This is a genomic window from Cyclobacterium sp. L-R (assembly GCF_056859355.1).
In genome coordinates this window covers 1-115,343 of record NZ_JBSXOH010000065.1, presented here as the reverse complement: position 1 = coordinate 115,343, position 115,343 = coordinate 1, and the positions used below count along the sequence as shown (strand labels likewise).

Sequence of the window (115,343 nt, the reverse complement as noted above, 5' to 3'; positions counted from 1 at the left end):
CTCCGCAATAGTCAGAGTAAAATAACAATTGCCGAAGGCTTTCCTCCATTTTATTTCCATTTTAGGGAATAAAATTGCAGTTTTGCAAAAATAAAAACAGCTCATGACCGTACGCTTCCAGTCACTGAAAATCATCACAGAAAAAGAAATTCTTCCTGCCGCTGATTATGTATTTGATGGGAAAACCATAACAGCAGCAACAACACAAAGTCCTGGTAAGGATGAAAAACTGGTAGACTGCAAAGGCTTATTGGGTTCTAAAGGTTGGACAGATCTCAGGTGTTTTTCTGGCGAACCAGGTCAGGAATACCGCGAAACCCTTGAAAGCCTTGCCAATGCACTTATGCAGGGAGGCATGACAGCTGCTGTATTGCTCCCCAATAGTACACCTCCCATCCAATCCAAAAGTGAGGTCGCCTATTTGAAAAACCATAGTGATTTATTGTTCCCTACTTTTCATATTCAGGCAGCAGTCACTAAAGATTTTGAAGGCAAAGAACTTACAGAAATGTTGGATTTAAACCAATATGGAGTAAATCTCTTTGGGGAAGGTATGGTATCCCTGTCTCATTCTGACCGCATGATGAAGGCTTTACAATACCTTCAGAAGTTTAATGGTGTATTATTTGATCAGAGTCAGGACCCCATGTTAGCGCTTTTTGGGCAGATGCATGAAGGTGTTTCTTCTACGATGTTAGGTCTGAAAGGTATTCCTGATCTTGCCGAAGAAGTAGCCGTTCAAAAAAATCTTGAAATACTACGTTATACTGGAGGAAGGCTGCATTTTCAAACGGTCAGTACAAGTGGTGCCTTGGACCATATTCGAAAAGCAAAGCAGGAAGGTTTGGCTGTAACTGCTGATGTTTCTATCTATCAATTGCTTTTCACAGATGATGATTTATTGGATTTTGACACTAGGCTTAAAGTTGTACCACCTTTCCGTGGGAAGACGCAACAAGAAGCATTGATCGATGCATTGAAGGATGGGACTATAGACGCCTTGGTCTCCAACCATATCCCACATGAACTAGATGCAAAAAATATGGAATTTGACCACGCACCTTTTGGGATGGCTGGGTTACCGACTTTTATTCCTGCATTAGTGAAGCTATCAGATAAATTAACTTATCCTTTGTTGATTGATAAGTTAACCAATGGTCCTCAGGCCATTTTAGGTAATCAAGCCAATGAATGGGATAGCCTTACTGTTTTTGATCCAAATGAAGAGTGGATGTTTGATGAGAAAAGCAATGCTTCACTAGCGGCTAACAACCCCTATTTCAATCAATCACAGAAAGGAAAAGTAAAATACCTGATAAATCAGGGTAAAATTGAAGGGTTAAATGAATAGGTACTTAAAAGCTGCATTACCGTTTGGGCTATATGGCGGGGGATTATGTTTTTTGGGCTACTTGACCATTTATTTTTTAGGAATAGAACCCATCAGCATGAACCTGATTATTGGGTACCTTGTAACTCCGGTTTTTGTGTTTTTTGGAGTGAAAAATTTTCGAGACAATTTTAACGGGGGTAATTTATATTTTGGCCAGGGAATGACGGTTGGTTTTTTTACCTATACCATCATAGCCACGCTTTCAGCTTTGTATATTTTAGGTAGTATACAGATTGATCAAGAATTATTTACCACATTTAGACAAATCAATTTGGAGTTGATGAGCGAAAATAAAGCGATACTTCAAGAGAAATTAAATGTGGAAGCCTATGAAGAAACCTATGCGAATATTTCTAAAATGAGCATTTTTGATGTTGCTTTAAATGATTTTTTAAGAAAAATATTCCCAGGATTGTTCTTTACCATCATAATTTCCATAATTTTAAAGAGAAACGTTGAATTTTAATCGTCTTTATTATGGAACAACAATCCACATCTCCCGCAATGGCAGCATTGAAATCCGGAGTAATCATCGGCTTGGTTATGCTTGTCATCTCGTTTTTAATTTATTTTATTGATTATAGTTTATTAGTTGCCGCTTGGTACGGTTTCGCCGTATTCGTTTTATTCTTCGGACTAGTTATTTATTTCGGTATTCAGTACCGCAAAGAAATAGGTGGTTTTATGCCATATGGACCTGCATTCCAGTTTGCCTTCGTTACTTTAGTTGTATCAGGTTTAATAAGCACCTTAGGGAATATAATATTGTACCAGTTGATTGATCCTGGACTATCCGAATTGTTGGTGAAAGTTCAGCTTGAAAACATGTTGGCCATGCTGGATAATTTTGGCGCTGGAGACAATATATCAAGTGACCAAATCAACGAAATGCGTACAGAGATGGAAGATGCTTTTACCTTTGCGGGACAAATCAAAGGTTTCGGGGTTTCATTGTTTATATATGCCATTTTTTCCTTAATCTTAGGTGCGATTATTAAAAAAAGAGACAAATCAACAGATTTTTAATTGAATTATGCCCCAAATTTCTATTGTTATACCTGTATACGACGAAGAAGAATCGCTACCTGAACTTCAAGATTGGATTAAAAGGGTAATGGAAACCAAAGGGCTCAGTTATGAAATCATATATGTAGATGACGGCTCCAAAGACAACTCCTGGCAAGTGATTAAAGACTTGTCAGTCCTTGACGTAAATGTCAAAGCCATAAGGTTTGTTCGCAATTACGGTAAATCTGCAGCTTTAAATGTAGGTTTTTCCAAGGCCATAGGTGAGGTTGTGATCACGATGGACGCTGATTTGCAGGACAGCCCTGAAGAGGTGCCTGAGCTTTACCGTATGATCACAGAAGATGGTTTTGACCTTGTCAGTGGCTGGAAGCGTAAACGCCATGACCCAATATCTAAAACCATTCCTTCCCGCTTGTTTAATGGAGTGACCAGATTTATTTCGGGAATTAAGCTACATGATTTTAATTGTGGATTAAAGGCCTATTCAAAGAAAGTTGTCAAAAGCATAGACATTTACGGGGAAATGCACCGTTATATTCCCCTTATTGCTAAATGGAATGGTTTTGGGAAGATAGGAGAGAAGGAAGTGGCGCATAGGGCCAGAAAATATGGTACCACCAAATTTGGAATAGAACGTTTTGTCAATGGGTTCCTGGATTTGATTTCCGTTTCTTTCGTTAACAGATACAAGAAGAATCCCATGCATTTTTTTGGCAGTATGGGCACGCTTTCATTTATGACAGGTTTTTTGATTACGGTTTGGTTGATTTATGAAAAAATCGCTGGTCTTAGGAATGGTGTGCCCGTTAGAGAAATCACAGATCAGCCCTTGTTTTTTTTAGCCCTTGTCGCGTTGATTGTAGGGGTGCAGTTATTTCTCACAGGCTTTATGGCTGAAATGATGACTTCCAATAACACCCATAAAAGTGATTATAATATTGCCGACGAAATTAATAGAAAATAGCAATGTATTTTTCGGTGATCATTCCTGTGTACAATCGTCCTGAGGAACTCCGAAATTTACTCCGGAGTCTAAGCAGTCAGACTTTTACTGATTTTGAAGTTGTGATAGTGGAGGATGGATCTGACTTTACTGCTGATACTATTTTAGGAGAATTCCAAGAGAAGCTGAATATCTGTTATCACCTTCAGGAGAATACCGGGCAGGGATTTGCTCGCAACAAGGGCATGGAACTGGCCAAAGGAGACTATTTCGTTTTTTTTGACTCAGATTGTGTGATTCCTTCAGGTTATTTTAAAATACTAAATAGCGTTATCACAAAAAGAGGCCTTGATGCCCATGGAGGACCGGATGATGCTGGGGATGGATTCTCTTCCTGGCAGAAGGCCATGAATTTTAGCATGACCGCTTTCTTAACCACAGGGGGTATACGTGGGAAAATGAAGGATCCTGCCAAGTACCAGGCTCGTGGCTACAATATGGGCTTTTCCAGAGAAGTTTACGAAAAGCTTGGAGGTTTTATTCATCCCAATATGGCTGAAGACATTGAACTCAGCATTCGCATCAAGAAAGCAGGGTTTAAGTTGGAGTTGGTGGCGGATGCATTTGTTTACCATCACCGTAAAAATGATTTTGCCTCCTTTATCCGTCAGAGCCACCAATTTGGCAGGAATCGTGTCTTTATCACAAGGTTTCATAAAGATGCCCTCAAACTGGTTCATTTGCTTCCAGTGGCATTTTTTATAGGATTGCTATTGCTTCCCCTTTCCTTATTTATTTACCCTATAATTGGCTATATGATAGCAGCCTGCTATTTACTTTGGACGGTGGCTCTATTTTTTAGTGCATGTACTAATTTGCAAGTTGGTTTTTTGGCGGTCCTCACCTCCTACGGGCAATTGATAGGTTATGGCACCGGAGTGCTTAGGGAGTACTTCTATTCCTTTAATAAATAGGATTCCTTGTTAGGAAAGATGGTGAAGGACACAACCTTCCGGCCACTGAGCTTCTCGAGATACACAGCGGCGGCCTTTTCCCTGAAGTCTCAGGGCAGGTTCGTTACTTTTTAGGGCCACTGAATTGCTACGCTTCAGGGCAGGCCTGTAGCAAATAAGTAACAATCGAAATGATGAAAGACTTGGTATAGATATACTATCCATCTCCTTCCAAGGTACAAGGCCCCCACAAAGTAGTCTTGGAATGAAGTAAAACAATAGCCGTCGGTTACCATTTTTCGGCCACTGAGCTTGTCGAAGTGTGCCGGGATGTACTTCTTAGGTCATTGGGAGCCCTTTTTTGGGGAGGTGGAGTGTGTGGCAGTCTCGCCACTGTTGAGATTCCTTCGCCTTCTATCGCGCAGAAGGACCTTGCAAAGTCTCGAAATGACGAATATATTAACCCGGATTATGTAATAGAATGTCTATTGCATATTTCGGGTTCAATTCAAACCTATTCATTTCCCCTTTTTTTATAAAAGCAACAACACAATAGGAATGAACTATTGCTTTTGTACATCAAACCCAATTACAATTCATTTTACAACCTTTATCTAGTCAAGTGAGGCAAACCCTTTGCGGTAAGCCATTTAAACTAAGAATTTTACTTAATAAGACCGGATATTAGGAAGTGTTATCAGTTACCGGCTAACTGTGTAACAAATTTACACCGGCTAAAATCATTCAAACTTTGCCGAAAAAAGCAGTTCGTATATGGATTAATGTATTTAAATCTATCAATAATGTTGTTTGAATTTTATGAAGAAAAAAAGGTATTAAACAGTTTTTTTACTGCCTTACTTTTAAATATCTTTGTCAAGAATTTTAAAATTCATTTTATTTAATAAAAATGAAGCAACTCGACAGATTATTTTTTACCCTTTTGATTTTACTTGCTGCCAGTTCTTGCGTATCCAACAAAAAGATTATTTATATGCAGGACAGGTCCGAAGGAGACAATCCCTTATTTACAGAATCTAAGCTTGTAGCCAACAGCAATGCAGATTATTTCCTGCAATACAATGATGTGGTGGACATCAATGTAAGCACCACTTCTCCTGAGCTCAATGAGATTTTCGGTATAGCTGCAGGAGATCAATCTTTGAGGATGACACCCCAAGGAGCGCAAGATGGTGGGGATATATTCTTTATCAATGGCTATACCCTGGATGAAAATGGCATGGTGGAATTACCACTTCTAGGTGAAATCAAATTATTGGGTTTAACCACCAAACAAGCTCAGGCTCAGATAGAATCAGAACTGAAAGCCTATGTCAACAAAGAAGATTTTTTTGTTCGGGTTCGTTTAGGAGGGGTGAGATTTTCTGCCCTGGGTGAATTCAATAAGAATGGCAATTATACCATTCTTCAAAACAGGATCAGTATTTTTCAGGCCATTGCCCATGCAGGCGATTTAACCACCACCGCAAAAAGGGATCAATTGGTGCTGATGCGCCAATACCCTGAAGGCACCAAAACATTTCGCATTGATCTTACAGATGAAAGACTGATAGCATCGGAATTTTATTTTATTCGTCCCAATGACATGCTCTATGCTGAGCCTATGAAAATCCGTGAATTGGGTACAGGAGTAAATTTTGTTCAAACTTTCCAATTGGCTGTGACTACCCTTTCTGCCGTATTACTCGTATTGAACGCCATCAAATAATTGCAAATGAATCAATCTGAACCGAATAGAATGCCGGTTATAGGGCAGGAGGAAGAAGTAATCGATATTAAGGATATTGTATTAAGGATTTTACGCATCTGGCCTTACATAGTGCTGTCGGTTATAATGGCCATGGGTATCGCTTATATGATTCTTCGGTATTCAGTGCCGGAATACCAGGTTTCCAGTAAATTTTTTATAAAAGAAAAAGAAAACCCCTTCAACTTATTTGAATCTGCGGGATTAAATATGGGAGGTTCCGGTGAAATGGAATTGGGGAATCAAATGATTATACTCAAATCCAGACCCATAGCCAATGCTACTTTGGACCGATTGCACTTTGATGTGGAATACATCAAAGAGGGAAGGTTTATTAAGTCTGAAATATACCAGAACACGCCTATTGCTGTAGAAGTAGATTGGTCCCACCCGCAACTAACGAATGGGGATCTGCTGATAAAATGGGAAAATCACAAAAGTTTTACCGTAACTTATTTGGGAGAATCTTACCTGCAAATATTTCCCGACAATGAGAGTAGAAATAAGTTGGAAAATCCCAACTCACCCCAGGCCACTTTTTCGTTTAACCAATGGGTAGAATTGCCCATGAACCGTTTTAAGGTTGGACTTACCTCAGTGGAAGAAAGTGGGGAAATAATTATCCGCTTAAGGGATCGTTCAGGTTTGATTAACCACTATACAGGGGAAAACCTTCAGGTGGCTGCTATAGACAAACAATCCACCATCCTTAAATTAACCATTACCACGCAAACCCCTCAAAAAGGTAGGGATTATTTAAATACCTTGCAAGAGGTTTATTTGGAAAACGAACTGCAGGAAAAGAATACCATGGCCACCAATACCATAGATTTTATTGACGCCCAATTGGTAGTTTTGTCAGATTCTTTGATGTTTATTGAAAACAGGTTGGAAAGTTTTCGTTCCAACAATTCTATTTATGATTTAAGTTCTGAAGGCACAGCAATTTTTGAGCAATTGAAAGCTCTGGAAACCGATTTGGCCAAAGAAAAATTTAAAAGAGAGTATTACCGGCAATTGACCCAATACCTAGAAAGAGAAGATTACAATCAAATTGTCGTTCCCTCAGGTTTAGGTATAGAGGATCCCATTTTAAATACCTTGATTCAAAATTTGCTTGAATTGCAGGCGGAAAAATCCATGCATGCTTCTAAGCTTACTGAAATATCTCCACCCTTAAGGGAAGTGAATAGGCAAATCAAAGACATGAACCTTTCCATTTTGGAATTGTTAAAGAATGTAGATAACAATGCCCAATTATTGATTCAGGACCTACAGCAGCGGATTAATAAAATTACAAGCACTTTTAGTGGCCTTCCGCAAACAGAGCAAAATTTATTGCGCATTCAGCGGGAATTTACTTTAAATGAAGGGCTGTACACCTATTTGATGGAGCGAAGAGCAGAGTCGGCCATTACCAAGGCTTCCAATACGCCCAGCAATAAAATAATTGAAACGGCATTAATCAATCCAAACCCCATTAGCCCAAAAACTGCCTTAACTTATCTAATTGCTTTAATACTGGGATTGGGCTTGCCTATAGGTTTTAATTTAGTACGCACTTTTTTCAGCAATAAGATAAAAGATGGCAAGGAGTTGGAAAGAAAAGCTGACCTTAATTTGATTTCCACCATCGGACAGAATGAAGATGCTGACAATTTGGTGGTCTTAAAGAAGCATCGTTCTGGAATTACCGAGGCTTTTCGTTCTTTAAGGGCCAATATGAATTTTATTCTTCCCAAAGAGAAAAGTTCTGTGATTTTGATTACTTCCAGTATTTCCGGGGAAGGAAAAACCTTTTGCAGTATTAATTTGGCCTCGGTCTATGCCTTGAGCAATAAAAAAACGCTTTTAATAGGTTGCGACATGCGCAAACCAAAAATATTTGAAGATTTCGGTATTAGCAATAATGAAGGTTTATCTACCTACCTAAGTCACAATCAAGAGGATGTGAACCAGGTCATTCAAAAAACAGCTTATGAAAACCTGGATGTAATTGTTTCAGGCCCAATACCTCCTAATCCTTCTGAATTGTTGATTACTGAGCGCTTTGCTGAACTGTTGGAGCAAATGAAAGGACGCTATGATATAGTTATTCTGGATACGCCTCCGGTGGGCTTGGTTTCTGAGACCTTAGACCTAATTAGATTGGCAGACATTTCCCTTTTTGTGCTGCGCTACAATTACAGTGAAAAACAATTTATAGACCATATCAATAACTTAAAGAAGCAGGCTATCCTTAAAGAAGCCTATATCCTCTTCAATGGAGTGGATAAGGATGCACAGCATTATGGCTATGGTACCGGTTATGGTTATGGCTATGGTTATGGCTATGGTTATTACGCAGAAGATCAGGTTGAAAAGAGCTTCTTTAAAAAATGGTTCAGTAGGAAGTAGTTTATAATCAAACCCGGATTATAAATTAAGTTTTCCGTTTATTAAAGGTTTTACTCCTTAGTTTATTAAATTGTTTTTCTTGGTTTTAATTGCTCTTCTCACATTGAAATGGGACTGAGGAGGCGAAGCTGTGTAAAGTTGGATACAGAAAAGCAAAGGACTACAAATCAAATCCGAAACCGTCTCAATTAGAAAAAACAAACTCCCCCTTAAAAAGGGGGTAAGGGGGATTTCAACGAGAACGTCTCATAAACGATCCCAAAAATGATTTACAGTTTATTCTCGATGTACTTCATTAAATAAAAATAGTTTACGAAAGAATCCCCTCCCGATTAAGGTCGGGACAGGCTCAGCCCCCCTAAGAAGGGGGAGTCGGCTGAAAAAGAATTTTATCGCAGGACTTAAGAAATTGAAATTGGCAAAGGCACTACTAATCAAATCCGAAACCGTCCCTTTTAGAAGAAACAAAATCCCCCTTAAAAAGGGGGTAAGGGGGATTTCAACGAGAACATCTCATAAACGATCCCAAAAATGATTTACAGTTTATTCTCGATGTACTTCATTAAATAAAAATAGTTTACGAAAGAATCCCCCCTGATCCCTTAGAAGGGGGAGTCGGCTGAAAAAGAATTTTATCGAAGGACTTAAGAAATTGAAGTTGGCAAAAGCACTACTAATCAAATCCGAAACCGTCCCTTTTAGAAGAAACAAACTCCCCCTTAAAAAGGGGGCAAGGGGGATTTCAACGAGAACATCTGATAAACGATCCCAAAAATGATTTACAGTTTATTCTCGATGTACTTCATTAAATAAAAATAGTTTACGAAAGAATCCCCCCTGCCCCCCTTAGAAGGGGGAGTTGTTGCAAATTGGATTCTAGACAAATTTGGGATAGTTAACATTTTTGGATTTATATACCTTTTAGCCGAGATTATCTTGATATTCCCATGAGGAACAAAGAAGCCTGAAGGGCTGAAACTATAATAACCAGGGGTGAATCCCCTTGTCCAAAGATGAAAAAAAAATAGTTTACGAAAGAATCCCCCTAACCCCCTTTAGAGAAAGGGGGAGTTGTTTCAAACTGGATTCTAGGCAAATTTGGGATAGTTAACATTTTTGGATTTATATACCTTTTAGCCGGGATTATCTTGATATACCCAAAAGGAACGAAGAAGCCTGAAGGGCTGAAACTATAATAGCCACGGGTGAAGCCCGTGTTCCAGTGATTTAAATGATCTTGATTTTGGCGGCATTGTTGCCTTTTTTTCGCAACAATGATGACAAAATCCCTTTTGCATTTGAAGTACGCTAAAGAACTACCAAATCAAATTCATAACCGTCCCTACTGGAATAAATAAAATTTCCCTTTAAATAGGAGTCGGATTGGTAGCATTTATTAAATTATTAAAATAATATTCCGTTTTTACTGAAGTTGGAATAAAAAATACAAGTTAAAATAACTTATATTTGCATTCATTTATTTAAATCATTACAACTAATATTTTTAACCTCATGAGTACTCCTTTAAAAGATGTAAAAATTGCCGTAATTGGGCTTGGCTATGTTGGACTTCCCTTGGCTGTTGAATTTGCCAAAAAATTCCCAGTTATTGGCTTTGATATAGCCTCAAAAAGGGTTAAAGAATTGAACAATGGGCATGACTTCACGCTAGAGGTTGAGGACCATGACTTGCAAGCCGTATTGGCCAAATCCAGCCCTAAAGAGAAAGGACTTTACAATTCTGAGAACCCTGCTGACCTTTCCGATTGTCAGGTATATATCGTAACCGTACCTACTCCTACAGATCGGCATAACAGGCCGGTTTTAACACCTATGTTGAAAGCATCGGAGACCATTGCCAAATACCTTAAAAAAGGGGATGTGGTCATTTATGAATCAACGGTGTATCCGGGTGTTACCGAGGAAGAATGTGTGCCATTATTGGAAAAAAATAGTGGTTTGGTTTACAATAAAGACTTTTTTGCAGGTTACTCCCCTGAAAGAATCAATCCCGGAGACAAAGAGCATACGGTTTCAAAGATTTTAAAAGTTACTTCCGGTTCTACCCCTGAGATTGCTGAATATGTGGACAGTCTTTACAGAGAGGTAATTGTCGCAGGAACGCACAAAGCGAGTTGCATTAAAGTAGCGGAAGCAGCTAAGGTAATCGAAAATTCCCAGCGTGACATTAATATTGCTTTTGTCAATGAATTGTCTAAAATTTTCAACCTTTTAAATATTGATACTCAAGAAGTATTGGAAGCTGCCGGAACCAAATGGAACTTTTTACCCTTTAAGCCGGGATTGGTAGGTGGACACTGCATCAGTGTAGATCCTTTTTACCTGGCCCAAAAAGCCCAGGAAGTGGGCTATCATCCGGAAATTATCCTAGCAGGAAGAAGGCTGAATGATTCCATGGGAAAGCATGTCGCCACAGAGGTGATCAAACACATGATGCGCAAAGACTTAAAAGTAATAGATAGCAAGGTATTGATTCTAGGTTTCACCTTTAAGGAAGATTGTCCTGATGTTCGGAATACCCGAGTAATTGATATTTATGCTGAATTAAGGAATTTTGACATAGCCGTTGATGTATATGATCCTTGGGCAAATCCTGAAGAAGTAAAACACGAATACGGAGTGGACATTATAGGTGGTAAAAACTGCCCTTCTCTTGAGGAATACTCTGCAGTGGTCTTGGCAGTAGCGCATAAAGAATTCAAAGCCTTGCCAATTCAAAAAAGCAAAAACCTTGTGGTATATGATGTTAAAGCCGTTTTGGATAAGGACAAAGTGGATGCTAGACTTTAATTTGTCATTAAAATTGTTTTTGCCTAGATGAATTCGATTTGAAAATTTCTTTTGGTTAGACAAAAAACAATTGATAAAAATTAAATTTTATTACTAATAGTGCCTTATAAAATGGCATTGAATCAAAAATATTACCTTTCAATAGCAAATTAGGCTATTGAAAGGTTTTTAATTCATAAATGTCATTAAAAAAACAGACGCTTTCCGGTATATTCTGGACCTTTACCGATACTTTTGTTTTAAGAGGTTTGTCCTTTATTGCATCAGTGATCCTTGCCAGACTCCTTGGTCCGACAGAGTTCGGTTTAGTGGGCATGATCAGTGTTTTTATTGCCTTGGGCAATTCTTTTGTAGACAGTGGGCTGTCTGCCTCTCTTATCCGAACCAAAAATGCCGATGAGGAAGATTATGCCACGGTTTTTTACCTAAACCTAGCCTTGAGCGTGTTTGTGTATGGCATTTTTTATTTTATAGCGCCATTAATAGCTGCTTTTTTTGAGCAGGAGATATTGGAACTTATCGTGAGGGTGTACTGCCTTACCTTTATCATTTCGGCTTTTTCTGCAGTGCAGTTGGCCATGCTAAACAAAAGAATGAAGTTTAAGCAAATCATGAAATGTAAGGTTCCCGGAACCATTTTAGGTGTCTTGGTGGGCATTTGGATGGGTTATGCAGGCTTTGGTGTTTGGAGCATTGTTTGCATGTTTATGTGCACCCAACTTGGAACCTCCCTAATGCTTTGGTTAACTTCTACTTGGACGCCAAGCTTGGTGTTTTCCAAAAAGAAACTGAAATACCATTATAATTTTGGGTACAAACTTATGCTTTCAGGGCTTATCGATACCTTTTATAAAAATGTATATAAGTTAATTATCGGTAAGTTTTTTTCGGTACAGGAGTTGGGGTATTATGAAAGGGCGCATTCTTTTAATAACCAGTCGGTAATGATGTTTACCTCGATAATCAGTAAAGTTACTTACCCCTTACTTTCTAAAATACAAGATCAAAAAGAAAGGATAGCTGTTGTGTATAGACAACTTATACAATTCTCTTTTTTTATCATTGCTCCAATGATGCTTGGTGCTGCCGCAATGGCCAAACCTTTATTTTTGTTAATATTAGGAGAACAATGGTTACCTGCTGTTCCCTTTTTTCAAATACTCTGTTTTTCTGGTATATTTTACCCTATTCATTCTTTTAATATTAATGTATTGAAGGTGTATGGTAGAAGTGATTTGTTTTTAAAGCTTGAATTGATTAAAAAAGCATTAATAACTATCAGTATCCTTATAGGATTTCAATTTGGTATTTATGGTTTAGTTTGGAGTAGTGTTTTTACTTCTTTTGTAGGTTTATTGATCAATACGCATTACAGTAGTCGAATGATTCATTACACGACTTGGGAACAAGTGAAAGATTTATTTATCACACTGGTAAAAGCAGGCTTTATGGCAGGGTTTATGTTGTTATTCGTGCTTGAGATGGCTGAGTATTCTCTTTATCTTCAGTTATTAATTTCTGGGATATTTGGATTGGTTTTCTATGTTTTACTGAATTGGATGCTTAAAAGCCCTCAATTGACTTTTGTTTTTGAACTTATAAAAAATCAAAAAAATTGATTCCTGTAACCAAACCATTTCTTCCTCCTCAGGCCGAATATGAAAAATATCTTTCTGGTATTTGGAAAAGGCAATGGCTTACCAATTCAGGACCATTGGGAAGTGAGCTTGAGATGAAATTAAAAGCCCATTTGGAGGTAAAACATCTACTCTACGTTACCAATGGAACCATAGCACTGCAGATGGCCATTAAAGCTTTGGAACTAAAAGGGGAGATAATTACTACCCCTTTCTCATTTGTAGCGACTACCAGCAGCATAGTATGGGAGGGCTGCACCCCAGTTTTTGTTGATATTGACCCTAATTCTTTAAATATAGATTCAAGCAGGATAGAGGCGGCCATTACAGAAAATACTTCTGCCATTTTAGCTACCCATGTTTACGGAAACCCTTGTGATGTAGAAGCGATCGAAAGAATTGCGCAAAAGCATGACCTTAAAGTGATTTATGATGGGGCGCATGCCTTTGGGGTTAGGATAAATGGCAAGTCTATTTTTGATTATGGAGATATATCCACTTGCAGCCTACATGCCACTAAGCTGTATCATTCTATTGAAGGCGGATTAATCATGACCAAGAATTCTGGATTGCTAAAAAAATTAGCTTATATCAGAAATTTTGGCTTTAATGGCCCAGAAGCCTTTGCTGAGTTGGGCATAAATGGTAAAAATTCAGAGTTTCATGCAGCCATGGGCTTGGCCAATTTTGGTTATATCGATGCTATTCATGAGCATAGGAAAGCATTGACGGAAAGGTATGATACAATGCTTAGGAATTTAAGGGCTAGTAAACCTGAATGGCATGGAAATGCCAGTCTAAATTATGCCTATTACCCTATTATTTTTGAAAGTTCTGAGCAAATGCTGAATAGCTTATCAAAACTTCAAGGGAATGGAATATTTGCCAGGCGTTATTTTTATCCGTCTTTGGCCACTACCTTGCCTTATGTAGAAGCCAAAGCGATGAAAATAACGGACGATATTGCCTCTCGCATTTTATGTTTGCCTTTGTACTTTGACTTAACCGTAGAAGAAGTGGACTTAATAGCTCGTTTATTACTAAGGGTTCAAAACAATTGAGTTAAAAATGAAGGAGTAAGATTTTTCATAAAAGGTTTTTTTTGAATGGCTTTTCAGTTATTTATCTAAAACCGATTCCAATTTTTTAACCAGCCTTTTAATTAAAAGCTTATCTCTAACTGATTATTTGAAAAGCTTTATAAATGCTTTATTTTTTGGTTTCCTTAATGCGCAAATTAACCTTTTAGCACCCATAATAATTTATTTAAATGGTGAAGAAGTGGATATCAATGATTATACCATTGAATCAGTTATATCGGGAATCAGAGTGTTAAGCGTAGTAGGGTTAAATTTAAAAAGGTTTCGGATTTTCAACTTATGGGATTTAATGTATTTTAGACCTAGGTTGTTTGTTTAAGATTTTTTATAGTAAGCATTGATTAATATTTGTATTAAATGAAGATAGCTCATTTTTTTAATAACAATAAATTTGTAGACAAGCACATCAAAAAATACATTGAATGTGATTTTGAAAATGATTTCTTTTATCTAAATAATGAAAATAACTATTCCGGAAGTCATAAAGACAAAGTAGTTTATCTACCTCCAGAGTCTGAAGCCTACAATTCCATAATTAATAGAATTGAGACTTATGATATTGTAATTCTTTATTACCTGAATACTGATAAATTTCGATTGATTGAGGCAATCAAGCACAGTAAAGTGAAAATTATTTGGTCTTTTTATGGTGCAGAGCTTTATTCCCTACCCAGTATTCGATTGAAAATGCTTAGTGAGAATACCCAATTGGTATTAAAGGATGAATTATCTAAATCTAATTCGGAATCAATTAAGAATGTTTTTAGATGGCTATTGTCTCCCTTTAGAAATAAAAGGACTAACCATCAATGGATAAAGAAATCTTGCAAAAGAATAGATTATTTTCTTTGGTACAACGAGTTTGAGTATGAACTCTTAAATAAACACATGGGGCAAATTCTTCCTACCTTTATGGAGGCTCCATTAAATAATGCTTTGGATAAGGTAGAACCGGACCCAAACAAAGAAAATAGCCTTTTGATTGGGAACTCAGCCTCTTATTATAACAACCATTTGGATGCTTTGGATATACTGGCCACAAATGGATACAAAGGCAAGGTTTCTTTGCCTTTTAGCTATTTAAAAAACGACAACTATGTCGCTTTAATTGAAAAGTATGCCCTTCGTTCAGGCTTGGCTTTCAAAATTATTGATGAATTCATGACCTATGCCGAATATATAGAATTTATTAATCGGCATAAGGCGGCTGTGTATCCTTCCTATAGGCAAATGGGATTGGGTAATATTTTTATTGGCATTAGATGTGGACTTAAGATTTATTTAAGCGATAAGAATCCAACTTTAAAATGGCTAAGGGAGAAGGGAATGAAAATCTACAGTATGGAACAGGATCTTTCAAATGACCTGATTAAGCATAATTTGACTTTGGAACCTGCGCATGTTGCTTTGAATAATAACCTCTATACTTCTATGGTTTCCGCTGAGCAGGATAAGCTTTTGTTTAACAAATTTAAAAGTATCATCGAATAGCTTTTGTAATATGGAGTTTCACTTGTGTAAAGATGGAAACTACTAAAAACCCTATTTATTTTGGTTGAGAACCTAAGATTTTAAAAAAAAATAATAATATTTGATTTTTATGAATTACGAAGTGAAACACAAAAAAGTTCTGGTTACCGGAGGAGCGGGTTTTATTGGCTCCAATCTAATAGATGTGCTATTAGAAAACGATAATACCGTAGTTTGTTTAGATAACTTTGCTACCGGTAAGATTGAAAATTTGAAGAATGCACAAAAAAATCCCAATTTTACTTTGATTGAAGGGGATATTCGGGATAGGGATACATGTATAAAAGCGGTGGAAGGTTGTGATTATGTGTTTCATCAAGCTGCTTTGGGTTCTGTGCCTCGGTCTATTGCCGACCCTATTACGAGTACAGAAGTGAATATTGTGGGATTTGTCAATATGTTGTTTGCAGCCAAGGAAGCAGGAGTAAAACGTTTTGTTTATGCTGCCAGTTCTTCTACCTATGGGGACCATAAAGCCCTGCCCAAGGTGGAGCATGTGATAGGGAATTCCTTATCCCCTTATGCCATTACCAAATATGTGGATGAATTGTTTGCCAAAAACTTTTCAGACATCTACGGCATAGAGACAGTAGGCTTGCGCTACTTTAATGTTTTTGGAAGAAGACAAGATCCCAATGGGGCCTATGCTGCAGTGATTCCTAAGTTTGTTTCCAGCCTAATTAAGCACGAGAGTCCAAAAATTAATGGGGATGGCAGTTATTCAAGGGATTTTACTTATATCGACAATGTGATTCAGGCCAATCAATTGGCCGCGTCAGTACCCACATCCGTTTTTAAGGAGAGAATTAAAGAATACCAAAAATCCGTTCAGGGAGTTCCGGAAGTTAGCGAAGTAGCTACTATTTCTCAAGTCTTCAACGTGGCCTATGGAGAAAGGGCCTCGCTTAATGATTTGGCAGAAGCATTGAAATTGGGGCTTTCTAAATACGATAGCGACATTGCAAATATTGAATTTCAATATGGTCCCAATAGGGCGGGCGATGTACCCCATTCTCATGCAGCTATTGAAAAAGGAAATACTATTCTGGGTTATTCCCCTAAATATTCTTTAGAAGCCGGATTGGAAGAGGCTTGCGCTTGGTATTGGGAGAATTTAAAGTGATGAAAACTAATATTTAGAAGTCAAGAAAGTAAAAATTGATCCCAAGATAGGTGAAAAGGTAGTTTAACTCGATTTGAGGGTGAAGGCAAATGATTTAGTAAATGACTTTTCTACGGCGAATGATGCTATTGGAACAACAGTTTTCCAATTCTCCGATACAAAACCTAAAGGAAGTAATTATTCAAATTACATTGATATTGTTATTTAGTAACATTAAAAACCTGGAAGTCGCTCAAAGCAACCCAAAGTTTACCCTTATAGAAGGTGATATTAGAGACAGAGAAACATGTATGATAGCGGTGGAAGACTGTGACAATGTCTTGCATTAGGCTGCTTTGGGATCTGTTCTCAGATCTATCAATGACCCAATTACTACCAATGAAATAAACGTGAGCGGTTTTCTGAATATGCTTGTGGCAGCAAGAGATTTGGAAGTGAAGCGTTTATCTATGCAGAAAGTAGCTCCACCTGGGGGGATTCAGAGGCTCTGCCTAAGATGGAAAGGTGATAGGAAAACCCTTATTCCCTTAGCGATTACTAAGTATGTCAATGAGCTTTATGCAGAAAACTTTTGTAGGGCATATAGTCTTAATACCATTGGATTAAGATGTTTCAATGTATTTGCAAGAAGGCAAGACCCAAATGGAGCTTATGCAGAATTAATCCCGCTATTTGTATGGAAATTTATGAACCATGAGAGCCCCCTAATTAATGGAGACTGTACTTTTTCGCGTCACTTTACCTACGAAGATGATGTATTTAAGAAGAACCTGCTTTGCATTACTACAGAAAATGAATCTGCCCTTAATCAGGTTTATAATAAAGATATAAGAGATAGAATGAGATAAATTAAGTTGTCTGAACTAATCAAAAAGCATCTCGCAGTTTAAGACCCATCGATTGCTAAGATATCAATTGTTCATGGTCTAAATCATAATAGAGATATTCCCCACTCCTTACCTTTAGTCGAGAAAACAGAGGAATTGCTTGGCTACAATGCAACCCATACAATTGATGAAGGAATAAAAAAGGCAGGTAGCTCGTACTGGGATAGCTTATAAAATATAAATTGAGCAATATTAATACTTTATATTGATTATTTTCCTTATATATAAAAAAGATAAATTTTCTAATATTAATAATTTTTAGATGAATTATTTAATTATATATTAGATAGTTAATAATCAAATTTAGTAAATAGAAAACAATTAATAATATATTTTTAAAAACGAATTATATTGCAAAATAGAATGAAAATTACAGTAAAATATAATATTGAAAAGCCTTATATTTTTGATTAGTATCTAATGAGTCTAAGGAAAAAAACGATAAAAGGCGTCCTATGGAATAGCTTTGAAATGTTTGGAGGTAAAATAATTCAAATTATTATTACCATAATACTAGCTAGAATGCTTACTCCTGAAGATTTCGGAATTATTGGCTTATTAGTAATCTTCACAGAACTTTCAAAAGTAATATTAGACAGTGGGTTTTCTCAAGCTTTAATTAGAAAACAGGATGCTGATCAAGCCGATTTTACGTCGATATTTTATTTTAATATTCTTGTTGGAATAGTAGTTTATATGCTTCTATATTTTTTATCGCCATTAATTAGCGACTTCTATAATTATCCCGAATTAACAAATATCTCAAGAGTTGTTTTTTTAACTATTTTCATTAACTCTTTTGGTATAGTCCAAAATGCTAAAATTATAAAAGAAGTCAATTTCAAGATACTTGCAAATAGAACCATACTGGCAAATTTGTTGGCAGGAATACTAGCAGTATATTTAGCATTTAAAGGATTTGGTGTTTGGGCTTTAATTCTGCAAATGGTTGTAGCGTCTTTTTTAAGAGTTGTATTGCTGTGGACATTTTCTAATTGGTTGCCTTCAATAAGTTTTAGTATAAATCCTATACGAAGGCTGTTCGCTTTCAGTGGGAATTTAATGGTTTCCGGTATTTTTGACGTTATCGCATCAAATATTCAAACGTTATTAATTGGGAAGTTTTATACAAAAGCTGATTTGGGCTTTTACACTCAAGGTAAGCAACTTACAGTTATTCCTTCACAAAATCTCACGACAATAGTCCGAAATGTAACTTATCCAACTTTATCTGTAATTCATGATAAAACTGTTCAGCTTAAAAATGCTTATAGAAAAGTTATAAGAATTGCGGTTTTTGTTGTATTCCCATTGATGTTAAGTTTGATGGCAATTGGTGATAAATTAATACCTTTTTTATTAGGAGATGTTTGGAAGCCAGCTATTCCATATTTTATGCTATTGTGCATTACAGGGGCAATATTTCCATTATATTCCGTTAATCAAAATATTTTTTTAATTAGAGGTAATAGTAAATTACATCTAAAGATTTCTCTTTTACTAAGAATTCTTACTTTTGGATCAATATTAATAACTATTTGGCATAGTGTTCTAATTTTAGTAATTGGTCAGGTAGTAGCAACAGTTATAGGGACTGTAATTGTAATGTATTATTCTGGACGTGAAATTGGTTATAAATTAACAGAACAATTTGAGGATATTTCTGGAACTATTTTAATTTCTGCTACTTTATTTAGTTTATTGTATTATTTATGTTATAAATTTTTGACAATTAGTGACTTATGGGTATTGATTATACAGTTTATAGGTGGTTTAATTTTGTTTTTAATGATTGCATTGACTCTAAAATTAAGAGTCATAGATGATTTAAAAGAAATATTGTTTGCTTTAAAAAATAAAGATGTCAATAATTCTAATGAAAGTATCTAAAATAGCTTTGTATTTATTTTTTTATAACAATCTTTTTATTTCATGAATAAGAGTTGGTACATAGGCAATCTGAATATATATTCGTTACCGGGGACGCTATTTATATTGTCTTTTTTAGTCTCATTTTATAGCTTATATCTATCATTTATTAATGCTTATGAAAGTAACTTAGAATTTCTTTTTATTATTCCTTCTGCGTTTACTTTTTGTTTATGGTTCTTTTCTTCTCATAAAATATATTATGGCCCGGGTTTAATAGTTATGCATTGCATAATGTTTTTGAGGTATGTGTTTTTTTTTCCATTTTATATACTCAGTGATTACGAATCTGATATAATTCCAAGAACTTTAATTAGCGAATATGTATATCATTCCTACTATATCATTTTAGTAGAAATGTTCGTGATCTTTATAACTATTAAGTATCTCGCAAAAGGAAATAATGGTTTAATAATTTTTAAAAAAAAATCAAATCCTTTATTTATTTTTTTATTAGTATCGTTTTCATTAGGGGTTATAACTCTTTTTCCTGAACTTTTAATTAACTTCAATTTTGTATTTGACTCTTCAAGATATGCAGATCCTTCATATTCATTTGGAGATGAAGAAGTGGTTTATGGTCCTACCTTTGGCCTTGAATTAATTAAATTTTCTATTATTTTTTTAAATTTATATTTATTTGAAAAGTTTTGCTGGAAATTTCATTCAAGCAAAAAAAACTTATTTATTTTTCTTTCAATACTTTCAATACTCTTTTTCACTTTATTTTATATAGGAGTAAGTAGGGCCAGTATTTTGTTACCTTTTTTATCATATTTTTTTATAGTATCTAAATTTTATAAAGAATTTAGTAAGAAAATTTTGATTTTCATTTCAATATATTTTTTTATCCTTATGTTAACTCTTACAATTTATAAGCAGTTTCGTACTAGTTCTATATCTGAAGGTGTAGGGGATTTAATTGGACCTGCTTACTTTTCAAATTTTGTTAATGACTATACAAGTAGCTTTCCAAGTATTTATCAAGGATTATATGGATTTAGTCAGTATGGTGAAAAGAATTATGGTGAGCTTATAGCAAATGACTATTTAAGTTCTATTCCTTTAGTTCATAGATTTGCAAATATGGATAATAGGACTAGTACTATTTTTAATGAAAAGATAGCAATCTTTCTTGATAGGGCAAGTTTCAGGATATTGCCTATGAGTATTCAAGGATATATGCATTTAGGTTTATTATTCTTTTTTATTTATCCTTTTCTTACAGTCCTTTTAATTATTCATTTTGATTCATTTTTCCGGCGTTCAAAAGATGTTTATACATCTTATGCATTTGCATTAGTTTCTGTTGGGATTGGATTTAGTATTGGTTACATATTCACCTATCATGTCATAGGTCGAATTTTCAAACTTTTTTTACCTATGATATTATTAGTGTTTGTCAATAATAAAAAAATTAAATTTTGATTTGATTTGATTTTTTTTATTTATATTTAAAAATTAATAAATTGTTGAATTGGTTGTATTTTAAGTTAAATCTTGATGAAAATTCTTGTTGTTGGTAATGGTTCTATTGGTGTTTACGAAGATATTTCTTTTTTTATAAATAATCATACTGGATATTTTTTGCAAGATATAAGTGAAGTTCATTCTGTTAGTTTTACACAAAGTGCTACGGTTTATGACCAAAATAATAATTTATTGAATTTTGATCTAGTTACTCATTCTTTAAACTTTGTACTTCTTCCTAATATAAAATCACTTTCCTTCTTTATTAAAATATTTCAATTGATAAAAAGTAATGATTTTATATACATTTTCTACCCAGGCATTGTCGGTAAAATTATGGCTTATGTCGCTAATTTATTGGGAAAGCCAATTGGGCTTTATATAAGGGGGCAGTATTATAATCAAAGTTTCATTGATCGGATTATTTTGAATAGGGCAAAATTCATTCTCGCTGTTTCTCCATCATTATCAGAGGATCTTTTAAGATTTTGTGATAATGTTGATGTCATAAAACCTATGATTAGTATTCAACTGGCTGATTTTAATCTTAACAGAAATTACAATACTCCTAAATCATGGAATCTTCTTTTTGTGGGTAGAGTTGAAGAAAGAAAAGGCATATATGAGTTAATTGAAATTGCTAAGCATCTTCAATTAAAAAATTTCCAATTTGTATTAAATATAGTTGGGGGGGGGGATTTATTTGATGAAGTAAAAGCTCTTATTAATCAATTAAATCTTCAAGAATATATAATGTTGCATGGTTTGATTTCAGATAAAGATTCATTGATGTTAATGTATGATAATGCCGATGCTTTTATTTTTACATCTCATGATGAGGGTTTTCCTAGGGTGCTTTACGAGGCAATGGCAAGTGGGTTGCCTATTTTTACCACATTTGTTGGTGGGATTTCTGGAAGAATGAAGCATCTTTTTAATTGTATTGAAATTCCTGTTAAAGATTCTACAAAAGCTGGAGTTATAGTTAATCAATATTTGGATCAGGTAGGAGTTCTAGAAGAAGTTGGAAGAAAAGGACAAGAAACTTTAAAAGAAATTATAAATGGATCCTTATTATCGCATGCTGATTTACTTTTAAAAAAAATTGATCAATGAAAAGTAAGTTTATTAAATATTGGAATTTAGAACCTCTTGGGTTAATCAAATTTTTGAGTGTTTTCATCAGGGTACTTTATGTTTCTGTTTTTGAAAAAATGTCCAGTTTTTTTTGGAAGTTTAATTTAGGAAAAGTGGGAAATAACTTAATTGTACAAAAGGGAGTTTCTATTCGATATCCTAGTAATCTTATTTTGGGTGATAATGTTTCTTTAGGTAGGGAAGTTAGTATATTTTCTGAATTTCCTGAAAGTGAGTTGATTATTGGAAATAATTCTCAAGTTAATAAATGGGTTCAACTTGATTTTAGTGGTAATCTTACAATAGGTGATCGTGTAGTTATTTCTGAGCATGTTAATATTATGAGTCATGATCATGGTCTTAATCCATTTTCAAAACCTAATAAGTTATCTAAAGTGATAAGTAATGGAGTTTGGATAGGTGCAAATGCAATAATTCTACCTCATGTACAATTTATTGGTGAAAATTCCATTATTGCAGCAGGCTCAATAGTTACAAAAAATGTTGATTCTAATACCATAGTAGGTGGTAATCCAGCTAAGGTTCTCCGTAATATTATATGAAAATTTTCCATCCACTTTTATGTTATTATCCATCGCAAGCGGGAGGACCTGCTAATACCTTGTATTGGTTAAATTCTGCAATTAATAAAAAGGAATTTGATGTTTCTGTTTTATCTACAAACTTTGGGTTAGATCCTCTAAAATCCCTTCATGATGTGTCAAATACTATAAATTCTCCAGGTCATCAAGTTTTGTTTTTGGATAGCAGTAGTATAAAGTTTTTAAAATATGGATTTGATTTAATAAATGAAAGTGATGTTGTTCAATTTTCCAGTATCTTTTTCCTTCCGACCTTACCTCTATTGATTAAAGCTACATTTAATAGGAAAAAAGTTATTTTATCACCTAGAGGTGAACTCTATCCAGCAGCTTTAAAAATTAAAAGTTTTCAGAAAAGAATATTTCTTTTTTTTATAAAAATCTTTCAAACTAAATTAATTTTTCACGCTACAAATAATTTTGAATCTAATATTATTAATAAATATTTCCCTAGAGCCAAAGAGATAATTACTATTCCTAATTACGTTAAAATGCCACTTAAACAAAACGTAGAAATTATAAATGGGCAGCTTTTATTTATTGGTAGAATAAATCCAATCAAAAATATTGATGTTTTGATAAAATCAGTTGTTTTATCTCAGAAGCTTTCGAAGGTTAAATTGAATCTTTTAATTGTTGGTTCAGCTCGTTTGCCATACGAAATAGCTTATGAAAAACGGTTAAAACAACTTGTCAAAACCCTAGATATTCAAGATTCTGTTACTTTTATGGGACACGTTCAGGGTAGTTATAAAGATAAACTTATAGCCTCTTCGCAGGCATTGGTTTTGCCATCACAATCTGAAAATTTCGGTAATGTAGTTTTAGAAGCATTGGCGCAAGGTACACCAGTTATCGCTTCAAAAAATACCCCTTGGCAATCTTTAACAAAATTTAATGCAGGCTATTGGACTGAGGGTTCCATAGATGGAATTTCTAAATCTATAGTTCAATTAATTGACCTACCTAAAATTGATTATTTGAAAATGAGGGATAGAGCCTATTCCTTATGTCTTAATAATTTTGATATTAAATCTAATATATTTCATTGGGAAAAGTTATATAAACAATTATTACATGTTCAAAAATAAAACACTTTTAATTACTGGAGGGACTGGGTCCTTTGGGAACGCGGTTTTAAACCGTTTTTTAAACACCGATCATTTTAGTGAAATTCGCATTTTTTCTCGTGATGAAAAAAAGCAACACGATATGCGGGTTGCTTTAAATCATCCCAAACTAAAATTCTATATTGGAGATGTTCGGAATTATGACAGTATAGAAAGAGCCATGAGAGGGGTGGATTATGTATTCCATGCCGCTGCGCTTAAACAAGTACCATCTTGTGAATTCTTTCCTATAGAGGCAACTAAAACCAATGTATTTGGTACACAGAACGCCATAGATGCTGCTATTAAAAATAATGTTGAGAAAATTATATGTCTAAGTACTGACAAAGCGGCTTACCCAATTAATGCAATGGGGATTTCCAAAGCACTAATGGAAAAGGTAGCTATTGCAGCTTCAAGAAATATACCAAAAAATGCCACCACGGTATGTTTGACCAGGTATGGTAATGTCATGGCCTCTAGAGGTTCGGTTATTCCTTTGTTTCAACAACAAATAAAAAACGGTGAAGTACTTACCATTACAGATCCAAGCATGACACGTTTCTTGATGTCCTTAGAAGATGCTGTTGATTTGGTGCTTTTTGCCTTTGAGCATGGGAATCAAGGAGATCTTTTTGTGAATAAGGCTCCTGCAGGTACAATTGGAGACTTAGCCCAAGCACTATTGGAATTGAATAATGCGGAAAATGAAATCAAGGTCATTGGTACACGACATGGAGAAAAGTTGTATGAAACTTTGTGTACGCGTGAAGAAATGTTAAAAGCAAAGGATATGGGAGATTTTTATAGAATTCCAGCTGATAACCGAGACCTTAATTACAATCAATACTTTTTTGAAGGTGAAAAAGACATCTCTAAAGTTGAAGATTATCATTCACATAATACTGAGCAATTAGACGTAAATGGAATGAAAGAATTGTTGAGCAAGTTGCCTTTAATTAAGAGAGAAGTTTTTGGTGAAAAGGATGTGGACCAATATGAAGGATAAAATTTTATGAAAGATCCTAAAATTATTAGTGGAGGTATTCATTCAGATGAACGAGGTAGTATTTCCTTTATAAATGAATTTGATTTCTCGGAAGTTAAAAGATTTTATAATATTTATCATTCATCAACTGAAGTCGTTAGGGCCTGGCAAGGTCATAAAGAGGAATCCAAATGGTTTTATGTCAGTTCAGGTTCTTTTAAAATTGTTTTGGTTAAAATTGATAATTGGGATTTAGGACGCACGGCCAATTTACCCTTAGAATTCCACCTTGAATTTTCAAAACCCCAGATATTATTTATTCCAGGGGGGTATGTTAATGGTTTTCAAGCAACTACCTCAGATTCTAAGCTTATGGTTTTTTCTGATTTTACTATCGAGGAATCTAAGAATGATGATTTCAGGTTTGATAAAAATTTATGGTATAAGTGGTAAATAAAACAGCAATACAAACAGTTTAAAAGAAATGAGTAAATTAAAAGTAGTAACGGTTTTAGGGACTCGACCTGAAATTATTAGGTTAGCAGAATGTATTAAAAAATGTGATCTATTTTTTGATCACGTTTTGGTGCATACAGGTCAAAATTACGACTATACCTTAAATGAAATATTTTTTGAAGATTTAGATTTGAGAAAACCTGATCATTTTTTAAATGTTGCAGGTAACCATTTGGGAGAAACAATTGGTAATGTTATTGCCAAATCCTACGAAATACTTACTTTGGAAAAACCCGATGCCCTATTGGTTCTTGGAGATACCAACAGTGTGCTTTGCACGATTGCTGCAAAAAGGTTGAAGATTCCCATCTTTCATATGGAGGCAGGAAATAGGTGTTTCGATCAAAATGTCCCGGAAGAAATAAATCGTAAAATTTCTGATCATATTAGTGATATTAATTTAACCTATACCGAACATAGTCGGAGATACTTGTTAAGTGAAGGGTTCAGAAAGGACCACGTATTTGTTACAGGATCCCCATTAAGAGAAGTTTTAAATAAATATCAAGATAAAATTAAAGGCAGTGATGTCGTTGAAAGGTTAAAACTTGAAACCGGTAAATATTTGGTTGTAAGTGCTCATAGAGAAGAGAATATTGATTTAAAAAACCACTTTGAACTATTAGTAAAAGGATTAAACGCTGTTGCTGATAAATACAAATTTCCTATAATTTTCTCTACTCATCCAAGGACCAGAAAAAGGATTGAAAATAATAATATTACCTTTCACCCTTTAATTAGCAACATTCCACCATTGGGATTTTTTGATTATGTGAAATTGCAACAAAATGCTTTTATCGTCTTATCAGACAGTGGAACTATAAGTGAAGAGTCTGCTATGATGGGGTTTCCGGCAGTAAGTATCCGTACAAGTACAGAAAGACCAGAGGCTATTGATGCAGGTACAATAGTATTGGGTGGAATTACGGAGGAACAAATATTAAACAGTATTGAAATTTCCTCTAAGCTACCTGTTAGTGATGTTGCTAATTTACCAGTGGAGTACAATGTGCCTAATACCTCTGAAAGGGTTGTAAAAGTTATTCAAAGTTATACATCCATAGTTGATAGAGTAATCTGGAATAAATAGAAATAAAACATGAAGAAGATTTTAGTTATAGGTTCAAAAGGAATGGCTGGCCATATTATCAAGTCATATTTAAATGAGTTGGGAATTTATGAAATTTGGGGGATGGCACGTGGTGCTGATGAGGTGGGGAATTTTATACATTTAGATGTTGGGAAAACTGAAAAGTTAGAACAAATTCTAAATGAAAATAAGTTTGATTTTGTGATCAACTGCATAGGTTTATTAAATAAAACGGCAGAAGACAATCCAGATCAAGCTATTTTTTTTAATAGTTATTTCCCTCACTTTTTATCGGCTTTAGGTAAAAAAATTGGTTTTAAATTAATTCATATCAGCACTGATTGTGTTTTCTCAGGAAAAGAAGGGGGCTATGTAGAAGATAGCTTTAAAAATGGTATTGGATTTTATGCACAATCAAAAGCACTTGGAGAAGTAATCAACGATCGTGATTTGACTTTTAGAACTTCTATCATTGGACCTGAATTAAAATCAGATGGAATAGGTCTATTCCATTGGTTTATAAATCAAACCAATCCAATTTCCGGTTACAAAGAAGCTTATTGGACGGGCGTCACAACTATTGAATTAGCTAAGGCAATTCATGAAGCAATAAAACAAGAATTAAAAGGTTTATATCATCTTGTAAATGGTGATAAAATTGCAAAATATGATTTACTAAAGTTGTTTAATCAAACTTTTAAGGAAAATAAAATTAAAATTGAAGGAAAATCTGATTATAAGGTTGATAAAAGCCTTGTAAACACAAGGTCTGATTTTAATTATGAAATTCCTTCTTATGAAACCATGATCGAACAAATGAAAGATTGGATGGTTAACCACCCATCTTTTTATTTACATTATAAATTTTGATTAATTGAAAATTCTTATTATTACCCAATATTTTTGGCCAGAAACTTTTCGCATAAATGATTTAGCGTTAGGCCTAAAGGAAAGGGGGAATGAAGTTCAAGTGCTTACCGGTAAACCAAATTACCCAAGTGGGAATTTTTATCCAGGCTACAATTTTTTCAAAAAGTCGGAAGAAGATTGGCAAGGAATAAGGATACACAGGAGTCCTTTAATCACGAGAGGAAGTGGATCTGGTATTAAGCTAATGATTAATTATTTATCATTTGCATTTTTAGCTTCTTTTCGAGGTATATTTCTTAAGGAAAAATATGATTTAATTTTTGTTTATGAGCCTTCCCCTATTACTGTTGGCATTCCAGCAGTTTTTATTGGGAAAAGGCTTAATATACCTATTTATTTTTGGGTTCAGGACCTGTGGCCTGAAAGTGTTTCTGCAGCTGGTCAATTAAATAATCGGTTTATTTTAAGACAGCTTGATAAGGTGACAAAATGGATTTACCATAATTCTAAAAAGGTTCTCATCCAATCAGAAGGGTTTCGGGAATACATTCTCAATCAAGGTGTACCGAATGATAAAATAATTTATTATCCTAATTCTACCGAATCATTTTATAATATAGTACCTCCAAATAATGAAATCGAAAAATTAATCCCTAAGGTTCCATTTTGTGTAATGTTTGCAGGGAATATTGGTGAGGCCCAAGATTTTGAAAATATAATTGAAGCAGCAAAGATTATAAAAGAGAGAAACTCGGATATTCATTTTGTTATTCTAGGAAATGGAAGGAAAAAGGAATTTGTAATACAAAAAATCAAAGAGTATGATTTGATTAGTAATTTTCATTTACTCGGAGCCTATCCAGTTAATAATATGCCTGATTTTTTTGCAAGTAGTGATGCACTCTTGGTTAGTTTAAAGAAAAGTAAAATATTTTCTTTAACCATTCCTTCGAAAGTTCAATCCTATTTAGCATGTGGTAAACCTATTATTGGAGCTCTTGACGGTGAGGGTGCAAATGTAATTTTGAAGGCAAAGGCTGGACTTGTAGCTACCGCAGGTGATTCTAAGAGCTTAGCTGACATTATATTGCAACTATATTCTCTTTCGCCTCAAGAACGAAGTGAAATGGGGTTTAACGCTAGAGAATATTTTAATGAAAATTTTGAAAGAGAATTGTTACTAGATAAATTAATACAGATTTTTGAGGAAAAATAGAACCATGAAATTAGTAATAACCGGCATTTCAGGTTTCGTAGGCCAAAACCTATATAAATTCCTGAATAATAATGGCAAAGGAGATATTCTATCGCTAAGTAGAAACGCTGGGGATGGAAAAGAGGTTTTAACCTATGAAGGTTTCTTTGCTGACTCCACCGTTTCAGCATCTCATTATATTCACCTAGCTGGAAAAGCACATGATTTAAAAAAGACAAGCGACGATCAGGCTTATTTTGATGTTAATTTTGGCTTGACAAAAAAGCTTTATGATAGGTTTCTAGCAGATCCTGAGGCAAAGAACTTTGTGTTTATTAGTTCTGTCAAGGCATGTGCGGATACAGTAGAGGGTTGGCTTACAGAAGAAACGAAATGTGATCCTGTTACCCCTTACGGGAAATCCAAACTTCAAGCGGAGGAATACATACTTAAGAACCTGCCTGCTGACAAACAGGTATATATCCTTAGACCATGCATGATTCACGGTCCAGGAAATAAAGGTAATCTTAATTTACTATTTGCCTTTGCTAAAAAAGGGTTGCCATTTCCATTGGCTGCCTTTGATAATCAACGTTCTTTCTTGTCAGTGGACAATCTTTGTTGGGTTATTCTCCAATTATTAAATAAAGACATTCCATCAGGGGTTTATCAGGTAGCAGATGAAGGTACCTTCTCTACCAATCAATTGATCCGATTAATGGCGGGCTCCCTAAACAAGAAAGCAAGACTTTGGAAGATACCTACCTCATTGATTATTGCGGGTGCAAAGGTAGGGGATAAGCTTCATTTGCCTCTTACTTCCGAGCGCTTGAAAAAATTAACTGAAAGTTATAAGGTGAGCAATAAAAAATTACTAAAGCAGTTGGGCAGTACATTGCCGCTAAGTGCTGAAAAAGGCTTAAAGAAAACCTTTGATTCTTTTAAAGCTAACAAATGATATAAATTGCCAATTACCCAAAACAATTGATAAGCTACCGGTTTTCCGTTTTGGATTGCTTGTAGCTTTTTATTTTTAAATTCACCTATCCTGAATTTTGGCTAAAGCCGAATGATTTGGTTTATAGTAAAGAATGGGCTAAAGCCCAATCCTATTGAATTTTTTGTTTATTGGTTAAAATTACCAAAAGGATAAAGAACCTCTATTCATAAATTGCTCATTTCTTCAGTTGGATACAGTATACAGCCACCTTATTAATGAAATGCCTCCTGCTTCAGCTGAAGAAATAATAAGAATTCTTTTTCATGAATTGCCTCCTGCTTCAGCTGGAGGTAAAAAGGGTTCTATAAATATCCTTGGCTTTAGCCAAATCGCTTCATATTCTTCCTGAAATGTATTTCGTTTATGATGCTCTTCTTGATTTCTAATATAATCCCTGACCTTGTTAAGCTTTGATTCAGAAACAGAAACTGCAAAATATTCATCCTGCCATTCAAATTTCTCTTGGGTAAGCTTATTTTTATTGATCCAAAAAGAAGATTCTCCTTTAATCAATTGCATTATTTTTTGAATGGTTTGGTCTATTCCTAAAGATATTAGGCAGTGACAATGGTCTGAGTGTCCGTTGATGTGATCTATAAAAATCCCTTTTTTTACCGAATTTTCTTTAATATGCTTCCAAACCTTAATTCTTAATTCTCTTGAATCAAGGAATGGCAACCTACCTTTGGTGCTCCAAACAAAATGGATATAAACTTTTACAATTGGCATTCGTAAAATGGAAAATTGTTTGATTAAATTTAATAAATCCTCCGAAATATACTCCTATATCTAGCTAAAATGTAGGGCAATCAATTTACATTCTATTACCATCTATAGTTAAATCACGCCGTACTCCATCTAACTTTACCTGTCCTAAATTCTGGCTAAAGCCGAATTAATTGGTTTATATTAAAGAATGGGCTAAAGCCCAATCCAATTGAATTTTTGGTTTATTGGTTAAAATTACCAAAAGGATAAAGAACCTCTATTCATAAATTGCTTATTTCTTCAGTTGGATACACTATACAGCCACCTTTTTAATGAATTGCCTCCTGCTTCAGCTGGAGGTAATATAGTTTCTATAAATATCCTTGGCTTTAGCCAAATCTTTTGTTCTTGAATTTCCCTTTCCCTTTGAGATTTTGACGATCTAGCCTGTTCTCTAACCCGAACTCAAATCAATAATAAACCACTGACACTAGAGTTTTTTAAAGTTTCCTTATATTTGCGCTTCCAAAACCAAATTTTTATGTACTATTTTATTCTTTTTCTATTGCTTTTAGCTGCCCAGCTAGTCTATTTTCAAATTGCGAAGAAATTTGCCATTATAGATAAACCCAATGAACGTTCCTCTCATACCAAACCTACGATCAGAGGAGGGGGAGTTGTATTTGTATTGGCTGTTTTTCTAGCTTGGGTAATGGGGGCAGCAACATGGCCATTGGCTTTGGGAATATTGCTGGTAGGTGTAGTGAGTATGGTAGATGATATTCAGCCTTTGCATCAACTGCCTAGAATTACCGTGCATTTATTAGCGACAGGTCTATTAATCTTTGACATCAGTCAGGGTACCTCCTTAGGGTACTGGATTCCGGTCCTCTTCTTTTTATTGATAGGGTGGACCAATTTATTTAATTTTATGGATGGCATCAATGGAATTACGGTATTATATGCCCTGGTTTCACTGCTTACATTCTATCAACTTCCTTTCTTGGCTTCAGATCAGGAATTGATCGTTTTGGTAGGCATGTCATGTGTTATTTTCGCTTGGTTTAATGTTCGTAAAAAGGCCAAAACCTTCGCTGGTGATGTAGGTAGTATTAGTATGGCAATGGTACTAGGCTACCTGATGATTAAAGTTGTTTTTATTACGGGAAATCCATTTTATTTGTTTTTCTTTAGTTTGTATGGAGTAGATGCTTGTATGACCATTTTTGTCCGCTTGTCCAAACGGGAAAATATATTCCAACCACATCGTACTCATTTGTATCAGTACCTTGCCAATGAAAAAGGATTCAATCATTTGGTCATTTCATTTGCCTATGCATTTTTGCAATTGTTTATTAATTTTCTCTGGTTATATGCCATTGGTTTGGAAGAAATTCAATGGGTACCCGGATTGATTTTTGTTGTCATTTTACTTCTTTTTTATTATTTTTTACGTAAATATGCCAAGCCTGCAGAAAAAAATATTGAACTCAGCTAAATTTTACTTTTTATCAAAAATTTAAAAATTAAATTTTAAATTAGGAAAAGTGTATGTTCAATAATTAAAACTGTAATTGGATTTTGTTGATTTTAAAATTAGAGTTTAAGCGTTATTAGTTTAAAAAAAACCTTTTGGTATTGTTTCTGAATCGCTTAGATTTGCCTTCTATCCTTTTACTATGGCGGGTAGCAAATGTTTAAAAATGACTAAAGAAAAAGGAAAAATTTATTTGTCTTCTCCTCAATTTACAGGTGAGGAAATTGAATTTGTACAGCGTGCTTTAGATCAAGAAAACATAGCTACAAATGGAATTTTTATCAGGCAATTTGAGCAAGCGATTGAAAACCGGTTTAAATCCCAACACACTGTAGCCTTAAACTCAGGAACTTCTTCCATTCATCTTTCACTACATTTGTTAGGAGTGGGAGTGGGAGATGAAGTGATCTGCCAAACCTTTACCTATATAGCCTCTACAAATCCGATTTTGTATTTGGGTGGCACACCGATTTTTGTGGACAGTGAGGAAAGCACATGGAACATGTGTCCTGAGAAATTAGAACAAACCATAAAAGAACGTATTGCTAAAGGTAAAAAACCAAAAGCTATTATTGTTGTTAACCTTTTTGGTATGCCTGCAAATTGGCCCAGGTTATTAGAAGTAGCCAAGACTTATGACATTCCTTTAGTAGAAGATGCAGCAGAGTCCGTGGGCTCAAAAATTGGAGACCAGTTTACCGGGACTTTTGGAGATTTAGGCATCTATTCCTTCAATGGGAACAAAATCATTACCACAGGAGGTGGCGGTGCCTTATTGACCAATAACAGATTTTGGGAAAAAAAGTCTCGATACCTTTCTACACAGGCAAAATTAGATTTCCCTCATTTTGAACATATTGAAATGGGGTTCAATTATAAAATGACCAATATTTCTGCTGGTATTGGCTTGGCACAATTGGCAGTGTTGGAAAACAGAATCCAAAAAAGAAGAAGCATTTACGATTATTATAAATTGAATTTAGCTTCTTTACCGGGAGTAATGTTCTTGAAAGAGCCTGAAGGTTATTTTTCTAATAGGTGGTTGACTACCATCGTTATTAATCCGGAAATTACCGGTTTTGAAGTTACTGACTTGCGAGAATTTCTATTAAAGGATGGGATTGAATCCAGATTTTTATGGAAACCAATGCACCTCCAACCCATGTATAAGGGAGCAAGCTATTCTGGAGGTGACATAGCAGAAAATTTGTTTTCAAATGGTATTTGTTTACCAAGCGGATCAGGATTGGTTGAGATGGACCTTGATAGAATTATCAATGTTGTTTATAGATTACATAAAGAGGTAATCTGGAACTCTGAGAAATCGGTTTAATGAGGGGATTATGACTAAGCGGTTATTTGATTTAATAGTTTCTTTTGTCTTGCTTGTCTTTTTTATACCAATTATGCTGTTTATTTCTGTAGTGCTTTTTTGGGAATACAAGGGCAAAGTTTTTTTTATACAGAAGAGAACTGGTAAAAATGGAAACATTTTTTATTTGCTTAAATTCAAGACCATGTCGGATACTTGCAGTGCTGATGGTCATCTTTTGGCAGATGCATACAGATTGACTCCAATTGGTGCGGGTTTAAGAAAAACTTCTTTGGATGAATTGCCACAATTAATTAATGTGATAAAAGGCGAAATGAGCCTTGTAGGTCCGAGACCTCTACTTCCGGAATACTTGCCTTTGTATTCATCGGAGCAAAATAAAAGACATGAGGTTTTGCCTGGAATTACTGGTCTAGCACAAGTGAAAGGGCGTAATACCATTGATTGGAACACAAAATTCAAATATGATGTTTGGTACGTTCGCAATAAAAATTTTTTATTGGATCTAAAAATTTTGCTTTGGACGGTCAAGCCCATTCTTATGCGGGAAAATATAAATTTTAACAATACCGTGAGTGCAGAAAGATTTACGGGCTAAAAATTCTAACCTCAAACCTCAATTTTACATGTATATATTCGGAGCCTCAGGCCAAGCGAGAGCAATAATAGACATTTTGGATCCTGATATAAAAATCTCAGGTGTATTTGATGATGACCCTAAAATTAAAGATGTACTTGGCTTTAAAGTGAATGGGCCTGTTCCTGAGGATTTCGAATTTGATGCACCACTGTTTATTGCGATTGGAGATAACAAGCGCAGAAAGCTTTTGCAAGAGAAGTTTCAGAAAAGAACCAGTTTCGGTATCATAGTGCATAAGTCAGCAATTGTTAGCAGACGTACTACAATTGGTGAAGGAACAGTAATAATGGAAGGAGCCATAGTAAAAGTAAACACATTTATTGGCAAACAAGTGATAGTAAATACCAGCTCATCGGTAGATCATGATTGTGTAGTAGGAGATTATGTACATATAGCTCCACAAGCTACTTTATGCGGGGGCGCTGAAATTGGTGAAGGTACACTTGTAGGTGCAAACAGTACGGTATTGCCAGGTGTGAAGGTAGGGAAATGGTGCACAATAGCTGCAGGCGCAGTAGTAAGTAAGAACCTTCCGGATGGGGCTATTAAGAGGAGACAAGATTAAATCATTTTCACTATTTTTTAATGGCCTATTTCTGGCCTCTAAAAGTATTTTAATTATAGAATTGGACTAATAAGCTACCAAGAATTTCTAGTCCTTTCAATTTTGTACATTTTTAAATACCCTTATTATTTATAATACCTAAAGAGAAAGACTCTTCAGGTAAATACAGTATATTTGCGGTTGATTATAGGATAAAAATAGTTTTAAGTACTATTTATCTTGTTTCTTTGTCAATTAATTTCAATAAACGATCAGGAATAGTTTTTATACTTTCAAATTCTATTTTACGATAAACCCCGTAAAATAGGAGTTTTCATAGCTAAAAAATCGTAGTAATATAGATCAAAACTTATTTGGGGATTTATTTATAACAGGTACATGAAGGTCATATTCTTTTAAAATAATGTTTTAGATGGTTTGATTGAAAATGGCTTGTTTGAACCCTTTCCCCGCTTGAACTATATAAGGTTTCGGAAAATATAAAATCCTGCCTTATTAAGGTGATCTAAGAATAAGTACCTATTAACAATAGGGTATGTTACTGATTTGATTGTATAAATTAACGCCTAAACTGGGGTTGATTGTAGCTTGGCTATTGCTTTAAGTGAAATTATTAGGTTAGTTAATAAATTAACTACTTCGTAATTTTTCGCTGAATACTATAGTTTTATGGGTTTTATATTATATTTACTTAGTTCATAATTTCGGTATATATATTGCTTAATTATTAGTTTAAATTTCAACAGATTTGGAAAAAGTGCTAACATCAAAATTAAACCCACTCAGGAATTTTTTAAAGAACGACAAACATATTCACCCTTTGCTCATTTTATCGGTGGATATTTTTATAGTATTTGCTTCCTTTTCTTTTGCCTATTTAATCATTGGTGGATTTGGTTTTGACCAAATGGAGTTTGTACCTTATATATTGGTGACCGGTTGCTTTTGTGCCATAGCCTTGCCGGTGATTTATTTTTCAAAACTGCATACTGGACTGCTTAGGTATTCAAATTCCACAGACCTCTTCCATATCTTTGTAGCCGCATTGGTCTTTACCTTATTGTTTATTGTTTTCTATTATGGTATAGGGCAACGCTGGATCTCATTGAATACTAGGTTTTTGATGTTGGTCTTGCTCGTTAATTTCTTTATTGTCTCCACTTTATTGATAGCCTTTAGATTATTGGCCAAAGCGACTTTTCTAATTCTGATGAGTAAAATGACCAATAGAGCAATTCATAGGGTGTTGATTTTTGGCTCTGATCAAAATGCGGTATTGGTTAAACAGGCATTGACCAATGATCCCGACATCCACTATATAGTGGAAGGATTTATAAGTACAGATAGAAGTATGCTCAATAATTACCTTGAGCAAAAGAAAGTCTATCATATTAAAGAGCTTGGCAGGCTTGAAAAGCAAAAAAATATTCAGGAACTGTTAATCACCAACGAAAACCTGAATGAAAGGGAAAAACGGGTAGTGATTGAAAGATGCATTCGTTTGGGAATTAAAGTGCTCACCATACCACCGGCTAAAAACTGGCTTTCTGCCGAACTGCCAAGTAAGCAGATCAAAAAGCTCCGAATTGAGGACTTGTTACAACGTAAACCAATTGTAATAGATCAACAAAAGGTGCAAAGTGACCTTGAAGGTAAAAGGGTTTTGGTGACTGGTGCTGCTGGATCTATTGGTTCTGAAATTGTCCGACAAGTGCTCTCTTACAAACCTGCCTTGCTGATATTGTGCGACCATGCAGAATCACCCTTGCATGAGATACAACTGGCCATGGAAGATGAATTTCCAAACGCTAAAATGGAAGTAGTCCTGGCAGATGTGAGCAACTATGAAAGGATGCACAAGCTTTTCAATGTGTGTAGGCCTCAGATCGTCTATCATGCTGCTGCCTACAAGCATGTGCCAATGATTGAAAACAATCCATTTGAGGCCATATCGGTGAATGTAGGAGGGACAAGAAACATTGCCGATCTGTCTGCGTTTTTTGAAGTGGATAAATTTGTAATGGTTTCTACTGATAAAGCAGTTAACCCTACCAATGTTATGGGTGCTTCTAAACGATTGGCAGAAATCTATACCCAATCTCTTAATGGATTGGAAACCTGCAAAACAAGGTTTATTACCACGCGGTTTGGAAATGTTTTGGGTTCCAATGGCTCAGTAATACCACGTTTTCGTACGCAGATTAAGAATGGTGGACCAATAACAGTTACCCATCCTGATATTACAAGGTATTTTATGACCATACCGGAAGCCGTTCAGTTGGTATTGGAAGCCGGCACCATGGGTAAAGGTGGTGAGATCTTTGTTTTTGATATGGGTAAGCCTATGAAAATTGTTGATTTAGCCAAAAAAATGATCCAACTGGCGGGTTTAGAAGAAGGTAAGGACATTGATATTGTGTACTCCGGTTTACGGCCTGGAGAGAAGTTGTATGAGGAACTACTTTCTTCTGCTGAATTAACGCTTCCCACACATCATCACAAGATTAGCATAGCCAAAGTACTTGAATACCCTTATAGGGAAGCTAATGCAGCGATTAGTGAATTGCTCGTTATTAATAAGCATCATGACAATACTTCTGTTGTCCTCAAAATGAAACAAATTATCCCGGAGTTCCTCAGTAAGAATTCCATTTATGAGGATTTGGATAAAAAGGTTTAATACATTCATGCCTTAAGGTAAATTTAGATGGGAGATATGGCTTGTTTTGCCTTGACTTAGTATATTATCCTAATCGTTAAAAATTAAATCTTCTGACTATTAAGGCCTCATCATTATTTTTTGATAAGCGGTTGGTTATACAGACCATTTACCGTAGCCTAGTGACTTTGTTTTTTTAATAGAATAATCAGGTGAATTAGCACCACTTTTATGCAATGGTCAACATTATGTTGGAACCATTATAGCATTAATTTTTTCTTTTATACCCCATCCACGCAGAGGTTTACAACAGGCTTAGCACTATAGGTTGAAACCAATCAATATCAAGTGTTTCTATGCTACCTTCAATTAACATTCCTGTTCAACAGGACTAAACTTCAGTTCTATAGTCCAAATTCTGGTTGCTTTTTTCTCTTCTCGTTACCCTTACTTCCCTATTTTATCGATACATATACCACTTAGCCTATTACAAAATTTGGCTATGGAAGTGAAAATAAAACTTTATTTCACTCTATTTGTAAGGATTTTTCTCTCAGAGAAATAATTTATTTCTATAAAATTTTAATTTTTATCTCAAGAAATTTTTAAAGAGAAATGCAATAAATACTGTGTGAAAAGTATAAATCAGTATTCAAACGAAAATTTTGTTTAAATCACATAAAAAAAATAAAGAATTGTTTGAGTTCCATTTTTATTGCTAATAGTACATTTTAAGTTATTTTAGTATATTTGGGGAGTTTTAAAAAGGCTTAGAATTTAATTGGTTTTTCATTAAAATCGCTTTGAAAATTAAACTAGAATTAATCATTTTATTCACATACCACTTTTCTGAAAATTATGCGAATGGTTCATTTTTACGGTAACGGTAGGATTTCAAAAAATAAGCAAATAGTTTATAATTATTAGGATTTTTCAGTAACTTCAATCAATTTTATTTGAGCTAATTGGTTTAAAACTAGCGTATTAAAAGGGTTTGTTGAGGTTGCTAGTTTTTATAGATTCAAAGATGAATAATTTAATTTGAGCAATTTTTAACAAGACTTAATTCCCAGATTAATAGAAACGCCCCATTTTATGGGACTTTTATAACCAACCTTTTTTATGATCAACTTTAACAAAAAAATCAACATTTTACCCAGATGGATTATCGCTTTTCTGGATGGATTTATTATGTTTCAATGTGCGATTTTTGCATTTTGGCTTAGGGCCAATTTTGATTGGGTCGCATTGGCTGATTATCAGGTAGGCAGGGCAGCGGTTGCCTATTTATTGATCGGATCTCTGGTCATGTTTTTCACAAAGAGTTATGTGGGCATTGTTAGGCATACATCCCTAAGTGATGGCTTATTGCTTTTACGTACCACAGTGATAACCGGAGTTTTGGCTTATTTGTTGGATATTGGCTACAGTATGTATGTAGTACCCGGCATGCATTTTCTTCCTTTATCCGTACTGGTCATAACTTCAGTGCTTTCCTTGTCCCTCTTGATGGTGTACCGACTTTTTGTTAAGGAGGTTTTTAGGCTTATCAAGAACAAAGTAGAACCAGATTTACCGGAAAAGGATGTTTTAATCTTTGGTGCCGGAGAAGCAGGTATTTTGATTCACCAAGCCATATCAAAAAGTAGCCAATATAAATTTAACGTTCATGGATTTTTGGATGATGACCCGTCCAAACAAAAGAAAAAAATTGAAGGCGTAAGGGTACACGGTGGACTGGAATTATTGGATACCTTGGTGAAAGAAAAGGGAGTGAAAGAGTTGATTATCTCTGTGCTTGAGCTTTCTCCTGCTAGAAAAAGAGAAATAATCGATAGATGTATCACACTTAATATACATGCGCTTACCATTACGCCTGTAAATGAATGGGTTGATGGCGGTGCTAAAACAGGTAGCCTTAGAGAGGTAAATATTGAAGATCTCCTTAGCAGGGATGCCATTATGTTGAAAAATAAAAATGTAGCCAGTTATCTCCAAGGCAAGACCATATTGGTGACAGGTGCTGCAGGTTCTATAGGTAGTGAGATATGTAAGCAGGTTGCACGTGCCAATCCTGGTTTTCTAATTATGCTGGATAAAGCTGAATCTCCGCTTCACGAACAAGAAATTCGCTTGGAAAGTGAGTTTCAGGATTTAGGACTTCAAACCGTTTTGGCTGATGTTACGGATGAAGCTACGCTGGATCACTTAATGAAAACGTATAGGCCGGAAGTGATATTTCATGCTGCTGCTTACAAGCATGTGCCAATGATGGAAAGGTATCCTGTGCAGGCGGTTAGGTGCAATATATTGGGTACTAAAACAGTGGCAGATTTGGCCGTGAAATATGGTGTGGAGAAATTTGTCTTGGTGAGTACGGACAAGGCAGTGAATCCTACGAACGTGATGGGAGCCAGTAAGCGAATTGCAGAGATGTATATTCAAAGCCTTGATAAAAAATTAAGGGAATCCTCCAATGGTGGAACCCGATTTATAACAACGAGATTTGGGAATGTTTTGGGTTCAAATGGCTCAGTAATTCCATTGTTTAAAGAACAAATTAAAAAGGGAGGACCTTTAACGGTTACTGACGCGAATGTTACCCGTTATTTTATGACCATTCCTGAAGCTTGTGACCTTGTATTGGAAGCGGGTGTGATGGGAAATGGTGGTGAAATTTTTGTTTTCGACATGGGGGAGCCGGTTAAAATTATAGATTTGGCTCGAAAAATGATTCACCTTAGTGGCAAAAAACCTGATGAGGATATCATGATCCGAATCACAGGCTTAAGACCTGGTGAAAAACTTTATGAAGAGGTGCTAAATGATCAGGAGAAATCTCTAGAAACGCATCATCCTAAAATCAAGATAGCCCAGGTAAGACCTGGCAATTTCAATGAAGTAAATCTAGAAATCGCATTATTGATGGATATGGAAGGCAATGAAGGTGAAATGACCTTGGTAGGGCAAATGAAGAAAATGGTACCTGAATTCTTAAGTCATAAATCTAGATTTGAGGCCATTGATCAAAAAGCGATAGCCCAAGAATTAAAACCTTAAAAGGAATTGTAAGCCAAACCAAATTTGGAGGGATATAATGGCTTAACTTTCCTTTAGGTAATTTGAATTGAAAATTAAATTAAAATACCTTTTTAAAATGATCCCCCTTTTCTATATTTGTTGATCGTTATGAAAAAACAAAATCAAAATTGGTGGTGGCTTTCTTACTTCTTCTAAAGGGGAAACAGCTAACTATTGCCAAATTTTGATCAATCAGATATACTTAGGCTTGCTGGACTCCCGGCAAGCCTTTTTTTTATTTTAAATACCCAAAAAATGAATAAAATAAGAATCAAAACCCGGTATAAAAAACTATTGGCGGATACCATCACCCCGGTGGGTATCTACCTTCAGATTCGTGATAGGTACAACAATACGATATTGTTGGAAAGTTCTGATTATCATGGAAATGAAAACAGTTATTCGTACATATGTTGCGAACCAATGGCTACTTTTTCTTTAATCAATGATGAAGTTCACCAATCTTTACCCGGGGAGCCTACCTCAGTAAAGAAACTTGATAAAAAGGACAATATCATGGATGAGCTTAGGCAGTTTGGGAATTCTTTTGAGGAAGAAAAGATAGACTTTAAGTTTATTACAAATGGCTTGTTTGGGTACATTCAATATGATGGAGTAAGCTTTTTTGAAGACATACAAATCAATAATCCGAAGCCAAGCTCAACCCCTTTGATTCACTATGCGGTTTATAAAAACATGATCGTTGTGGATCATTTCAAAAATGAACTGTATATTTTCGAACACTATCTGGAAGGAGACGGAGAGCAGTCAGGTATCCCAAAGATTGAAATGATACTCAACAATAAGAATATACCAAGTTATTCTTTTAGTCTTGATGGAAAAGAAAGTTCCAATTATACTGACAATGAGTTTCTTGACATATTAGCTAAAGGAAGGGAACACTGCTTTAGGGGAGATGTATTTCAAATAGTGTTGTCACGTTCATTTTCCACAGGGTTCAAAGGAGATGAGTTTAATGTTTATCGGGCATTGCGTTCCATAAATCCTTCTCCTTATCTGTTTTACTTTGATTATGGTTCCTACAAGATATTTGGTAGTAGCCCGGAAGCACAAATTGTGGTAAAGGGAAATAAGGCTACAATTTATCCTATTGCTGGCACCTTCAAACGTACAGGAAATGACAAAGAAGATGCAGAACTGGCAGTTAAGCTATTCGATGATCCTAAAGAAAATTCTGAACATGTAATGCTGGTTGATTTGGCCAGAAACGATCTCAGTAGGTCTTCTGAGAAAGTAAATGTTGAGGTTTTTAAAGAGATACAATACTATTCTCATGTCATTCACTTGGTATCCAAAGTTACAGGAGAATTGCCCAATGGAGCTAATCCATTACAACTAGTTGCAGATACCTTCCCGGCCGGCACCCTTTCTGGTGCTCCTAAATACAGGGCCATGGAACTTATTGATGAGCTTGAAAATAGTGCTAGAAAATTCTATGGTGGGGCCATTGGATTCTTAGGCTTTAATGGAGACTTTAACCATGCCATTTTAATTCGATCATTTGTATCGGAAAACAATCAATTGAGATTTCAGGCAGGAGCAGGGGTAGTGGCCAAGTCCTCTATTGAAAGTGAGCTTCAGGAAGTAAGCAATAAACTGGAGGCACTTAGGGTTGCCTTGAAGTCCGCTGAGACAATTTAAATTTTACTAGAAAAGGATTTACAAATGAAAATACTGGTACTGGACAATTACGATTCTTTCACCTATAATTTGGTGTATATTATCCGAGAGTTGGGATACGGAGAGTCGATGGATATCATTAGAAATGATAAAATAAGCCTTGAGGAAGTGGATGCCTACGATAAAATCTTGCTTTCCCCTGGTCCTGGCGTTCCTTCAGAAGCGGGTATAATGCCTGAATTGATCAAGAAATATGCACCAACAAAAGATATATTGGGAATATGCCTCGGAAATCAAGCCATCGGAGAGGCTTTCGGAGGAGGATTGATTAACCTTACGGAAGTAGTGCATGGGGTTGCTAGCAAGATTAAAATTAAAGCTGACCCATTATTTGAAGGTTTGCCTGAATATTTCACAGTTGGAAGGTACCACAGTTGGGTAATAGATGCGACTATCCTTCCAGAGGAACTAGAAGTGATCTCTAATACTCCGGATGGGCAAATTATGGCCGTCAAACACAAGAAATTTGATGTTAGAGGTTTGCAATTTCATCCTGAAAGTATTCTTACAGAACACGGTGTACAAATAATCAGAAACTGGCTTGAGGGCAAAAAAAATAACTAATCAATGAAAGAAATACTTAACCACCTAATAGAACATAAAACCCTTAACAAAGAGCAGGCTAAGGGGGTATTGAAAGAGATGACTTCTGGTGAGGTTAATACCAGTCAAATGGCAGCCTTTCTGACCATATTTATGATGCGTAGTGTGAGGGTTGAAGAGTTGATGGGATTTAGGGAGGCCATGTTAGAAAGATGCATAGCCGTAGATATCCCTGAGTATGATGCTATTGATTTGTGCGGTACGGGAGGTGATGGCAAGGATACATTTAATGTCTCCACTTTGGCATCATTTATTGTAGCAGGTGCAGGTCAGCCTGTGGCAAAACATGGCAATGTAGGGGTGTCCTCTATTTGTGGTTCATCCAACTTACTTGAATATTTTGGTTATGAGTTTACAAATGATATTGACAAACTGAAAAGCAGTTTGGATAGGGCAGGGATTTGTTTTCTACATGCTCCTCTATTTCATCCGGCCATGAAGCACATTGGTCCTGTTAGAAAGGAATTAGGTGTTAAAACCTTTTTCAATATGTTGGGCCCAATGGTCAACCCTAGTTTCCCTAAAAAACAATTGGTAGGCGTCTTCAGCCTTGAATTAGCAAGGTTGTATGGGTATTTGTACCAAAACAATGATGTCAGGTTTAGTGTACTTCACGCCCTTGATGGCTATGATGAAGTCTCTTTAACAGGAGATTTGAAATGGATATCCAACAGTGGCGAGCAAGTAATCAGCCCTGAAGAATTGGGTTTTAAAACGATAATGCCTGAAACGATTAAAGGAGGAAAAACCATCAAGGAATCCGCTACCATTTTTATGGATATATTGGAAGGTAAGGGGAGTGCTGAACAAGAAGCAGTGGTAATTGCAAATGCGGCAATTGCCCTGACTACCTCCAAACCAAGTTGGAGCCTTGAAACAGCTAGAGACAAGGCTACTGAAACATTAAAGAATGGGACAGCTCTTAAGGTTTTCAAAGAATTGATTAGCCCAAAAACCTCTATAAATATCAGTTGAAAATGAATATACTGGAAAAAATAATTGCCCGAAAAAAAGAGGAAATAGCCGAAAGGAAAGCCTTGTATCCACAAAAATTATTGGAGAAAAGTCTATTCTTCGAAGGGAAGGTGGTTTCGATGAAGAAGTATGTCACTGATCCTGAAAAGACGGGTATAATCTCCGAATTTAAAAGAAAATCCCCATCAAAAGGATTGATCAATGGAACAGCAACGGTGGAGCAAACTACCATTGGCTATATGCAGGCTGGAGCTTCAGCATTGTCCATTTTAACAGATAAAGATTTCTTTGGTGGAAGTGAAGCGGATCTTGGCTTGGCCAGAAAGTTTAATTTCTGCCCAATTCTCCGCAAAGACTTTATGGTGGATGAGTACCAAATAATAGAATCCAGGTCAATAGGAGCTGATTGTATTTTATTAATAGCTGCGGCACTACCTCAAAAAAGACTTTTTGAATTGGCGGCCTTTGCCAAAAGTCTTGGATTAGAAGTGTTATTGGAAGTTCATGATAAGGAAGAATTAGAACAAAGCCTCAATGAAAATGTTGATTTAGTGGGTGTGAATAACCGCAACCTGAAAACATTTGAGGTAAACACCCAAACCTCTTTGGATTTGGTGGGAGCAATTCCTGATACATTTACCAAGATATCTGAAAGTGGACTTTCTGATCCTGCCAAATTGGTCCAATTGAAAAATGCTGGTTATGATGGCTTTTTGATTGGGGAAAATTTCATGAAAACCATTAGGCCTCATCAAGCAGCATATAATTTCATGCAGCAGTACAGGCGATTATTGAAGGCATCAAAAGAGCAAGTAAAGGCATGATTCTCAAAGTTTGTGGTATGGCCGATCCAGAGAATATTTCAGGATTGACACATATTAATGAGGTAGATTGGATGGGGATGATCTTTTATCCGCCATCAGGGCGCTATGTGCCGAATTTCGGTCAAGAACCTACCTTTTATAAGCAATTGAGCATTCATAAAGTGGGGGTTTTTGTCAATGAGAATACCGATGAGATCCTAAAGAAAGTAACTGATTATGGCTTGTCCATGGTGCAGTTGCATGGAGATGAATCTCCGGAGCAACTTAAAGCGATCAGAGAAAAATCAAATGTGAAGCTTATCAAAGTCTTTCGTGTGGGGGCAGATTGGAATTGGCAGACGCTAGAACCCTACGAAGCACTGGTTGATTATTTTCTATTTGACACTGATGGGCCCTCTTATGGAGGCACCGGACACCAGTTTAATTGGGAGCTATTGAATAATTATCCTTTTAAAACCTCTTTTTTGTTGAGTGGAGGAATAGCCCCTGAGGATACCGAAAGTCTTAAAAATTGTTTCCGAAAATTCCCTGCCATGGTAGGCATAGATATCAATTCAAAATTTGAGATTTCAAAAGGCATTAAAGACCTGGAAAAGATAAAGCTATTTACAGCAGCAATTAAAGATGATGTTGTATCAAAGAAAAATTAAATACCAATGATAAAAATTGATGAAAACGGATTTTACGGTGATTTTGGGGGAGCATATATCCCTGAAATGCTGTACCCTAATATAGAAGAGCTCAGAGAAAATTATGAGCAGATTATGGCTTCCGAAGCTTTTAAAACAGAATTTGATAGTCTCCTAAAAGATTATGTAGGGAGACCAACACCTCTGTTTCATGCCAAAAGGTTGTCAGAGAAATACGGAGCTAAGATTTACCTTAAAAGAGAAGACCTCTGTCATACAGGTGCTCATAAGATCAACAATACCATCGGTCAGATTATCCTAGCTAAAAAGCTAAATAAAAAACGTATTATAGCTGAGACTGGAGCAGGTCAGCATGGAGTGGCAACAGCCACGGTTTGTGCGCTAATGGGCATGGAATGTACGGTCTATATGGGGGCAATAGACATGGAGAGGCAAAAACCAAATGTGGAGCGAATGCGAATTCTTGGTGCCACGGTAGTGCCCGCCAACTCCGGGAGTAAAACCCTAAAGGATGCTACCAATGAAGCCATGCGTCAATGGATAAACAATCCTGTGGATACGCATTATATCATCGGATCAGTGGTAGGTCCTCACCCTTACCCTGAAATGGTAGCCAGGTTTCAGTCCGTTATTTCCGCTGAGATCAAAACTCAATTATTGGAGAAAGAAGGAAGGGATAATCCTGATATTGTCATAGCATGTGTAGGGGGTGGAAGCAATGCCGCTGGAGCATTTTTCCATTACTATAATGATGAGAGGGTTCGTTTAATCGCAGTAGAAGCAGCAGGATTAGGGGTGAATTCCGGAAAATCAGCTGCCACTACCCAATTGGGGAAACCAGGGATTTTACACGGAAGTAAAACTTTGTTGATGCAAACTGAAGATGGGCAAGTAGTAGAGCCGCACAGTATATCCGCAGGCTTGGATTACCCTGGAATAGGTCCTGTTCATGCGCATTTATTTGCCTCAGGAAGAGGTGAGTTTTTGGCTGTTGAGGATGAAGATGCCATGAAAGCAGGTATAGAATTAAGCAGGTTGGAAGGTATTATTCCAGCCATCGAGTCTGCACATGCTCTTTCTGCATTGAACCAGCTGAAATACAAAGCATCTGATACAATTGTCATCAATTTGTCCGGAAGAGGTGACAAGGATTTGGAAACGTATATTAAATGGGGGAATTACTAATGGCTATGAATAGAATAGAAGAATTATTTAAAAATAAGGAAGGAAATATTCTTTCAATATATTTTACTGCAGGCTATCCTAACCTGAATGATACCATGAGTATTATGGAGGCCATAGAGGACGCGGGAGCCGATATAATTGAGATTGGAATCCCATATTCTGACCCCGTAGCCGATGGACCAACCATACAGGACAGCAATACCATTGCATTAAACAATGGAATGACCCTTAAAATCTTGTTTAACCAATTGGCAGAGTTACGAGGGAAATTAAAAATACCAGTAATTCTGATGGGCTACTTAAACCCTATAGTTCAATATGGTATGGAGGATTTTTGTAAAAAATGCCAAGAGGTTGGGGTAGATGGCTTAATTGTTCCTGATCTTCCAATGAAGCAATACATCGATTCTTATAAAGGATTGTTTGAAGCGTATAATCTAAGAAACACCTTCCTTATATCTCCTCAAACCTCCCCGGAAAGGATCCGTGAGATTGATAGAGAGACAGATGGTTTCATATACATGGTTTCTTCTGCCAGCATAACTGGAGCGAAAAAAGACGTTAGCCCCGAACAAATAGCTTATTTTGAAAGGGTAGCAGAAATGGGACTTAAAAACCCAAGGCTTATAGGTTTTGGAATTTCTGACAAGGCTTCCTTTTCAACGGCTTCCTCACATGCCCAAGGCGCAATTATTGGTAGTGCTTTCATTAATGTTTTGCGTGAAGCAAAAAACCTAAAAGAAGAAATCAATACATTTATTAAAGGCATTCTATCATGATCATACAGCTAATTTCTGATATTAGTACACAGGCCAAAGAAAATCTAATTCAAAAAGTCAATAGTATAGGTTATAAGGTTACCGAAGTTAAAACCCAGGCGGGGAATTACCTGATAGGTATAGGGAAAGCAACTTATGACATTAGGAAAATTGGCGCAATGGAGGGGATTTTGGATATCCATGTCGTTTCTGATGAATACAAGCTGGTTTCTAAAAAATGGAAAGCCAAGCCTACTAGTGTTGACCTTGGTGATGGAATTGCAATCAAAGACGGTGACATGGCCATTATATCCGGTCCTTGTTCCATAGAGTCAGAGGAGCAAATAGAGCGTGTAATTGCCCACCTAAAAGAGAATCAGGTCACCATGATGCGAGGTGGGGTTTTCAAACCAAGAAGCAGCCCTTATGCCTTTAGGGGTTTGGGTATGGAAGGTTTGAAACTTTGGCACCAACATGCAAAGGCAGCTGGGATAAAAATTGTAACAGAAGTCATGCAGGTATCTCAAATTGAAGAAATGCATGATTATGTAGATGTTTTTCAAGTAGGCGCCCGCAACACACAAAACTTTAATTTGCTGGATGAATTAGGGAAAATTGATAAAGCAGTCCTTATTAAAAGAGGGATTTCAGGTACTATAGAAGAATTGCTTCAATCTGCGGAATATGTATTTTCAGGGGGCAACGAGAAACTAATTCTTTGTGAAAGAGGAATCCGTACTTACGAAAGAGCAAGTAGGAATACTTTGGACTTGAATGCCGTTCCAATTCTTAAATCAAAATCACATTTACCTGTTGTAGTAGACCCTTCACATGGTATAGGAATCAGGGATTTTGTACCTCAAATGGCTTTGGCAGGAGTGATGGCAGGAGCAGACGGTATAATCTATGAATCGCATGAATATCCGGATAAAGCCTTTTCTGATGGGCAGCAAACCTTGAATTTTACTCAAAGTAGTGAGTTGATAGGTTATATCAGGAAAATTTTTGAAGTGAGAAAGACTTTTGATTTACATTAAGAGGACTGGACCAAACGCAAAATCAGCTACGCACCTGCAATTCCTATAAGCACAAAATCCCCCTTTAGGGCAAGAAAGGGGGATTTCAACGCAAACATTCTAAAATATAAAGCTAGTAATAGTAGGAAATTCCCGTAGTAATTCCCCTTACCCACTTGAAGGGGTATCTTCTGAAATGGGGAAGAAAAGCTTAATTGGTTTCCTTGTACCGGTCTGATGAAATTCAAAATCAGCTACGCACCTGTAATTCCTAAAAGTACAAAATTCCCCTTTAGGGCAAGAAATGGGGATTTTAAACGTGAAATGGAAAACAGAAATGCATCTGCCAATCATTGGCTCGCCCAAAAAAAAATAAAATCCCCCTTCAAAAATTTTAAACCCAGATTATGTAATAGAATGTCTATTGCATATTTCGGGTTAAATCGAACTATGGCAATTGGATTTAAATTCTGATCGATGAAAAATACACCCAACCTATAAATAAGATTTGCAGGGGAATTCGAAACCATAAATATTCTAATCCATTTCCTTCAAAGGTGGCGTTTTGATAATCAATTTGTTCCATAGAAGCTTTTATGTTAGCTGGTATAATCAACACGAAAAACAGGATCAATAGCCAGGCAGTTACCAACCTAAATTGTGGCACATGTAAGCCAATGGCAGCCATGATTTCAATTAAGCCTGTAAAGTAAACAAGCTCTTTTTTAAAGGGGAGGAAGTCTGGAATCATCATTGCCATGCCCTCTGTAAACAAAAAATGGCCCAGTGCAGTAAAAAGTAGCATGGCCGAAAAGCCAATTCTAGCAGATAGAGAGAAATTATAAACACCATATACTAGCTTCATATAGCCTATGGCAAGGATTGTAACAGCGATTAACAGTATAAATGGTTTCATCTTTTTTTTATACAAAGGTGGGTAAAGTTCCTAGTCGCTACAATGAACCCAAGTTAAGAAATTCGTCTCCTAATTCTACTTAGCGCTTGAGGAGTAACCCCTATGTATGAGGCAATGTATTTAAGAGGAATATCTAGGATTAGTTTAGGGCGTTTGTTGAATAGGGACCTATACCTTTGCTCAGCTGTTTCATTCAAAAAGGAAAGTTCTCTTTCTGATTTTAACAAAAAAAGATTTTCAGCAGCTTTTCTACCTATGGTATTTCCTATACTTGTATTGGCATAAATGAATTCTAAGTCTTTCTGTGAAATTCTCCAAAGCGTAGTTTTGGTCATGGTTTCTATTTGGTATCCGCAGGGTTTTTGGGTCAAAAAAGAATCATATGCACTTACAAATTGACCTTCGAAACAAAATCCAAAGGTCAAATCCTTATCTTCACCAGGGAAATAGAATCGGGCCGAGCCTTTTTCTATAAAGGAAAGGTACTTCTCAGTTTGCCCCACTTTTAACAGTGGTGTTTTTTTAGCAAATTCCCCCTTTTTTAGTTTAGAAGAAAATAGGGCCCAATCACTATCATTTATTCCAATTAATTGGTTAAAATATTCCCTGATTTGATTCATTTTTCACTTAATTTTTCGACCTTTCAGCAAGTCCAATATACTAGATGTAATTCTAATATTTAAGGTTAGAAATTATCGTATTGCTAACCTAGCCTTATTTGATGGAAGTAAGAAAATATAACAGATTGGTACCTAATGAGTTCAATTTTTAGTTTTAACCTAATCTTGAAAAAATAGTCAGTCAATTGCTGTATTATTTCATAATTTAAGTTAAAACCAAACCATTTTTATAATCCCTAGTTGACATTTTTCGTTTAACATTTAAGTAAAGATATTAAACCAACTAGTGAATATTTACCCATGGCAAATCAATTTGATCATTATAAAAGGAGGAATATTTTTTCCAAAGGGATTTTTTCCGACCCCAGTTTGGCTTTGTTGCAGCAGGATTTTAGGACTTATAAGCCAGAAGATTATAAAGTTTGGGAAACGCTCTTTGAAAAGCAGGCAAAGAATTTACCTGATTCAGCAGCTATGGAAGTGATAAAAGGCATGGAGGCCATAGGTTTTTCATCAAAAAGTATTGCCAATCTAAAGGATGCCTCTTACCGATTGAATGAATCCACAGGTTGGACAATACAGGTGGTTCCAGGGCTTGTAAGTGATGAATTGTTTTTTAGATTACTACAAAACAAGCGATTTCCAGTCACCTCCTGGCTTAGGAAAATAGATGAACTGGATTACCTGCTTGAACCGGATTTATTTCATGATGCTTTTGGCCATTTGCCTATGCTGATGGATCCTACATTTTCTGGGTTTTTGCAGCAATTGGCCAACACAGCATTGCGGTTTATAGATAATCCCTTGGCTATAGAATTAATTTCAAGGGTCTATTGGTATACAGCTGATTTCGGTTTGATTAGGGAGGGCAATAAGCTTAAAGCTTATGGTGCAGGTATCCTTAGTTCTTCTGGTGAACTTCAATATAGCCTTTCCAAAGAACCCAAGCACCTTGATTTCAATGTGGAGGCAGTTTTAAATACCCCTTATTGGAAGAATAAATTTCAAGACAGGTATTTTATAATTGACAATTTCTTAGAGCTGTACATGTCAATTCCCTTGATTGAAGAAAAACTAGAAGAACTTTTGCAAAAAGCAGAGTAAAAACGGGCAATTGTAAGGGAAATTTTTTAATCTTAGGGCCTTAATTCCCATTTATAATTTAATCACTGCTATGTCTGCTCTTTTTAAGAAATTTGTATTTTTAGTATTTCTATTGCCATTTGCTATAAATCTCCAGGCCCAAGAAGCCAAAGACTTGGATATTTACCTAGCCATAGGGCAATCCAACATGGCTGGAAGAGCAGAAATTCTCCCCGATTTAAAAGCACCTTTAGAAGGTGTTTATCTTTTCACGGGGAAGGAATGGATACCCGCTGTCAATCCGCTCAACTTGTATTCAAGTGTAAGAAAAGTAGTAAGTATGCAGCGCCTCGGCCCTGTATATGGTTTTGCCCGAAAAATGCAAAGTGAAAGTCCAGAGAGAAAAATTGGACTTGTGGTCAATGCAAAGGGAGGAAGTGTTATCGCTGAGTGGATGCCCGGCACATTGTTTTTCAATGAGATCCTCTCTCGTGCAAGGCTAGCAGCCGAAAGTGGTGAGATAAAAGGAATTATCTGGCACCAAGGGGAAGGTGATGTGAAGGAAGCAGACCAATACCTAGGGAAAATTGGTCACTTGATTACCGCTTTTAGGGACAGTTTAAATTTACCTGAATTGCCATTTGTTGTAGGGCAATTGTCTGAAGATAAACCTGTAAGGAAGCCGTTGAATGATTTTTTAGTTAACCTTCCTCAAGAAATGCCTAACACAGGCGTGGCTCTGTCCTATGGTACAACCGCTTTTGATAGTACCCATTTTGATAGCCCAAGTCAAATTTTAATTGGAGAGAGATATGCTGATCAAATGATAAAATTATTAGACGCCAAAAAACAAACGGATAGTTTTTCCTTCGGAGTGCTATCAGACATTCAGTATGCTGATGTAGAAACAGTCGGCAAACGCAATTATCGAGGTACCTTGGAAACATTAAAACGCACCATACCTATCCTTAATGCTTATGATTTGGAATTCTCTGTGCATCTAGGAGATTTGATTGACCGTGATTTTGAGAGTTTTGATGCTCCTTTGTCGATTTTGGAGGATAGTGAAGCGCCATTCCACTTTATCTGGGGAAATCATGATTTTTCTGTTTTGGATAGCCTCAAACAAAGGGTTGGAGAAAAAATAAATAACCAAAAAGGTTACCATTCTTTTGAAATGGGCAACATGGTATTTATGGTTGTCAATGGAATGGACATCAGTGTGGGAGGTCACACTGAAGGGAGTAAAAATCACACACAAGCCCTAGAGATGATGGAAAAATTGGAAAAGGGAGGAGCCAATAATGTAAAACCCTGGAATGGAGGGGTTGGCCAAGAACAGTTGGCTTGGATGGAGTCAATAGTACAAAATGCTGAAAAGGATGGAAAACACGTTGTTGCATTTTGTCATTATCCGCTGTTGCCTGAAAATGGATTGCATTTACTTAACCATAAGGAAGTTATGGACCGGATAGGAGGGTCTCCAGCCATGGTGGCATGGTTGTCGGGACATCACCATGCAGGGAATTATTTCAAGGATGATAACGGTATGCACCATCTCACCTTTTTAGGTATGGTAGAAGCCGAAACGCCTGCTCTTGGCGCAATCGTCACAGTAAAAAAAGATAAATTAATAATTCACGGAATCGGCAATGAGGAAGACCGGATCCTGAATTTCAGGTAAATACCAACGGCTTAAATTTTCTTTTCTTAAAGGCGTTTAGACTTTCCGCTTTTGGTACTGGATTAATTTTTATATTTGCTGCCTAAATAAAAAATTATGTACACCCGCTTTGCTAAATTCTTTTACTTCCTATCAATTGGAATGTTCTTATTTGTTTTCTTGTATGCATACGCATCCATGCCTGACTTTGCTACTTATGAGCAAAACAGCAAAGGTTTGCCTATGAAACAATTAAGCAAGGAAAACTTCTTTTACATTACTGTAATAATATTTTTCATTTACAATGTATTGCTGATCATTCCAGGTAAAATGATAGAAATGAAAAGTAATGCCTCTCTGCTGCGACTTTTTCCAGTAGGTGATAAATATAGAGATCGTATCTTGGCGTGGATTTATTCCTTTATCGGAGTTTTAAATGTATGTACATGCATTATGGTTTTTTTCATCCATAGTCTTACCAATCAGAATGAAATAAAGAGTACCGAATACAATGTCTTCTTTTACCTTGTCCCTTTATTATTAATTATTTGGGTGATGGGACTCTTTTTCATACTTGTAGGTAAAATGAAACAGGTTAAAACGGGTACAGTTTAAGGTAGAAAACAGTTAAGATATGGCAGGAAACGTACAATATACCGAAGACAGTATAAAATCACTTGATTGGAAAGAACATATCCGACTTAGGCCGGGTATGTACATTGGCAAGTTGGGAGATGGTAGTGCACAGGATGATGGAATTTATGTTTTGGTAAAGGAGATCCTTGACAATAGTATTGATGAACACATGATGGGAAATGGTCGCACCATTGAGGTGAAGATCAGTGAACATAAGGTGGAAATTAGGGATTATGGTCGAGGAATTCCTTTAGGGAAGGTGGTAGATTGTGTGTCTAAGATCAATACAGGAGGAAAATACGATTCAGGAGCATTCCAAAAATCTGTTGGACTAAATGGAGTGGGTACCAAGGCGGTAAATGCCCTCTCTGAATATTTTATGGTCCAATCCTATAGGGAAGGCCAAACAAAGGTAGCTGAATTCAACAAAGGGGAGTTGGTTGAAGATCGGGAGATAACTAAAACCTCAGAGAGAAATGGAACAAAGATCATTTTCTCTCCTGATTCTTCAGTATTTAAGAACTACCATTTTATTCCAGAATACCTGGAAAATCAAATATGGAATTATGCTTTCTTGAACAGTGGGCTAACCATAAATTTTAATGGGGTAAAATATTACTCTCAAAATGGACTGCTGGATTTATTGGACAGAAAGGTAGATGATGACAGTAGGAGATACCCGACCATACACCTTAAGGGCAGTGATATAGAAATGGCCCTAACCCATACCAATCAGTATGGAGAGGAGTATTATTCTTTCGTAAACGGTCAGTTTACTACGCAGGGAGGAACTCACCTGGCAGCCTTTAGGGAGTCCATTGTTAAATCCATAAGAGAGTTCTTTAAAAAGGACTATGATGCTGCAGATATTCGACAAGGTGTGGTGGCTGCCATTGCTGTAAGGGTGATGGAACCAGTCTTTGAGTCACAAACCAAAACCAAGTTGGGTTCTCAGAGTGTAGGACCTGATGGCCCTACCTTACGTACCTTTGTAAATGATTTTGTAAAGGTAGAACTGGACAATTACCTACACAAACATCCGGATACGGCCAATGCCATCCTTAAAAGGATTCTTCAGTCTGAAAGAGAAAGGAAAGAAATATCCGGTATAAAAAAACTGGCCAATGAAAGGGCCAAAAAAGCCAACCTCCACAATAAGAAATTGCGTGATTGTCGGGTGCATTATGACGACAATAAGGCCAAAGATGAACAGAAAAATGAAACCATGCTGTTTATTACGGAAGGGGATTCAGCATCTGGGTCTATTACTAAATCACGTAATGTTCAGACACAAGCTGTGTTTTCTTTGAGAGGTAAGCCGCTAAACTGTTTTGGGATGACCAAAAAGGTTGTTTATGAAAATGAAGAGTTCAACCTTTTACAGCATGCATTAAACATAGAGGATGGAATTGAAGGGTTGCGGTATAGGAAAATTGTGATTGCTACTGATGCCGATGTGGATGGTATGCACATCCGCCTACTGATAATGACTTATTTTCTTCAGTTTTTTCCTGATTTGGTCAAAAATGGGCATTTATTTATTCTTGATACCCCACTTTTTAGGGTGAGAAATAAGAAAGAAACCATTTACTGCTATACCGATGAAGAACGTCAACATGCGATTCATAAATTGGGAAAAACAGCAGAAATTACCCGTTTCAAAGGACTTGGTGAAATCTCTCCGAATGAATTTGGAGGGTTTATAGGTGAGGACATACGACTGGAACCAATTATCTTGAACAAAGAAACAAAAATAGCTGACCTGCTTGGCTTTTATATGGGTAAAAATACACCTACTCGTCAAGAGTTTATTATAAGCAGATTGAAGGTGGAAAAAGACCTTGATCTTGGCGCTTCAGAGCAGGACAATGAAGAGGAGGAAGATGAAAAGGAAGTCGCTTAGACTTGCCACTTGTCATAGAAGGTCTAGCTCATTTCTTGGGTTAATTTTAAGTTAACCCTATTTCTTATTTAATTTTCAATTTGAAATTAATCGATAAGGTTTTAAATCACCATAGCGATCAGGGATGGGCCTTTTAAGTTCAGTTTCAAAAAATATCAACTTAATATTTTCGGTTCGGAAATAAGATTTAAGTGTTTCGGGATTTATCTGACTACTTAAATAAAAATGAATTTAATTCATGAGTGAAGAAAAAGATTTACCAATGAAAGGAAACGAAGGGTTACACAATGCGGTCCCTGTTTCTGGAATGTATCAGGATTGGTTTTTGGATTATGCTTCTTATGTTATTTTGGAGCGTGCAGTACCTGCAATAGAGGATGGGCTTAAACCTGTTCAGCGTAGGATAATGCATGCGATGAAAGAAATGGATGATGGCCGTTTCAATAAAGTTGCCAATATCATTGGTCAATCCATGCAATACCACCCCCATGGCGATGCTTCTATTGGTGATGCTATTGTGAATTTGGGGCAAAAAGAACTGCTTATTGAAACCCAGGGTAACTGGGGTGATGTCAGAACAGGGGATGGGGCTGCGGCTGCCAGGTACATTGAGGCACGCTTGTCTAAGTTTGCCTTAGAGGTTGTCTTTAACCCTCAAACCACTGAATGGCAACTCTCCTACGATGGCAGGAAAAAGGAACCTGTAACACTCCCTGTTAAGTTCCCTTTGCTATTGGCGCAAGGAGTGGAGGGGATAGCTGTGGGCTTGAGCACCAAAATTTTACCTCACAATTTTTGCGAATTGATTGAAGGGTCCATTCAGATACTCAAAGGAAAAAAGACCAATATCCTTCCTGATTTTAATACCGGAGGCTATGCAGACTTTTCTGAGTACAATGAAGGCCTCAGAGGTGGGAAAGTAAAAGTTAGGGCTAAGATTGAAGAGGAGGACAACAGGACCCTCTTGATTAAGGAGATCCCATTTGGGACTACCACCAATTCCCTTATAGATTCCATCATCAAGGCAAATGATAAGGGCAAAATAAAGATTAAAAAGGTCGTTGACAACACAGCGAAGGATGTTGAAATTATGATTCAGCTCGCTCCAGGGCAATCACCCAACATGACCATCGATGCACTTTATGCTTTTACAGACTGTGAAGTCAGCATCTCTCCCAATGCATGTGTGATCATAAACGACAAACCTGTCTTTCTGAAGGTCAACCAAATTCTGGAAACCAATACTTTACAGACCAAGGACTTATTGAACAGGGAACTGGAGATCAAGAAGGGTGAGCTTTTAGAAAAACTACTTTTCTCTTCTCTGGAAAAGATATTTATTGAAAACAGAATCTACCGAGACATTGAGGAGTGCGAAACCTGGGAGGCAGTTATTGAAACAATAGACCAGGGATTAGAACCTTTCAAACCGGATTTTTACAGAGAGATTACAAGAGATGACATCGTCCGCTTGACGGAAATAAAGATCAAACGTATTTCAAAGTTTGATACCTTTAAGGCGGATGAGTTGATGCGAAAGCTTAATGAGGAATTAGAGGAAGTCAACCATCACCTGGAAAACTTGACTGATTATGCCATTCAGTATTATAAAAATTTATTGAGTAAATATGGAAAAGGTCGGGAAAGAAAAACAGAAGCCAGAACTTTTGATACCATTGCTGCAAATGTAGTAGCAGCCAACAATGCCAAATTATATGTCAATAGGGTTGATGGATTTGTTGGGTATGGATTGAAGAAAGATGAGTTTGTGTGCGATTGCTCTGACTTGGATGACATTATTATTTTCAGACGGGATGGAGTATGTATGGTCACCAAAATTCAGGACAAGGGTTTTGTAGGTAAGGACATTATACATGTCGCTGTCTTCCGAAAGGGAGATGAACGCATGGTTTACAACTTGATCTATTTGGATGGAGCCTCAGGGAGAACCATGATCAAACGCTTTCAGGTTTTGAGTGTCACCCGAGACAGAGAATATGTGCTCACCAAAGGGACCAAGGGGTCTAAAGTACTGTACTTTACAGCCAATGCAAATGGAGAAGCAGAGATCATTACTGTCTTTTTGACGGCTGGAGCTAAAGCAAGGGTCAAGGTTTTTGATTTTGACTTTAAGGACCTAGAAATCAAAGGCCGGGGGGCACAAGGAAATATTCTTACCAAATACCCAGTACGAAAAATTCAGCTCAAAATGGAAGGGGTCTCTACTCTAGGAGGGCTGGATATTTATTTTGATCCTTCGGTAGGAAGGTTAAACACTGACGAAAGAGGAGATTTTGTAGGCAACTTCTTAGGTGAAGACAAGGTGTTGGTGTTTTTCAAGGATGGAAGTTATGAATTGACAAACTTTGAATTGACCAATAGGTTTGATGCCGAGAACCTCTTGCTAATAGAAAAATACGATCCGGAGAGTGTGGTTTCTTCTATTTACTACGATGGAATTCATAAAATGCATTATGTGAAGCGGTTCGTTATCGAAACTTCTACCTTAAATAAGAAATTCAATTTTATTTCTGACCATAAGCAATCGAAGCTAATTGTAGTGTCTACGGAAAAACAACCTCAGGTTAAGGTCAAATTTAAGCTTGAAGATGGTGTAGAGGAAAAGGTGTATGACATGGACATGCTTATTGATGTGAAAGGGTGGAAATCTGTAGGGAATCGCCTTAGCAATCATAAAGTAACAGGTGTGGAATTAGTAGAATCAGTAAAACAACCGGAAAAGAAAAAAGATGCCACAGATCAGGAGAAGAAGGAGTCTGGAGATTCGGGTGAAGAGGATGACAAAGAACAATTAGGATTGTTTTAATTCTCATTCATTATGGAGCAATTGGACGATGACGAACTGGCTTTTTTGGACTACTTGTCTGAATATGTGACCCCACATAAAAAAGCTTTGATAGATAAAGTATTGGGGAATAGAACCAGGTACATTACCATGGTTTTGGAAAATATCTACAAGCCTCACAATGCCTCAGCCGTTTTAAGAACGGCTGATTGCTTTGGGATTCAGGATGTCCACCTTATAGATGGCAATGAAAGCTATGCGGTAAACCCTTACGTGACCAGAGGCGCTGCGCAATGGGTAGACTTACATAAATACGACAATGCCTCAGGAAACGCCACATCTGAGTGCTTTCGTCAACTTAGACAAAAGGGCTACAAAATATTAGCTACAAGCCCTAGAGAAGGAAGCTTACCTCTTAGTGAATTGCCCATTGATCAACCATTGGCATTGGTCTTTGGCAATGAACATGAGGGCGTGAGCAATGCCGCCATTGAGGCCGCAGACGGCTTGGTTCATATTCCTATGAAAGGATTCACTGAAAGTTTTAATATTTCCGTGAGTGCTGCTATTTGCCTTTATGCACTCCAAGAAAAGTTAGAAGGTAAGTCAGTCGAAAACTATTTTCTAAATGAAATGGAGAAAACCGAGTTGAAATACCGCTGGTACCAAGAGATTGTCAAACACTCCGCCGCACATAAGCGGGCATTTTTCAAGAAATAATAATGCCTTTTTCGATTACAATTTCAGCCTCGTTTTGATCGCATTGCTTTGACTTTCCCGATAGACTTGTTGGCCAAGTACTTGGCATATTCTAAAGTTTCCATACCATACATCGCTATTTTGCTCTCTTCATTACAGTGAATTCCAAAGCCATATCGCTTAGTCAATGGAGAAGCCCGAAAACAAGGTTGACCTTTGGAGAAAAATTCAGATTTCGCTTGGGCAAATTCTTCATGGGTTAAATCATTTCTATTGGCAAAAACCTGAAACAAAACCTCATCAGAGGTGTATTGATAAGGTGCTTTATTCAATATTTCAAACTGCATGTTGGCTACAGTTTTCTTATCGCCTTTTAGGGGAGGAATTACCCCCATGTCCACCGGGCAATCTTCTGCAACCTCAATGAAAACGTTTTTGTAATTGGTCGTATGAATTTTCATTTCATCGTTGGTTTTATAGTACTTGTCCAAGGTTGAGGAACTTCAACATTCTGAAAAAACAGTTTTCTGCGTAGCCATATGTTATATGGAATACTTAAACCCGAAATTTGCAATAGACATTCTAATACGTGCTGAAATCGCTTTAAAATACCCAATCGTTACATAATCCGGTTTAAAAATAATTTTTTTTTCTTATCCATAGATTTATTTTTTTCCTTTTGATTATAACTATACACATTTATTTCCATGGATAGCCTTTGGGATTACCGGATGCATCATTTACTTCCAAGGAGAAAATAATAAGATGTTTTTTTTAGTTTGGTGTGGCTTTTGAGTAACTAAATATACTTGTTAATAAGCTTTAAAATAGGTAAAGCGGTCGTTTGAGAAATATTTTCACCATGACGTAGGTTCAAAACAAAAGATAAGCAAGGCCTACTCTTTTATTTACCCTGTCGAATTTGCATATTTGCAGTCCGTAAATCAGGAAAACGCCTTACTTTTGGTGGTCTGTGAATAAATCACAAGATGCCAGATAATTCCTATCGAGGGAAAAGGGGGGTAATGGGTTTGAATACAGCATCGGTATAGCACCTTTTTTATTGTAGTTTATTGCAATGAAAACTTTGATTTTTGGAAAAGTAAGCGTTTAAAAACACCTGTTTGTAAAGGTGATTTATCATAAATAAAATGAATACATGTCAAGTATTGATAATGAGATTAAAGTAACATTTCCTGATAAATCTGTCAGGAAATTTGAAAAAGGAGTAAACAGTATAGTGATTGCGATGAGCATCAGTGATGGGTTGGCGAGGAATGTTTTGGCTGCCAAAATCAATGGTGAAATATGGGATGCCACGCGTCCTATCAATCAAGATGTAAGTATTGAATTGTTAACATGGAATGATGTAGGAGGAAAGTCCACCTTTTGGCATTCTTCAGCCCATTTACTTGCAGAAGCTTTAGAGGATTTATATCCTGGTATAAAATTTGGAATAGGACCACCTATAGAAAACGGTTTTTACTATGATGTTGATTTTGGGGACAAGACCCTAGAAGGAGCCGAGCTGGAAAAAATTGAGGCCAAAATGATTGAATTGGCCCGACAGAAAAACGAATTTGTCAGAAAAGACATTTCAAAGGAAGAAGCAATTGCCTATTTCAAAGAAAAAGGAGATGAGTACAAGTTAGACCTTTTGGAAAGACTTGACGATGGAACCATAACCTTTTACGAACAAGGTGGATTTACCGACCTTTGTAAAGGGCCACACATTCCGCATACAGGATTCGTAAAGGCGGTTAAATTGCTAAATATAGCAGGGGCATATTGGAGAGGTGACGAAAAGAACAAAATGCTGACCCGTATATACGGCATTACTTTTCCTAAGGCGAAGGAATTGAAAGAATACCTTTACCTACTTGAAGAAGCTAAGAAAAGAGATCATAGAAAATTAGGTAGGGAGCTAGAGCTATTTACGTTTTCAGAAAAAGTAGGCATGGGATTGCCTTTGTGGTTGCCGAAGGGAACCCTTTTGAGAGAGCGATTGGTGGCTTTCCTTAAAAAAGAACAAGATCATTCCGGCTATGAGCAGGTAATTACACCACATATAGGACATAAGGCATTGTATGAAACCTCGGGTCATTATGAGAAATATGGCAAAGATTCATTTCAGCCAATAACCACACCACATGAGGGAGAGGAGTTTTTATTAAAACCCATGAATTGTCCTCACCATTGTGAAATTTATAAATACAAACCAAGGTCATACAAAGACCTTCCGGTCAGGTATGCTGAGTTTGGAACGGTTTATAGGTATGAGCAAAGTGGGGAACTACATGGCTTGACTCGTGTACGTGGATTTACTCAAGATGATGCACACATATTTTGTAGGCAAGATCAGGTAAAGGAAGAGTTTATAAAAGTTATAGACTTGGTTTTATATGTTTTCAAAGCCCTAGGTTTTGACAACTATACTGCACAAATTTCGCTTAGGGACCCTGAGAATATGGGTAAATACATAGGTGAAGAGGCTGCATGGAACAAAGCCGAGCAAGCGATTATCGAAGCAGCAGAAGAAAAAGGTCTAGACACTGTTACGGAGAAAGGCGAAGCTGCATTTTATGGACCGAAGCTAGACTTTATGGTCAAGGATGCCCTTGGCAGAAGTTGGCAGTTGGGAACTATTCAGGTAGATTATCAATTACCTCAGAGATTCGAATTGGAATATACCGGCTCTGACAATCAGAAACACAGGCCTGTGATGATCCACAGGGCGCCATTTGGTTCTTTGGAGCGATTTGTAGCTGTTCTAATTGAGCACTGTGGAGGTAATTTCCCTCTTTGGCTGGCACCTGAGCAGTTGATTATATTGCCAATATCAGAGAAGTATGCTGATTATGCAGCTAAGGTGAAGTCTGTTTTGGATGAAAACGGCATTACCGGTGATATTGACAATAGGGATGAGAAAATCGGTAGAAAGATCAGAGATGCTGAGGTTAAGAAAATTCCTTTTATGGTGATAGTGGGCGAGAAAGAGCAAGAGGAGAATAAATTATCCCTCCGTAAACATGGAGAAGGGGATATAGGTACTTTCGAATTGAACGCTTTTGTTGACTTCTTTCAAGGAATCATAAAGGAATCATTGAATAAATAACAAGAATATAATTTGTTGATTTTTAATATTTAAAAAATTATTAGATATTTGCAAATTGAAACTTTAAAAAACAACCATAACTATTTTGAGAGGAAAAAGAACGTATACTCCGAGACAAGAGGAACCATATAAAGTAAATTCAAAAATTAGGGCCAGAGAGGTCAGGGTTGTAGGAGATTTTGTAGAGGGAGGTAACGCAGTAATGGCTACTGATAAAGCGGTAGCTCTGGCTGAAGATAATGGACTTGATCTCGTTGAAATTTCTCCTTCCGCCTCACCACCAGTTTGTAAGGTGATCGATTATGCTAAGTTCAAATACGAACAAAAGAAAAAGCAAAAAGAGATCAAATCCAATGCAGCTAAAACTGTAGTGAAAGAAATTAGATTTGGACCTAATACTGATGACCATGATTTTGATTTTAAATTGAAACATGCCATCAACTTCCTTAAAGATGGGGCTAAAGTTAAAGCTTATGTCCATTTCGTAGGACGTACCATTGTTTTTAAAGAAAGAGGAGAGATGCTACTGCTGAAATTTGCTCAGGCTCTTGAAGATTATGGTCAGGTAGAACAATTACCTAAAATGGAAGGGAAGAGAATGAATATTTTCGTTTCTCCAAAAGCAGGCAAAAAATAATTCAACTAATATATATACGGTAATGCCAAAAGTTAAAACTAAATCAAGTGCTAAGAAAAGGTTCAAGCTTTCTGCGTCTGGAAAGATAAGAAGGAAGCATGCTTTCAAAAGCCACATTTTGACTAAAAAGTCTACCAAAAGGAAGAGAAATCTTACCCAAATGGGAGAAGTACATGAGTCAGATGAGGGAAGAGTAAAAGCAATGCTTAGAATCTAATCTTAAAATTCAACAGGTTATTTAATTCACCAGGCCTTTGGTTTACAAGTCTTATCAGAAAATCTGAAAGCACCAAAAGTCAAAAACTAAAAAAAACATGCCAAGATCGGTCAATTCAGTAGCTTCAAGAGCTAGGAGAAAAAAAGTATTAAAAGCCACCAAAGGTTACTTCGGAAGAGGGAAAAATGTTTGGACTGTAGCAAAAAACAAGTATGAAAAAGGACTTCAGTATGCTTACAGGGATAGAAAAGTAAAGAAGAGAGAATTCAGAGCACTTTGGATTCAAAGGATCAATGCGGGAGCCAGACAATATGGCGTTAGCTATTCTCAGTTTATGGGAATGTTGAAAAAAGCAGAGATAGATCTTAATAGAAAAGTGCTTGCAGATCTTGCAATGAATCATCCAGTTGCTTTTAAAGCTATTGTTGAAAAAGTAAAATAAAAATAGTGCAAACTATTATAAAAAAACCCTCCTTAGAGGGTTTTTTTATGCCCTCATTTTTTTTAAAGGGTTTATTTTTTGAAATTTTCCTTATATTACTTATGGTTTACCTATCTTTTGGGAGACTAATACCTGAACCCAATCATTGGCAATTAATGAAATGGGAACAGGTGTTTAATCATTAACCTTTAATTATAAAGGTAAGGTCTTTGTTTTCAGTGATTAAAGAGATGAATGACATAAAAAAAGGTCTCTTAAAAATAAGAGACCTTTTTGTTGGTAGCGAGGAGGGGAGTTGAACCCCTGACCTCAGGGTTATGAATCCTGCGCTCTAACCATCTGAGCTACCTCGCCAATTGGGAATGCAAATATGTGAGTATAATCCTTGAATTGCAAATCAAGGGCCTAAAAAAAATATTACTTTTTACAACTAGAAATACAAAGGTCATGGAGAAAATTAAGTTTGTTTCAGATTATCAGATAAATAGCTCCAAAAAAATTATTTATCCTTATTTAAGCACAGCCAGTGGTTTGTCCCAATGGTTTGCCGATGATGTGTTAATAAATGAGGATAAGGTCTATAATTTCATTTATGACGGAGAGAGTCATTATGCCCGCGCTGTGATAATGCGGTTAAATCACCATGTGAAATTTGAATTCTTTGATCCTGATGAAGAGGAGGATGAAGAAACCGACCATCCTTTTATTGAATTTAAATTGGACGAAAACGAATTAACCCAAACCTTTTACCTGCGGGTAGTCGAATATGGTGATGCTTACGACGAACAGGAACAGCAATCTATTTGGGAAGGGTTAATTGGCTCCCTAAAAGAGATAATTGGAGGATAAAATGCTTTATAATTATCATTTTTAACATAATATGTTCAATTTTGCTTCGTCTTTGAAACACGGATTATGTAATAGGATTTATCACCCCTTATGATAGCCAGGGGTGATGTCTATCCTGTGTTTATGGGAGCTGTTGCAATCGCAAGAAAATCAGGTTGTTTTGAGATTTTATTATAGCACCGCTATGGTAAAATTGAAAACAGCAAGGAAGTGGCTGGTTTTGAATCGATTTCAGCACCTATTAGATTGTCTATTGCATATTTCGGTTAAACTGTGTGTATACAGGAAGGATTGTTGGATGAATTTGTATTTGCAGGTGCTTCAAGGGCAGCGATGGCTTATTTACGGCACTGAAAGGCAAGTTCAGGGAAACCAACTACAAACTGATTTTGGGATAATTTCTACACACATAAGAATGGCGATGACCTATGTCGTGATAATAAATGAAAAGTAAAGGCAATTAATGAAAAAATTAGATAAGCTAGTACTGGGGTCATTCCTCAGTCCTTTCCTGCTTACTTTTATCGTGGTAGATTTTATTTTGCTTACGGTAAATATGCTTAAATACTTTGACGAGATATTCGGTAAGGACCTGCCTTTTATGGTCTATATGGAACTGATAGGTTATTTCGTTGTAAGTATTTCACCCATGGCCCTTCCTTTGGCTGTATTGCTTTCCTCCCTGATGACTTTTGGTAACCTAGGAGAGCATTTTGAATTGACAGCAATAAAAAGTAGCGGGATATCATTGAACAGGACCATGCTGCCCATTGGTGTGTTTGTGGCAGTTGTTACAGTGATGGCCTTTTTGTCCAATAATTTTATCGTTCCCCGAGTAAACCTTAAGACTTTTAGTTTATTGTATGATATCCGGATGAAGTCCCCAGCTTTTGATATCAAGGAAGGGGTCTTTTACAATGGCATTCCAGGTTATAGCATCAAGGTAAATTCAAAGTTGGATGAGGTTCGTCTTAAAGACGTTTTGATCTATGATCATACCTCAGGTCAAGGGAACCTTCATGTAATCACTGCCGACTCGGGAAGGATGGAACCCTTCTTCAATGACAGGTACATCATGTTGACCTTGTTTCATGGCAATAGCTATCAGGAAGGAACTGGAAGAAGAGGGGGGCGAGATATTCCGCAGTCTTTCAGTAGAAACAGTTTTGAAACCAATAAAATGGTTTTTGATCTGGACGCTTTTGATCTCAAAAGAACCCCGGAAAACCTTTGGTCGAATAGTAAGTCCATTAAGAATATTGGGGAAATTCGAGTAGATCTTGATTCCATGGACAGAGAACTTAATCATTGGTATTTTTTCAATTATGCCAATACAGAAGCCTCGTATAATTATTTTGGCAGGACCAGAAAGCTACTTCCGCCACAAGAAATAATAGATAAAAAGCAAGAAACGGATTCCTTGAAAAACCTCAAGTACCAGCAGGAATTGGAAAATGAGGAAAATGGGAAGCTGAATGGTTCGGATAGTCAGAATAAGGCCATGGCTTCAAATGATTCAACCGGGGCAGTTAGTCCTGCCAATATTGTAGGAGATACGCTCAAAACCAAAACAGATAGTTCTTTAGCTTCTGTTACCCAAAAGAATGAAGCTTCCAAACCTGTCAAAACTAAGGATTCCGCCATCAATGGCAAGGACAGTCTTGGAAACGTAGCGTCTAATTCAGGCAGTAAAGCGGTTGATATGCGGGCGATCAATAAGAGCAGTAGCTTAAAATTAGAACAACCTGATTTAGTAGAACTCAATGCTGATCAGGAGAAACGATTGGATTCATTGCTTTTGACATCAAGATATAGGACATCCATGGCTTCAGTGGGATTGACTACAGCCAGGAATATTAAAAACAACTTCACAACCAATAAAGCCAGAGTCAATGAAGTGATGCGGCAATATCGAAGTTTCAAAGTGGCCTGGTACCAGAAATACACCCAATCATTGGCTTGCTTTGTTATGTTTATGATTGGAGCTCCTTTAGGGGCCATTATAAAGAAAGGAGGTCTTGGAATGCCCGTATTGTTATCCATTATTTTTTTTATAATGTATTACATGCTGACCATTACTGGTGAAAAGTGGGCAAAAGAGGGATTGTCAGATCCAGTGTTCGGTACCTTTTTCTCTAACCTTGCCTTGATTCCTTTCGGATTGTTTTTTTTAAGGCAGGCAAGGAAAGATGCAAGATTATTTGAACCAGATTTTTATCAGGGTTTTTGGGAAAAGGTAGTGAAATTTTATCAGCAGAAGGTCCAAAGAAAAAAGTTAAAAGAAGATGTTTTATAAATTGAAATAAAACAGCTACCTTTGGCTCTGTTTTAAAAATTTTAACATCATATTTGACTAAGCATGTATTTAGCGAAAGAAGAAAAAGTAGAACTATTCCAAAATCATGGTCGGTTGAAGTCAGAAACTGATACAGGGTCTCCTGAATCACAAATTGCCCTGTTTACCTACAGGATCAAGCACCTGACTGAACACTTGAAGACCAACAAAAAAGACCATTCAAGTAGAAAAGGTTTGTTGAAATTAGTAGGTAAAAGAAGGCGTTTGCTTAATTACCTGATAAAAATTGATATTGAGAGATACAGAAATGTAATTGCTGATCTTGGTATCCGTAAATAATTACATGTAGGGTTCCTTGTTATAAGGAACCTTACTTTTTTACCTCCTTCTGTTATTAAGCCTTATTTTTAAAACTATACACACTACATACTCAAAAGTATATGTTACCAAATACAATTTCAAAAACTATCACTCTTGAAGATGGTAGGGAAATAATCATAGAGACGGGTGCATTGGCCAAGCAGGCTGATGGTGCTGTCGTAATTAAGATGGGCAAAGCTATCTTATTAGCTACTGTAGTAACTAAAAAAGAAGCAGGAGATGGGGTAGACTTTCTACCTATGTCTGTTGATTACCAGGAGAAATTCGCTTCCTCAGGAAAAATACCTGGAGGATTTTTGAAGCGAGAAGGTAGATTATCTGATTATGAAATATTGATCAGTAGAATGGTTGATAGGGCTATCAGACCTATTTTTCCAGATGATTATCATGCTGACACCAATATTAGCATCACCTTGATGTCATCCGATGAAGATGTTTTGCCAGATTGCCTTGCGGGATTGGCAGCTTCAGCAGCTTTGGCTGTTTCAGACATTCCGTTTAATGGACCTATTTCAGAAGTTAGGGTTGCTAAAATTGACGGAGAACTTTTTATAAACCCTAAACCATCCGATTTAGAGAAGGCTTCATTGGAGCTGATCGTTGCAGGTTCAGAGGAGTTTATCCTTATGGTAGAAGGTGAAGGAGACGAAGTTTCAGAAGATGAAATGGTCGAAGCCCTTCAGTTTGGCCATGAAGAAATCAAAAGGCATTGTAAAGTTCAAAAAGAACTGACTAAGCTTGTTGGTAAAGAAGAAAAAAGAGCTTATAGTCATGAAGACAATGACGAAGCATTATTTGAAAAAATTAAAACAGAATTGTATGACAGCCTTTATGAGGTGGTCAGCAGACAAATTTCTGTTAAGCAGGAGCGTTCAGACTTAACGAAAGCCATTAAAGATGGTTTTGTAGAAAGCCTTGGTGAAGATCATGGATATGATGAGCGACTTATAGGAAGATATTTCAGTAAGGTTCATAAAGAAGCTGCTAGAAACTTCACATTAAACGAGAAAAAGCGTTTGGATGGAAGGCAGCCAGACGAGATCAGACCGATTTGGTCCGTAGTTGATTATTTGCCTTCTGCACATGGATCTGCCGTTTTTACCAGAGGTGAAACTCAATCTATCACTACTTGTACCTTAGGTACCAAGCTCGATGAGCAAATGGTAGATGGAGCAGTATTGTCAGGTTACAATAAATTCTTTTTACATTATAACTTCCCAGGTTTCAGTACAGGTGAGGTAAAACCAAACCGTGGACCAGGTAGAAGAGAAGTAGGTCATGGTAATCTTGCCATGAGAGCGCTCAAAAAAGTATTGCCAGCCCCAGCAGACAACCCTTATACCATCCGTATCGTTTCTGATATTTTGGAGTCTAATGGTTCCTCTTCAATGGCCACTGTATGTGCAGGTTCATTGGCACTGATGGATGCAGGTATTGCTATCAAAAGTCCAGTAACAGGTATTGCCATGGGTATGATCTCAGATTCAAAAACCGGCAATTATACCATTTTGTCCGATATCTTGGGTGATGAAGATCATTTGGGTGATATGGACTTCAAAGTGACTGGTACAGCCAAAGGAATTACAGCATGCCAAATGGACCTTAAAGTAGAAGGCCTTGACTATGAAGTACTCAAAGAGGCGCTTTATCAAGCTAGAAAAGGAAGGTTACATATATTGGATGAAATTAATAAAACCCTTTCATCTTCAAGACCTGAATTCAAGCCGCATACACCTAGGTCTTATAATATGCAGATTCCTAAAGAACTAATAGGAGCTGTAATCGGACCAGGAGGTAAAGTGATTCAGGAAATACAAAAAGATACAGGAGCTACCATCATCATAGAGGAAGTGGACAATATGGGAAGAATCAATATCTTCTCTAATAACCAGGAATCTATGGATGCAGCCATTGCCAGACTTAAGGCAATTGTAGCTCAGCCTGAGATAGGAGAGACTTACACTGGGAAAGTGAAAAACATTATGCCTTTTGGTGCATTTGTTGAATTCATGCCTGGCAAGGATGGGTTGTTGCATATTTCCGAGATTAAATGGGAAAGACTTGAATCTATGGATGGAGTTTTAGAATCTGGCGAGGAAATTGCTGTTAAGCTTATAGATGTAGATAAAAAGACAGGGAAATACAAATTGTCCAGAAAAGCATTGTTGCCTAAACCAGAAAGAAAGGACAAGTAAGCTGGAAGGTCTCTGAATTTATAAGTCATATTGTAAAAAATGAACTATTCTTCAGGGAATATCTGTTATCAATGCGTTAAAAAAAATAATCAATAAAATTGAATGAGGCAGCTTAAAATCAGTAAACAGATTACCAACAGAGAAAGTCAATCTCTGGATAAATACCTTCAAGAGATAGGTAAGGTAGATTTATTGACAGCAGATGAAGAAGTGGTGTTGGCTAAAAGGATCCGAGAAGGTGATCAGCTCGCCTTGGAAAAATTAACCAAAGCCAATCTTAGGTTTGTTGTCTCCGTTGCCAAGCAGTATCAAAATCAAGGTTTGTCATTGGGTGATTTGATCAACGAGGGTAACCTTGGTTTGATTAAAGCTGCCCAAAGGTTTGATGAAACCAGGGGTTTTAAATTTATTTCTTATGCCGTTTGGTGGATTCGTCAGTCCATTCTTCAGGCATTGGCCGAGCAATCCAGGATTGTAAGACTTCCGCTAAACAGGGTAGGATCCCTAAACAAGATCAGTAAAACATTTTCTGAACTTGAACAAAAGTTTGAGCGTGAGCCCTCTCCTGAGGAGCTAGCTGAGGTACTCGAAGTTACCGCAGGGGAAGTTGTCGATACCATGAAAATTTCCGGAAGACATGTTTCTATGGATGCTCCTTTTGTACAAGGAGAAGAAAATAGTTTGCTTGACGTTTTGGAAAATGATGGGGAAATTAAGCCGGATGATGGCTTGATGAATGACTCCCTAAGAAAAGAAGTACAAAGGGCACTTTCTACGCTTACCCAAAGGGAAGCCGATGTAATTACTTTATATTTCGGATTGAATGGAGAACATGCGATGACGCTTGAAGAGATCGGTGAGAAATTTAATCTTACCCGTGAAAGAGTTAGACAGATTAAAGAGAAAGCCATCAGAAGACTTAGACATACCAGTAGAAGTAAAACTTTAAAACCTTATCTGGGATAAGTTATTTAGACAAAGTAGAAAATTTAAAAAGGGCGCTTTGCCCTTTTTTTATATCTGTCAAAAAAAATATTCAAGTCAGTAAACTTTTTTGTTTTTCTAATATGTTAATATTCGAAAGAATTTCGTTTTCGAATAAAAGTGAATAATTAATAAAAAAATGAATCAGGAAACAGAAAATATAAAGGTTCTTATTATTGGATCAGGACCAGCAGGATATACTGCAGCTATTTATGCTTCAAGGGCTGGGCTTTCACCTGTAATGTATACTGGTATTCAACCTGGAGGTCAGCTTACCATTACCAATGATGTAGAAAATTACCCAGGATATCCTGACGGTGTTATGGGGCCTCAAATGATGGAGGACTTTAAGAAACAAGCAGAACGTTTTGGAACGGATGTGAGGTATGGTATAGTAACCGAAATGGATGCAAGTGAGCGCCCATTTAAAGTTACTGTAGATGGTAATCAGACTTTGCTTGCAGAAACTGTTATTATTTCTACTGGAGCCTCTGCCAAGTGGTTAGGAATTGAAAGTGAAACCAGACTAAACGGTAAAGGGGTTTCAGCTTGTGCTGTTTGTGATGGGTTTTTCTTCAGAGGAAAAGACGTTGCTATTGTTGGGGGTGGAGATACGGCTTGTGAAGAAGCCAGTTATTTGTCCAACATCTGTAAAAAAGTATACATGATTGTAAGAAGAGATGAATTAAGAGCTTCTCAAATCATGCAAAATAGGGTTATGAAAAACCCAAAAATAGAGATTCTGTGGAATCATGAAACAGTAGAAATCCTTGGTGAAGAGGAAGTTGTTGGAGCCAAGGTAAGAAATAGAATATCAGGTGAAGAGCGGGATTTGGATCTGGAAGGCTTTTTCGTAGCCATTGGTCATCAACCTAATACTTCTGTTTTTGTTAATCAGATTGATACAGACGAAAACGGATACATTCTAACCAAACCTGGAAGTACAAAAACCAATGTCCTTGGCGTTTTCGCTTGTGGAGATGCCCAAGATCACGAATACAGACAAGCCGTCACAGCAGCAGGTACAGGATGTATGGCTGCCTTGGATGCAGAAAGGTTTTTGGCTTCCCAAGAATAGTTCTGAATCCATATGATTCTAAAAGAACGGTGGTTCCTCGTGTTTCTACTTTGTTCGTCTATCATTTTTGATATCACAGCACAGCATAGAAAAGTAGACAAGCAGAATAACAATGGTTTTGTCGAACAATCGCTTAAGGCTCCCTTAGGTGCAGATCTTTTTGATGCCGACCAATATAGAAATGACTTGGAAAAAGCTACGGACGCCTTGATCTTTAAGGATGATCTCAATCTTAAAAAACGTTTGTCATTAGTTAGTGAAAACACTGATACCTTTATTTGGGCACCAACTCATGTGATGGTAGAAGTGGCAGAGAAAGTATTGATAGATAGTATTTGGATTACGGCGTATGAATATTATGGGCTCTGGGACAGTCATAAAATCAATAGTTATGATTTTGATCCCAGAGATTTTAAAGACACCATACCTGTGAATTTGTACAATTCCTACTATGGTTCTGGATGGAGTGCTCCTTTGGACAAAACCAAAATTAATTCTGATTTTGGGATGAGACGTTACCGCTGGCACCATGGCACTGATTTGAAATTGAATGTAGGTGACCCGGTTAGATCAGTATTCGATGGGATAGTTCGCATCACATCCTATGATAGGTATGGGTATGGACATTATGTAGTGGTAAGACATAGAAATGGTCTCGAAACTCTGTATGGTCATCTTTCTAAGAAAGAAGTGAAAGTGGGTCAGGAAGTTAGCGCTGGAGATATTGTTGGATTGGGAGGAAGTACAGGTAGGAGTACTGGTCCTCACCTTCATTTTGAAATTCGTTACCAGGGACTTTCAATAAACCCGATCGAAATTTTCGATTTTGATATTGGAAGAATTAAAGCTCCTACTTACAACATCACCGCGCAAAGTTTTGATCATGAAATCAAGATGAGGGAAGCCGTTTACCATAGGATAAGGAGTGGTGATAATCTTTCTGTAATTGCTCGAAGATATGGGGTCAGGGTAAGCCAGATAACCAGATTAAATGGAATCAGTACCAGCACAATTTTGAAAATTGGGCGACGATTACAGATACAATAATAACTTTACAGTCATTTCAATATAAGAAAAATGAAATTGGATATTTTGGCTATTGCCGCACATCCGGATGATGTAGAGCTTGCCTGTAGCGGTACCTTGGCTTCACATAGAGCCCAAGGTTATAAGGTAGGTATACTTGACCTTACGCAGGGTGAAATGGGGACTCGCGGCACACCTGAGATACGCTTACAAGAATCTGATGATTCAGCAAAAATACTAGGGCTAAATGCTAGAGAGAATTTAGGTTTTAAGGACATCTATTTCAAAGATGATTTAGCCCATCAGGAAGCTATTGCAAAGGTTATACGAAAATACCAGCCGGAAATAGTACTTGCCAATGCGATTAGAGATAGACACCCTGATCATGGTAAAGGAGGCAGTCTGGCTTCTCATGCATGCTTTATTAGTGGCCTAAGAAAATTGGAAACCGAAATAGATGGGGTAGCACAAGAACCTTGGAGACCAAAATTTGTCTATCATTATATTCAAAATGAATACATTGAGCCAGACTTGGTGGTTGATGTTTCTGATTATTGGGAAATAAAAAAGAACAGTATTTTGGCATTTAAATCCCAATTCCATAATCCTGACTCTAAAGAACCTGAAAGTTTTATTTCCAGTCCAGAGTTTCTTGATTTTATAGAAGCTAGATCCCGTGAACTAGGGCATAAGATTAATGTGAAATATGGAGAGGGTTTTACTGTAGAAAGAGTAGCAGGAGTTAAAAATCTATTTGACCTTATTTAGTACAGTGGTCTAGCCCCATTACTTCCTGAGGTTTCTTGATTTTTGATCTCTTGATCAGGATGAAATAACTTGAAAAGTTGGGTTTTATCTAAACCATTATTTTGGCGGCATTGCTGCGGGAAATCACAACAATGTCGCCAAAAATACAATTATTTTTTTATCGTTATTGAGAGGGAGTCTGCCTTTCCTATGCTTACCACGCTGATTGGTTAAGTTTTTGTGCAAGTTATCCTCAAGCCAAAAGTGCTAGGAGGAATAGATTTTTAAATAATATCTCAGTATCAGCTTATTTATTTTGTTTTAAACAAGTCCTGAAGGAAGCCTTATCAAGGCGCTAGTCGCTCCATTGACCATTCTGAAGTCGCTTTATTGAGACGGTACAATACCCTGTCGTGTAGTCGAGCTGGCCTACCTTGCCAAAACTCTATCGAAGTAGGAGTAAGTAGAAAACCACCCCAGTTTTCTGGTCGAATAATTGGTTCCGTTTTAAATTTTATCTCAAATTGACGCTGACGTTCTTCCAAATAGGCGCGATTCGGAATAACTTCACTTTGAGGACTGGTCCAAGCGCCTATTTGACTTTGTTCCGGTCGGCTTTTAAAGTATTCGTCAGACTCCTCCGCAGAAGTTTTAGCAACGGTGCCTTCTATTCTCACTTGTCTTTCTAATTCTGGCCAGAAAAAGGTCAGGGAGGCTACTGGATTTTTTATAAGTTGCTGTCCTTTATTGCTGGAATAGTTGGTGTAAAAGACGAAACCATTGTCTACACCTTTTAATAAGACAATTCTTCCAGATGGACTTCCATTTTCATTAATTGTGCTAAGGTGCATTGCAGTAGGTTCATTGACCTGTGCTGTAATTGCTTCCGATAACCATACCTTGAATTGTTCCAAAGGGTCTGAATTTATCTCATTTAAATTCAATTTCTTAGAAGAATATTCTATTCTTATGTCTGCTATTTTCATTTTATTAGGATTTGGTACGGAAATTTAAGTTTGGAATGCAAATATATTGGTTTTAAATATTTTTGCTTTATATTAATGCCTCATATAAATAGTTTTTGATGGATGATATGTCCAAATTAGCTCCACAATCAGGGAGTTTGTTGATTTCTGAACCGTTCCTGCAGGATGAAAATTTTGTCAGGTCAGTAGTTCTATTGTGTGAAAATAATGAAATGGGTTCCTTTGGTTTGGTATTGAATAAGTTGTCTATATTTAAATTAGAGGAGCTTTTAGAGGGACATGAGTTTTTAGATAAGGAAGTTTATGTAGGAGGTCCAGTAGAGCAAAATACCCTTCATTTTATTTATCATGGAGAACAACAATTGGAAGATAGTGTAGCCTTAGGAGAGAAGCTTTGGTGGGGAGGAGATTTTAAGGAATTGATTGGTAAACACAAATTAGGTTTGGTAGATATTTCCGATTTCCGATTTTTCTTAGGTTATTCAGGTTGGGAAAAAGGACAATTAAAAGACGAATTATTAGAAAATACATGGATTGTTTGTGATAATAGCCATGCTAAAAATATATTTACAGTAGCTCCAGATGATTTATGGAGGATTATTTTAAAGAATATGGGAGGTGATTTCCAAGTATTGGCAAATTATCCGATTGACCCAAGACTTAATTAGCTCAAAATTGCTACTTTTGTTTAGTATGGTTTGAATTACGCAGGAATACAATAAATATTATGGATAAGGATAAAGAAATGTCTGAAAATGCAGACAAGGTTACTGAAGAATTGGCCAAAAGCCAAAAATCAGGAGAAGAAGCATCTACCGAAATACAGGGAGAAACTACTAACGATGCTACGGACGAAAACTCAACAACTGACAAGGAAAGTGTGGATGTGGTAAACACAGATGCGGCCCCGTCAAATGAAGTTCCGGAGGATAAAGAAGAGGGCAAAGCTTCTCAAGACGAAGGAGAGTCTGTGGAAGTGGCATCTTCTGCTGAAACCACGGAATCTGAGTCCGATGCAGAAGTGGCTGTAGGCAATAAAGATAGTTCAGATGAAAACGAGGAGGAGGAAGAGGAATTCGATTTCCATAATTTTACCAAAGCACAACTTATAAAAACCCTAAAGGACTTTGTGAACGAACAACATTTCGTTCGTAGAGATGGGTTGGTACAAGAAATAAAAAACCAATACGACGAATTTTTCTCCAAGGAACAAGAACAAGCCCTTGAACAATTTTTGAGTGAAGGAGGAGAGAAGGATGGATTTGTCTATAGAGGGACAGATGAAGACAAGGAGTTTTTTGCTTCTTACCAATTGTTTAAGGAGAAAAAACACCAGCAGTTTAAAGACCTAGAGCGTTCGAAAGAAAAGAATGCCAATGATAAAAACCTGATTTTGGATCAATTGAGAGCTATAGTAGATGGAGAAGAAACTACCAATAGCATCGAGACTATTAAAAAAATCCAGGATGAGTGGAAGAAAATTGGTCCTGTTCCACACAGTCAGAATAAAAACCTTTGGGCGTCTTATAATGCCCTTATGGACCGTTTTTATGATAATCGAAGTATTTACTTCGAATTAAAAGAACTAGATAGGAAAAAGAACCTTGACAGTAAACTGGATCTTTGCCAAAAGGCTGAAGCATTGTCAGAGGTTGAAGATGTGAAAGAAGCAATTAAAAACCTCAATGATCTTCATGAGGAATTTAAACATATAGGGCCTGTGCCAAGAGATGAGCAAGAAGCGCTGTGGCAAAGGTTTAAAAGTGCTTCTGATGCGGTTTACAATAAGCGGAAAGCTTATTATGACAGTCAAAGAGAAGTATTTAAAGCCAATCAGGTTTTAAAAGAAAAGCTTATTGAAAAGCTAGATACTTTTAAATCCTTCAAAGCCGAAAAAATCAGAGACTGGAACACGAAGACAAAAGAGATTCTTGCTTTGCAAAAAGAGTGGGAACTTATAGGTCCGGTTCCAAGAGAGGCTGGTAAGGACATCAATAAAACATTTTGGGGGCTCTTTAAGCAGTTTTTCCACCACAAGAACCTCTTCTTTAAGGAGCTTGATGAAATAAGGCAGCAAAATAAAGAAAAGGCGGAGAAGCTTATAGAAAAAGCTGAGACTTATTTGGAGAGCACCGACTGGAAAAACACTTCCAATGAGTTAATTCAACTGCAAAAAGAGTGGAAAGAACTCGGTCCAATGCCTGAGAAGTTTAGAGATGATCTTTACAACCGTTTTAAAAAGGCATGCGACACTTTCTTTGAAAGTAGGAGGACTGCCAATAAGGAAACCAATAAAGCATTTGAAGACAATCTCGTAGAGAAAGAGAAAGTTTGTCAAGAGATTTCGGATGCTGCTAAGGACGAAAGCCAGACAAGTGCTGAGAACCTTGAAAAACTAATTCAACAATTCAACGAAATTGGATTTGTGCCTAGAAAGAGCATGAAAGACATTTCATCCAAATTCAACAATGCGGTAAATGAATATGTATCTAAATTAGAGTTGGAAGGTGAAAGCAAGGACGACTTTTTGTTCAGGTTGAACCTCAACAAGCTTCAAGCGGATCCAAATAGCAATAAAGTCCTTAACAAAAAGGAACACGGAATTCGTAGACAAATCACAGACTTGGAAAACAACATTACCTTATGGAGAAATAACCTTGAGTTTTTTGCTGCCTCTAAAACTGCTGATAAGTTAAAAGATCAATTTGAGGAGAAGATCGACAAGGCAGAGCAAGAAGTGGATAAATTAAAGAAGAAGCTTTCAATTATTCGCGAATTTTAATTCCTTCACTATGAGTAAAATAGGGATTTTGTTAGAAAAATCTTCTCAAAAGTTTTGATTTCATAGGAGTATAAAACTATATTTGCACTCGCAATCAGGGAAAAAGTCTTCCTGATACCACTTTTAAAAGAGTGTTTTTATATAGAAGCCTCCTTAGCTCAGCTGGTAGAGCAACTGACTTGTAATCAGTAGGTCGTTGGTTCGATCCCGACAGGAGGCTCTTAGTTATCAGGCACTTACGTTAATTCGTAAGTGCTTTTTTATTTTCAATACATACAGAATACATACACTCCGACGCAAATTGAATTTTGCTGATATGCTGATTTTCAACATAAATCAAAAAAAACCGCCTCATTTCTGAAGCGGCTTTTCAAGGAAAACACCAATCGCTTTACGCAACTGTTACAGAGCCTAAATAAACGCTGTTAGCGACTTTAGTTCCGTCTTCTGACACAAACCCTAAGAAGACTTCTACATCTTCTCCTGAGTACTCAGAAGGCACAGGAATGGCTGCAGCTGCGGCACTCCTTGCTGGTCCAGCAGTTGTAAAAACTGCTTCTCCACGAGTAGTGTTCAAAAGGGCAATCAGCGCCTTGTCTGTTGCCTGAGCACTTCCGCTTCCTGAATTGTCTGTCCAGGTTGCTTCTACGTTTCCAGCACTTGGAGAAGTCGCTGCACCGTTGGCCGCACCTGTCAAGTTACCACGAGTAACCAATGCACTTGCATAGTCAATCATGAAGTTTGGATAAGCTCCGGTAACTGCATTGTTCAGGTTGTAAGACATGGCCGCATTGAATTGGGTCATACGGTTTGCATACAACTTGAAACCGACTCTCAGGAAGTCTGTCATTGGTTGCAAGAACCTTAGGACAGTTGAGAATTTAGAACGCTGGTCAACCTGACCTTCAGTTCTTGGGTTCGCTACACTGGAAGGTTTGATGCGCAGGTAATCGATGCCCTTCCAAGTTCCACCGATTACATTCCCAACCTGTCCTGAGACACCACCGAGAATACCTTGATTAATTTTTCCCATCTCTTTACGATTTTTAAGGAGTTAAACATTTGCTTGGACTTGACACGGACTTACCATGGATTTGCCCTTCGCCAACTAAATTACTTCAAGAATTAAGCGGTAGTTCTCTTTTGGGTGCTGTTGCGGTAGTGTGCTTTATTTTGCTTTTGTTGCGCTGTTTTTTTGGCAGGGCAGGAATCTATCCTGTACCTGTTTCTTTCATCAAGTCAAAAAATATGGCTTGTCTGGCAGTATCAATCATCTTTAGTGTGACCTTGATTTTTTGCTCGTTGGTATCGAGTAGTTGAAGGGCTTGAATTGCCTTCTGAAATGCCTGGTCTTTGCAGCTTGCTTTGGTGGAGCTTTCCCGAATCAGCTTTCGGATTTCATCAATAGTCACAAATGGAATCACGGAGCCTTTCAGGAGATAGTGAAATGATTTTGACCTCCACAATCCAAAGCATAGCCAAAAGAGAAATTCCCTGTCCTCTTGGTTGTCGGTGAGGCAAACAAAGCAATTCGGGCAAGCTTGGTTGAGCGGTTTTCCGCTGTTCAATCCTTTATTCAGGATAAAGAAGTGCGGCTGTTGGTAGCTGCTTTCCAGTCGGTGTGTTTTGATACGAAACGATTTCATACAGTGAGCCATTAAAGTTTAGCTCGCTGCGCTTCGCATATATTTTTTCAAAAGAGAAAAGAAAAAAGGGAAAAAAAGAAAAGAGAAAGCTGTCTTTCAGGCGGGTGCGGCTCGGCTGTCAAGGTTTTTGGAAAAAATACTACCCATAGGGTGGAGATTTTTTTCAAAACCCGTAGGGTTTGACCTTGACTGTCCGAAAGTGCGATGGGCATGTGCGAGCCCGCCTATCTTTGCTTTTCTCTTTTTAAAATTTTCCCTTAACGAGTAAAAAAAAGAGCCCCCTAAAAAGGAAGCTCTGAAATGCACAACTCGAACCAAAAAACACGAAGCGTATAATCTGTGATACCACAACGCTGAATGCCTGCATGGAACGGAAGGCCTGAGGTGCGAACGCCCGCCAACAACCACCGGCTGCCGAAACGGACTCTGAATAATAACTTAAACATAATGCCCTCACACTACAGAACGGTGCGATTGCAGCAAGGGCTGTGGGAAAAAAATACTACCCGAAGGGTGGAGATTTTTTTTCCTAACAGGCGAAGCGAGCCCTTGCAGCTCTCGCATCCGCACGCCTGTAACTTTGCTTTATGTTTGAGTGATTATTGACTATTTATGGCTATTAAATGCCAATTCTATGAACCAGTACTATTTGAATAGCAAGGCAATGCATGAATGGGAATCGAAAACATAGAATTGAAGGAATTTGATTTAGCTTGCACAACAACTTAATTTCGATACGTCTTTTCCGAAAGTTATGGCTGCTAATTTTATTCCTTCTCCCAAAGTCAAATAAGGGTAGAAACTGTCTGCTAAGTCTTTCACCGTTATTCCGTATTTGATTGCCATACTTAATTGTTGGATAAGTTCTCCGCCTTCGGGTGCGACTACTCTTGCACCAATGAGTTTATCGGTTTCGGTGTTACGAATGAGTTTGATAAAACCCCTTGTGTCGTTTGCTGCTATGGCTCTCGGCACGTCTTTGAGTTCCAATTTTGAAACTTCAAACGGAATGCCTTTTGCTTCTGCCTGTGCTTCATCTAAACCTGCGCCTGCAATTTGTGGGTCAGTAAAAACCACCCAAGGTAAAGAGGAATAATCGGCTTTGTTTTCTGTTCCTGAGAAAGCATTTTCAACGGCAATTTTACCTTCAAAAGCGGCTGTGTAAACAAATGCAGGGGTGTTGGTTACGTCACCTGCTGCGTAAATGTTGGATAGATTGGTTTCCATCTTTTCATTTACTGCAATGTGTCCGCTTTGGGTGAGTTCCAAACCAATGTTGTCCAATCCTAATTGATTTGTATTGGCTTTTGTTCCTGTGGCAATTACCACCCTTCCTTTTTCTACTATTTGAGTAAATGAACCATCAGGACATTTGCAATGGATGATAGTTTCATTTCCTTGCTTTTTAAATTTTACGGCTCTGAAATTGGGTAAAATTTCTATGCCTTCCTTTCGTATTTGGGTTTCCAATGCTTCGCTGATGTCTGGGGTTTGTGTACGTAATACTCGGTCGGTAAATTCAATGATGCGGACTTTTACGCCTAAACGATTGTAAGCCATTGCGATTTCCAATCCGATATAACCTGCTCCCATAATGGTCAGGCTTTCGGGTTTTTCTTCCAAGTCGAATAGGGAAACATTGGTCAAATAGTCAATTTTGTCCAATCCTTCAATAGTCGGAATGTTGGTAGTAGCTCCAGTGGCTATTAAAAATTTGATGGCTTTGTATTCTTTGCCGTCTACTTCAATGGTTTTGTTGTTCTTGAACTTTGCCCAACCTTTTAGCATAGTCAGGTTTTCAAAATCGCTTACCACATCCATATACTTTTTCTCCTGAAGTGTCGCTACTAATTTTTTCTTGGCTTTAATGATTTGTGCGAAATCAATGTCAACACCTTTTGGTTTGATGCCTTCAAAGTTGGAATGCGTAGCGTGATAAACCGTTTCACCTGCACGAATTAGGTTTTTAGATGGCACACAACCCACATTTACACAAGTACCGCCAAAGTCCAAACCACCGTTTACCATTAAGGTCGATAATCCTAAACTTTCGGCTTTAATGGTTGCCGAAAATGCAGCCGAACCACCACCGATAATGATTAAATCAAATTGATTATTCCTACTATTTCCATTTTCAGAAATTTCACTTTTTACACGATAGTTTTTTGTACCGTTGATGGTGTTGATGATTTCTTCTTTGCTGGTTTTGGCAGGGTCAAAAGAACATTCACAAGTAGCTTTCGGGTAGCTCACATTGGCTTCTTTAACACCCTCATTTTGTGAAAGCATTTTTTTTATTCCTGTGGCACAATGGTCGCAGGTCATACCTGCAATTTCCAATTTTATTTTTTCTTCTTTCATCTTATTTTTTTAATTTATTTAGGACTATACTTAACAACATTTCATTCCTATGTTTTTAGGCTCAAAGAAATCCTCAAGCGTCAATATTTTTCCATCAGGATTATTTTTTAACCATTGTTTTGCTGTTCTTTCGCTTGCAAAAAATGAAACGTGATTACATAGCGACCCTTTAATATTGCAGGTGTCAACAGATTCTACCCAAGAAATAAATAAAGGATAAGGAGTTGTCCATAATAGCTGACTTCCGTTTATTTGTAATTCGATGGGAGAGTTATCAATCGGGTCAGTTGAATGAACATTGGCTTCTACACCTAACCATTCCGAAAACAGAATGGCATCTACTACACACCATGTGTATAACATCTTACCATTTACAATAAAGCGATGTTTGGTAGGAACTGTAGATAGACCAGAAAATGCAATAATATTTCCTTGTACATCGGTTTCGCCCAGTTTATTCAAAATAGCGTCCGCTTTATCTTTGGACACTTTTATTAGTTTATAAAATCTGTTTTTAGATATAGAACTGCCTAGCATCAATTCTTGAAATATTCGTAAAATAAAATCGCTATTCTTTATCTTAAATTCAGAAAAAAGAATGTCGTTTAATTGACCGTCAATATATTTTCGTTGATTTTTCATAAGTTTTCTATTTGGGGTTTTACTGCAAACATGCTTTACTTCCTATAATATCGCCATCTGATGCACTCCAGATATAAGAAAGACCATCTCCTGTTGCTGTAGCTGTTACTTTTGTGGTTGCCCCAATTGCAATGGTGCTTTGTTCCGCACTCAAATCTGTGTAAGAAATGGTCGAAGTACCTGTTGGGGTGGAAGAATTAGTACCGGGAGTTGAAGAATTTGTTGGTTTTACTTCCGGTTCCTGTACTTCTTTATTACAACTAGCTACTATCATCCCGATAGTAACAATGCCTAAAATTAATTTTACAGTTTTCATATTATTTAGAATTTTCTTTAATGATTTCGGCTTTATAACCTGTTTTTTCAATTACTTTTATGATAGCTTCAGGATTTGTTTTGCTTGGGTCGTACTGGATAGTTGCCAAATCGCCTGGATATTCCACTTTGTGTTCAATAATGCCGTCCACTTCTTTGAGGGCATTTGAAATATGGTTGGAACAACCTGCACAAGTCATTCCCGTGATTTTCAGTTGCAGGGTCTTACCTTCTTGCTGTGTTGTATTTGCTGTTTGTGCTTTATTGTCAGTCGGTTTGCAACATTGAGCATTAAGCTGAGCAATTCCAATTAGGAACAAAGCACTCAATAGAATTAAATTCTTTTTCATAGTATAATTATTTAATTAAGTTCTTAAATACGAGGGGCAAAAAAATACTATTTCTTGCCAACCACTTTGTAACCTGTACCGTTGATGGCTTCTTCAATTTGAGCAAGACTCACTTTGGATTGGTCAAACTCTACTTTTGCAATCGCTTCTTCGTAGCTCGCATCCACTTTAACAATGCCCGGTAATTTGTTCACGTCATTTTCTACGTGTGAAGCACAGCCATTGCAAGTCATCCCTTTTACCTCAAAAGTTACCGTTTGAATATCCGAAGCATTTACGATTATAACTTCTTTGTTGTCCTTTGAAGGATAGAAAATGTGTGCATAGTTTGGAAAAGCAAGCATCAAGGCAGCAAAAACGGTTACTATTCCTAAAAATGTTTTGGTCTGCATAAAAGGTTTCTTTTCGTCTTCTTCGCAAGCACATTCGATTTCTTCAGCTGTTCGTGGTTTGAGTTTCTGATACCAGGCAAATCCCAAAACCAAAACGGTGATGCCGATAAGATAAGGTCTTGCAGGTTCCATCCACGAAAATGTAGATGCCACTCCTGATGCTCCTGAAATAAGAGCTAATACTGGGGTAATGCAGCAAAGCGATGCTGCTACTGCCGAAAGCACTCCCGCTCCGACTAGTCTGTTAGATTTTTTGTTCATACCGTTTCCTTTTTTGAGTTGTTTATGATGTGTTTAAAGAATGGCCTAAGTAGAGTCAGTTGCTCTTGTTTCAAAGAGTAGAAAATGGTTTGTCCTTCTCTTCTTCCTTCAATGACGTTACCGTCTTTGAGTTTCCGTAGGTGTTGTGAAACAGCGGGAATGCTCATTCCTAAAATGTCCGAAAGGTCACAGGGACAGAGTTCGTTTTCCTCTTCCAAAAGAAATAAAATTTTCAACCTTACTTCGTTTCCTGCTAATGCCAAAAGTCCACTCAGTTGTGTGAATGCCTTTTCGTTTGTTTGTAGGATTTCTCTACAATTGTCGATTTGAACCTTGTCGGCAAACACTCTTATACACGATTGATTGTTTTCCATAATCTCTCTCTTTTGGATTTAATAACGCAGTAAAGATACAAATAGTTTTCTTATTTAAGCAAATTCTTAAATATAGTTTTAGGTTTGAATGTAAAATGGTATCATAGTGTGAACGCAGGTAAAAACAGCCCTGAGCAAATCGGCTGGACAATGGCTGCAAATAGTGAGGTACGAACGGTTTGCGGACATTGGACAAGCAACGCGAGCCGCCTGCGAGTGGAGCAAGGGTGGTACAAATGGCAACCCTTTTTAGGGTGGTTTGTAGCTATGTGTGAAGTGGAACGTAGCCTTTTTGTAATTTTTCTTTACACAAAAAGGCGGAGTGCAACGGAACTTACACATGGCTTACCGATTTAATAGCCATAGCGATAGCGGAGGCAAATCAATCAGCATTAAGCCGCAGCCCGTAGCGACCCGCAGGCGAGCAAAATTATGGGTAGTGGTTGGATTTTTTGTGACTGACTGGAGGAACGGAAGGAAGTGGCAAAAAAGACAAGGGAACTACCGTGACAACTGTCAGAGGAACGCAATAAAAGTGACAAACTGCGTAGCTTTAGCGAAGCACCCATAGGGCATTACAGCTCTTTTTTTGACCTTTAAAAATTGAAGTATTCCAAAAAATGTGCTGTAATGGTTTGGCGATTTTATTTGCTGACGACCGAAGGCGGAACACCGCTTTACCTGCGTTTGGATGTGCGTAGGGAAAAGCAAGTGCAGGACGGAATGGATTGTAGTGCAACGGAAAGTAATGAAGGTCTTCTCTTGCTGAGCGTTGCAGGAAGTGGGTAATTGTAGTAAGTGAGGTACGAGCGAACGAAAAGTACCTACTGTAAGCAAATGGGGAGTTATGACAATGAATTAATTATTTCTTTTGCTGTAATTTTTGCAGTTTTACCAACGCCATAAATGGTTGCTGAAGCAAAACCTGTCCAATTACCATAACCCACTAGCCATAAATTTGACTCTTTAACTGCTCGCGTATTTTTTGTTATTACTTTATCATTTTCAATAATATTTAATTTTTTTAAATGGTTCAAATAAGGTCTAAAACCAGTACACCATATAATGGCATCAAAAGCTTCTTTTTTTCCATCTTGCCAAATTACACCGTTTTTATAAAATGAGGAAAATGGACGATGATCTTTAAATACGTTACGTGCTAATCCATCTTTCACACTTTCAACTTGTACAATATCACTCAAAGAAACTTGTAAAGTATTTGAAGTATTCTTTTTCTTAAGATACTTTTCATTAGCTTGATTAAACAAGTAACGACCGTCAATTTCTTCTGGTAGAAACGTAGGTTTATCTAGTGTTACCCACTTTGTATAAGCTACTTTAGAAACTTCTGCTAAAATTTGAGCACCAGAATTACCCCCACCAACAACAACTACTCTTTTGTTTCTGAAAGGTGAACTATTTTTATAAGCACTAGAGTGTATTTGCATACCTAAAAATTCATCAATTTTAGGATATATAGGAATAAAAGGTGAACGAGCTGTACCTGTAGCACTTACAACAGTTTTACTAATAAATACTCCTTGATTGGTTTTTAATTTAAATAATTCTCCTTCTTTAACAACTTCTTCAACAAATGTACTTCGTTGTATTGGGAAATTATATCGTTTTTCGTAATTGGACAAATAACTCAAATATTCTTCCTTTGTAGGATATTCTTGTTTAGTTGTAGGCATTTGCCAACCAGAAAGTGAGCTATATTGAGAAGGTGAAAATAATTTTAAACTATCCCAAGTATGTAACCAAGAACCACCGGAATTACCTTCTGCATCTAGAATTAAATAATTTAGTTTACTTCTTTTTAAAAAATAAGCAACGGACAAGCCTGCCTGCCCGCCACCTATTATTATACAATCAAATATTTTATTAGGTATTGCCATAATAAGCCCTTACTTAATTTCTTTAATTACTTTATAAGGGGTTTTGTTAATGGCTTCTTTTACTTCTTTATCGGTAGATTTTGTACTATCGTACCAAACGGTTATTTGACCTTTTTTAGTGTTAGAAACAGCTTTAATAAAACCTTTAACGTTTTTCTTTAATGAATATTCTACAATTCCTGTACAACAAGATTGGGTGAATTTTTCTAATTGATACGTTTTTTAACAGTATCAGAGATAACAATGTTTCCTTCAATTTTCTGATGAATATTTGTATCGTTATTATGGGTAAAAGCTAAAATATTTGTAGCAAATACTAGTGTTAATATAAGAGATGTTATTGATTTCATAATTATTAAATTTTTAAATATATGGTAGAATTAATATGATTAATGTTATAATGGCAACGCACCATAAAAACGTTTTTGATTGTAGAAATGATAATGATTTCTTTTGTTTAGTATCTAGTTTACTTATTGTCTCTTGACTTTCTATGGTGCAGCAAGCTTGTTCTTTTTTAGGAAAATATGCTCTATATAAATTGTAAGAAACTGCTATTAAACTGAATGCTATAAGATACGGTTTTATTGTTGCTAGCCATACCAATTGAGAAACAATTGCTCCTAACATTCCTGCAAAAGCCATTAATGGACCAACACAACAAGTGCAAGCGACTAATGCTACAAATACAGCACTTATGGATGATAAAATTGATTTCAAAAATCAAAATAATAAATTAAAAACATAACCAGAAATAATCATTCCTAACCCGATAACCGAAAAGAAAGCAATGATTAATTTTTTCTGCATTACTTTTTTTAAGAGTAAAGCTTCGGGAAGTGATAAACCAATAGACCCCATCATAAAGGCAATAGCCGTACCTAATGGTACACCTTTATCCACCAAAGCCTCTACCACTGGTAAGACACCTACAGCATCTATATAAAGTGGTATTCCCATAATGACAGCAATAGGAACTGCAAAAGGGTTGGATTTAGAAATGTATGTCTCAAAAAAGGATTGAGGCACATAACCGTGAATAAAAGAACCTATTCCAATACCAATAAAGATGTATGGCACTAATTTTTTTAATGTACTTAAGGCTTCTTTATGTATTTCTGGAAACTTCTGTTTTAAAGACCTTTTATCTTCAATAGTTTTTTCAGTTTTAGAATGCAATTGTTTTAACCATTCTGCAATATGAGCTGACATTCCCATTTTATCAAGAATAATCCCACCTATAACACCTAAAACAATACCAGATAAAATATAGATTAAAGTAACCTTCCAACCATAAGACACCCAAAATAATACAATAGCTATTTCGTTTACTAAAGGTGAGGTTATTAAGAAAGATAATGCAATACCCAATGGAATTCTAGCTTGCATCATTCCTACAAATAATGGAATTGATGAGCACGAACAAAAAGGGGTAATAGCTCCCAACAAAGAGGCTAATATGTTTCCTAAACCTGATTTTTTATTGCGTTCTAAATAGTCACGTATTTTATCCATTGGTAAATAACTGGTGATGATACCCATAACGTAGGTTACTATCACAACCAAAAAAGCTATTAAAATAAACGTGGCAATAAAGTATTGAAGGGCTGTTGCAAACAGCCCTGATTGGTCTAAACCTAATAATTCAAACACTATATAGTCTGAAAAACTAGATAATAATTCTGTCAACTTCTCCATATTATGCTGCTTTTAGTGCTGCAAGAAGTTCTGCATCAGAATTAAATGATTTATAAGCGTGAACCTTACCGTTAATTACTAATGAAGGAAAAGACATTGTACCATAGACCATAGTGTCTTGCATTTCTGACAGTTCCTCAATAGTAATTGACAGATTGTTTTCTTGTGCTAATTTTTCTAATTGTTCCTTAATAGGGGAACCTTTTGCACAACAAGAAGAGTGTAAAATTTTAACTTCAGTGTTCATAATAAATGTTTTTAATGATTAAACTTTATTACGAAGTCTGAAATCTTTTAAAAAAGACACATTTTTAGGAACAAAAAAAAGTATTTTTTGAGAGGTTACTCATAACCAACTATTTATCAATGGTTAATTAGTTATTTTTTTTTCTATTTCTTGTAATGGTGTACAGTGAGGTTTTATTGTGCACGACGAAAAATTACCTGATTTGTCATATTGAATATCACAACATTCTATAAATAGGGATTTTAATTTTTCTCTACCTCGCTGGATTCTCATTTTAGTTGCGGATAAACCAAGGTTAAGTTGTATAGCAATCTCTTTTTGAGGAATGTTTTCAATATCGCTTAGATGTAATGGCTTCGCATATTTTTCTGGCAGCAAACCAATCATAGGGATGATAAAATCAGACTCTGAAATGGAAGAAACTGTATCACTAGAAATACTATTTTCTTTCCATTCTTCATCAAAATTAAATTCAATCTTGTTTTTATTGTAATAATCTGCAATGGTATTACGAGTTACTTGAAACAACCAAGCTTTGATATTATTAACTTCTATGTTTTTTTTATGAGACTCTACCAATTTGAGCATCACCTCTTGAACAATATCTTCAGCAAGGTTTATATCGTTTGTTTTCTTTATGATATAAGCTTTCAAGAATTCATAAAATTCTTGTACTACCTCATTGATATTACAACATTCCTTATTTTTTCTTTGATTGTTATTCATTTTATTTATAATTAATACTACAAAAACCAAAGGTTATCTTTTCCAAATTCGGGTATTTCGTTACCGTCAAAATGTGGTAGCATTTCTGCAACCATTTCAGGGTATTTAATGGTAACTGGTAAATTCTGTTGGCGTACCGATTTCCAATACATTCTACTGAATTGATATACTTGATCTATGAGTTCTCTTATTGTTTTAAAATCATCAACCAATTCTTTTTGAGTACAGTAGATTTTTAGTTTTATCGGGAATGGGAAACCATCATTGAAATTGAACTCCGATGCTGAATACCTGGTATTGTTGAACAGTAAAAATCTATTGTAACCCAATTTGATGAATGTGCCACTTACAGGCATCAAATCTTTCCAGTCCAAATCAAAGGCAACAATATCGGACGATTCCGTTTTGTTGATGGTGACGATAAATACCGGAATGTTCAAGTCCAATTCTTTCAGGCCGTTCTCAATCGGTTCTACTTCCTCTCTACTCATGTCTTTGTAGAAGTGAATTACAAGCCTTCGGATTCCTGTATTTACATTCACATAGTCTTTAACAGCTCTTAGGATAGAACCTGCCAACTCTTTTGTTTGGTCTTTCTGAAAGCATTCAAAGCGGTTAAATTTTCCTGTATTGGAGAAACTGAAAGCACTGCCGATATATTGGATGTCAACTTCTGTGTGCTTGAATGCTCCGACTCCAACAATCAATTCATTCTTCAGCTTTGTGTCCAACCTCCACGGAGTGCCATTGAGCTTTGCGAGAATCGCAATAGCAATATTCGGAAGGCTGTAATGATACTTGTCGTTGGTAATTACCTTTTCGGGGTCAATAACCTGAGAGGACACGCCTTTTTTTAGAAGAAGTTCTTTCAACTTATAATAAACTAACCGTTGTGATTTGACAGGTACATTCTTACTTATTGGGCTTATGTATATTGCTAAATGCTGAATGTCCGGGTCAAAGTCTTTCTCGTTGATTTGGTCGTAGAGTTCTGGCCAAGGATTTTCCCTTTCATTAAAATAAATTGCTAGCTTTTTATCAGGATGATATGGAGTGCTGATGAATTTTGATAGACCCCTAAAGCCGTTGAGTTTGCCATTAAAGTAGTTGTGAATCTTGGCTGCTACTTCTCTATCATCTTCATGGAGAATGAAAAAGAAATTAATCTTTGATGATGGGCTTAACTCGAAAGGACCATTTTCAGTAATGCCATAGTACGGAACATGGTGTAGCTTTTGATTTCCAAATACAAGTTTGTTGCTGGACTTTTCAATTGAGCCAATTCGGATTTCATCTACAGGAATAAACCCTTTGGAGGATAGCGGAATGATAGCTTTGAACTCGGCTGTATTAAGCTGCTCTCTGAAAAATTCATCAATGGCCGTTTTGAATTTCTTGTATTTGTTCGTCTTGTCCGGGGCTTCTGTTTCCTGATGCAAAGCATCCCTGATTTCAAAATTCCAAACAGGATAAACCTTGTCGTAATTTCTTTTTCCATCATCCGGCAATTCATCAAAGCGGTGTAGCCCTTTTTCATAGACCACCCAATTGAATGCCTTTACTGGTACTTCTTCAAATAATTCTGATACAGGTGTTTTGAAAATTTTTGACTTGCCTTCAAATGTGACCAATAATTCAAGGCTGTTGGAAACCGTTCTGAACTGCACTTTTAAAGAAAAACGGTCAAAGGTTTTGTATATCCCTTCTTTGGCTTGTGTATCGCTTGGCAACCAAACTTCTGTATCGCTTACAAAGTTGGGTTTTACCAAACAGCCCTTGGACTTGAAGTGATTGTGAATTAGCCCGTTGTAATACCGCTTGAGAATAGATGAGGAAAAAGCTGAATTGGAAACCGGAACGGTTTTCTCAATTCCTTCTTCGGTAGTGATTTTCTCAAAGGTTGGTGTAGTTGGCTTAGTGACCGGAATGAATCCTTCTTTTTCTTGGCAAAACGAAGTGTAGTAATGCTCCTGCTCCCCATACTTATTAATGACCTCATCAGGAACCAATTCATGAAATATGCGTGTGGTTCCTTCTTCCTCTTTATCCGAAAAATAGAAAGTGAGCGAATCGCTCGGGTGATTGAATGTCAGTATGTTGAAACAGTGCTTGGGCATTTTACATCATTTTTTGTTTTTTCCCTTTTTAGTAATTCGCTTTACTTCCTTATCAAAGTCGGATTCAAAATTCTTGTCCTGAACTACTCTGAATTTGTTATATTCCTTTTCAGCTAATTGCTTGGCAATGGTGGCTGAAATTTTACCTGCGTCTTTTAATACATTATACTCATTGAATTGAAGGAATGCATCTAAACGAGCTACCCAATCTTTCATTTTCATTGGAACTTGCCGTTCGGCTTGTAGCTCGGCAAAGTCCAGATACATGGTCACTATTCGGTTGAGGTCACGGATCTCTTTTTCATTCAGGTAGTTTTTAGCTACCGAAACATCTGTTTTTAGGATTTTACCTTGGGGGGCATTTTTCCATGTAGTTAAACCCATAAAAGGTTTAGCTGCATTGGCTCTTTCTTTGATAATTTCGGCTGCTGTATGGCCAGTAATAGCCCAATGGAGTTTGTTTTGTACAGTTTTGTAAAAAGTCTGTGTTATCTCAGCTTTGGGATCATAGTCTATGCTGCATTGCGCATAGATGTCGGTTATTTTCTGGTAGAAGCGTCTTTCACTGGCTCGTATCTCTCTGATACGTTCCAGTAATTCATCAAAGTAATCTTTGCCAAAGAGTGCAGAACCTTGCTTTAGGCGTTGGTCATCCATAGCAAAGCCTTTGATAATGTATTCCCGCAATACTTTAGTAGCCCAGATACGGAACTGTGTACCCCGTTGCGATTTGACCCGATAGCCAACTGAAATAATAACGTCCAGATTGTAATACTTAACCGTATTTTCCTGAGTTTTACCTTCAATGGCACCATGAGGACTGGTAGTTCGGAAATCCCGAACAACCACTTCTTCGTTTAATTCCCCTTCTTCAAATACATTTTTGATATGCTCTGATATGGTGGACTTTGCTTTTTCAAACAACTCTTGCATACCCTTTTGGGTGAGCCATACTGTTTCATCATGCAGCAATACATCTACCTTAATATCTCCACTTTGGGAGACATAGAGTAGAAATTCGCTTTGATTTGGTGTAAGACTGTTTTCCATTATTCAGTTTCATTTTTAATGTACGCCATTGCTGCTGCTTCATTTTGCTCAATCGCCATTTCTACGGCTGTTTTGGCTACTTCCAAAAGACGTTCGGATTGCTTTTTTAGTTTAAAGCTTTCTTCTACCATGTTTATGATTTCTAACTGCTTTTCATTTGAGCAAAACGGTATTATAAATTTGTCAATATCTTTAGGGTATAGTTCTGCTTGTGCACTTCCTGCGCTAAATTTTTCTGTTTGCATTCTTCCGATTAGTGAGTTCATTACAAACCCGACATAAAAAGGATTGTATCCTTCCTTTAACCTGAGAATGTTAACGTGATTACTAGCTAGAGCTTTGTCTTCGATTAAATAGACTTGGGTCCTTCCGATATTAGCTCCTGTTGTATAAGTCAAAATGTCACCTTTATAGACTCTTGCTCTTTTTTGAGATTCCCAAAAAGCATTACTTGTCTTTTCAAAGTTTCCGTAATCGAGGGTGTTTTCTAGTATGTGTTTACTATTGATGATATCTAAGTCGCCATTTTCAACATATTCAGGTTGTAATCCGCGGAAATTATCGGTTTTAATACTCCCGACTAGAACACAATTTGAATTTTTACGAATAGCTTCTTCCAAATCATCATATTTTACCTGATAATACTCTGCATCCAAACGACCTGAACTGCCAAAAGATTCTGAAAACTTCTTGACATTTACAGGTTCGTGGCTCGGTTGGAAGTCTGCTAAGCCAAGGGTTTCTAGTAGTAAATTTTCGGCTTGGCTATATGTTAATTTTGATTTTTCATTGATTAACACTGAGCTTTCATAGAGTCGCTCTGCAATTTCTTCAAATTTTAAATCAAATTTGGGTAGGTTAATCTCATTAATTGAAGGCAATGTTAAGTGAGGTTGACCTGTTTGGCTTGCAGTCCGCCATAGAAGAGCTTGCCCATACTCTGAATGGAGAAACAGCCACAAGAAAAACCGGTTGTACTCTTTTAGCCTATTAGTTCTAACTAAAATAATATCACGACTTAAAGCATACTTTGTGCAGTGGTCTGTAATCAATCCAACTTTTGCAAGGGTGTTTCCACCTTTTGCAATTATCAAGTCGCCTGGATAGGCGATCGCAATTGTAGACGGATTATTGTCTAATACGCTCTGTGGAAGAAAAGCTGTTGATTCAGTGAGTTTAACTAAACCATCTTTTATTTCATTCACGCGTAAGAAAGGAACTCCATTACCTTCAAAGTCATAATATTCTGTTATTGACGGATAGAAGGCACTACAATCTAGCTTAGCTTCAATATTGATAAGGTTTGTTTCCCCAATCGACTTTATTTTCTCATCAATTTCTAAAAAGTGCTTTCGATAATATTCAGCATCTAAACGGAACTTAATATGGTCTACTTTAGAATATAGAATTTCACTTATTTCAAGCCCTTCCAACAAAGCCTTGTACTTGGCTTCATTAAAAGGGCTATTTACTTTCCCACGAAAGACAACTTTTCTTTTTTAGCAAATTCTAAAAAGGCTTCTGCAATGCCGTCTCTGGTTAAGCCGTCATGGTTGAATAAATCGTGCTTAACAATTAGGTGTCCGTGACTGTCCAAAAGGAATTCATCTAAATTCTGTGGCGTGCTTTCGTAGTGTGTTGTTGGGTCTTGAACATCTCCACTTTCAGCCACAGTTTTAGCTTTGGCTTCGGGAAAGTCTTTTCGTTTCAAATAGATTTTCTCTCCGCTGTTATCTTTGCTAGGCTCTTGCATGGTTGCAAAGAAAATGGGGTAGTCTTCTACTTTTGGGCAAAGTTTGGCATCCCATTTTTGCACAAAAAGCACACTTGTTTTAGTTCCTGTATGGGGTTTAAACACATTACCATGCAATCCAACTACCGCTAAAATCCTTCCATGTTCAGCAATGAAATCACGGATTTGTTTATCGCTACTGTTATTGAATCGCCCTTGTGGCAAAACAATAGCCATTCTTCCGCCTGGCTTCAAAAAGTCCAAATTACGTTCTATGAAAAGAATATCTCGTCCAACTTTGGTTTGATACTTTCCATTGGCTTTTTTACCCAATTCATATTTTGCTAAAATTCGGCTCTCCTTAATATCTCCCGCAAATGGCGGATTTGCCATGAGAATATCAAAACTAAAATCTCGGTTGCTATTTTTGTCGGCACGTAGTTTTTTGAGTTTTTTCCAACCCTCAAAATACACATCCTGCCAATCTTCATCTTCTGTTTTTTCATCCCAACGCTCCCAATCCAACGTATTGAGGTGTAGTACATTGGTTTGTCCATCTCCCGCAATCAGGTTGAGTGTTCTACCCACGCGAACGGCTTTTTCATCAAAGTCAATGGCAAATACTTTGTCCACCACATAGTCGGTACATTCGGCTGGTTTTTCTTCCAACGTGAACAAATGGCTTTTGTCCAATCCTTTGGCTTCCAAAATCTTTTCCCACACGTGAAAAATGGTGTGGACAGGAAAACCACAACTTCCTGCGGCTGTATCTATAATCGTTTCTTTTGTATCGGGATTAAGCATTTTTACGCACATGTCAATGACATAACGTGGCGTAAAATATTGGCCTTTTTCTCCTTTACTGCTTTTATTGATTAGATATTCGAAGGCTTCATCAACCACATCTAAATTAGAGTTGAATAGCTTAACATCTTGCAAGGAAGAAACACAAACCGAAAGGTGAGAAGGAGTAAGCATGATCCGTGAATCTTCCGAAAAAACGCCTTCCCATTTCTTTTTTGATTGGTCAAAAAGTCGTTGGATTTTGGTTTTAAGCTCGCTCTCTGTATCTCCGTAATTTCTAAACTCTAAATGCCTTGAGCGATTTCGTCCGCTTTCCATTTCGTCAAATAGCTTGGTGAAAATCAGTTTGAATAGTTCTTCAAAAACGTCAACACCTGCATTCGCCAAAACTTCATCTTCCATTTCGAGAATCAGGTCTTTCAGCGATTTTCTTTCTGTTACAAGCTTGTCCTTTTCAATCAGGTCTTCAATCGTCCAACGTTCAGAAAGTATTTCAGAAAGCTTTTGGTCTTCCCTTGGTATGCCCGGAATATCTTCAAAATAGTTAGGGTCTTTTCGGTGGTAGAAAGAAATGGAATCTCCGTTACTCCAAATTCCGATAGGTGCGCCTGTGGCGTTACAATACGATTTGAGTTGTTCTTTACCGTCTTTGAGCTTAGGTTTCTTCAACTCCACCATTATGTACGGGGAGGTGGTTTGATTCTTGTCAAAAATGACAATGTCCGCTCGTTTTTTTTCTCTTCCGAAAGAGACGGCATATTCCAATTCCATTCGGTCAATAGGATAACCAAAGTCCTGTGTTAACACCATTACATAAAGCTGCCTTACGGCTTCTTCTGGTGTCAATTTGATTTCCTTTTTTCTAACTAAACACTTTATGTAAGGTGTATCTTTTCCCCTTGTCTCACGAACTGTAATATTCTGCTCTAAGAACTCTACTTTCTCGTCACTGAACTGAGTGAGCTTATAGTTCGAGTCTTTTAAAATATCAGCTAATGTTATTGTTGCAGTATCCATATCTGAACTTTATTATTTCTTCTTAACCGTATTGAGTACCATTTTTAGAGCTTCCTTAGCATCTTCTTCATCCTTGACAAGCTCATAAACTTGATCTGCTAACCACAGGGTCAGGAGGTCATTCACATTGGTGTCTAATAGCTCAGCCAATAGGAGCACTTGTTCTCGTTTAGCACGTCTCTCCCCACGCTCAATCTTGCTAAACATGGGAGTGTCTATTTCAAGATTGGCCGCTAATTGTCGCTGTAAAAGCCCCTGGCTTTCTCGCAGCTCTCTAATCCTTTCACCAAAGTGCATGACCTGTTAATTTATGACTTGTCAAATTTAGGACAATATAGGAAAAGAAAAGAAAGAAAAAAGAGGTTGGACTGTTTTTTTAAGATTCAGGATTTTAAGGAAATGGAGGATGCCAAGGATTATAAGTCCTCAGCATCCTTAGAATCCTGAACATCCTCAAGTGAGGTATTGATGTAATTGTCCTGAGATTCACGGTGAACCAATCCCGATTTGGCAAAAGCGGTGATATAACCTTCAGCTGTCTTTGCCGGAATGCTCAAAGTGTTGGCTACTTCAAGGTATTTCTGGCGGTTGAAGTTGTACGGTAAGGCATAGAGGAACTTTTCCTTCTTGTTCATCCTGCTCGGTTTGGATTCCTCTTGTGGTAATTCTCCAAATACCTTGCTTGAATGCTTCACCAATACTTTAACCATTGAAAGCGAAGCTTGAAAATCCCTTTCCTCACAAATCAGCTTCTTGGAAGTGTCGCCTGTTTGACAGCTATTGGATAATATTTCTCCAGTGGTGCTGTCGAATGCGCCAATATTTTTATCATATTTAATGTGGCGCATTTCCATGATCCGCAAAGCGGAAAATATCATGGAGATTCGGTAAGCAATCAAACCTAACCTTCTGATAGTGGCCATGTAGTCTAATCCTTGAAGGTTCATGTATTTCTCCTGTATCTGGCCGAAGAACTGGTTGAATTGTTCCTGTTGGTCTGCTGTTAGGTGAAACTGTCGGGGTTCATCCTGCATGATGACTTTGTAGAGTTCATAGAACTCATTGCCCAGGGCTTCAAAGTAATCGTCCAATCCGTTATCCGTTTGACTGGCAAAGACATTTTTCCATACCGGGCGCACGTTCATGAAATAGAAGATAAAACGGCTGAATAAGCCGTTTTCAGCGTTGGGTATCAATGCCGAAACTTGTTTTGGCGTTCCTGAAAGGACAGTAGAAAGGCAAGGGCTTTCTATGTCCACAAACTCACGGTCGGTTCTGCGATAATAGGAAATGGTTTCATGGTGAAAGGCTTTTCTAAAGCCATCACTGTAGTTTCCGTAATCGCTCTTGAAGGCATGGGCTAAGGTATCACCTTCGGTCTCGAATATTAGTCCTCTGCCATCACTATCACCCAAAAGCTGATAAGCACCCGTTGAACTATTGTTGGCCGGAATGAACAGCATTTTTTCAGGTGGTTTGGCTGGCTTCTCGATACCGTCTTCCTTTCCCTTCTTGGAGTTGTATTCTGCCATTTCCAATTCATAGTGTTGTTTGTGGAGTTTGGCTTGTTCCCTCAATTCTTTATGAATCGGGTTGACCAACTGACGACAATGCACCAAGCGGCCTTTTCCTGCGGATGCTTGGGCTGTAATGAATAGGAATAGATTGGGGAATACTCGTTTGCCATCATAGATGCCCGATACTTTGGGCAAACATGCGCTGATAGCTCCGAGGGAACCGAGGAGGAGAATATCTCTTTCCTCGTTGGAAGTGGCAACCGCCACAACCTTTTGCAGAAATTCAGGAAGTTCAGGAAACAAGGAATCTGGAAAGGTTGGCATTTCTTCCGGTTCCTGATTTTCGGGCTGGTGGTATTCAGATTGACTACCATTCAGCTTTTCACTTTTGAAAGTTCGCTGATCCTTTTTTTCTGTCCGTGGAGGTGCTATGTCAATTCCTGCATCTTTGGCGAGGTAGAAAAAGGTCTTTAGTGAAACGCCATGACCTTTTGATTTCAAGCAATTGTCAAATTGCTTGTCGCACTCTGGGGCGGAATAGCCTGGATAAAACTGGCTCACCCTATGAAATAGGATACGGCCATTTTCTCCAAACTCATCAGAGAAGGCGAAGCCGATATTTACCCAGTCGCTGTAAGTGGAGGTAATATCTGTTCGGTTGGCCTCAATGCTTTGGATGATACGTTCTACTTCGTCTGGTTGAGAATCTGAATTGAAAGTTTGTTGCTCTGTAACTTTCGGTTGCGGGGTTGGCTGATTAAGCCAATCCTGCGGATTGAATGTTTTTCTTTCCATGTCCTACAAGTATTTAGGATTGATGAATATTTCTGAATCATGTGGAAGGAAACAGGCTCTTGAAATGTCCTTCCCTGATTGGTCTATTTCGAGTTGGTAGGTGTGGGAAACGTAGTTTGCCACTGCCTTGAAATAGTCCTGGTGTTTTGCCTGCGTCAAGTCGATTGGAATTACCCATTTGAGGCCATCACCTGAAGGAGATACAAACAGTAGCTCCGTTTCAAAGTAGTGGTCGTTGAGTAGTGCTGCCTTGAGTGAAGGAATGTCCTGAATGTGGTCAAAATCGATTGTGAGCAAACCTGAATGTCTTTGAAGGTTTGCATCATTTCTCTTTGAGAAAGTGCCTGAGAAGGTCACATAATCGAAATATTGAGCCTTGTACTTTCTGGCTTCCTTCGGGTCGGGAATGTTGCGGAGTGTACTTGTACACAATGCAAATTCATTGCCTTTGATAAGGCGGTACACCTCAACCAAGGAGGCTTGCCGACTTGGGATTACGTTGGTGACAGGCTTATTGAAATAGCTGAAAACTGGTGCAGCCGGTTTGACTATTTCAGGTAGAGCAACCGTAGGTTGCGAATCTGCCTGAGCGTAAAAACCCTGTTGCTTACCGATACGCAAATGCAGTTCTTCATTCAGCTTGTCGAGAAGGGCTTGCCCTTCGAGGCTGAAATGCAGTGCTGCAAAATCAAAGACATTGCCTTGTGCAATGGCTTCTTCTGAATCGGTGTGCGTAGCACAACCGTCAACAACCTTTACCAACAATGTAGGCTTGTCCGCATTGAATGGGTTCTTCGCAGGTTTGCAGTCCCTTCCCGAAAGGGAAAGGACTGTTTGAGCACCATTTGATTTATCTTTATTCGGTGTGCTCGAATCTCCAGAGTCGATTTCACCGGGATAGTACTGTCGCAGCACATAGGCGTAGATATTTAAGCCGTAGTGCGTTTTGTCGAGAATGGCTTTTTTACTTACCTCCATAGTGCTTTGATTTTGAAGGTGAGTAATTGGATTCCAGCAAGGCTTCTATATCAGAAACCTTGTAGTAGAATTTGCCATTGATTCGGCTGTAGGGAAGAACCCCACTATCCCGAAGGGATTGGAGGGTTCTTTTGCTGATGTGAAGCGTTTGCATCACTACCTGTCCATCAATCCATTCTTCGCTGAATTGCTCCAAGCGTGATTTATGGAAGTTGAGGAGGTAGGCTTTGACTGTTTTTATGTCTTGAGTTAGCGTCAAGATCATATCCATTATCTCGTTCATAGCTTCACCCTCCCTTTCTTGATTAGGTAATCCGCTGCCCTTTGGTCTATTTCTTCCTGAGTGGAATTGCGGTTGCGTAGCAACCAGCTTTCCAACTCGCTTCTTTTGAAATAGAGCTTCTTTCCATTGGGCTTGTAGTGCGGAATGCTCCCTGCACTTGTCAACTTGTACAAGTGAGATTGGGAAAGCTCCAGATACTGGCAGGCTTCATTGAAGTTTAAAACTTCCTTTGTGTAAATCCCCTGGCTCTCAATTAGGCGTTGGAGATTTTCAAGACGTTCAATTATTTCGTCCATGACTTAATCAATTATGAATTAGGAAATGGACATCTGGCCAAATGTCATATTCGATTGTCGAATACAGGGCTAAATTAGAATGGCTAACAGGGCGTTATGAGTGCAGAAAGCAAAGTGCAGTGCAGAGTGCAGAGTGCAGAGTGGGGCATAAAAAATAAAAGCCCCCTTTTTGAGCAAAAGAGGGCTAAACAAAAACAGAAAAAAGATAGAAGGTGTATAGTGCAGAGTGGTTTATTTCAGGTGCTCAACTACTTTTTCAACCAAGTGACCGGTAGAATTTGGTCGCTTCATTGACCTGAATTTTTGCCAATCAAATTGATTCCCGTTTGCATCAACAAAGCATTGGCATGTAATTTTCCACTGATCTTGTTTTAAGTATTCAACCAATTCTAATTCATTATGAATCAACTTAATGAAGTAATACAGTTCACTGACTTTTCCTGTCCAAATAATGGGTGTCTTGATTTCACTGTTTGTAAATACCCGCTTGAAGTTCGGAACAGTAGTTTCTTTGCTGATTAAATTATTCTTTTTGAGGCTATCGCATAAATCTGTAAGCTTATCGGGATTTGTACTCAATTGCTTATATGTAAATGAATGAAGTGAATTTACGGTTGGTTTGGGTTCCGGCTTTTTAACTGGTTTCTCCGTTGCTTCAACCTCAATGATTTGAATCTCGGTCAATAATGGTTTCTGCGGTATTGGTTCAAGTAGTAGCTGAGTGTAAAAATCCTCTATCACCAACTTGTCATCAATCCAAGTGCTGAAAGCATCTTGGATTTCGAGGTAAAGCTGCATGTATGAAAGCTTTAGCAACTGGATGATATAGGTATTGGCTTTGTGTGCCTGGTCAAACTCAATGGAAACTTTCTTGGGATCTATGAATATCAAATCAAAGTCCTTCTCTTTAATCAGCTTTCCAATATCCTTTAAACGGGTCTTTAAACGCTTGTTCAAAGTATCATCCAGCCAATAGCGGATTAGGTTTTCAGTATCATCTTCACTGATGAGGTTGTAGAGCCTTTCAACGTCCGTTTTGAGGGTGTTTAGAATCAGCTTTGAGTAGTACTTGGTTTTGTGGTCAAATGGCCTTTCAAATTTGATTTCATACCGGAATGGATAATCAGTGGAGGCTTCTTTCAGGGTACGGAACTTTGGAGCAAACTTTTCGTCCACGCTGTTTTTCTCTGACCAAGGGCGAAGCCCCTGGTAGAGAATATCGTCAAGTATTTTTGTTTGATTGTTAGATAATATTTTCATCATTCAAAATTGAGAAGCTGTTTTTGGAATGATTCTTTAACGTTATCCTCAAAGCTATCCAAATAGTTTTCAGTTGTTCGCAGGTCTTTGTGCCCAAGGCTTTCGCTGATAAATTCAGTGGGTGCTCCTGATCGTTTGAGAACGGTAGCAAATGAATGGCGAGCAGTGTATGTGGTCAGGTTGATGTCCAGCTCCAAGTGATTGGCAATTCGCTTCATGTACTTGTTAATTGTTTTGGTAGCCTGTCGAACTTTGGCAAGTATCTGGTCTGGGGTATCTGTTTTCTTAAGCAATTCGAAAACGTAGGTTTCTGGTAAAGTCGGCTTTGCACCCCATCGATCAATGATTGCTTGTATCTCTGGAAGGAGTACGACCATTATGGGCTTTAAATCCTGCTTGGTTGTTCGCTCTGTTTTTGCCCTCACAAATGTGATCATTTTGGAGTCGATGTTTTTGTATTGCAGCCGTGCGATATCCTTAATGTTTGCTCCATTGCATAGATAGCTGAATATCCAAAGATCACGGGCTCTTTGCTCAGGTTCTGTAGTTGGCTCGTAAGTGACTATCTTCTTAATGTCTGCAAGAGTCAGGGCTTTCTTGATATTGCGACCTGCAGGAATTTGATACTTACGTTTGCCGAAAGGGTAGAACTCTTGTGAAATTATGCCTTCCTCAATTCCAATATTCATGATGGTGCGGAGGCTTCTTAGGTAGATGCCAGTACTGGTTAAACTTTTGCCAGTGTCAACCATCCACTTTTCGTAGTCTTTTAACCAATCTGGGGTAACATCTGCAAACTGAAGTTTCTTTCGGTTTCGGGTCTTAATGAATTTTGAAAAAGAATTGGAAGCGCATTTATAGCTATCGGCAGTGCCACTTCTTCCGTCTTTAGATAGCTGCTTGATGTATGACTCCATATAGCTAAGAACATCCTTGCTGCGATCTGTTTTTTGGTTGAATTTCTTCTCGAAAGATTGGAAAGAGAAGGGGTGAAGTTCTTTGATGATTTCTATAGCCCTTTGTTCAATCTTATTGAAATAGATTCTACGCTCTTTGGCTTCATTCCTGGGCTTCTGGATATTGGTTTTTTCCCAATCCTCTGGGGTTAAAGAAATATTAAGGGGATAGTATTTCTGCTCCCTATTGAAAGTAACCCGGAGTTTAATGGCGTAGGTGCCATCTTTTCTTTTAATGCGCCTATCTTGTATTATAGCAGTGGTAACTCCAATCATATTACATTGAAAAGCAGTATGTTAAAATAGAATTTGATTCTTATTTGATACATACAATATACATACAAAGAGGGTTAAAAACAACCAAATAAGAGAAAAGAAAGGAATAAAAAGTGGCTTAATTAGCTAAAAATGGCACTTTTTGAAACCAAGAGAAGATAAAGGAAGGTTAAAATTATGACTTGTAATCAGTAGGTCGTTGGTTCGATCCCGACAGGAGGCTCTTTATTTTGAAGCCCATACAAGAAACATCTTGTATGGGCTTTTTTGTTTGCTTTCTATTTATTCATTATACACTAATACAATAAGCAAATGTTAAAAAATGTCATGAAGTTTATACTTTTCTTTACCACCTTCTTGCTCATTGGTTGTAAAAGTGGAAAGATTACTGAAAATGAAAGTTACTCAGTTGTGCTAGAAACCATTACAAAGGGAAAAGAAAAAGAATACACTTGGACACATGCACGCTCTGCTGTAATACCCTCCGATAAGCCAAAGGTGCTTACCACTATGTCACAAACACTCAAAGAGGGCTCAGATGTTTATCATGACTTGTATCAAGTGATAAGTGAGGATTTGGGCCAAACCTGGTCTGAGCCTGAAGTTATACCCTCTTTGACAATAATTGAACAAGATAGTGGCTATCGATCTGTAGTGGATATGTGGCCTCAATGGCATTACTCTACAAATAAGGTTTTAAATATAGGTACCTCTCCTTTTTATTCTAACGCAAAGACACATGACGGTTGGAAAAAAAAGGTGGTGTATGCCTGTTTTGATCCGGAAACCGAAAAATGGAGTTCTCCTAAATTTTTGAAATTACCGGAATTGGACCATGATGGAATGCTTTTAATGTCACCTGCAGCAGGGAGTGCTCAGTGGTTGGAATTACCCCATGGAGATATTCTCTTGCCTATATTTTATTTTAAAGTGACTGAGGAACAGTATTCTGCAGCAATGACTAATCCGGATAAAGCATTCAGTATTGGTAGTTTAATGAAAAGTGATGATTTTGGTTTTAGCAGCACAATAGTGCGATGTACCTTCGATGGTGAAAATTTAATTTATAAAGAACATGGTGATGAATTAATACTTAAACAGGGTAGGGGGATCTATGAACCATCCATCACCTTTTTTAAGGGAGAATATTATCTAACCATGCGTAGTGACAAAAGTGCTTATGTTGCTAAGAGCAAAGATGGATTGCATTTTAGTTCTTTTAAGGAATGGACCTTTGACGATGAGTCTGTTTTGGGGAGTTATAACACCCAGCAACATTGGGTGAGGCATAGTGATGCCTTATACTTGGTGTACACCAGGCGAGGAGCAAATAATGATGAGGTTTTTCGCCATAGGGCACCTCTTTTTATGGCAGAGGTGGATTCGGAAAAACTTGAGGTAATTCGTGATTCAGAGCGCATAGTGGTACCTAACCGAGGTGTAGCTCTAGGTAATTTTGGCATAATGGAAGTCAATCCAGCTGAGACTTGGATCACTGTTGCTGAATATATGAGAGGAGAAGAAAACGTACCAGCAGATAATAGTGTTTTTACTGCCAAAATCAAGTGGAAGCGTCCAAATTTGAATTCAAAACAATAATCAAAGATTTAATTAATACTAAGAGAATTGTAGAGTTTCCTACTACTATTTATTATGAGATGATAAGAACAAAATTTTTTAATAAATACAAACCCAAAGTAATTAGTAACTACAATACAAGTAGTGAATTAAACGGTGTTTGTAAGTGTTTTAAGTATCATAAAATTACCCATTAATGTTTATCCATATAACATTGAAAACTGAATCAACTCGGTGGATTGTTAGACTTTCAACGATAAGCAAATGATATTTCTTCAACTCTTTGGCTGATTTTGATGTCGATTTAGTTAAAATCTAATTCAGCTGTAAGAAGAAAAAGGGAGTGATCAGGAAAATAATCTCTTGTATTTTTTATTACTTTGACCAAAACCTAGTTCCATTGGTTAGGTACTTAGTTGATTTTTCTTTTATCGTTCAAAGCCACTTGCTAGAATTTAAAATTAGGCTTGCTGCCAAATCGCTCGTAGTATTTTTTTGAAAAATAGGAAGAATGTTTAAATCCAACCTCGAGAACAAGTTGTTTTAAGGAGTGAACCTGCCTATTTTCTAGGAGCATTTTAGCTTTCTGTAATTTAACTTCTGTTATAAGTTCATTAGGGGATAAACCTGTTTCACTTTTTATTTTTCTAAATAAAGAACTTGATGAAAGATTAAAATGCTCGGCAAGATCAGTTTGATTGATTTTACTTTTCCCGGATTGTTCAAAAATATATGCCTGTAATTTATCAATCCAATTGTTAGAATCATTTTGGGAGGGGTCTATTTTTTCCTCCAGTTGATACCTTGTACGTTTGTTGTTATTTATTAATGCATTATTTATCCGTATGATCAATTCTTCCTCTTCAAATGGTTTAAGTAAATAATCGTCGATACCAAGTCTTAAAGTAGATAATTTGATTTGGTTATCTGCCCTCGCAGTAAGCATCAAAATTGGAGCAGAATGTTGTATTGATTTAAGTTTTGATATGAATTCTAATCCATTCATATTTGGCATCATATAATCTGTAATGATAAAATCTACGACCTGACTCTTTATTATTTTCAAGGCTTCATGGCCATCTCCGGCTTCTAGACACTCATATTTACAAAGTATATCTTTAAGGTAGTGTCGCATGTCATAAGCATCATCGACCAATAAAATTTTAACTTTTTTATTAGTAGAAGAAAAACGTTCCAATAGCTCAAGTTTGCTTATTTCGCTATTTTTAACACGCTCTCTTTCCTTGATTTTCTCAACCTTAGGAAGGTGTATAACAAAAGTGCTCCCAACTGAAGGTTTGCTGGAAACCCTAATTGTTCCTCCAATTTTTGTAATTATCTCTTTGCTGAAAGCCAGTCCAACACCACTTCCACCTGATTTATTGAAAGAGTTGTTTGATTGATAAAATCGATTAAATATTAATTCTAAATCATTCTTTTCTATACCTATGCCATCATCCTCCACACCAATGATTATTGAGGTTTGGTTTTCCTTTAAGAATAGGGTCACTTTCCCTTTCTTTTCCGTATATTTTAAGGCATTCAATAGAATGTTATTAAGTGCCCGTTCCAGATATAGCTTATCACCCAAAACAAATTTTGGTGAGGTACTTGGATTTACCTTGAATGTTATTTGCTTTTGCTTAAATAAAGGTTCAAAAGAAGTAGCTATTTTCTTCAATAAATCAGTCAAGTTTATTGGATGTAAGCTCATGCTGAAATTAGTATCCTGCATTTTGGCTAAATCGATTACATCATCTACTAATTTTTTTATTTTATCAGCTTGGTTATTGAGCTGGGCCACGATGGACTGTATTTGAGCATCATTTAATTCGGAGTTGTATTTTTTAAGTTTATTGATTTGACCTTTGATAAGTGTCAAAGGGGTACGAACCTCATGAGAGACATTGATAAAAAACTGCGACTGCTGCTCATTAATATCTGCTATATTTTTCCGCTCTATTTCTAATGCAAGTTCACTTTTAAGATTTTCTTGTTTGAAATAGTAAACCAAAACAAATACGATTGCGAAAACCATGAAGATGAAACGATCAGGGCCGAAATAATTTTGTGGGTAATGGAGAAAATAAATATTGGGTATTATAAAAAGAACTAGGGACAATACAAATGAGGAAAAAATATAAAAACGATTGTTGGTAAACAAGAGAACAAAGGCAGGAGCTAAAAGGTATCCGGCTTCTAACATTTTACCGGATATAATGAAATTGGAGAACATAAAATTGCTAAAGTATACCAAGAAAAAAAATAGGGCAGTTGCCATTTTATTTCGGTTTATCCACTGAAGGTACAATACAAGTGAAATGCCTGCAAAATTGGCTAGATGGGTAAAGATATAAACAGGGGGCTTATTGGGTTCAAAAATTTCAGCAATGATTGAAGCCATTTCGATTAATATCCAAAATCCACAAAAGATATTCAAGAGCTTTATTTGCTTTTGTTTTTCTCTAGGTTTGTCAGGATCAAACCCGATCAATGAAATTGCTTTATAAAGGTTTACCCAATGTTGTCGAATTGTATTCAATTGTATTTAGGTGTTAAGTTATTGACCATTTTCCATTTAAAAATAGATATTATAAAATTTTTCCAACCGGTTTGATCGCAATAAATCAATACCAAACCTCCTCAAAGGTTAATTTGACCGGTTGATTACCCAAATTGACCTGTTAGTGATTCAGTTTGATTGATTTTTGACCTTTTCCTGATTTACTTTTAGGTGCGTTATTCCCATTATACTGCTTATAAATACCTAATAATATTTGGTTAAAAATTAGAAAGGAGGGTTGATAGTTCTCTTTTGTCTTGAATGTCTTTATTAAAACAATTACCATGAAAACTCAACTTATTCTCATTGTATTAATAGTATTCTCTTGTTCTTTTTCTTTGGCACAGACTTCTGCTGAAATGGCTGATATAGCGATACAAGGTATTGCAAGAGATGACAATAATACGGCTAAAGCAAATGCCCAAATTTCCCTTACTTTCGAGTTTTTTTATTTTGATAGCAATAATGGAAATGCTAAAGTTGAAGTTGGGGCTCCACAAACAGTAAGCCTAAATACTGATGCTTTTGGTGTATTTTCCCATGTTATAAGTCCTGCTGCTACCAATAATTCCATATTTGCTAATCAGCAAATCTATTTAAAAATTACTGAGGGGAATGTTCTTGTGTCAGAGGAAAAACTAAAGCACGTTCCTTATGCAATAGCAGCTAATAACGGGGTGCCGACCGGATCTATCATGCCTTTTGTTGGGGCTACAGCTCCAATTGGTTGGGTGCTGTGCGATGGACAATCTCTAACAAATATCAATGGGGCTGAAAATCTCATTGCTTTACTGGGGAGTACCAATGCACCAGATTTGAGGGCTATGTTTTTAAGAGGGGTAGGGGTCAACGCTGATGCCCAGTTTGCCGATAATAGAAGGGATGGTGGTGTAAATTCCACACAGCAAGATTCCAACATGGCGCACAACCACAGCGTGGATTTAACTACTTCTAATAATGGTGAACACTCACATCCCTTAAAGTTAATGAACAGGAAGTTTGTTAATGATGGTAATAGCGGTTCAACAGCGTTTAATATACAAGCCCAGGATGGAGGGGTATCTACAGTAAAAACCGATTTAAGTGGGATACATACCCATGCTGTTTCCGGAAATACGTCTTCTGAAGGAACTGAATCTCGTCCTATAAACTATGGGGTGAACTACATCATCAAATTATAATTTCAGGGGGATGAGAAAATTATTTCTTACACTGATATTGAGTATGTTGATTTCCTTCCTTTATGCACAACAGGAGGAAGGAGCCAAGGAAGTTACTGTCTCACAAGCCATACAAAATGAAGGTTTTACAATTCAGGTAGGGCTGCCTTTTTTAGGAACATCCAATAACACCACTCCAACAGATTTACGTTTTCCATGGGATGTACTTTACCTGTATGGTACTTTTGCAGAAGAATCTTTTAGTGTTTCCAAAGGTTATTTTGGAGATAAGATTTTGATAGAATGGCGACTTAGAAATAATATTAACAACATTACAAACATAAAAATTTTACGTAGAGAACTTGGAAGTAATGAAAATTTTCAACCAATAGCTGATATTACCCCACAGCCCTCCGGTACCTATGAAGACAAGTACGTGGATGGAGGAAAACTGTATGAATATAAAGTGTTGGCTGAAAATGTAATGGAGGATGAAGAGCTTTATACCAATTATATCACAGGTATAGGGTTTAGAAATCCTACTGCGGTCATTACCGGAAATGTTAATTTTGAAGGTGGAAATCCGGTGAAAAACGTAACGGTAGTTGCCGAATCGAGTGGGAGTTCCATAAGCTATGGGAGTAGTTTGAAAATCCCTTCTAACGCTAAGCTTGAGATCAATAAATTAAATAAACCAATTGATTCGTTGGCTACTTTACAGGCTTGGGTAAAACCGGACATCAATAGTCCTTATACTGATGATAATGGGAGCCCGATCAGGCTGTTTAGACTAACTGAGGCAAACGGTAATAATATAGATGTTAATGTCAGAGTAAAAATATTGGCAAACGAATTGGAAGTTAAAATAAAAGAGAGTTTGTTCCTTATCAAAAATGTATTTCCTTCTGGAGATATCGATGCCCGAGGTGATGATATTATGGTCCCTGTAGCTAATTTCAATGATTACTTTACTCATTTTACGATACAGTTGAGGGATGGAATGGCTCCATCCCTCTTTATCAATGGCCGCCCAATGACAAAGGAGTACCGGGATGCTGTACATAAAGCACGAGCCGAGATAGACCAAAATATAAATACTCCATCTTTAGAGATTTTCGAGACTACAAGTCTTATTAATTTTCAACAAGGGCAGGCTGTTTGGAACAAGGTCAGAATAGGTGGTGGAAAAACAGCTCTGATTGATGAAATTCGCTTATGGAATCGCATAGAAACAGCCGCTGATATCCGAACAGATTATAAAAGGTATATCAGTGGTGACGATCCGGGTTTGATAGTCTATTTAAGCGCCAACGAAAATCAAGGGGGATATGCCTATGATGCTTCACGAGAAGACTATACATATAATAGAAATCACGGTAAATTAGAAAATATCACTTTTGTATCTGGACCTGGTGCAATCCCATCTGCTAGTCAATTGGGAATCTTAGGGGTAACCGATGAAAATGGCAATTATCAGATTAATTCCATTCCCTACTCCGGAACAGGAGAATCATTTAAAATTACCCCTGTTTATGGACAACACAAGTTTGAACCCAATCAACAACTGGTCTTTTTAGGTCAGGGCTCAGAGGTGGTAAATAAAATTGATTTTATCGATAAGTCCTCCTTTATCTTTAAAGGAAAAATATTGTACGATACCAGAAAGGTGTTCCCTTCCTACGTAGAGGTAAATGGTGGAAATTTGTCCGGATTGAATGATGGAGATGAATATGTTACAGGTCCCGGAATTATCGATGAAAACTATAATCGATATGAGAAGCTTACAGGAGCAAATGCAGGCACTTATAATAAAGGTGAATATTGGATTAATTATTATGATGAGAACGACTCTACCAATTTTCGACTGGAACGCTATGCCAGTATTCCAGTCTCCGGAGCTACGATCTACATTGATGGACAAATCGTAATTGATGAAAACAATACACCTGTACTGTCGGATGAAGCCGGTAATTTTGAAATTAGTGTACCTATTGGAAATCATTTTATACGGGTTGAAAAAAATGGTCACTCCTTTTCTTACAATGGTAGATTTCCTGCTGAAACCGGTACTTTTAAAGAATTTTTTGAAGATGCTCAGGAGCCGGTGGTATTTATTGATGAGACCAGAGTAACTGCGGTTGGACGTGTAGTTGGTGGAGCAGTGGAAGCAAGTAAGCCAATAGGATTTGGTGAAAATGGGCTTTATGTAATCAACGATACAATTGAAAATTTTAAGCCCATTCCTTTGGTTGTTAGTTCGAAAAATAATATAGGGGTGGCTAGTTTTGCGTTTCAGTATGATCCACCAGGTGCCGGAGGTGTCACCGATTACACAAAATTTAACTTTAAAACGAATAGCGAATCCGGCGAGTATCGTGTTGAAGTGATGCCATTGAATTATGAAATTGAAGGGGGAGATATACCAGGCTTAACAATTTCCAGTAATGAGAGCATTAATTCAGCTATAATTGGAACATCAAATGAAAGTATAAATTTTTCAAGTATTCCACCGCTTTTAACTCCGGAGTTTATTCTTCCAAACAATGATATTTTGGAAGGGGTACCCTATCATTTTGAAAAAAGCTTTGTGTACCGTTCTACGCCAGTATTGCGTGTCATCGACCAAACTTCAACAGATTCACTACAGTTTTTTAATGCAGATAGTAGTGAGTACTTTATAAGCACTGAAGGGTTAACCCACCCGGCAGACGCTAGTAAAGTGGTATTGATTTATGAGCAGGCTGCAAGTTATGCCATAACCCTATCCACATTTGAAAGATACGTGAACATGGATGGAGACAGTATAATTGAAGATGTTGTGCCAATTATAGATGGGGAATTAAAAATCAATAATAATTTAGCAATTTTAGGCTCTGAAGAGATCGAAAAGGATACAGTAGACAATAGTATTTCCTATTATTCGTTTCAAGGGGGTGTTCCCAATACTACGTTCCCATATACACGCAGTTTGGATATACAGTATGTTATTGGGGGGATTTCTTATCCGGCAGAAAATTATATTCCTGACGGGATTATACTAGGAGGGGCTCCTGATGGGACTTCTGCTCCACCCCTTACAGTAGCTCCTGAAATCCCGGATATTATTCTCCGAGACCCTCCCGGATCCAACAGTTTTGCATCCATAGAGGCAGGTCAAACCTTAAGTTTTACCACAGAATCCATGTCCACCTTATCCGGAGGGCTTTCTCAAACCTTAAAATTAATGATGGGAGGAGCTGTTACCTTTGTTGGGGGAGTTCCGGGAGCCTCGATTGAGGTGAAAACAGAAGTGGTCAATGACCTTACCGGCAATATAACGCTAGAAACTTCTTCTTCAGATGCTTTAAGTTTAACAAAAACCTATACGTTTAATCAGACCATTTCGACCAGTGATGACCCGGAATTTGTGGGCGCTGATGGGGATTTGTATATAGGGAACGCTAGTAATTATGCCATAGGATCTTATGATGACTTTAAAGCTGACATTGCACCGATTGGAGATCCGAATAATAATTATAGGTTGACCAATGCAAATGGTGATGACATTTATTTAAATAAGCAAAAAGCTATATATATAAATACTAAACCGACCAATACCTTTTTTGTGTACTCTCAAAAGTACATAATTAATGATTTAATACCTCAATATGAGTTAATTGCAGAAAATCTCAGAAATCATATTCCAGTAGAAGGCGCCAATAGTTTGTTTTGGTACGAAGAACAAATCAGGTTGTGGCGTAAGATTATTCTTGAAAATGAACGAAAGAAATATTTGGCTTTAAATGAATCTGATTCGTTGATAAAAGCTGCTGATGATTATTTAGATATTTATATGTCTGATTTAGAGAATGAATTAAATCGTTCAGATGTTGGTGTTCCTTACCAAGCGTTATTGAAGGAAAAACTTGACCTTGCCGCTAGGAATAAATCATTGGTAAACTCCCAATCATCCGGTAATATTTCATTTGATTCGGGTGTAGGCGAAGTAAGTAGGAGTGTAGAAACAGAGCTTATTAATTCCTCTTCTTTGGCTTATAATATTGAGTTGGAAGAAAGCTTGCAATATGATATAGGATTTGAAATTAATGATGCGTTAGGCCTTGTTTCTACCACTGTCTTTTCCTTGGCTCAAGATTTTAGTGCAGGTATTACCAAAGAAGAAGCTGAAACTACGACCTTTAAATATACCTTGAAGGACAATGATCCTGCAAACATTTTGAGTATTGATGTTTTTAACCTATTTGATGGTAACGGACCGATTTTCACAACTGTTGGAGGTAGAACATCTTGCCCATATGAGGGCAAAGAGTTGTCTCATTTTTATAATCATTCCTCCTATGATCCTGCTAACCCCATTGTTGCTCTGGCAGAGGCGGATAGGGAAACCTTAAGCAATGCAACTCAAAAGGCAGAAGATCCTCAAATTACCGTAGAGGTTGCAGAAATATTTAATATTCCGGAAAGCAATACCGCAGAATTTCATCTGTCTTTTCAAAATTCAGCAGATGCAACTAGTGATAATGCAAATTTTAATTACTTTGAGTTAATAATCGACAATACAACAAATCCTAATGCACCTGATATCAATGTATCGCCCAATGGAACCGTAATATTTGTCCCTTACGGACAAACTGTAGATTATACCTTGACATTGGATAAGAAAATTGCAGATGTCTACGATTATGAAAATATAAGGGTGGTTTTACAATCACTTTGTGATCCTGTAAACGTTTTTGATGACGTTTTAATATCGGCCCATTTTGTTCCAACCTGTTCTCAAGTTAAAGTAAGTGCACCTCAGGATAATTGGGTATACAATATAGATGCAGCTTATGATAATCATTCGGAACTTTCAAAGCCCTTGATGATTACCTTATCTGATTATAATCAGACATTTGATAACTTTAAAAAGATAGATTTAGAATACCGTTTAGCAACATCGCCAAACTGGACACGCCTGCATACCTACTACAATACGGAGTCATTTTACGATGAGGCTGTCGGGAATGGCGAAACGGAAATTGCGTTGATCGAAACACCAAACATTAATTTTCCTTTTGATATTGCAGGACTTCAGTTACAAGATGGAGTTTACGAAATAAGAGCAAGAAGTATATGTGAAAATGGTACAGTATATAATTCTGACGTAATTTCTGGAACGGTTAATTTAGAAGCCCCAAGGCAATTTGGTACACCGTTTCCTATAGATGGTATTTTAGGGGTGGGAGAAGACCTCCGGGTAAAATTCAACGAAAATATGTATTTCAATAGTGCAGTAAGCACCATTGAGATAAAAGGACAATCCAACCAACTGCCAATTGATCATAGTGTTTCTTTGTATTTTGAGGGGGATAGTAACACGGTAACTATTGAAAGCCCAAGGTTAGTGTCGGGAGATTTGACCCTTGAGTTTTGGATGAATAATTCCACTAAAGAAAGCACAGCTACAATTGTTGAACAAAAAGACGGGCTAACCATCAATTTGGAGGACCATGAGATATTTGTAACCCTTGGGGATATTACAGCCCATGGAACTATCGCAAATGACGAATTATTTCATCACTATACATTTTCGCATAACAATGAATTGGGAACGCTAAGTATATATGAGGATGATAGGGAAATAGGTGGGGGTGCCGGCTCGGCAAACACAGCATTTACAAATAACAACCCCTTAATTATTGGTGGAAATTCTTTCATTGGAAACATTCATGATCTCCGGTTGTGGTCAGTATCAAAAACTTTGAGCGATGCATATGCCGGGATGTATAGCAAGCTCCAAGGGAAAGAGGCTAATTTGGTAGGTTATTGGCCGCTGAACGAGGGACGTGGAGAGCTTGCTAATGATCTTGCACGTTTTAAACATGCATTAGTGAAAGCGGAATGGGATATTAAGCCTAAAGGGACTGCTTATTCCTTTAGTAATGGGCAATACTTGGCCTTGGATGATGTTGGTTTTGTTCAGTTGACCAATGAAATGGATGCAACTATTTCCTTTTGGATCAAAACAGAAACTCCGCAAGAGGCAACTATTTTCTCAAATGGAAGAGGAATAGGTGATGGCACACTAGAAGGAAAGGATCCGATCCAGTCCAACGGTTTGGCGAACAAATGGTCGATCAATATGAATACGTCCGGAGCTTTGTATTTGGCCAGTGAAGAAAATACCTATGTGTTAACCGCTGCAAGTGTCGCTGATAATTCTTGGCACCACATCACACTATTATTCAATCGAAATGGTGCTCTAAGAACCTACGTGGATGCCCAACAAGTATCCTCCAATCCAATGACTAATATAGGTGGGTTTTCCGGGGATAAGGTTTGGATAGGAGCGAGAGGATTTAGAGATCTAGGGAATAAAGAAACAGTGGACCGTGTTTTTACTGGGAAAATCGATGAATTTCGTCTTTGGAATACCCTTAGGAATGTTGATCAAATTTCTAGAGATAGGTACCATGAAATTGATGTGGAAAGTATTGGCCTATTACTTTATGCCAGAATGAATGCACCTAACACTGCAACTGATAAGGGGCCACTATATTACCACGTTGTCAGTGGTGGAGAAATGAGCACTTCCTATGGTACGATGAATGCCGGTGCTGTTAATTTTTCAAATGATGTTCCTGCCATAAAGCCTGAAAGAAACCTAATCAAATTTCAGGTGAATCATGTGATCAATGAAGATGAAATGATTTTGGAACCTGTGATTTCAGATTGGGCAGTGGTAGAAGGACAGGTATTAGACATTACCGTTCATCGAATGTTTGATGCTTCTGATAATATGCAACAATCCCCAATAACCTGGACAGCTTTTATACAAAAAAATGAGATGAGTTGGTTTGTAGACGGCCACAACGATGTTGTTGACCTTACCAAAATTGGTGAAGAAGCTACATTCTTTGAAATAAGCATCTTAAACAAAGGGGGGCAAACCCAGCCCTTTGCGATTTCTGGCATTCCAAGTTGGTTATCTTTGAGCAGTTCTTCGGGAACATTGTTGCCGGATAGTAAGGTAGTGATAACAGCTAGTGTTGATGAAGGTCTGGCAACAGGAGAATACATAGAAGACCTATATCTACAAACTGATTTCGGGTTAGACGAGAAACTACAATTGAAACTTAGGGTCTTAGCAGAAGATCCTGATTGGGTCATAGATCCGAATAGTTTTAATTATAGTATGAATATTGTCGGTCGAGTTAGCATAGATGGTGTTTATTCTGATGACATTTATGATAAAGTTTCAGCTTTCTCTAATGGTGAGCTAAGGGGCGTAGCGGACATGGTTTGGGATGAGGCCTATCAGGAATACTTTGTGTTTTTAACGGTCTATAGTGATTCGGCTTACAGTGATTTAATTAATTTTAAAATATGGGATGCTTCAAAAGGACAAGTTGTTCAGGCAACTTTAGATGAGAAGTTGACGGTTACTTTTAATGAAAACACCATAATAGGCACTCAGACTAATACCTCAATGTTTGAAAATTCAGGGGTTGTAGAGCAAATAATACAATTGAATCAAGGATGGACATGGTTGTCTCTAAGTGTTGAGGATCAAAATTTTTCAAATTTAAATGTCTTAACAGAAGGAATGGTTTTAGAAACGTCGGACAGGCTAATGAGCAATAGCCCCTCGAAATTAGAAACCTACTTTAAAAATGAGAATTCTCCTGAATCCAGTTCATGGAATGGTGAAATAAGTGAGCATGGCGGTTTATCTACTTCTTACATGTATAAAGCGAAGTTTAATAATCGACAGGATTTAATTCTTTCCGGTTCTTCTGTCAATTTAGATTCATGGAGTTTTCCTATCAAGCTCAATTGGAATTGGTTACCCTATCCTTTAAAAAACAATGTTGCATTGAATGAAGGCCTGTCATCTTTCGATGCTCATGAAGGGGATGTTATTAAGTCTCAAAATCAATTTGCCATATATGATGAGGTAAATGGTTGGAGTGGTACTTTAAATTATTTAGAAGCCAATAAAGGTTATATGCTGCGATCTAGTCAAGAGCAAATATTCACCTACCCTAGGTTTTTATGGGATTTCTCTAATTCCCGAATGTCGAATCTTGAGATTCAAACACCGGAGGAAGTGATATCGGCTGAATTTGCTAGATTTTCGGCCAATATGAATGCAGTAGTGTTGTTACCCGAAGGCTACCACGAACTGTTTGCAATTGATGATAAGGGTGATTTAAGAGGAAAAGCAGTAAACCAAGTGATTGGGAATCAAAATTTAAGTTTTATTACTGTTTTTGGGGAGACCAATAAGGAGTTAACCTTCTATATAGGTGATGGTGAGCGCATGATTCCTACCCACAAAACTTTCCATTTCACTTCAAACAATGTGCTTGGAACGGTAGAAAATCCGGTAGTATTAGGGAATGAAATATTGGGTGGAATTAAAATTTTCCCCAGCCCTTTCAAAGAGGAATTGCAGATAAAGCTAATTTCCAATCAGGATGATTTTATCAATATCCAATTGTTTAATACGTTTGGTCAGTTGGTAAATACTTATGGGAAAAGTATAAATAAAGGAATTAATACACTCATACTTAACCCCGATGTGGGGAGTGGGCTTTATATTCTGAAGATTAAATTCAAGAACACATTCCTACCTTATACTTTTAAGGTTATAAAAGAATAGATGATGAAAGGATCAATTATTAGGCTGGCAATACTCTTTTTTATCTGTACAAATGGTTATGGGCAAGAGCCTGAATGGGTGGTAGAGGAAAATAACTTCGAATATACCATGTCATTTGTCTCATTCTTAAATATTGACGGTCTTAATTTAAATAGTACGAGCGATAAAGTTGGTGCATTTGTAAATGGAGAATGTAGAGGTACTACCAATTTGATTTATGTGAAAAGCAAAGACAGGTATTATGCGTATTTTAATGTGTTTTCTAATACCCTAGGTGAAACCATCCATTTTAAGGTTTATGATTCTGAGAAAAATCAAGTAACAGATATATCCGAAACAGTAAAATTTGAAACCAATGCCTTACGCGGTAATTTATCGCAGGCTTTCAGTATTGCAAGTCCTGCGCTAAATAATGAAGCGCAATTACTTGACTTTAGTTTTAAGGATATTGAAGTAGTGAATAAAACTGAAAATGACCAAGAGATGGTTCTTTATCTTAATAATGGGGTTAATCCCACCTTACTAAAAGGTGTTTTTGAATTAAGTGATGGTAGTAAATTATTCCATAGAGGTCAACAACTAATCTCGGGTACGAGTGTGCTGGATTTCTCAAGTCCTGTATACCTGGATGTTTTATCACAGGATGAATCAATGAAAAAGCAATGGGTAATAAGTGTACGTTATACCACAAGATCAAGCAGTATAAAAATATACAAAAAGGATGCTGTTTGTTACAATGGAGGAGCCATCAAAGTTGTATCGGATCTAAATGGAGGGGAAATTATTTTATTTAAAGACCAGATTGAATATGCAAAATTGCCTATTGTCAATGGGGAGGTGCTTTTTACGGATTTACTGGCCGGCGATTATCTATTGAAAACGGGTGATCTTGAAAAAAACGTAGAAATAATTTTAAAAGAGTGAGTAATGAAAATTGCAAGAAATATATTTATACTAATTTTTTTGACCATTTATTGTGTCAGCTGTATTAAGGAGGACAATACAGGTCTTTTAGGGAATGAAGAAAGGTATCACCCAATTGGAATTAAATTTGTTTATGAAGATGGAACTGAAGTGCTAGATTCAGATTGTATTTCTCCCGATATTAAATACGCCGTTCAGATCGAAGTTACAACAAACAATAACCGCAATACAAACGCTTCAAAAATCGAGTATACCATAAATGGGTCACCTTACAGTATGTCGTTTATGGAGGAAGGGGTAAAAAGTAATCCGGTGACACTGGTAAATGGCAAAAATATTGCAGAATTAGTGAAAACAGCCGTATCTACAGAATTGACTTACGTTGAACAAGGTGATTTTCAATTGATAGAATGAGAAGGAAGAAGGCCTTTTTTCTAAGTTTCTTCGATTAATTAAAGACTTTTAAAAATGTAAACCAGTATATTGAATCTGGGTAATGATTTAGAGGAATTCCGTACTATTGGTTGGCCAAATGGATTTAGTTTTAAATTTAACCCGAAATATCCAATAGACAATCTATTACGTGCTGAAATCGCTTCAAAATCAGCCACTTCGTTGCTGTTTTCAATTTCACCATAGCGGTGCTATGCTAAAATCTCCAAACAGCCTGATTTTCTTGCGATTGCAACACTTCCCGTAAACACGGG

General features: G+C 37.0%; 94 protein-coding genes and 2 tRNA genes. 65 read left to right on the top strand and 31 right to left on the bottom strand.

Going from position 1 to position 115,343, the window contains the following annotated elements; genetic code table 11:
• Nucleotides 1-103 precede the first annotated feature (103 nt).
• The 25 genes from AC13EX_RS09715 (at nt 104) to AC13EX_RS09595 (ending at nt 29,435) form a co-directional block, all read left to right on the top strand.
• Nucleotides 104-1,351, top strand: a complete 1,248-nt coding sequence (locus tag AC13EX_RS09715; RefSeq protein ID WP_482892521.1) for a dihydroorotase — start codon at nt 104-106, stop codon at nt 1,349-1,351.
• Nucleotides 1,344-1,859, top strand: coding sequence for a DUF4199 domain-containing protein (locus AC13EX_RS09710; protein ID WP_048642635.1), 516 nt, complete (start codon nt 1,344-1,346; stop codon nt 1,857-1,859). Before AC13EX_RS09715 ends, AC13EX_RS09710 begins: the two co-directional genes overlap by 8 nt.
• A gap of 11 nt (nt 1,860-1,870) precedes the next feature.
• A complete protein-coding gene (locus AC13EX_RS09705) occupies nt 1,871-2,419 on the top strand; it encodes a DUF4199 domain-containing protein (RefSeq protein WP_482892520.1) in 549 nt (182 codons plus the stop codon).
• Nucleotides 2,420-2,426: 7 nt separating this feature from the next.
• Complete coding sequence (locus AC13EX_RS09700) at nt 2,427-3,386, top strand: glycosyltransferase family 2 protein (RefSeq protein ID WP_339709592.1); 960 nt, start codon at nt 2,427-2,429, stop codon at nt 3,384-3,386.
• A 2-nt stretch (nt 3,387-3,388) separates the two neighbouring features.
• Entirely contained in the window at nt 3,389-4,339 is a 951-nt protein-coding gene (locus AC13EX_RS09695; protein ID WP_482892519.1) for a glycosyltransferase family 2 protein, read from the top strand.
• Nucleotides 4,340-5,312: 973 nt separating this feature from the next.
• Nucleotides 5,313-6,047, top strand: coding sequence for a polysaccharide biosynthesis/export family protein (locus tag AC13EX_RS09690; protein ID WP_482892529.1), 735 nt, complete (start codon nt 5,313-5,315; stop codon nt 6,045-6,047).
• Between the two features lie 6 nt (nt 6,048-6,053).
• Nucleotides 6,054-8,483 (top strand): polysaccharide biosynthesis tyrosine autokinase, encoded by a 2,430-nt coding sequence (locus AC13EX_RS09685; RefSeq protein ID WP_482892518.1) that lies wholly within the window; start codon nt 6,054-6,056, stop codon nt 8,481-8,483.
• 1,512 nt (nt 8,484-9,995) lie between these two features.
• A complete protein-coding gene (locus AC13EX_RS09680) occupies nt 9,996-11,294 on the top strand; it encodes a nucleotide sugar dehydrogenase (protein WP_482892517.1) in 1,299 nt (432 codons plus the stop codon).
• 179 nt (nt 11,295-11,473) lie between these two features.
• Entirely contained in the window at nt 11,474-12,913 is a 1,440-nt protein-coding gene (locus tag AC13EX_RS09675) for a lipopolysaccharide biosynthesis protein (RefSeq protein WP_482892516.1), read from the top strand.
• Entirely contained in the window at nt 12,910-13,992 is a 1,083-nt protein-coding gene (locus AC13EX_RS09670) for a DegT/DnrJ/EryC1/StrS family aminotransferase (RefSeq protein ID WP_482892514.1), read from the top strand. The genes AC13EX_RS09675 and AC13EX_RS09670 overlap by 4 nt, the downstream gene beginning before the upstream one ends.
• Before the next feature lie 396 nt (nt 13,993-14,388).
• A complete protein-coding gene (locus AC13EX_RS09665) occupies nt 14,389-15,522 on the top strand; it encodes a TDP-N-acetylfucosamine:lipid II N-acetylfucosaminyltransferase family protein (RefSeq protein ID WP_482892513.1) in 1,134 nt (377 codons plus the stop codon).
• Nucleotides 15,523-15,631: 109 nt separating this feature from the next.
• Nucleotides 15,632-16,684, top strand: a complete 1,053-nt coding sequence (locus AC13EX_RS09660) for an SDR family oxidoreductase (RefSeq protein WP_482892512.1) — start codon at nt 15,632-15,634, stop codon at nt 16,682-16,684.
• 101 nt (nt 16,685-16,785) lie between these two features.
• Entirely contained in the window at nt 16,786-17,013 is a 228-nt protein-coding gene (locus tag AC13EX_RS09655) for a hypothetical protein (RefSeq protein WP_482892510.1), read from the top strand.
• Between the two features lie 6 nt (nt 17,014-17,019).
• Nucleotides 17,020-17,532, top strand: a complete 513-nt coding sequence (locus AC13EX_RS09650) for an NAD-dependent epimerase/dehydratase family protein (RefSeq protein WP_482892508.1) — start codon at nt 17,020-17,022, stop codon at nt 17,530-17,532.
• Between the two features lie 459 nt (nt 17,533-17,991).
• Nucleotides 17,992-19,461: a lipopolysaccharide biosynthesis protein gene (locus AC13EX_RS09645; RefSeq protein WP_482892506.1), complete on the top strand. Its 1,470-nt coding sequence runs from the start codon at nt 17,992-17,994 to the stop codon at nt 19,459-19,461.
• Between the two features lie 402 nt (nt 19,462-19,863).
• A complete protein-coding gene (locus AC13EX_RS09640; RefSeq protein ID WP_482892505.1) occupies nt 19,864-20,928 on the top strand; it encodes a hypothetical protein in 1,065 nt (354 codons plus the stop codon).
• Nucleotides 20,929-21,003: 75 nt separating this feature from the next.
• Complete coding sequence (locus AC13EX_RS09635) at nt 21,004-22,086, top strand: glycosyltransferase (protein WP_482892504.1); 1,083 nt, start codon at nt 21,004-21,006, stop codon at nt 22,084-22,086.
• On the top strand, nt 22,083-22,670 hold the full coding sequence (locus AC13EX_RS09630; protein WP_482892503.1) for an acyltransferase: 588 nt from the start codon (nt 22,083-22,085) through the stop codon (nt 22,668-22,670). The genes AC13EX_RS09635 and AC13EX_RS09630 overlap by 4 nt, the downstream gene beginning before the upstream one ends.
• Nucleotides 22,667-23,800 (top strand): glycosyltransferase, encoded by a 1,134-nt coding sequence (locus AC13EX_RS09625; RefSeq protein WP_482892502.1) that lies wholly within the window; start codon nt 22,667-22,669, stop codon nt 23,798-23,800. The genes AC13EX_RS09630 and AC13EX_RS09625 overlap by 4 nt, the downstream gene beginning before the upstream one ends.
• The gene (locus tag AC13EX_RS09620) at nt 23,787-24,827 is read left to right on the top strand and encodes a polysaccharide biosynthesis protein (protein ID WP_482892501.1); all 1,041 of its coding nucleotides are present in this window, start codon (nt 23,787-23,789) and stop codon (nt 24,825-24,827) included. Before AC13EX_RS09625 ends, AC13EX_RS09620 begins: the two co-directional genes overlap by 14 nt.
• Before the next feature lie 6 nt (nt 24,828-24,833).
• Nucleotides 24,834-25,259, top strand: coding sequence for a WxcM-like domain-containing protein (locus AC13EX_RS09615; RefSeq protein WP_482892500.1), 426 nt, complete (start codon nt 24,834-24,836; stop codon nt 25,257-25,259).
• Between the two features lie 31 nt (nt 25,260-25,290).
• Complete coding sequence (gene wecB / locus AC13EX_RS09610; protein WP_482892499.1) at nt 25,291-26,412, top strand: non-hydrolyzing UDP-N-acetylglucosamine 2-epimerase; 1,122 nt, start codon at nt 25,291-25,293, stop codon at nt 26,410-26,412.
• 9 nt (nt 26,413-26,421) lie between these two features.
• Nucleotides 26,422-27,282, top strand: coding sequence for a dTDP-4-dehydrorhamnose reductase family protein (locus AC13EX_RS09605; RefSeq protein WP_482892497.1), 861 nt, complete (start codon nt 26,422-26,424; stop codon nt 27,280-27,282).
• Between the two features lie 4 nt (nt 27,283-27,286).
• On the top strand, nt 27,287-28,498 hold the full coding sequence (locus AC13EX_RS09600; RefSeq protein WP_482892496.1) for a glycosyltransferase family 4 protein: 1,212 nt from the start codon (nt 27,287-27,289) through the stop codon (nt 28,496-28,498).
• A 4-nt stretch (nt 28,499-28,502) separates the two neighbouring features.
• Nucleotides 28,503-29,435, top strand: coding sequence for an NAD-dependent epimerase/dehydratase family protein (locus AC13EX_RS09595; protein ID WP_482892495.1), 933 nt, complete (start codon nt 28,503-28,505; stop codon nt 29,433-29,435).
• Between the two features lie 303 nt (nt 29,436-29,738).
• On the opposite strand, the gene tnpA is transcribed toward AC13EX_RS09595, so the two are convergent.
• Complete coding sequence (tnpA, locus tag AC13EX_RS09590; RefSeq protein ID WP_482892494.1) at nt 29,739-30,206, bottom strand: IS200/IS605 family transposase; 468 nt, start codon at nt 30,204-30,206, stop codon at nt 29,739-29,741.
• Nucleotides 30,207-30,726: 520 nt separating this feature from the next.
• Between tnpA and AC13EX_RS09585 the strand changes: the two genes are divergently transcribed.
• From AC13EX_RS09585 to AC13EX_RS09520, 14 genes are all read left to right on the top strand, one after another.
• On the top strand, nt 30,727-31,683 hold the full coding sequence (locus AC13EX_RS09585) for an MraY family glycosyltransferase (protein WP_482892493.1): 957 nt from the start codon (nt 30,727-30,729) through the stop codon (nt 31,681-31,683).
• A 205-nt stretch (nt 31,684-31,888) separates the two neighbouring features.
• Complete coding sequence (locus AC13EX_RS09580) at nt 31,889-33,055, top strand: DegT/DnrJ/EryC1/StrS family aminotransferase (RefSeq protein WP_482892492.1); 1,167 nt, start codon at nt 31,889-31,891, stop codon at nt 33,053-33,055.
• A gap of 10 nt (nt 33,056-33,065) precedes the next feature.
• Complete coding sequence (locus AC13EX_RS09575) at nt 33,066-33,653, top strand: sugar transferase (protein WP_482892491.1); 588 nt, start codon at nt 33,066-33,068, stop codon at nt 33,651-33,653.
• Between the two features lie 28 nt (nt 33,654-33,681).
• Nucleotides 33,682-34,260, top strand: coding sequence for an acetyltransferase (locus tag AC13EX_RS09570; RefSeq protein WP_339709648.1), 579 nt, complete (start codon nt 33,682-33,684; stop codon nt 34,258-34,260).
• A gap of 757 nt (nt 34,261-35,017) precedes the next feature.
• Complete coding sequence (locus AC13EX_RS09565) at nt 35,018-36,940, top strand: SDR family NAD(P)-dependent oxidoreductase (RefSeq protein ID WP_482892528.1); 1,923 nt, start codon at nt 35,018-35,020, stop codon at nt 36,938-36,940.
• Between the two features lie 1,101 nt (nt 36,941-38,041).
• Nucleotides 38,042-39,979 (top strand): polysaccharide biosynthesis protein, encoded by a 1,938-nt coding sequence (locus AC13EX_RS09560; protein ID WP_482892490.1) that lies wholly within the window; start codon nt 38,042-38,044, stop codon nt 39,977-39,979.
• 276 nt (nt 39,980-40,255) lie between these two features.
• Nucleotides 40,256-41,662 carry an anthranilate synthase component I family protein gene (locus AC13EX_RS09555; protein ID WP_482892489.1) on the top strand — a complete coding sequence of 469 codons (1,407 nt, stop codon included), beginning with the start codon at nt 40,256-40,258 and terminating at the stop codon, nt 41,660-41,662.
• 24 nt (nt 41,663-41,686) lie between these two features.
• Entirely contained in the window at nt 41,687-42,265 is a 579-nt protein-coding gene (locus AC13EX_RS09550; protein ID WP_048642664.1) for an anthranilate synthase component II, read from the top strand.
• Nucleotides 42,266-42,268: 3 nt separating this feature from the next.
• Entirely contained in the window at nt 42,269-43,279 is a 1,011-nt protein-coding gene (trpD, locus tag AC13EX_RS09545) for an anthranilate phosphoribosyltransferase (protein ID WP_048642665.1), read from the top strand.
• Between the two features lie 2 nt (nt 43,280-43,281).
• Nucleotides 43,282-44,103: an indole-3-glycerol phosphate synthase TrpC gene (gene trpC / locus AC13EX_RS09540; protein WP_482892488.1), complete on the top strand. Its 822-nt coding sequence runs from the start codon at nt 43,282-43,284 to the stop codon at nt 44,101-44,103.
• Nucleotides 44,100-44,753 (top strand): phosphoribosylanthranilate isomerase, encoded by a 654-nt coding sequence (locus tag AC13EX_RS09535; protein WP_482892487.1) that lies wholly within the window; start codon nt 44,100-44,102, stop codon nt 44,751-44,753. The genes trpC and AC13EX_RS09535 overlap by 4 nt, the downstream gene beginning before the upstream one ends.
• A gap of 6 nt (nt 44,754-44,759) precedes the next feature.
• Entirely contained in the window at nt 44,760-45,938 is a 1,179-nt protein-coding gene (trpB, locus tag AC13EX_RS09530) for a tryptophan synthase subunit beta (RefSeq protein ID WP_339709667.1), read from the top strand.
• 5 nt (nt 45,939-45,943) lie between these two features.
• Complete coding sequence (gene trpA, locus AC13EX_RS09525) at nt 45,944-46,717, top strand: tryptophan synthase subunit alpha (RefSeq protein ID WP_482892486.1); 774 nt, start codon at nt 45,944-45,946, stop codon at nt 46,715-46,717.
• Nucleotides 46,714-47,733: a bifunctional 3-deoxy-7-phosphoheptulonate synthase/chorismate mutase gene (locus tag AC13EX_RS09520; protein WP_339709673.1), complete on the top strand. Its 1,020-nt coding sequence runs from the start codon at nt 46,714-46,716 to the stop codon at nt 47,731-47,733. Before trpA ends, AC13EX_RS09520 begins: the two co-directional genes overlap by 4 nt.
• 442 nt (nt 47,734-48,175) lie before the next feature.
• Here the strand turns inward: AC13EX_RS09520 and AC13EX_RS09515 are convergent, their stop codons facing one another.
• Nucleotides 48,176-48,628, bottom strand: coding sequence for a DoxX family protein (locus AC13EX_RS09515; RefSeq protein WP_482892485.1), 453 nt, complete (start codon nt 48,626-48,628; stop codon nt 48,176-48,178).
• 53 nt (nt 48,629-48,681) lie between these two features.
• Nucleotides 48,682-49,248, bottom strand: coding sequence for a Crp/Fnr family transcriptional regulator (locus AC13EX_RS09510; RefSeq protein WP_048642673.1), 567 nt, complete (start codon nt 49,246-49,248; stop codon nt 48,682-48,684).
• 300 nt (nt 49,249-49,548) lie between these two features.
• On the opposite strand from AC13EX_RS09510, the gene AC13EX_RS09505 reads away from it, so the two are divergent.
• From AC13EX_RS09505 to AC13EX_RS09480, 6 genes are all read left to right on the top strand, one after another.
• A complete protein-coding gene (locus tag AC13EX_RS09505) occupies nt 49,549-50,352 on the top strand; it encodes a phenylalanine 4-monooxygenase (RefSeq protein ID WP_482892483.1) in 804 nt (267 codons plus the stop codon).
• Nucleotides 50,353-50,422: 70 nt separating this feature from the next.
• Nucleotides 50,423-52,015, top strand: a complete 1,593-nt coding sequence (locus tag AC13EX_RS09500) for a sialate O-acetylesterase (RefSeq protein WP_482892482.1) — start codon at nt 50,423-50,425, stop codon at nt 52,013-52,015.
• A 96-nt stretch (nt 52,016-52,111) separates the two neighbouring features.
• Nucleotides 52,112-52,609: a hypothetical protein gene (locus tag AC13EX_RS09495; RefSeq protein ID WP_048642676.1), complete on the top strand. Its 498-nt coding sequence runs from the start codon at nt 52,112-52,114 to the stop codon at nt 52,607-52,609.
• 19 nt (nt 52,610-52,628) lie between these two features.
• Nucleotides 52,629-54,533 carry a DNA topoisomerase IV subunit B gene (locus AC13EX_RS09490; RefSeq protein WP_048642677.1) on the top strand — a complete coding sequence of 635 codons (1,905 nt, stop codon included), beginning with the start codon at nt 52,629-52,631 and terminating at the stop codon, nt 54,531-54,533.
• A 238-nt stretch (nt 54,534-54,771) separates the two neighbouring features.
• Nucleotides 54,772-57,360: a DNA gyrase/topoisomerase IV subunit A gene (locus tag AC13EX_RS09485; RefSeq protein ID WP_482892481.1), complete on the top strand. Its 2,589-nt coding sequence runs from the start codon at nt 54,772-54,774 to the stop codon at nt 57,358-57,360.
• 12 nt (nt 57,361-57,372) lie between these two features.
• Nucleotides 57,373-58,059 carry a TrmH family RNA methyltransferase gene (locus tag AC13EX_RS09480; protein WP_482892480.1) on the top strand — a complete coding sequence of 229 codons (687 nt, stop codon included), beginning with the start codon at nt 57,373-57,375 and terminating at the stop codon, nt 58,057-58,059.
• Nucleotides 58,060-58,082: 23 nt separating this feature from the next.
• Here AC13EX_RS09480 and AC13EX_RS09475 read toward each other — a convergent pair whose 3' ends face one another.
• Nucleotides 58,083-58,499: a DUF6157 family protein gene (locus AC13EX_RS09475; RefSeq protein WP_482892479.1), complete on the bottom strand. Its 417-nt coding sequence runs from the start codon at nt 58,497-58,499 to the stop codon at nt 58,083-58,085.
• A gap of 698 nt (nt 58,500-59,197) precedes the next feature.
• Here AC13EX_RS09475 and thrS point away from each other — a divergent pair.
• The 4 genes from thrS (at nt 59,198) to rplT (ending at nt 62,449) form a co-directional block, all read left to right on the top strand.
• Nucleotides 59,198-61,153 (top strand): threonine--tRNA ligase, encoded by a 1,956-nt coding sequence (gene thrS, locus AC13EX_RS09470; protein WP_482892477.1) that lies wholly within the window; start codon nt 59,198-59,200, stop codon nt 61,151-61,153.
• An 85-nt stretch (nt 61,154-61,238) separates the two neighbouring features.
• Nucleotides 61,239-61,790, top strand: a complete 552-nt coding sequence (gene infC / locus AC13EX_RS09465; protein ID WP_084011801.1) for a translation initiation factor IF-3 — start codon at nt 61,239-61,241, stop codon at nt 61,788-61,790.
• A 22-nt stretch (nt 61,791-61,812) separates the two neighbouring features.
• Nucleotides 61,813-62,007, top strand: a complete 195-nt coding sequence (rpmI, locus tag AC13EX_RS09460) for a 50S ribosomal protein L35 (protein ID WP_048644557.1) — start codon at nt 61,813-61,815, stop codon at nt 62,005-62,007.
• Between the two features lie 97 nt (nt 62,008-62,104).
• Complete coding sequence (gene rplT / locus AC13EX_RS09455; protein WP_048642681.1) at nt 62,105-62,449, top strand: 50S ribosomal protein L20; 345 nt, start codon at nt 62,105-62,107, stop codon at nt 62,447-62,449.
• Between the two features lie 277 nt (nt 62,450-62,726).
• Here the strand turns inward: rplT and AC13EX_RS09450 are convergent.
• Nucleotides 62,727-62,803, bottom strand: a tRNA-Met gene (locus tag AC13EX_RS09450).
• A 93-nt stretch (nt 62,804-62,896) separates the two neighbouring features.
• On the opposite strand from AC13EX_RS09450, the gene AC13EX_RS09445 reads away from it, so the two are divergent.
• The 8 genes from AC13EX_RS09445 to bshB1 all read left to right on the top strand — a co-directional run bounded on the left by AC13EX_RS09445 (nt 62,897) and on the right by bshB1 (nt 72,026).
• Nucleotides 62,897-63,298, top strand: coding sequence for an START-like domain-containing protein (locus tag AC13EX_RS09445; RefSeq protein WP_048644558.1), 402 nt, complete (start codon nt 62,897-62,899; stop codon nt 63,296-63,298).
• A 463-nt stretch (nt 63,299-63,761) separates the two neighbouring features.
• Nucleotides 63,762-65,594 carry an LptF/LptG family permease gene (locus AC13EX_RS09440; RefSeq protein ID WP_482892475.1) on the top strand — a complete coding sequence of 611 codons (1,833 nt, stop codon included), beginning with the start codon at nt 63,762-63,764 and terminating at the stop codon, nt 65,592-65,594.
• 63 nt (nt 65,595-65,657) lie between these two features.
• Nucleotides 65,658-65,933: a 30S ribosomal protein S15 gene (gene rpsO, locus AC13EX_RS09435; RefSeq protein WP_048642683.1), complete on the top strand. Its 276-nt coding sequence runs from the start codon at nt 65,658-65,660 to the stop codon at nt 65,931-65,933.
• Nucleotides 65,934-66,034: 101 nt separating this feature from the next.
• Nucleotides 66,035-68,170 carry a polyribonucleotide nucleotidyltransferase gene (pnp, locus tag AC13EX_RS09430; protein WP_339709719.1) on the top strand — a complete coding sequence of 712 codons (2,136 nt, stop codon included), beginning with the start codon at nt 66,035-66,037 and terminating at the stop codon, nt 68,168-68,170.
• Between the two features lie 102 nt (nt 68,171-68,272).
• A complete protein-coding gene (locus AC13EX_RS09425) occupies nt 68,273-69,136 on the top strand; it encodes a sigma-70 family RNA polymerase sigma factor (protein WP_014021150.1) in 864 nt (287 codons plus the stop codon).
• Between the two features lie 157 nt (nt 69,137-69,293).
• A complete protein-coding gene (gene trxB / locus AC13EX_RS09420; RefSeq protein ID WP_482892474.1) occupies nt 69,294-70,232 on the top strand; it encodes a thioredoxin-disulfide reductase in 939 nt (312 codons plus the stop codon).
• A 12-nt stretch (nt 70,233-70,244) separates the two neighbouring features.
• Complete coding sequence (locus tag AC13EX_RS09415; protein ID WP_482892473.1) at nt 70,245-71,279, top strand: peptidoglycan DD-metalloendopeptidase family protein; 1,035 nt, start codon at nt 70,245-70,247, stop codon at nt 71,277-71,279.
• Nucleotides 71,280-71,309: 30 nt separating this feature from the next.
• Nucleotides 71,310-72,026 (top strand): bacillithiol biosynthesis deacetylase BshB1, encoded by a 717-nt coding sequence (gene bshB1, locus AC13EX_RS09410; protein WP_482892472.1) that lies wholly within the window; start codon nt 71,310-71,312, stop codon nt 72,024-72,026.
• A 326-nt stretch (nt 72,027-72,352) separates the two neighbouring features.
• Here bshB1 and pdxH read toward each other — a convergent pair whose 3' ends face one another.
• Nucleotides 72,353-72,991 (bottom strand): pyridoxamine 5'-phosphate oxidase, encoded by a 639-nt coding sequence (gene pdxH, locus AC13EX_RS09405; RefSeq protein ID WP_482892471.1) that lies wholly within the window; start codon nt 72,989-72,991, stop codon nt 72,353-72,355.
• Between the two features lie 98 nt (nt 72,992-73,089).
• Here pdxH and AC13EX_RS09400 point away from each other — a divergent pair, with 98 nt between their 5' ends.
• The 3 genes from AC13EX_RS09400 to AC13EX_RS09390 all read left to right on the top strand — a co-directional run bounded on the left by AC13EX_RS09400 (nt 73,090) and on the right by AC13EX_RS09390 (nt 75,993).
• The gene (locus AC13EX_RS09400) at nt 73,090-73,659 is read left to right on the top strand and encodes a YqgE/AlgH family protein (RefSeq protein ID WP_048642689.1); all 570 of its coding nucleotides are present in this window, start codon (nt 73,090-73,092) and stop codon (nt 73,657-73,659) included.
• 59 nt (nt 73,660-73,718) lie between these two features.
• Nucleotides 73,719-75,773: a DUF349 domain-containing protein gene (locus AC13EX_RS09395; RefSeq protein ID WP_482892470.1), complete on the top strand. Its 2,055-nt coding sequence runs from the start codon at nt 73,719-73,721 to the stop codon at nt 75,771-75,773.
• Between the two features lie 147 nt (nt 75,774-75,920).
• A tRNA-Thr gene (locus AC13EX_RS09390) sits at nt 75,921-75,993 on the top strand.
• Nucleotides 75,994-76,164: 171 nt separating this feature from the next.
• On the opposite strand, the gene AC13EX_RS09385 is transcribed toward AC13EX_RS09390, so the two are convergent.
• From AC13EX_RS09385 to AC13EX_RS09270, 24 genes are all read right to left on the bottom strand, one after another.
• Nucleotides 76,165-76,806: a DUF6266 family protein gene (locus AC13EX_RS09385; RefSeq protein WP_482892469.1), complete on the bottom strand. Its 642-nt coding sequence runs from the start codon at nt 76,804-76,806 to the stop codon at nt 76,165-76,167.
• A 178-nt stretch (nt 76,807-76,984) separates the two neighbouring features.
• On the bottom strand, nt 76,985-77,419 hold the full coding sequence (locus tag AC13EX_RS09380) for a DUF6943 family protein (protein WP_475135421.1): 435 nt from the start codon (nt 77,417-77,419) through the stop codon (nt 76,985-76,987).
• A gap of 708 nt (nt 77,420-78,127) precedes the next feature.
• Complete coding sequence (gene merA, locus AC13EX_RS09375; RefSeq protein WP_482892467.1) at nt 78,128-79,780, bottom strand: mercury(II) reductase; 1,653 nt, start codon at nt 79,778-79,780, stop codon at nt 78,128-78,130.
• A 30-nt stretch (nt 79,781-79,810) separates the two neighbouring features.
• On the bottom strand, nt 79,811-80,422 hold the full coding sequence (gene merB / locus AC13EX_RS09370) for an organomercurial lyase (protein ID WP_293295311.1): 612 nt from the start codon (nt 80,420-80,422) through the stop codon (nt 79,811-79,813).
• Nucleotides 80,423-80,441: 19 nt separating this feature from the next.
• On the bottom strand, nt 80,442-80,738 hold the full coding sequence (locus AC13EX_RS09365; protein ID WP_002978236.1) for a hypothetical protein: 297 nt from the start codon (nt 80,736-80,738) through the stop codon (nt 80,442-80,444).
• A gap of 1 nt (nt 80,739) precedes the next feature.
• Complete coding sequence (locus tag AC13EX_RS09360; protein ID WP_094998231.1) at nt 80,740-81,087, bottom strand: heavy-metal-associated domain-containing protein; 348 nt, start codon at nt 81,085-81,087, stop codon at nt 80,740-80,742.
• A 47-nt stretch (nt 81,088-81,134) separates the two neighbouring features.
• A complete protein-coding gene (merTP, locus tag AC13EX_RS09355; RefSeq protein ID WP_482892466.1) occupies nt 81,135-81,740 on the bottom strand; it encodes a mercuric transport protein MerTP in 606 nt (201 codons plus the stop codon).
• Nucleotides 81,737-82,114 carry an ArsR/SmtB family transcription factor gene (locus AC13EX_RS09350; RefSeq protein ID WP_320230523.1) on the bottom strand — a complete coding sequence of 126 codons (378 nt, stop codon included), beginning with the start codon at nt 82,112-82,114 and terminating at the stop codon, nt 81,737-81,739. The genes merTP and AC13EX_RS09350 overlap by 4 nt, the downstream gene beginning before the upstream one ends.
• 845 nt (nt 82,115-82,959) lie before the next feature.
• On the bottom strand, nt 82,960-84,012 hold the full coding sequence (locus tag AC13EX_RS09345) for an ArsO family NAD(P)H-dependent flavin-containing monooxygenase (protein WP_225604082.1): 1,053 nt from the start codon (nt 84,010-84,012) through the stop codon (nt 82,960-82,962).
• Between the two features lie 363 nt (nt 84,013-84,375).
• Nucleotides 84,376-84,732 carry a hypothetical protein gene (locus AC13EX_RS09340; RefSeq protein WP_336070447.1) on the bottom strand — a complete coding sequence of 119 codons (357 nt, stop codon included), beginning with the start codon at nt 84,730-84,732 and terminating at the stop codon, nt 84,376-84,378.
• 3 nt (nt 84,733-84,735) lie between these two features.
• Nucleotides 84,736-85,710 (bottom strand): permease, encoded by a 975-nt coding sequence (locus AC13EX_RS09335; RefSeq protein ID WP_482892465.1) that lies wholly within the window; start codon nt 85,708-85,710, stop codon nt 84,736-84,738.
• Between the two features lies 1 nt (nt 85,711).
• A complete protein-coding gene (locus AC13EX_RS09330; RefSeq protein WP_225573212.1) occupies nt 85,712-85,957 on the bottom strand; it encodes a thioredoxin family protein in 246 nt (81 codons plus the stop codon).
• 123 nt (nt 85,958-86,080) lie between these two features.
• Nucleotides 86,081-86,683, bottom strand: a complete 603-nt coding sequence (locus AC13EX_RS09325; RefSeq protein ID WP_482892463.1) for a sigma-70 family RNA polymerase sigma factor — start codon at nt 86,681-86,683, stop codon at nt 86,081-86,083.
• Between the two features lie 17 nt (nt 86,684-86,700).
• On the bottom strand, nt 86,701-88,800 hold the full coding sequence (locus AC13EX_RS09320; protein ID WP_482892461.1) for a Piwi domain-containing protein: 2,100 nt from the start codon (nt 88,798-88,800) through the stop codon (nt 86,701-86,703).
• Between the two features lie 6 nt (nt 88,801-88,806).
• Nucleotides 88,807-89,850: a virulence RhuM family protein gene (locus AC13EX_RS09315; RefSeq protein ID WP_482892460.1), complete on the bottom strand. Its 1,044-nt coding sequence runs from the start codon at nt 89,848-89,850 to the stop codon at nt 88,807-88,809.
• Nucleotides 89,850-91,283 (bottom strand): restriction endonuclease subunit S, encoded by a 1,434-nt coding sequence (locus tag AC13EX_RS09310; RefSeq protein WP_482892459.1) that lies wholly within the window; start codon nt 91,281-91,283, stop codon nt 89,850-89,852. Before AC13EX_RS09310 ends, AC13EX_RS09315 begins: the two co-directional genes overlap by 1 nt.
• Nucleotides 91,284-91,318: 35 nt before the next feature.
• Entirely contained in the window at nt 91,319-93,403 is a 2,085-nt protein-coding gene (locus tag AC13EX_RS09305) for a type I restriction-modification system subunit M (protein ID WP_482892458.1), read from the bottom strand.
• Nucleotides 93,404-93,415: 12 nt separating this feature from the next.
• On the bottom strand, nt 93,416-93,700 hold the full coding sequence (locus tag AC13EX_RS09300; RefSeq protein WP_482892457.1) for a helix-turn-helix domain-containing protein: 285 nt from the start codon (nt 93,698-93,700) through the stop codon (nt 93,416-93,418).
• 119 nt (nt 93,701-93,819) lie between these two features.
• Nucleotides 93,820-95,715 carry a DUF3987 domain-containing protein gene (locus tag AC13EX_RS09295; RefSeq protein WP_482892456.1) on the bottom strand — a complete coding sequence of 632 codons (1,896 nt, stop codon included), beginning with the start codon at nt 95,713-95,715 and terminating at the stop codon, nt 93,820-93,822.
• A gap of 3 nt (nt 95,716-95,718) precedes the next feature.
• Entirely contained in the window at nt 95,719-96,630 is a 912-nt protein-coding gene (locus AC13EX_RS09290; protein ID WP_482892454.1) for a BT4734/BF3469 family protein, read from the bottom strand.
• A gap of 49 nt (nt 96,631-96,679) precedes the next feature.
• Nucleotides 96,680-96,976 carry a helix-turn-helix domain-containing protein gene (locus AC13EX_RS09285; protein ID WP_053224400.1) on the bottom strand — a complete coding sequence of 99 codons (297 nt, stop codon included), beginning with the start codon at nt 96,974-96,976 and terminating at the stop codon, nt 96,680-96,682.
• Entirely contained in the window at nt 96,973-97,272 is a 300-nt protein-coding gene (locus AC13EX_RS09280) for a helix-turn-helix domain-containing protein (protein ID WP_073093951.1), read from the bottom strand. The genes AC13EX_RS09285 and AC13EX_RS09280 overlap by 4 nt, the downstream gene beginning before the upstream one ends.
• A 231-nt stretch (nt 97,273-97,503) precedes the next feature.
• Nucleotides 97,504-98,535, bottom strand: coding sequence for a DUF6617 family protein (locus AC13EX_RS09275; RefSeq protein WP_482892453.1), 1,032 nt, complete (start codon nt 98,533-98,535; stop codon nt 97,504-97,506).
• Nucleotides 98,532-99,764 carry a phage integrase SAM-like domain-containing protein gene (locus AC13EX_RS09270; RefSeq protein WP_482892452.1) on the bottom strand — a complete coding sequence of 411 codons (1,233 nt, stop codon included), beginning with the start codon at nt 99,762-99,764 and terminating at the stop codon, nt 98,532-98,534. Before AC13EX_RS09270 ends, AC13EX_RS09275 begins: the two co-directional genes overlap by 4 nt.
• A 327-nt stretch (nt 99,765-100,091) precedes the next feature.
• Between AC13EX_RS09270 and AC13EX_RS09265 the strand changes: the two genes are divergently transcribed.
• Nucleotides 100,092-101,363 carry a sialidase family protein gene (locus AC13EX_RS09265; RefSeq protein ID WP_482892451.1) on the top strand — a complete coding sequence of 424 codons (1,272 nt, stop codon included), beginning with the start codon at nt 100,092-100,094 and terminating at the stop codon, nt 101,361-101,363.
• 427 nt (nt 101,364-101,790) lie between these two features.
• Here AC13EX_RS09265 and AC13EX_RS09260 read toward each other — a convergent pair whose 3' ends face one another.
• Complete coding sequence (locus AC13EX_RS09260; protein ID WP_482892450.1) at nt 101,791-103,884, bottom strand: hybrid sensor histidine kinase/response regulator transcription factor; 2,094 nt, start codon at nt 103,882-103,884, stop codon at nt 101,791-101,793.
• Nucleotides 103,885-104,189: 305 nt separating this feature from the next.
• Here AC13EX_RS09260 and AC13EX_RS09255 point away from each other — a divergent pair, with 305 nt between their 5' ends.
• From AC13EX_RS09255 to AC13EX_RS09240, 4 genes are read left to right on the top strand one after another with little or no spacing between them, the layout of a single operon-like run.
• Nucleotides 104,190-105,086, top strand: a complete 897-nt coding sequence (locus AC13EX_RS09255) for a tail fiber protein (RefSeq protein WP_482892449.1) — start codon at nt 104,190-104,192, stop codon at nt 105,084-105,086.
• 10 nt (nt 105,087-105,096) lie between these two features.
• A complete protein-coding gene (locus AC13EX_RS09250; protein ID WP_482892448.1) occupies nt 105,097-113,712 on the top strand; it encodes a LamG-like jellyroll fold domain-containing protein in 8,616 nt (2,871 codons plus the stop codon).
• Nucleotides 113,713-114,636, top strand: coding sequence for a hypothetical protein (locus tag AC13EX_RS09245; RefSeq protein ID WP_240477812.1), 924 nt, complete (start codon nt 113,713-113,715; stop codon nt 114,634-114,636). It abuts the gene before it with no gap.
• A gap of 3 nt (nt 114,637-114,639) precedes the next feature.
• Complete coding sequence (locus AC13EX_RS09240; RefSeq protein ID WP_482892447.1) at nt 114,640-115,050, top strand: hypothetical protein; 411 nt, start codon at nt 114,640-114,642, stop codon at nt 115,048-115,050.
• The last annotated feature ends 293 nt before the right edge of the window (nt 115,051-115,343 follow it).

Excerpts from the sequence above, each read along its gene's own strand:
- AC13EX_RS09715 (WP_482892521.1), top strand. The coding sequence starts at position 104 with ATGACCGTACGCTTCCAGTCACTGAAAATCATCACAGAAAAAGAAATT.
- AC13EX_RS09710 (WP_048642635.1), top strand. The coding sequence starts at position 1,344 with ATGAATAGGTACTTAAAAGCTGCATTACCGTTTGGGCTATATGGCGGG.
- AC13EX_RS09705 (WP_482892520.1), top strand. The coding sequence starts at position 1,871 with ATGGAACAACAATCCACATCTCCCGCAATGGCAGCATTGAAATCCGGA.
- AC13EX_RS09700 (WP_339709592.1), top strand. The coding sequence starts at position 2,427 with ATGCCCCAAATTTCTATTGTTATACCTGTATACGACGAAGAAGAATCG.
- AC13EX_RS09695 (WP_482892519.1), top strand. The coding sequence starts at position 3,389 with ATGTATTTTTCGGTGATCATTCCTGTGTACAATCGTCCTGAGGAACTC.
- AC13EX_RS09690 (WP_482892529.1), top strand. The coding sequence starts at position 5,313 with ATGCAGGACAGGTCCGAAGGAGACAATCCCTTATTTACAGAATCTAAG.
- AC13EX_RS09685 (WP_482892518.1), top strand. The coding sequence starts at position 6,054 with ATGAATCAATCTGAACCGAATAGAATGCCGGTTATAGGGCAGGAGGAA.
- AC13EX_RS09680 (WP_482892517.1), top strand. The coding sequence starts at position 9,996 with ATGAGTACTCCTTTAAAAGATGTAAAAATTGCCGTAATTGGGCTTGGC.
- AC13EX_RS09675 (WP_482892516.1), top strand. The coding sequence starts at position 11,474 with ATGTCATTAAAAAAACAGACGCTTTCCGGTATATTCTGGACCTTTACC.
- AC13EX_RS09665 (WP_482892513.1), top strand. The coding sequence starts at position 14,389 with ATGAAGATAGCTCATTTTTTTAATAACAATAAATTTGTAGACAAGCAC.
- AC13EX_RS09660 (WP_482892512.1), top strand. The coding sequence starts at position 15,632 with ATGAATTACGAAGTGAAACACAAAAAAGTTCTGGTTACCGGAGGAGCG.
- AC13EX_RS09655 (WP_482892510.1), top strand. The coding sequence starts at position 16,786 with ATGACTTTTCTACGGCGAATGATGCTATTGGAACAACAGTTTTCCAAT.
- AC13EX_RS09645 (WP_482892506.1), top strand. The coding sequence starts at position 17,992 with ATGAGTCTAAGGAAAAAAACGATAAAAGGCGTCCTATGGAATAGCTTT.
- AC13EX_RS09635 (WP_482892504.1), top strand. The coding sequence starts at position 21,004 with ATGAAAATTCTTGTTGTTGGTAATGGTTCTATTGGTGTTTACGAAGAT.
- AC13EX_RS09630 (WP_482892503.1), top strand. The coding sequence starts at position 22,083 with ATGAAAAGTAAGTTTATTAAATATTGGAATTTAGAACCTCTTGGGTTA.
- AC13EX_RS09625 (WP_482892502.1), top strand. The coding sequence starts at position 22,667 with ATGAAAATTTTCCATCCACTTTTATGTTATTATCCATCGCAAGCGGGA.
- AC13EX_RS09620 (WP_482892501.1), top strand. The coding sequence starts at position 23,787 with ATGTTCAAAAATAAAACACTTTTAATTACTGGAGGGACTGGGTCCTTT.
- AC13EX_RS09615 (WP_482892500.1), top strand. The coding sequence starts at position 24,834 with ATGAAAGATCCTAAAATTATTAGTGGAGGTATTCATTCAGATGAACGA.
- wecB (WP_482892499.1), top strand. The coding sequence starts at position 25,291 with ATGAGTAAATTAAAAGTAGTAACGGTTTTAGGGACTCGACCTGAAATT.
- AC13EX_RS09605 (WP_482892497.1), top strand. The coding sequence starts at position 26,422 with ATGAAGAAGATTTTAGTTATAGGTTCAAAAGGAATGGCTGGCCATATT.
- AC13EX_RS09595 (WP_482892495.1), top strand. The coding sequence starts at position 28,503 with ATGAAATTAGTAATAACCGGCATTTCAGGTTTCGTAGGCCAAAACCTA.
- tnpA (WP_482892494.1), bottom strand. The coding sequence starts at position 30,206 with ATGCCAATTGTAAAAGTTTATATCCATTTTGTTTGGAGCACCAAAGGT.
- AC13EX_RS09585 (WP_482892493.1), top strand. The coding sequence starts at position 30,727 with ATGTACTATTTTATTCTTTTTCTATTGCTTTTAGCTGCCCAGCTAGTC.
- AC13EX_RS09580 (WP_482892492.1), top strand. The coding sequence starts at position 31,889 with ATGACTAAAGAAAAAGGAAAAATTTATTTGTCTTCTCCTCAATTTACA.
- AC13EX_RS09575 (WP_482892491.1), top strand. The coding sequence starts at position 33,066 with ATGACTAAGCGGTTATTTGATTTAATAGTTTCTTTTGTCTTGCTTGTC.
- AC13EX_RS09570 (WP_339709648.1), top strand. The coding sequence starts at position 33,682 with ATGTATATATTCGGAGCCTCAGGCCAAGCGAGAGCAATAATAGACATT.
- AC13EX_RS09560 (WP_482892490.1), top strand. The coding sequence starts at position 38,042 with ATGATCAACTTTAACAAAAAAATCAACATTTTACCCAGATGGATTATC.
- AC13EX_RS09555 (WP_482892489.1), top strand. The coding sequence starts at position 40,256 with ATGAATAAAATAAGAATCAAAACCCGGTATAAAAAACTATTGGCGGAT.
- AC13EX_RS09550 (WP_048642664.1), top strand. The coding sequence starts at position 41,687 with ATGAAAATACTGGTACTGGACAATTACGATTCTTTCACCTATAATTTG.
- trpD (WP_048642665.1), top strand. The coding sequence starts at position 42,269 with ATGAAAGAAATACTTAACCACCTAATAGAACATAAAACCCTTAACAAA.
- trpC (WP_482892488.1), top strand. The coding sequence starts at position 43,282 with ATGAATATACTGGAAAAAATAATTGCCCGAAAAAAAGAGGAAATAGCC.
- AC13EX_RS09535 (WP_482892487.1), top strand. The coding sequence starts at position 44,100 with ATGATTCTCAAAGTTTGTGGTATGGCCGATCCAGAGAATATTTCAGGA.
- trpB (WP_339709667.1), top strand. The coding sequence starts at position 44,760 with ATGATAAAAATTGATGAAAACGGATTTTACGGTGATTTTGGGGGAGCA.
- trpA (WP_482892486.1), top strand. The coding sequence starts at position 45,944 with ATGAATAGAATAGAAGAATTATTTAAAAATAAGGAAGGAAATATTCTT.
- AC13EX_RS09520 (WP_339709673.1), top strand. The coding sequence starts at position 46,714 with ATGATCATACAGCTAATTTCTGATATTAGTACACAGGCCAAAGAAAAT.
- AC13EX_RS09515 (WP_482892485.1), bottom strand. The coding sequence starts at position 48,628 with ATGAAACCATTTATACTGTTAATCGCTGTTACAATCCTTGCCATAGGC.
- AC13EX_RS09510 (WP_048642673.1), bottom strand. The coding sequence starts at position 49,248 with ATGAATCAAATCAGGGAATATTTTAACCAATTAATTGGAATAAATGAT.
- AC13EX_RS09505 (WP_482892483.1), top strand. The coding sequence starts at position 49,549 with ATGGCAAATCAATTTGATCATTATAAAAGGAGGAATATTTTTTCCAAA.
- AC13EX_RS09500 (WP_482892482.1), top strand. The coding sequence starts at position 50,423 with ATGTCTGCTCTTTTTAAGAAATTTGTATTTTTAGTATTTCTATTGCCA.
- AC13EX_RS09495 (WP_048642676.1), top strand. The coding sequence starts at position 52,112 with ATGTACACCCGCTTTGCTAAATTCTTTTACTTCCTATCAATTGGAATG.
- AC13EX_RS09490 (WP_048642677.1), top strand. The coding sequence starts at position 52,629 with ATGGCAGGAAACGTACAATATACCGAAGACAGTATAAAATCACTTGAT.
- AC13EX_RS09485 (WP_482892481.1), top strand. The coding sequence starts at position 54,772 with ATGAGTGAAGAAAAAGATTTACCAATGAAAGGAAACGAAGGGTTACAC.
- AC13EX_RS09480 (WP_482892480.1), top strand. The coding sequence starts at position 57,373 with ATGGAGCAATTGGACGATGACGAACTGGCTTTTTTGGACTACTTGTCT.
- AC13EX_RS09475 (WP_482892479.1), bottom strand. The coding sequence starts at position 58,499 with ATGAAAATTCATACGACCAATTACAAAAACGTTTTCATTGAGGTTGCA.
- thrS (WP_482892477.1), top strand. The coding sequence starts at position 59,198 with ATGTCAAGTATTGATAATGAGATTAAAGTAACATTTCCTGATAAATCT.
- rpmI (WP_048644557.1), top strand. The coding sequence starts at position 61,813 with ATGCCAAAAGTTAAAACTAAATCAAGTGCTAAGAAAAGGTTCAAGCTT.
- rplT (WP_048642681.1), top strand. The coding sequence starts at position 62,105 with ATGCCAAGATCGGTCAATTCAGTAGCTTCAAGAGCTAGGAGAAAAAAA.
- AC13EX_RS09445 (WP_048644558.1), top strand. The coding sequence starts at position 62,897 with ATGGAGAAAATTAAGTTTGTTTCAGATTATCAGATAAATAGCTCCAAA.
- AC13EX_RS09440 (WP_482892475.1), top strand. The coding sequence starts at position 63,762 with ATGAAAAAATTAGATAAGCTAGTACTGGGGTCATTCCTCAGTCCTTTC.
- rpsO (WP_048642683.1), top strand. The coding sequence starts at position 65,658 with ATGTATTTAGCGAAAGAAGAAAAAGTAGAACTATTCCAAAATCATGGT.
- pnp (WP_339709719.1), top strand. The coding sequence starts at position 66,035 with ATGTTACCAAATACAATTTCAAAAACTATCACTCTTGAAGATGGTAGG.
- AC13EX_RS09425 (WP_014021150.1), top strand. The coding sequence starts at position 68,273 with ATGAGGCAGCTTAAAATCAGTAAACAGATTACCAACAGAGAAAGTCAA.
- trxB (WP_482892474.1), top strand. The coding sequence starts at position 69,294 with ATGAATCAGGAAACAGAAAATATAAAGGTTCTTATTATTGGATCAGGA.
- AC13EX_RS09415 (WP_482892473.1), top strand. The coding sequence starts at position 70,245 with ATGATTCTAAAAGAACGGTGGTTCCTCGTGTTTCTACTTTGTTCGTCT.
- bshB1 (WP_482892472.1), top strand. The coding sequence starts at position 71,310 with ATGAAATTGGATATTTTGGCTATTGCCGCACATCCGGATGATGTAGAG.
- pdxH (WP_482892471.1), bottom strand. The coding sequence starts at position 72,991 with ATGAAAATAGCAGACATAAGAATAGAATATTCTTCTAAGAAATTGAAT.
- AC13EX_RS09400 (WP_048642689.1), top strand. The coding sequence starts at position 73,090 with ATGGATGATATGTCCAAATTAGCTCCACAATCAGGGAGTTTGTTGATT.
- AC13EX_RS09395 (WP_482892470.1), top strand. The coding sequence starts at position 73,719 with ATGGATAAGGATAAAGAAATGTCTGAAAATGCAGACAAGGTTACTGAA.
- AC13EX_RS09385 (WP_482892469.1), bottom strand. The coding sequence starts at position 76,806 with ATGGGAAAAATTAATCAAGGTATTCTCGGTGGTGTCTCAGGACAGGTT.
- AC13EX_RS09380 (WP_475135421.1), bottom strand. The coding sequence starts at position 77,419 with ATGAAATCGTTTCGTATCAAAACACACCGACTGGAAAGCAGCTACCAA.
- merA (WP_482892467.1), bottom strand. The coding sequence starts at position 79,780 with ATGAAAGAAGAAAAAATAAAATTGGAAATTGCAGGTATGACCTGCGAC.
- merB (WP_293295311.1), bottom strand. The coding sequence starts at position 80,422 with ATGAAAAATCAACGAAAATATATTGACGGTCAATTAAACGACATTCTT.
- AC13EX_RS09365 (WP_002978236.1), bottom strand. The coding sequence starts at position 80,738 with ATGAAAACTGTAAAATTAATTTTAGGCATTGTTACTATCGGGATGATA.
- AC13EX_RS09360 (WP_094998231.1), bottom strand. The coding sequence starts at position 81,087 with ATGAAAAAGAATTTAATTCTATTGAGTGCTTTGTTCCTAATTGGAATT.
- merTP (WP_482892466.1), bottom strand. The coding sequence starts at position 81,740 with ATGAACAAAAAATCTAACAGACTAGTCGGAGCGGGAGTGCTTTCGGCA.
- AC13EX_RS09350 (WP_320230523.1), bottom strand. The coding sequence starts at position 82,114 with ATGGAAAACAATCAATCGTGTATAAGAGTGTTTGCCGACAAGGTTCAA.
- AC13EX_RS09345 (WP_225604082.1), bottom strand. The coding sequence starts at position 84,012 with ATGGCAATACCTAATAAAATATTTGATTGTATAATAATAGGTGGCGGG.
- AC13EX_RS09335 (WP_482892465.1), bottom strand. The coding sequence starts at position 85,710 with ATGGAGAAGTTGACAGAATTATTATCTAGTTTTTCAGACTATATAGTG.
- AC13EX_RS09330 (WP_225573212.1), bottom strand. The coding sequence starts at position 85,957 with ATGAACACTGAAGTTAAAATTTTACACTCTTCTTGTTGTGCAAAAGGT.
- AC13EX_RS09325 (WP_482892463.1), bottom strand. The coding sequence starts at position 86,683 with ATGAATAACAATCAAAGAAAAAATAAGGAATGTTGTAATATCAATGAG.
- AC13EX_RS09320 (WP_482892461.1), bottom strand. The coding sequence starts at position 88,800 with ATGCCCAAGCACTGTTTCAACATACTGACATTCAATCACCCGAGCGAT.
- AC13EX_RS09315 (WP_482892460.1), bottom strand. The coding sequence starts at position 89,850 with ATGGAAAACAGTCTTACACCAAATCAAAGCGAATTTCTACTCTATGTC.
- AC13EX_RS09305 (WP_482892458.1), bottom strand. The coding sequence starts at position 93,403 with ATGGATACTGCAACAATAACATTAGCTGATATTTTAAAAGACTCGAAC.
- AC13EX_RS09300 (WP_482892457.1), bottom strand. The coding sequence starts at position 93,700 with ATGCACTTTGGTGAAAGGATTAGAGAGCTGCGAGAAAGCCAGGGGCTT.
- AC13EX_RS09295 (WP_482892456.1), bottom strand. The coding sequence starts at position 95,715 with ATGGAAAGAAAAACATTCAATCCGCAGGATTGGCTTAATCAGCCAACC.
- AC13EX_RS09285 (WP_053224400.1), bottom strand. The coding sequence starts at position 96,976 with ATGAACGAGATAATGGATATGATCTTGACGCTAACTCAAGACATAAAA.
- AC13EX_RS09280 (WP_073093951.1), bottom strand. The coding sequence starts at position 97,272 with ATGGACGAAATAATTGAACGTCTTGAAAATCTCCAACGCCTAATTGAG.
- AC13EX_RS09275 (WP_482892453.1), bottom strand. The coding sequence starts at position 98,535 with ATGATGAAAATATTATCTAACAATCAAACAAAAATACTTGACGATATT.
- AC13EX_RS09270 (WP_482892452.1), bottom strand. The coding sequence starts at position 99,764 with ATGATTGGAGTTACCACTGCTATAATACAAGATAGGCGCATTAAAAGA.
- AC13EX_RS09265 (WP_482892451.1), top strand. The coding sequence starts at position 100,092 with ATGAAGTTTATACTTTTCTTTACCACCTTCTTGCTCATTGGTTGTAAA.
- AC13EX_RS09255 (WP_482892449.1), top strand. The coding sequence starts at position 104,190 with ATGAAAACTCAACTTATTCTCATTGTATTAATAGTATTCTCTTGTTCT.
- AC13EX_RS09250 (WP_482892448.1), top strand. The coding sequence starts at position 105,097 with ATGAGAAAATTATTTCTTACACTGATATTGAGTATGTTGATTTCCTTC.
- AC13EX_RS09245 (WP_240477812.1), top strand. The coding sequence starts at position 113,713 with ATGATGAAAGGATCAATTATTAGGCTGGCAATACTCTTTTTTATCTGT.
- AC13EX_RS09240 (WP_482892447.1), top strand. The coding sequence starts at position 114,640 with ATGAAAATTGCAAGAAATATATTTATACTAATTTTTTTGACCATTTAT.